Annotated in this window: 92 protein-coding genes (2 of these 92 only partly in view); 37 read left to right on the forward strand and 55 right to left on the reverse strand. The window is 47.1% G+C overall.

Going from position 1 to position 115,343, the window contains the following annotated elements:
* The 3 genes from tyrR to phhA form a co-directional block, all read right to left on the reverse strand.
* On the reverse strand, positions 1-720 hold the 5' portion of the coding sequence (gene tyrR / locus JM642_RS13210; protein ID WP_011071819.1) for a transcriptional regulator TyrR. 819 nt of this gene lie to the left of the window's left edge; the window shows 720 of its 1,539 coding nt (coding positions 1-720); the start codon lies at positions 718-720; the stop codon falls past the left edge of the window.
* 261 nt (positions 721-981) lie between these two features.
* The gene (locus JM642_RS13215) at positions 982-1,320 is read right to left on the reverse strand and encodes a 4a-hydroxytetrahydrobiopterin dehydratase (protein WP_037416823.1); all 339 of its coding nucleotides are present in this window, start codon (positions 1,318-1,320) and stop codon (positions 982-984) included.
* 85 nt (positions 1,321-1,405) lie between these two features.
* Complete coding sequence (phhA, locus tag JM642_RS13220; RefSeq protein WP_037416820.1) at positions 1,406-2,218, reverse strand: phenylalanine 4-monooxygenase; 813 nt, start codon at positions 2,216-2,218, stop codon at positions 1,406-1,408.
* A 323-nt stretch (positions 2,219-2,541) separates the two neighbouring features.
* Here phhA and galU point away from each other — a divergent pair, with 323 nt between their 5' ends.
* The 6 genes from galU to JM642_RS13250 all read left to right on the forward strand — a co-directional run bounded on the left by galU (position 2,542) and on the right by JM642_RS13250 (position 9,625).
* Positions 2,542-3,450: a UTP--glucose-1-phosphate uridylyltransferase GalU gene (gene galU / locus JM642_RS13225; RefSeq protein WP_037416817.1), complete on the forward strand. Its 909-nt coding sequence runs from the start codon at positions 2,542-2,544 to the stop codon at positions 3,448-3,450.
* On the forward strand, positions 3,450-4,463 hold the full coding sequence (gene galE, locus JM642_RS13230) for a UDP-glucose 4-epimerase GalE (protein WP_037416814.1): 1,014 nt from the start codon (positions 3,450-3,452) through the stop codon (positions 4,461-4,463). The genes galU and galE overlap by 1 nt, the downstream gene beginning before the upstream one ends.
* Before the next feature lie 76 nt (positions 4,464-4,539).
* Positions 4,540-5,025 carry a ferredoxin-type protein NapF gene (gene napF / locus JM642_RS13235; protein ID WP_144375587.1) on the forward strand — a complete coding sequence of 162 codons (486 nt, stop codon included), beginning with the start codon at positions 4,540-4,542 and terminating at the stop codon, positions 5,023-5,025.
* 74 nt (positions 5,026-5,099) lie between these two features.
* Positions 5,100-5,525, forward strand: a complete 426-nt coding sequence (locus JM642_RS13240) for a polymer-forming cytoskeletal protein (protein ID WP_047539190.1) — start codon at positions 5,100-5,102, stop codon at positions 5,523-5,525.
* 391 nt (positions 5,526-5,916) lie between these two features.
* Positions 5,917-6,906 (forward strand): LysR family transcriptional regulator, encoded by a 990-nt coding sequence (locus JM642_RS13245; protein WP_203431949.1) that lies wholly within the window; start codon positions 5,917-5,919, stop codon positions 6,904-6,906.
* Positions 6,907-7,327: 421 nt separating this feature from the next.
* Positions 7,328-9,625 (forward strand): OmcA/MtrC family decaheme c-type cytochrome, encoded by a 2,298-nt coding sequence (locus tag JM642_RS13250; protein ID WP_203431950.1) that lies wholly within the window; start codon positions 7,328-7,330, stop codon positions 9,623-9,625.
* 92 nt (positions 9,626-9,717) lie between these two features.
* On the opposite strand, the gene JM642_RS13255 is transcribed toward JM642_RS13250, so the two are convergent.
* From JM642_RS13255 to JM642_RS13290, 8 genes are all read right to left on the reverse strand, one after another.
* Positions 9,718-10,413, reverse strand: coding sequence for a DUF2982 domain-containing protein (locus JM642_RS13255; RefSeq protein WP_037416799.1), 696 nt, complete (start codon positions 10,411-10,413; stop codon positions 9,718-9,720).
* Between the two features lie 4 nt (positions 10,414-10,417).
* Positions 10,418-11,116, reverse strand: a complete 699-nt coding sequence (locus JM642_RS13260) for a YdcF family protein (protein WP_203431951.1) — start codon at positions 11,114-11,116, stop codon at positions 10,418-10,420.
* A gap of 143 nt (positions 11,117-11,259) precedes the next feature.
* Positions 11,260-12,180 carry a fructokinase gene (gene mak, locus JM642_RS13265; RefSeq protein ID WP_037416796.1) on the reverse strand — a complete coding sequence of 307 codons (921 nt, stop codon included), beginning with the start codon at positions 12,178-12,180 and terminating at the stop codon, positions 11,260-11,262.
* Between the two features lie 62 nt (positions 12,181-12,242).
* Complete coding sequence (cysQ, locus tag JM642_RS13270; RefSeq protein ID WP_037430860.1) at positions 12,243-13,049, reverse strand: 3'(2'),5'-bisphosphate nucleotidase CysQ; 807 nt, start codon at positions 13,047-13,049, stop codon at positions 12,243-12,245.
* 299 nt (positions 13,050-13,348) lie between these two features.
* Positions 13,349-14,335: a dTDP-4-dehydrorhamnose reductase gene (rfbD, locus tag JM642_RS13275; protein ID WP_203431952.1), complete on the reverse strand. Its 987-nt coding sequence runs from the start codon at positions 14,333-14,335 to the stop codon at positions 13,349-13,351.
* 17 nt (positions 14,336-14,352) lie between these two features.
* Complete coding sequence (locus JM642_RS13280; RefSeq protein WP_188871719.1) at positions 14,353-15,111, reverse strand: phosphatase; 759 nt, start codon at positions 15,109-15,111, stop codon at positions 14,353-14,355.
* A 121-nt stretch (positions 15,112-15,232) separates the two neighbouring features.
* Complete coding sequence (locus JM642_RS13285) at positions 15,233-18,481, reverse strand: DEAD/DEAH box helicase (protein ID WP_203431953.1); 3,249 nt, start codon at positions 18,479-18,481, stop codon at positions 15,233-15,235.
* A 191-nt stretch (positions 18,482-18,672) separates the two neighbouring features.
* The gene (locus JM642_RS13290) at positions 18,673-20,496 is read right to left on the reverse strand and encodes a DUF885 domain-containing protein (RefSeq protein ID WP_203431954.1); all 1,824 of its coding nucleotides are present in this window, start codon (positions 20,494-20,496) and stop codon (positions 18,673-18,675) included.
* Positions 20,497-21,022: 526 nt separating this feature from the next.
* On the opposite strand from JM642_RS13290, the gene JM642_RS13295 reads away from it, so the two are divergent.
* Positions 21,023-21,232 (forward strand): cold-shock protein, encoded by a 210-nt coding sequence (locus JM642_RS13295; protein WP_011071803.1) that lies wholly within the window; start codon positions 21,023-21,025, stop codon positions 21,230-21,232.
* Between the two features lie 115 nt (positions 21,233-21,347).
* Here JM642_RS13295 and JM642_RS13300 read toward each other — a convergent pair whose 3' ends face one another.
* The gene (locus JM642_RS13300; RefSeq protein ID WP_069454615.1) at positions 21,348-23,294 is read right to left on the reverse strand and encodes a monovalent cation:proton antiporter family protein; all 1,947 of its coding nucleotides are present in this window, start codon (positions 23,292-23,294) and stop codon (positions 21,348-21,350) included.
* Between the two features lie 171 nt (positions 23,295-23,465).
* Here JM642_RS13300 and JM642_RS13305 point away from each other — a divergent pair, with 171 nt between their 5' ends.
* Positions 23,466-24,356, forward strand: a complete 891-nt coding sequence (locus tag JM642_RS13305; RefSeq protein WP_099457824.1) for a GGDEF domain-containing protein — start codon at positions 23,466-23,468, stop codon at positions 24,354-24,356.
* A 50-nt stretch (positions 24,357-24,406) separates the two neighbouring features.
* Here JM642_RS13305 and tilS read toward each other — a convergent pair whose 3' ends face one another.
* The 17 genes from tilS to rpsB all read right to left on the reverse strand — a co-directional run bounded on the left by tilS (position 24,407) and on the right by rpsB (position 44,238).
* Positions 24,407-25,804 (reverse strand): tRNA lysidine(34) synthetase TilS, encoded by a 1,398-nt coding sequence (gene tilS / locus JM642_RS13310; RefSeq protein WP_203431955.1) that lies wholly within the window; start codon positions 25,802-25,804, stop codon positions 24,407-24,409.
* Positions 25,805-25,861: 57 nt separating this feature from the next.
* Positions 25,862-29,341, reverse strand: coding sequence for a DNA polymerase III subunit alpha (dnaE, locus tag JM642_RS13315; protein ID WP_203431956.1), 3,480 nt, complete (start codon positions 29,339-29,341; stop codon positions 25,862-25,864).
* 117 nt (positions 29,342-29,458) lie between these two features.
* A complete protein-coding gene (gene rnhB / locus JM642_RS13320) occupies positions 29,459-30,088 on the reverse strand; it encodes a ribonuclease HII (protein WP_203431957.1) in 630 nt (209 codons plus the stop codon).
* Positions 30,088-31,245: a lipid-A-disaccharide synthase gene (gene lpxB / locus JM642_RS13325; RefSeq protein WP_169546558.1), complete on the reverse strand. Its 1,158-nt coding sequence runs from the start codon at positions 31,243-31,245 to the stop codon at positions 30,088-30,090. Before lpxB ends, rnhB begins: the two co-directional genes overlap by 1 nt.
* Positions 31,246-31,378: 133 nt before the next feature.
* Positions 31,379-32,149, reverse strand: a complete 771-nt coding sequence (gene lpxA / locus JM642_RS13330; RefSeq protein ID WP_037416761.1) for an acyl-ACP--UDP-N-acetylglucosamine O-acyltransferase — start codon at positions 32,147-32,149, stop codon at positions 31,379-31,381.
* The gene (fabZ, locus tag JM642_RS13335) at positions 32,146-32,610 is read right to left on the reverse strand and encodes a 3-hydroxyacyl-ACP dehydratase FabZ (protein ID WP_037416758.1); all 465 of its coding nucleotides are present in this window, start codon (positions 32,608-32,610) and stop codon (positions 32,146-32,148) included. The genes lpxA and fabZ overlap by 4 nt, the downstream gene beginning before the upstream one ends.
* 32 nt (positions 32,611-32,642) lie before the next feature.
* Positions 32,643-33,668 (reverse strand): UDP-3-O-(3-hydroxymyristoyl)glucosamine N-acyltransferase, encoded by a 1,026-nt coding sequence (gene lpxD / locus JM642_RS13340; RefSeq protein WP_047534654.1) that lies wholly within the window; start codon positions 33,666-33,668, stop codon positions 32,643-32,645.
* Between the two features lie 3 nt (positions 33,669-33,671).
* A complete protein-coding gene (locus JM642_RS13345; protein ID WP_037416754.1) occupies positions 33,672-34,169 on the reverse strand; it encodes an OmpH family outer membrane protein in 498 nt (165 codons plus the stop codon).
* 65 nt (positions 34,170-34,234) lie between these two features.
* Entirely contained in the window at positions 34,235-36,715 is a 2,481-nt protein-coding gene (gene bamA / locus JM642_RS13350; protein WP_203431958.1) for an outer membrane protein assembly factor BamA, read from the reverse strand.
* 31 nt (positions 36,716-36,746) lie between these two features.
* Entirely contained in the window at positions 36,747-38,117 is a 1,371-nt protein-coding gene (rseP, locus tag JM642_RS13355; protein ID WP_203431959.1) for a sigma E protease regulator RseP, read from the reverse strand.
* A 51-nt stretch (positions 38,118-38,168) separates the two neighbouring features.
* Positions 38,169-39,359: a 1-deoxy-D-xylulose-5-phosphate reductoisomerase gene (gene ispC / locus JM642_RS13360; RefSeq protein ID WP_203431960.1), complete on the reverse strand. Its 1,191-nt coding sequence runs from the start codon at positions 39,357-39,359 to the stop codon at positions 38,169-38,171.
* 4 nt (positions 39,360-39,363) lie between these two features.
* Positions 39,364-40,221: a phosphatidate cytidylyltransferase gene (locus JM642_RS13365; protein ID WP_037416744.1), complete on the reverse strand. Its 858-nt coding sequence runs from the start codon at positions 40,219-40,221 to the stop codon at positions 39,364-39,366.
* A 20-nt stretch (positions 40,222-40,241) separates the two neighbouring features.
* A complete protein-coding gene (gene uppS, locus JM642_RS13370; RefSeq protein WP_037416741.1) occupies positions 40,242-41,069 on the reverse strand; it encodes a polyprenyl diphosphate synthase in 828 nt (275 codons plus the stop codon).
* Positions 41,070-41,151: 82 nt separating this feature from the next.
* A complete protein-coding gene (frr, locus tag JM642_RS13375) occupies positions 41,152-41,709 on the reverse strand; it encodes a ribosome recycling factor (protein ID WP_037416738.1) in 558 nt (185 codons plus the stop codon).
* 30 nt (positions 41,710-41,739) lie between these two features.
* Positions 41,740-42,468 (reverse strand): UMP kinase, encoded by a 729-nt coding sequence (pyrH, locus tag JM642_RS13380; protein ID WP_037416734.1) that lies wholly within the window; start codon positions 42,466-42,468, stop codon positions 41,740-41,742.
* A 70-nt stretch (positions 42,469-42,538) separates the two neighbouring features.
* On the reverse strand, positions 42,539-43,390 hold the full coding sequence (tsf, locus tag JM642_RS13385) for a translation elongation factor Ts (protein ID WP_037429566.1): 852 nt from the start codon (positions 43,388-43,390) through the stop codon (positions 42,539-42,541).
* A gap of 119 nt (positions 43,391-43,509) precedes the next feature.
* Entirely contained in the window at positions 43,510-44,238 is a 729-nt protein-coding gene (gene rpsB, locus JM642_RS13390; RefSeq protein ID WP_011071784.1) for a 30S ribosomal protein S2, read from the reverse strand.
* Positions 44,239-44,547: 309 nt separating this feature from the next.
* Between rpsB and map the strand changes: the two genes are divergently transcribed.
* The 3 genes from map (at position 44,548) to dapD (ending at position 48,856) form a co-directional block, all read left to right on the forward strand.
* Positions 44,548-45,345 carry a type I methionyl aminopeptidase gene (gene map, locus JM642_RS13395; protein ID WP_037416730.1) on the forward strand — a complete coding sequence of 266 codons (798 nt, stop codon included), beginning with the start codon at positions 44,548-44,550 and terminating at the stop codon, positions 45,343-45,345.
* A gap of 82 nt (positions 45,346-45,427) precedes the next feature.
* Positions 45,428-48,013, forward strand: coding sequence for a bifunctional uridylyltransferase/uridylyl-removing protein GlnD (gene glnD, locus JM642_RS13400; protein ID WP_203431961.1), 2,586 nt, complete (start codon positions 45,428-45,430; stop codon positions 48,011-48,013).
* An 18-nt stretch (positions 48,014-48,031) separates the two neighbouring features.
* Complete coding sequence (dapD, locus tag JM642_RS13405; RefSeq protein WP_055648601.1) at positions 48,032-48,856, forward strand: 2,3,4,5-tetrahydropyridine-2,6-dicarboxylate N-succinyltransferase; 825 nt, start codon at positions 48,032-48,034, stop codon at positions 48,854-48,856.
* A gap of 71 nt (positions 48,857-48,927) precedes the next feature.
* Here dapD and JM642_RS13410 read toward each other — a convergent pair whose 3' ends face one another.
* The 4 genes from JM642_RS13410 to JM642_RS13425 all read right to left on the reverse strand — a co-directional run bounded on the left by JM642_RS13410 (position 48,928) and on the right by JM642_RS13425 (position 53,972).
* Complete coding sequence (locus JM642_RS13410) at positions 48,928-50,856, reverse strand: HD domain-containing phosphohydrolase (protein ID WP_203431962.1); 1,929 nt, start codon at positions 50,854-50,856, stop codon at positions 48,928-48,930.
* A gap of 189 nt (positions 50,857-51,045) precedes the next feature.
* The gene (gene purU / locus JM642_RS13415) at positions 51,046-51,861 is read right to left on the reverse strand and encodes a formyltetrahydrofolate deformylase (RefSeq protein ID WP_037416965.1); all 816 of its coding nucleotides are present in this window, start codon (positions 51,859-51,861) and stop codon (positions 51,046-51,048) included.
* A 213-nt stretch (positions 51,862-52,074) separates the two neighbouring features.
* Positions 52,075-53,556, reverse strand: a complete 1,482-nt coding sequence (locus tag JM642_RS13420; RefSeq protein ID WP_088585828.1) for a PTS transporter subunit EIIC — start codon at positions 53,554-53,556, stop codon at positions 52,075-52,077.
* Positions 53,508-53,972, reverse strand: a complete 465-nt coding sequence (locus JM642_RS13425) for a flavodoxin (RefSeq protein WP_047534629.1) — start codon at positions 53,970-53,972, stop codon at positions 53,508-53,510. The genes JM642_RS13420 and JM642_RS13425 overlap by 49 nt, the downstream gene beginning before the upstream one ends.
* A gap of 127 nt (positions 53,973-54,099) precedes the next feature.
* Here JM642_RS13425 and JM642_RS13430 point away from each other — a divergent pair, with 127 nt between their 5' ends.
* Positions 54,100-54,273, forward strand: coding sequence for a hypothetical protein (locus JM642_RS13430; protein ID WP_203431963.1), 174 nt, complete (start codon positions 54,100-54,102; stop codon positions 54,271-54,273).
* A gap of 88 nt (positions 54,274-54,361) precedes the next feature.
* On the opposite strand, the gene truC is transcribed toward JM642_RS13430, so the two are convergent.
* Both truC and JM642_RS13440 read right to left on the reverse strand, forming a co-directional pair.
* The gene (gene truC, locus JM642_RS13435; protein WP_069454608.1) at positions 54,362-55,198 is read right to left on the reverse strand and encodes a tRNA pseudouridine(65) synthase TruC; all 837 of its coding nucleotides are present in this window, start codon (positions 55,196-55,198) and stop codon (positions 54,362-54,364) included.
* Complete coding sequence (locus JM642_RS13440) at positions 55,185-55,505, reverse strand: YqcC family protein (RefSeq protein WP_203431964.1); 321 nt, start codon at positions 55,503-55,505, stop codon at positions 55,185-55,187. Before JM642_RS13440 ends, truC begins: the two co-directional genes overlap by 14 nt.
* Before the next feature lie 147 nt (positions 55,506-55,652).
* On the opposite strand from JM642_RS13440, the gene JM642_RS13445 reads away from it, so the two are divergent.
* Positions 55,653-56,666, forward strand: a complete 1,014-nt coding sequence (locus tag JM642_RS13445; RefSeq protein WP_037416706.1) for a DUF3549 family protein — start codon at positions 55,653-55,655, stop codon at positions 56,664-56,666.
* Positions 56,663-57,049, forward strand: a complete 387-nt coding sequence (locus JM642_RS13450) for a DUF3301 domain-containing protein (protein WP_099457812.1) — start codon at positions 56,663-56,665, stop codon at positions 57,047-57,049. The genes JM642_RS13445 and JM642_RS13450 overlap by 4 nt, the downstream gene beginning before the upstream one ends.
* 1,831 nt (positions 57,050-58,880) lie before the next feature.
* Here the strand turns inward: JM642_RS13450 and JM642_RS13455 are convergent.
* Positions 58,881-59,186: a DUF962 domain-containing protein gene (locus tag JM642_RS13455; RefSeq protein WP_037416696.1), complete on the reverse strand. Its 306-nt coding sequence runs from the start codon at positions 59,184-59,186 to the stop codon at positions 58,881-58,883.
* On the reverse strand, positions 59,179-59,817 hold the full coding sequence (locus JM642_RS13460) for a GNAT family N-acetyltransferase (RefSeq protein ID WP_037416694.1): 639 nt from the start codon (positions 59,815-59,817) through the stop codon (positions 59,179-59,181). Before JM642_RS13460 ends, JM642_RS13455 begins: the two co-directional genes overlap by 8 nt.
* Before the next feature lie 145 nt (positions 59,818-59,962).
* On the opposite strand from JM642_RS13460, the gene JM642_RS13465 reads away from it, so the two are divergent.
* Complete coding sequence (locus JM642_RS13465) at positions 59,963-60,196, forward strand: DUF2789 domain-containing protein (RefSeq protein ID WP_037416690.1); 234 nt, start codon at positions 59,963-59,965, stop codon at positions 60,194-60,196.
* A 39-nt stretch (positions 60,197-60,235) separates the two neighbouring features.
* Here JM642_RS13465 and JM642_RS13470 read toward each other — a convergent pair whose 3' ends face one another.
* A complete protein-coding gene (locus tag JM642_RS13470) occupies positions 60,236-60,634 on the reverse strand; it encodes a DUF3192 domain-containing protein (protein ID WP_047534614.1) in 399 nt (132 codons plus the stop codon).
* Positions 60,635-60,781: 147 nt separating this feature from the next.
* Between JM642_RS13470 and JM642_RS13475 the strand changes: the two genes are divergently transcribed.
* The gene (locus JM642_RS13475; protein WP_069454604.1) at positions 60,782-61,165 is read left to right on the forward strand and encodes a hypothetical protein; all 384 of its coding nucleotides are present in this window, start codon (positions 60,782-60,784) and stop codon (positions 61,163-61,165) included.
* Positions 61,165-61,938: a Zn-ribbon-containing protein gene (locus tag JM642_RS13480; RefSeq protein ID WP_037416681.1), complete on the forward strand. Its 774-nt coding sequence runs from the start codon at positions 61,165-61,167 to the stop codon at positions 61,936-61,938. The genes JM642_RS13475 and JM642_RS13480 overlap by 1 nt, the downstream gene beginning before the upstream one ends.
* Positions 61,939-62,023: 85 nt before the next feature.
* Here the strand turns inward: JM642_RS13480 and syd are convergent, their stop codons facing one another.
* Entirely contained in the window at positions 62,024-62,674 is a 651-nt protein-coding gene (gene syd / locus JM642_RS13485) for a SecY-interacting protein (RefSeq protein ID WP_203431965.1), read from the reverse strand.
* Positions 62,675-62,733: 59 nt separating this feature from the next.
* Between syd and queF the strand changes: the two genes are divergently transcribed.
* Positions 62,734-63,594: an NADPH-dependent 7-cyano-7-deazaguanine reductase QueF gene (gene queF / locus JM642_RS13490; protein WP_203431966.1), complete on the forward strand. Its 861-nt coding sequence runs from the start codon at positions 62,734-62,736 to the stop codon at positions 63,592-63,594.
* 47 nt (positions 63,595-63,641) lie between these two features.
* Here queF and JM642_RS13495 read toward each other — a convergent pair whose 3' ends face one another.
* A complete protein-coding gene (locus JM642_RS13495; protein ID WP_047537009.1) occupies positions 63,642-64,586 on the reverse strand; it encodes a LysR family transcriptional regulator in 945 nt (314 codons plus the stop codon).
* 122 nt (positions 64,587-64,708) lie between these two features.
* On the opposite strand from JM642_RS13495, the gene JM642_RS13500 reads away from it, so the two are divergent.
* A complete protein-coding gene (locus tag JM642_RS13500) occupies positions 64,709-66,700 on the forward strand; it encodes an alkyl sulfatase dimerization domain-containing protein (protein WP_203433814.1) in 1,992 nt (663 codons plus the stop codon).
* 64 nt (positions 66,701-66,764) lie between these two features.
* Here the strand turns inward: JM642_RS13500 and JM642_RS13505 are convergent, their stop codons facing one another.
* Positions 66,765-67,340, reverse strand: a complete 576-nt coding sequence (locus JM642_RS13505; protein ID WP_239000445.1) for a hypothetical protein — start codon at positions 67,338-67,340, stop codon at positions 66,765-66,767.
* Positions 67,341-67,460: 120 nt separating this feature from the next.
* Complete coding sequence (locus JM642_RS13510) at positions 67,461-68,399, reverse strand: 4'-phosphopantetheinyl transferase superfamily protein (protein ID WP_203431967.1); 939 nt, start codon at positions 68,397-68,399, stop codon at positions 67,461-67,463.
* A 369-nt stretch (positions 68,400-68,768) separates the two neighbouring features.
* Here JM642_RS13510 and JM642_RS13515 point away from each other — a divergent pair, with 369 nt between their 5' ends.
* From JM642_RS13515 to pfaD, 5 genes are all read left to right on the forward strand, one after another.
* A complete protein-coding gene (locus JM642_RS13515; protein WP_203431968.1) occupies positions 68,769-69,635 on the forward strand; it encodes a helix-turn-helix domain-containing protein in 867 nt (288 codons plus the stop codon).
* Entirely contained in the window at positions 69,635-77,521 is a 7,887-nt protein-coding gene (locus tag JM642_RS13520) for a type I polyketide synthase (protein ID WP_203431969.1), read from the forward strand. The genes JM642_RS13515 and JM642_RS13520 overlap by 1 nt, the downstream gene beginning before the upstream one ends.
* Complete coding sequence (locus JM642_RS13525; protein WP_239000446.1) at positions 77,518-79,944, forward strand: PfaB family protein; 2,427 nt, start codon at positions 77,518-77,520, stop codon at positions 79,942-79,944. The genes JM642_RS13520 and JM642_RS13525 overlap by 4 nt, the downstream gene beginning before the upstream one ends.
* Complete coding sequence (locus JM642_RS13530) at positions 79,941-85,844, forward strand: beta-ketoacyl synthase N-terminal-like domain-containing protein (RefSeq protein ID WP_203431970.1); 5,904 nt, start codon at positions 79,941-79,943, stop codon at positions 85,842-85,844. The genes JM642_RS13525 and JM642_RS13530 overlap by 4 nt, the downstream gene beginning before the upstream one ends.
* Before the next feature lie 157 nt (positions 85,845-86,001).
* Entirely contained in the window at positions 86,002-87,666 is a 1,665-nt protein-coding gene (pfaD, locus tag JM642_RS13535) for an eicosapentaenoate synthase subunit PfaD (RefSeq protein WP_203431971.1), read from the forward strand.
* Positions 87,667-88,079: 413 nt separating this feature from the next.
* Here pfaD and JM642_RS13540 read toward each other — a convergent pair whose 3' ends face one another.
* Entirely contained in the window at positions 88,080-89,240 is a 1,161-nt protein-coding gene (locus JM642_RS13540; protein ID WP_203431972.1) for a hypothetical protein, read from the reverse strand.
* 759 nt (positions 89,241-89,999) lie between these two features.
* On the opposite strand from JM642_RS13540, the gene JM642_RS13545 reads away from it, so the two are divergent.
* The 3 genes from JM642_RS13545 (at position 90,000) to JM642_RS13555 (ending at position 92,245) form a co-directional block, all read left to right on the forward strand.
* On the forward strand, positions 90,000-90,176 hold the full coding sequence (locus JM642_RS13545; RefSeq protein ID WP_011626732.1) for a DUF1328 domain-containing protein: 177 nt from the start codon (positions 90,000-90,002) through the stop codon (positions 90,174-90,176).
* A 22-nt stretch (positions 90,177-90,198) separates the two neighbouring features.
* Positions 90,199-90,393, forward strand: a complete 195-nt coding sequence (locus tag JM642_RS13550; protein ID WP_144375562.1) for a hypothetical protein — start codon at positions 90,199-90,201, stop codon at positions 90,391-90,393.
* Between the two features lie 154 nt (positions 90,394-90,547).
* A complete protein-coding gene (locus JM642_RS13555; protein WP_203431973.1) occupies positions 90,548-92,245 on the forward strand; it encodes a diacylglycerol kinase family protein in 1,698 nt (565 codons plus the stop codon).
* 86 nt (positions 92,246-92,331) lie between these two features.
* On the opposite strand, the gene JM642_RS13560 is transcribed toward JM642_RS13555, so the two are convergent.
* Complete coding sequence (locus JM642_RS13560; RefSeq protein WP_203431974.1) at positions 92,332-93,741, reverse strand: sigma-54 dependent transcriptional regulator; 1,410 nt, start codon at positions 93,739-93,741, stop codon at positions 92,332-92,334.
* Between the two features lie 253 nt (positions 93,742-93,994).
* Here JM642_RS13560 and JM642_RS13565 point away from each other — a divergent pair, with 253 nt between their 5' ends.
* Positions 93,995-94,459, forward strand: coding sequence for a hypothetical protein (locus JM642_RS13565; RefSeq protein ID WP_203431975.1), 465 nt, complete (start codon positions 93,995-93,997; stop codon positions 94,457-94,459).
* Between the two features lie 271 nt (positions 94,460-94,730).
* Positions 94,731-95,279, forward strand: coding sequence for a BON domain-containing protein (locus JM642_RS13570; RefSeq protein ID WP_037425750.1), 549 nt, complete (start codon positions 94,731-94,733; stop codon positions 95,277-95,279).
* 142 nt (positions 95,280-95,421) lie between these two features.
* On the opposite strand, the gene JM642_RS13575 is transcribed toward JM642_RS13570, so the two are convergent.
* Both JM642_RS13575 and JM642_RS13580 read right to left on the reverse strand, forming a co-directional pair.
* Positions 95,422-95,832 (reverse strand): DUF3224 domain-containing protein, encoded by a 411-nt coding sequence (locus JM642_RS13575; RefSeq protein WP_037425752.1) that lies wholly within the window; start codon positions 95,830-95,832, stop codon positions 95,422-95,424.
* 123 nt (positions 95,833-95,955) lie between these two features.
* Positions 95,956-96,765 (reverse strand): hypothetical protein, encoded by an 810-nt coding sequence (locus tag JM642_RS13580; protein ID WP_203431976.1) that lies wholly within the window; start codon positions 96,763-96,765, stop codon positions 95,956-95,958.
* Between the two features lie 262 nt (positions 96,766-97,027).
* Between JM642_RS13580 and JM642_RS13585 the strand changes: the two genes are divergently transcribed.
* Positions 97,028-97,270: a hypothetical protein gene (locus JM642_RS13585; RefSeq protein ID WP_203431977.1), complete on the forward strand. Its 243-nt coding sequence runs from the start codon at positions 97,028-97,030 to the stop codon at positions 97,268-97,270.
* Between the two features lie 15 nt (positions 97,271-97,285).
* Here JM642_RS13585 and JM642_RS13590 read toward each other — a convergent pair whose 3' ends face one another.
* The 3 genes from JM642_RS13590 to JM642_RS13600 form a co-directional block, all read right to left on the reverse strand.
* Positions 97,286-97,792, reverse strand: coding sequence for a YgjV family protein (locus tag JM642_RS13590; protein WP_047536295.1), 507 nt, complete (start codon positions 97,790-97,792; stop codon positions 97,286-97,288).
* 136 nt (positions 97,793-97,928) lie between these two features.
* Positions 97,929-98,534 carry a Crp/Fnr family transcriptional regulator gene (locus JM642_RS13595; protein ID WP_203431978.1) on the reverse strand — a complete coding sequence of 202 codons (606 nt, stop codon included), beginning with the start codon at positions 98,532-98,534 and terminating at the stop codon, positions 97,929-97,931.
* Between the two features lie 6 nt (positions 98,535-98,540).
* A complete protein-coding gene (locus JM642_RS13600; protein WP_144375556.1) occupies positions 98,541-99,167 on the reverse strand; it encodes a fumarylacetoacetate hydrolase family protein in 627 nt (208 codons plus the stop codon).
* 208 nt (positions 99,168-99,375) lie between these two features.
* On the opposite strand from JM642_RS13600, the gene JM642_RS13605 reads away from it, so the two are divergent.
* Entirely contained in the window at positions 99,376-101,403 is a 2,028-nt protein-coding gene (locus JM642_RS13605) for a methyl-accepting chemotaxis protein (RefSeq protein ID WP_203431979.1), read from the forward strand.
* Between the two features lie 119 nt (positions 101,404-101,522).
* Here the strand turns inward: JM642_RS13605 and JM642_RS13610 are convergent, their stop codons facing one another.
* The 4 genes from JM642_RS13610 to JM642_RS13625 form a co-directional block, all read right to left on the reverse strand.
* Entirely contained in the window at positions 101,523-102,536 is a 1,014-nt protein-coding gene (locus JM642_RS13610; RefSeq protein ID WP_037416636.1) for a succinylglutamate desuccinylase/aspartoacylase family protein, read from the reverse strand.
* 69 nt (positions 102,537-102,605) lie between these two features.
* The gene (locus JM642_RS13615) at positions 102,606-103,145 is read right to left on the reverse strand and encodes a MarR family transcriptional regulator (protein WP_203431980.1); all 540 of its coding nucleotides are present in this window, start codon (positions 103,143-103,145) and stop codon (positions 102,606-102,608) included.
* Positions 103,146-103,319: 174 nt separating this feature from the next.
* Entirely contained in the window at positions 103,320-103,883 is a 564-nt protein-coding gene (locus tag JM642_RS13620) for an alkylphosphonate utilization protein (RefSeq protein ID WP_037416634.1), read from the reverse strand.
* 134 nt (positions 103,884-104,017) lie between these two features.
* Positions 104,018-106,231 carry a TonB-dependent receptor gene (locus JM642_RS13625; RefSeq protein ID WP_203431981.1) on the reverse strand — a complete coding sequence of 738 codons (2,214 nt, stop codon included), beginning with the start codon at positions 106,229-106,231 and terminating at the stop codon, positions 104,018-104,020.
* A gap of 230 nt (positions 106,232-106,461) precedes the next feature.
* On the opposite strand from JM642_RS13625, the gene JM642_RS13630 reads away from it, so the two are divergent.
* On the forward strand, positions 106,462-107,169 hold the full coding sequence (locus JM642_RS13630) for a DUF2461 domain-containing protein (RefSeq protein ID WP_144375552.1): 708 nt from the start codon (positions 106,462-106,464) through the stop codon (positions 107,167-107,169).
* A gap of 73 nt (positions 107,170-107,242) precedes the next feature.
* Here the strand turns inward: JM642_RS13630 and JM642_RS13635 are convergent, their stop codons facing one another.
* Positions 107,243-107,854 (reverse strand): TetR/AcrR family transcriptional regulator, encoded by a 612-nt coding sequence (locus JM642_RS13635; protein WP_203431982.1) that lies wholly within the window; start codon positions 107,852-107,854, stop codon positions 107,243-107,245.
* 155 nt (positions 107,855-108,009) lie between these two features.
* On the opposite strand from JM642_RS13635, the gene JM642_RS13640 reads away from it, so the two are divergent.
* The 5 genes from JM642_RS13640 to JM642_RS13660 all read left to right on the forward strand — a co-directional run bounded on the left by JM642_RS13640 (position 108,010) and on the right by JM642_RS13660 (position 114,728).
* Positions 108,010-108,636 carry a glutathione S-transferase gene (locus tag JM642_RS13640; RefSeq protein ID WP_203431983.1) on the forward strand — a complete coding sequence of 209 codons (627 nt, stop codon included), beginning with the start codon at positions 108,010-108,012 and terminating at the stop codon, positions 108,634-108,636.
* Between the two features lie 61 nt (positions 108,637-108,697).
* Entirely contained in the window at positions 108,698-109,366 is a 669-nt protein-coding gene (locus JM642_RS13645; RefSeq protein WP_037416621.1) for a glutathione binding-like protein, read from the forward strand.
* A 178-nt stretch (positions 109,367-109,544) separates the two neighbouring features.
* The gene (locus JM642_RS13650; RefSeq protein WP_203431984.1) at positions 109,545-110,918 is read left to right on the forward strand and encodes an RsmB/NOP family class I SAM-dependent RNA methyltransferase; all 1,374 of its coding nucleotides are present in this window, start codon (positions 109,545-109,547) and stop codon (positions 110,916-110,918) included.
* 288 nt (positions 110,919-111,206) lie between these two features.
* Positions 111,207-111,365, forward strand: a complete 159-nt coding sequence (locus JM642_RS13655) for a hypothetical protein (RefSeq protein WP_011626757.1) — start codon at positions 111,207-111,209, stop codon at positions 111,363-111,365.
* 237 nt (positions 111,366-111,602) lie between these two features.
* Positions 111,603-114,728 carry an NAD(P)-binding protein gene (locus JM642_RS13660; RefSeq protein ID WP_203431985.1) on the forward strand — a complete coding sequence of 1,042 codons (3,126 nt, stop codon included), beginning with the start codon at positions 111,603-111,605 and terminating at the stop codon, positions 114,726-114,728.
* Between the two features lie 58 nt (positions 114,729-114,786).
* Here JM642_RS13660 and JM642_RS13665 read toward each other — a convergent pair whose 3' ends face one another.
* Positions 114,787-115,343: the 3' end of a diguanylate cyclase gene (locus JM642_RS13665; RefSeq protein ID WP_203431986.1), read on the reverse strand. It continues 1,111 nt past the right edge of the window; only the last 557 of its 1,668 coding nucleotides appear in the window; its start codon lies beyond the right edge, outside the window — the gene reads right to left on this strand; it ends in the stop codon at positions 114,787-114,789.

The following is a 115,343-nucleotide window of genomic DNA, read 5'->3' on the forward strand; positions in this document are numbered from 1 at the left end:
CTCTTTACCCGTGCCAGTTTCACCCGTGATCAGTAATGGCGCATCGAGCTGCGCCATGCGGCGGGCTTGTTTAAGCACTTCTTTCATCTTGTCGCTGCTAGCCAACACATTTTCAAAGCCTGTGGTTTGATTTTGCAGCGCATTAAATTGCTTACCCACCCGCGCAGGCGATTTAAGCGACACCACCGCACCGACGAGGATAGTTTTCTCGTCCTCATCAGGTAAATAAATCGGTAACATTTCAGCCAGATATTCGTTTTGGCCGATATTCACCCGCGCCGCCTGCGGCAGCACTTGGCCCTCACTGAGCCAGCGGCTGAAGTTAAACCCTTGTACCCAATGGTTTAAGGATTCATCGAGCACTTCATGTTCTCCCATGCCCATATTGAGCAGCGCCGATTCGTTCACAATGCGAATACGCGCCTTCACATCGATGGAAAACACAGAGTCAGGGAGAGTTTTAAGTAGGGTTTTTAAGGCGTAGTGTTCTTGCTCCGACGGCATAAATGACACCGTTCGTACATCGTGGACGCTCTCCACTTTGCGGATCTGCGGCATCAAGGCGCTTAAGGTTTCAAAACTGACTTCAGCAAATTGCAGGTAAAGAAAACCTTGGTTACTGGCATCAATGGCAATGAGATTAATGCCATAACGTTCTAACACGACTAAGATGTCTTTCGCTAAACCCACGCGATCTTGACAGCTAACTTCCAAGCGCATAATGACTGATATTCCCTTTTTTGATTCGAATTTTGGAATAAAACGTGCGAGCTATAGTCCCAAAGGATGACCTTCATAAGACATGCGTTTGACGAAACACGTTCAGTTTACGCAAACGTAAAGGACTAGATAAATAGCTGGGCGTGTATACGTTAGAAGGTTACGCTCAAAGTGGCAAGCCTAGTTTACAGTGCATTTGTAACAGGAAGAAAAAATCAGCATCAAAATTGCATTAAGATGCTGATTTAAAATATTAATTTTTTAATCTAATAACTGGTCGGTCTTGGCCGCCATAATGAAGTCATTCTTATGCAGGCCCTTAATTGAGTGTGACCACCAAGTCACGGTCACCTTGCCCCACTCGGTTAAAATACCAGGATGATGGAATTCTTCCTCGGCCAATTCCGCCAACTTATTGGTAAATGCCATTGCTAGTTTAAAGTTTTTAAACTTGTACACCCGTTCCAATTGCATGATGCCGTCACGCACTTGCACGCCCCAATCGGGGATCATGCGGATAAGCTCGGCCAATTCTTCATCGGTCACTTTCGGTGCATCGGCTTGGCAAGCTTCACATTTCATTTGGGTTAACGCGGTCATACATACTCCTATTGGCAACATCACAGGTTCAATCCGTTGCTCTTATTACGCTTTATTTAATTCGTTTTTTACTTAGAGTCGGTCATTAACTTGCCTTGGCCTTGGGCGGATATTTAGGGGCAAACAAGCCGAGCTGCCGTGCCTTAGCCACATAGGCCATTATGTCCATTTTGGCGATTTCATCTAATACATCAATATGTTCAATCACATAGTAAATTGGCTGCATAATATCGATACGATAAGGCGTGCGTAGCACATCTAAAAGATCGAACGGTTTACGTTCAGGCACTTGGCTTTCCATCGCATATAAGGTTTCGCCGGGAGAACTCAAAATACCACCGCCATAGATACACAGTTCACCCTCCTGAGGCTTGAGTAAACCAAACTCGACGGTAAACCAATACAAACGAGCCAAAAATACTCGGTCTTCCTTGCTGGCATTTAAGCCTAATTGACCATACATATGCGAGAAATGGGCAAAAGATGGATTGGTCAACAAGGGGCAATGACCAAAAATCTCATGGAAAATATCTGGCTCTTGCAGGTAATCAAACTCTTCCTTACGGCGGATAAAAGTCGCGACCGGAAACTCCTTGTTAGCCAATAGCTCAAAGAAGCGGCCAAAGGAAATTAAGGCGGGCACGGCCGCGGTTTTCCATCCAGTCGTGGCCTGCAATACTTTGTCAATCTCAGCCAATTGTGGAATGCGATCCTTGGGCATCGCCAAGGCATCAAGTCCCTGCAGATACTCCTTACAGGCACGCCCAGGCAGGTTCACCGCTTGGCGAGCATACAATTGGCTCCAAATCTCATGTTCTTCCTGTGGGTAATGGATATACCCTGAATCATCTGCACTTCTCGCAACATAGGGCGCAGTGTGCGCAATTTCTTTAGTCATAAAATTCACTTCATGTCTGACGCTAATGCCTCCATAGTGATCTAAGCCTCGATTTTTGTTAACTCCCTCACAGTTTATTGTTTGCGCGCCAATGTGACGTAAACGTAAAGCAAATATTACAAGTCGTTTAAAAAGCATGGGCAATATACATACAGACTCACCCAGACGGGTATCAATCCTTGACATTCAAACGTAAAAATGACGACGATAAACAGATAATATGCAGAAAAACCGACAAATTTCGGCGTTTGCAAATGGCTTTTCTGCGTAGGTCATTTACAATATTGCCCAATAATCGCCTCTCCTTAATCTGAAGGTTCGCAATGAAACAACATCAAATTCGTAAAGCCGTTATTCCTGTCGCCGGACTTGGCACTCGTATGCTTCCTGCGACCAAAGCTATCCCTAAGGAAATGCTCCCTGTTGTTGATAAGCCACTGATCCAATATGTCGTTAGTGAAGCTATTGCCGCGGGTATCAAAGAAATTGTGCTCGTAACCCACGCCAGTAAAAACTCTATCGAAAACCATTTCGACACCAGTTTTGAATTAGAAGCGCAATTAGAGCGCCGCGTAAAACGTCAATTACTCGAAGCGGTGCAATCCATTTGCCCGAAAGACGTGACGGTGATCAGCGTACGTCAATCCCAAGCTAAAGGCTTAGGTCACGCTATTTTATGCGCTAAATCCGTAGTAGGTGATGCACCTTTTGCCGTATTGCTGCCGGATGTGATTATCGATGACGCCAGTTGCGACTTAAAAACCGATAACCTTGCCGCAATGGTAAGCCTGTTTGATGAAACCCAAGTGGGTCAAATCATGGTTGAAGGCGTACCACATCATTTAGTCAATCAATATGGTATTGCCGATGTGAACGGCCACGATTTGCAGCCTGGTGAATCAGAGCCATTAGTCGAACTCGTTGAAAAACCTCCTGTTGATGAAGCGCCATCTAACTTAGCCGTTGTTGGCCGTTACGTGTTACCCGCAGCAATTTGGCCATTGCTGGCCAAAACGCCTGCGGGCGCAGGTGATGAAATCCAATTAACAGACGCCATTGCGATGTTAATGAAGCAAGAAACCGTAAACGCTTACTATATGCAAGGTAAGAGTCACGACTGCGGTAACAAACAAGGCTATATGCGCGCTAACGTAGAATACGCTCTGCGCCACAGCGAAATCGGTGAAGATTTTGCCCACTACTTAAAAACAGTTGTAAAGGGAATTAAATAATGACGATTTTAGTGACCGGCGGTGCTGGTTATATTGGCACTCATACCGTAGTGGAATTACTTAATGCGGGAAGCGAAGTGATTGTATTAGACAACCTGTCTAATTCAAGTATCGAAGCACTAAACCGTGTCGAGCGCATTACCGGTAAATCGGTCACATTCTACCAAGGCGATATTCTCAATAAGGCCTTACTGCAGAAAGTCTTTAGCGACCATAACATCGATGCCGTTATCCACTTTGCTGGATTAAAGGCCGTCGGCGAGTCAGTAGCTAAGCCACTGAAATACTATGAGAATAACGTGACTGGCACCTTAATTCTTTGCCAAGTGATGGCAGAGTTTAAGGTGAAAAATCTCGTCTTTAGTTCCTCTGCAACTGTGTATGGTGATCCTGCTAGCCTGCCCATTACCGAAGATTTTCCAACGGGAGCCACTAACCCCTATGGTCAATCTAAATTGATGGTTGAGCATATTCTGGCGGATTTACACCATAGCGACCCAAGTTGGAATATCGCCCGTTTACGTTACTTTAATCCCGTTGGTGCCCATGCCAGTGGTTTGATTGGCGAAGATCCTAACGATATTCCGAATAACTTGATGCCATTTATCGCCCAAGTCGCCGTGGGTAAACGCGAGGCCCTCAGTGTGTTCGGCAATGATTACCCAACCCATGATGGTACTGGCGTTCGTGATTATATCCATGTGGTGGATTTAGCCATTGGTCACCTTAAAGCCCTTGAGAAACTCGCCACAAAACCAGGGCTTGTCACCTACAATCTAGGTACAGGCCAAGGTTACAGCGTGCTCGATATGGTTAAAGCCTTCGAGAAGGCCTGTGGTAAATCGATTGCCTATCAGATTGCACCACGCCGCCCTGGAGATATTGCCGCCTGTTATGCAAACCCAGAGCATGCTAGAACCGATTTGGGCTGGCAGGCGACCCATAGTCTTGAGGATATGGCAAATAGCAGTTGGCATTGGCAATCAACCAATCCCAATGGTTATAAAAGCTAATCATCTAAATGGCTTGTGGTAATTCCCAAGCCATTTTTCTTCTCGATTAATAAAGATTGTTATCCATTAAACACCTATGACAGAAAGCATTAATCACAGTCGCCGTAGTCTTTTTAGTCGCCGAAAGTCCTTGGCGATTAGGCCGCCTTGGGTGCGCGAGGGGGTAGAATTTACCGATATCTGTACTCGCTGCTCAGCCTGTATCACCGCCTGTGAAACTAAGATAATTTTCAAAGGGGATGGCGGCTTTCCTGAAGTCTCGTTTAAGGACAATGAATGCACTTTTTGTACTCAATGCGCCACTGTCTGTCCTGAGCAAAAGTTGTTTGATTTGACCCAAACGCCATGGCAACACATCGCGGAGATTCAAAATAACTGCTTAACCTTTCAAGGTATTTGGTGCCAAAGTTGTAAGGATGCTTGTGAGCCCCGCGCCATCAGTTTCACCCTAAGTGTAGGCAAAGCGCCTATGCCTAAAATTGATACGAGCCTATGTACGGGTTGTGGCGCCTGTGTCGCTCCGTGCCCAAATCAAGCGATTAGTATTAAGCAAGCAGAATAGCCATTGAGCGCCCTAGGCTTGTCCCTGTATTTACGTTAGTATTTCATTCCCAATGTATTAGGTTTCTCATCACCATGTTTGGCAAAAATCTCCTGTTTACCCGCAAATCGTCCCCCGCGCTCAGTTTTATTGCTAAAGGCACTAGGCTGACTGGCAATATTGAATTTGCTGGCGATGTGTTGATTGGTGGTGAAGTTCAAGGTCAAATACTGTCACAGGCGAATGTGATTGTTGAGCAAACGGGAAGTCTTCACTGCGAGGTAAAGTGTCGAGAATTAATTATTGATGGTTATTTCAAAGGCCGATTGATTTGCGAGCGCTTAGTCATCCAAGCACATGGGATTGTCGACGGTGATGTTGCTTGTACTTCAATGCAAGTCAATGAAGGCGGCCAGTTTATTGGTTTAAGGATTAAGGAAGATCACCAGACAATCCACGCACATAGCCTGCCCTCTGCAACATCGACAAACGTATTGTTATCGCAGAGTCAAAATGACTAATCCACATTTCAGCCCATAAAAGAGCGAGGGTGTGTCGACGTTTAGAGATTAAACTTTATTTGCGCCGCTAAATTCTAGCCTACGTCACGCGAGTGATGTGTCGTTGTTCTAACCAACTACGAGCGACTCTGATGAAGATGATGAGCTCGCTAGATTACTCCTCCAGCCCAAAATCGCCTAAATAAACACCATATAATCCAATGGCTAGCATTGTTAGTTAAACAATTGTTAAATTAAAGATTGAGATCACAGTTAAGCCGTACGACAACTGCTAACCTAATCCACCAACAATGCATTTTGTGCATACGGTTTGCTGCTTAATCAATGGTATCGATATGCTTAGGCAAAACTGTGTGACTGCAGACTCAGACTCATCGCAAGGCGAGACCAAATGAGCACTCAATTATTAAAACAAATCTGCGAACTTGATGTATTCACCTTACTTGTATTTAAAAGTATTTTTGATAACGGACATGCAAATAGTGCAGCTAAAGCGTTAAATGTGTCGGCTCCCAAAATTAGCCGCTGTCTCAATGCGCTACGGTTAACCTTTAATGATGAACTATTTTATCGGCGCCAACAGGGGCTCAAACCCACACCTCTTGCTGAAAGTCTGTATGTCGCTATTTGCCAATTCACCGATTCGGTTTATCACCTAGAACAATCTGCAATGCAGCAGCAAAATGCAGCGAGTCACGTTGAATTACCGCTCCATATAGCCGCAAGTAATGGATTATTAAGTTTCTTAGCACCACAGCTCAGCTCACCCGATGTGATAAGTGAATTAGGCCAAATAAGACTACACAAGTGGCAAGACAATAGTGCGGAACTGATACATGCAGGTGAATTAGATTTTGGGATCACAATAGAGCCGACCGAATCCAAAGAGCTTAGTGTTACACGCTTAGGCTGTATTTCAAATGTCTATGTCGTTGCCTCGAAACATCATTCCCTTTGGGAAAGCCAACTTGAAATCAGCCTTGAGCACATATGCCGTTATTCATTTCTATGCATTGAACTGAAGGGCTTTAACAGCAGAATTGACCCACTAGAACTGTTCTGTCAGCGCCAAGGGCTGTTGTTACCCTCGATTGAAAGAGTCACGGATCGGGAAGAATGGTATGCCCACCTTCTCACCATGCAAAGTGTGGCATTTTGTTCGAGTATTGATATGCATACCGTAAAACATATGCCGGGATTAAAACTAGCGCCGCTTCCCATCGCAGAGTTACATCGTCTACATGAAACGATTATGCCACCACAGTATTTTCTCGTAGAAAAGCCACGAAGCCATCGACGCTACAGTCAAACACAATGTGAACTTGTCGTCAGTTCATTATTAACCGCCCTCACGCCTTTCAATACGCGAGTCAGTCAATAATCCCCAAAAGCATGGATGCTTGTGCCACTATTTACAAAAGCTTCAAATGTTAAATTTAAGTAAATACAGCGCATTCTCCCTCTGTACACTATGATTCTCAATAGTTGTTTTTGTTTTATTTTTCACTGTAAAAAAGCATTTGATAAATGTTTCATCAGTATCTTTAAGTAAAATTAATTGAAAATTAATCTCAACAAATTGTTAAAAACAAAAATAACATTCTGCAATCCACATCTCACTTTTACCGCCAGATTCTAATTTGCGAAATACTTAATTTCACATTTTAGAATTTCCATTTTGATGTGTTAAATCACTGTTCACATATCAGATACAAACTTATAAATACCACTTTATAAGTAGATTGTTCGACCTATAGTAGAGTCACTGCACACGCAGTCTTATAGAAAGAAAAAGGGACGCGATGATGAAAAACTACAATAAATCTCTACTGGCACTAGCTCTCACTAGTGCCTTGTGTTTAACCGCCTGCGGGGACGGAGAAGACGGGCAAGATGGTGCACCCGGCACGCCCGGAACACCAGGTACCCCTGGAACACCGGGCACTCCTGGTACACCAGGGTTACCCGCTGGTTCTTTTGCTAAAACCGCAGAATCTATAACCGATCTGAAATTTACTCTTAGCCCAGCTGATATCAAAGTCACCAGCAGCGAAGGTTTCAGTGTTAAGTTCAGCTTAACCGGAAAGAGCGCAGGCAAAGATGTTCCTTTTATGGGACTCGATAAAATTGCGATCTACTCTTTAACGGCAAATGACAATACGTCAGGCACTGGTGCGCCAATTCAATGGCAAAACAATGCTACGGCCAACAAAGCGGGTAGCTCATTAACTTGTACTCTAAATGGCCTTAACGGTACTAAGAATGCTTGTAAATTAACTGAAGATACAGCAAACCCTGGTACATACACTGCCACTTGGACTTACGATGGTGCTGCACCGATCATTAATCCGAATGATAACCCTAATGCAGTACACAGAGTATTTTTACGCGCATACAATATCGCCAATAGCCAAGGCGTTGCCTTAGCAGATAAAGTACTTTCAGTACCTGTTGATTTTATCCCAGCGACCGATGAGTTAGCCGCATCAGGCAAAGACACAGTATCGAGTGCAGCATGTAAAAACTGTCACGGTGAAACTGATGGCCATATCGCTAAGATCGAAGCTCACCATAATTATCAAGACGTTAAAAACTGCGTAACTTGCCATAACCCAGATCTAGTACCCAGCGATGCACAACTTGCTGAAGGTTGGGTCTTTGATTTTGCTCCAATGATCCACCGTATCCATGCCGGTGAACATAATGCAGCGTATCTGTCTGGTGAAGCCAAAGAATACTTTGGTGAAATTGGTTTCCCATCTGACTTGAAAGAATGTAAATCCTGTCACGATGGTGCACCAAGTTATAACACCAATATCTACGCTAAGGCTTGCGTGGGTTGCCATATCAATGTCAACTTCGCAACTGGTGAAAACCACTCAGAATTTGGTTTAGCTCAAGCCGACGACACTCAATGTAAATCTTGTCACGGTAGTGGTAGCCTAACACCAGAAGCTGTTCATAGTGTTGGTAAACGCGCTGAATACGCCAACTTATTTAAAGTGGACTTTACAAGTGCAGCAGTTGCACCGTCAGCCACCTTAGGTATGAAAACATTAACCATCAAGGCTAATGTGACCATCAATGGTACACCCATTGCCGATGGAACAAGCCTTGCAACCTATAATGCGACCACTAATCCAACAGGAAAGTTAGTTGCTAACGGTTTATTGCTGGGTAATGTTGCTACCGATGGAACTGTTTATGCGTGGCGAGATGTTAAACCTTCACCTATCAGCTTAAACCTTGCAAGCGGTACGCTTTCTGGTGGTGTATTGACTTTTGTTAAAGATATTCCAGATGCACAAGCAGTTGGAACTATGTATGTCAGTTCAGAAGCTAACGTTTGTATCAAGGCTGGTGCAGTAGCAAGCTGTAATGCAACAGGACTTGAATTTGGGCCAACTAACCCAATTGGCAACAGCTCTCCTGTTAAATTCTTCAGCTTAGATGGTAGCGCAGTCAGCACTGCTCGTATGTCTGACCCAACTCGTATCACTGTTGAAGAAGCCAAATGTAATGCCTGTCACGGTACCTTAGACTATGTTAAAGGAACAAGACACGGTACTTACACCTTCACTCAATGTATGAACTGTCATAACGATACAACGGGAGCTTCAGGTCACAAAACGGTTGTTTACAAAGGCGCTGATGGAAGCAAAGTAGTGAATCCAGACGTCACCTTCAACAACAAAGACCTATTCACCGTTGCCCACCGTTTCCACAGTGGTAACTTTGACTCTATCACAGGCATCTTCCGTGACGATAAAGGTGAATTGCTCGGTTACCCATCACCAGAAACAGCATGTTCTGCATGTCATAAAGACGGCGCTAAACTGTTTGCAACTGACGGTGGTTTGACTTCTGAAAAACGCTCTATCAAAGTGGGTAGCTACTATATTAGCCCAGTAGCTGAATCATGCCGCAGCTGTCACGCTCACTCAGATGCAGCAGCAGTAGCTCACTTTAGAAGTAACGGTGCGATTGTAGAAGCGGATGCAGTGACTGATCCTAACCTACCAGTAGAATCATGCGCGACCTGCCATGCTGAAGGTAAAACTTATGGCATAGATAAGGTACACGCAGAGGTAGCACACTAGTACTAGTACCTTTGGGTTGCCCCCTGCACAACCCAAACTTCCTCTCTGCAACTTATTGGGGCCCCATCGGGGCCCCTTTTTTATCAGTAGTGTTAATTTGTTGTAGCATCGATTTGCGTCGAACTCTGCGCGATGCGTTGCCTTAACAGTTTGATAAATTCCCGCGGCTCACGATCTAAACTGTCATGGGGAATATAAAGATGATAGCCAAGGTGAGTGTTGAGCATCACGCAGCGATGTCCAAACATCGCCAATACGCCGCGGTATCTGTCACCATCAACCACCAAAGGGCTAAATTCAGCACCAAGATAAGTTTCTAAGGTCGCTAAATCTTCTTGCTGTGATGCGGCGGTAACCAGTAACGGCCGCTGCTCAGTCAATAATCCCGCTGCAAGCCGTAATGAAATATTATCGAGTATCGGATTTAACTGCTTTAGCTTAATACCAATATAGGAAAGCTCAATAGTATCAACTCCCTGAGTCACCCTTGGAATGTCAACCCGCTGAATATTATCCCAGTTTATCGACACTTTGCCGCGGCGATGAAAATAAGTCAGCCCCTGCTCATCCATAGTCAATGTGGTGTCAGGCTCGAAAACCTTTGCAAGGCCCAATATCAATGCGATCGCACCCAAGCTGAAAAACACTAAGCCCACTGCAAATAGCTCAGGTAGTATAACAAACAAGCCAAAGCCCAACACAAAGGCACAGGCACCTACAATAGTTAAAGTCAAACCATTACGTTTAGAGAGTGGACGAACCGAGACAATATCAGACTCTAAGGCCATATTTTTATTCCTGTTTTACCCAAAGCCATAAACGGCCAATGTATTCATGTAGCGCACGTTGCGAGGCGAGTAAGTTATCCGCAGTAAAACGCCAATAAAAATCGTCTCTGGCCCTAAAATCCGTCGGCGCCGCACTTGCGGTTAATCCTTTACCACTAAAAATGGCCATCGCCCGTGGCATATGGGAGGCCGAGGTGACTAATCGCACAGGCTGATTGCCAAAGCGCTCTTTAAAATAGTGCGCTTCTTCAAGGGTGTCGCGCGCGAGCGGAAATTCAATAATACGTGACGCATCGATGCCAAGTTCAACCGCTGCCTTGGCCATGACTTCAGCGTGGGGATGTTGGGTTAGCTCGCCGCCCCAACCACTAACGACTAAACTACAATCTTGACCTAACTTAAGCTGCCGAAGCCCTTCCGTTAATCTAGCCAATGCCACAGCCGATAAGGACTGTACCGCCGTAGCACCTTCAATATCCGAGTGAGCAGAGCCCAGCACCATCACCACACAGGTATCCGCAATGGGAGTGGAATTAATGGGATATTGGTTCTCAAGCGGTTTCACGAGATAATCGACACTAAATTGACTGCTTAATAACAATAGAAGGGTAAAAGCACTGGCAATCGCCCATTTTGCTAACCGCGGTTTGCGCCAAATAAACAAAGATAGCAGCAATAACAACAGGATAAATGGAACAGGCATAATTACCTGAGAGACAACTTTCTTAATCCAAAACATGCGCTAGCGCCCAATAATCCAAAGGAGCGCAATCATAACATCAAAAGAAAGCAAAACGCATCGCCGAGGCGATGCGTTGTCACGAGTGAAAACTTAAGATTACTGGGTTATTTTTCCCATAACCAAGCGGCGCCGCGCACGCCCGAAGAACAACCATAAAGATTCTGTACAACTGGTGTTCGGCATTCGCGCCCTACAACATAATGGCTTAATAATGCAGGTAATCTTGGGTAAATAGCCTCAACATTCGACATGCCGCCACCTAACACAATCGCATCAGGATCAAGTAGATTAATCACATGAGCCAGTGAGCGCGCGAGTCTATCCATATAGCGGTCAAAGGCCAATATAGCTATCTCATCTCCATCGTCGACTAAGCTCATGATCTCTGAACCAGATTTAGCGGGCACACGTTGGACGCTTGCTGCGCGACTGAGCGCCTCATTGTAATCACGAACAAAGCCAGTGCCTGAAATAAAGGTTTCGATACAATCAGGATTACCGCAAAAACAACGGGTAGTATTAAACTCCTCCTTGGTCATCCACGGCAGCGGATTATGGCCCCATTCGCCACCAATGCCATTACCACCCGCATGCACTTTACCGTTAATGGCAACACCCGCGCCGCAGCCCGTGCCAATGATCACTCCAAACACCACAGATTTACCCGCAGCAGCACCATCGACGGCTTCAGATACCGCAAAACAGTTGGCATCGTTAGCAACCCGCACTTCACGGCCGAGCAGCTCCCCTAAATGCACATCCAAGGGATGACCGTTGATCCAAGTCGAGTTGGCATTTTTGACTAATCCTGAATAGGGAGAAATAACTCCAGGGATCCCCACGCCAACAGAGCCTTTTTCACCTAAGGTCGCTTCAGCCTCATTAACTAAATCGACGATCGCGTTAAGCGTGCCCTGATAATCCCGAGGGGTATTGATACGCTTACGAAAAACCTCATTTCCTTCGTCATTTAAGGCGACGAGTTCTATTTTTGTGCCGCCTAAATCGATGCCCATGCGTATCATGAATAAGCTTCTCCGCTATTGTTCTGCCAAGGAGTCCGCGCAGACTCGCTTGTGATTGCTCGTTATTTTGCCCAGCCAGGCGCTGTGGCAATAAAATAAGGGTTTAATATGTCAGGTTTTTGATTGTAGGTTAAGGGTAAACCTGAGTCATAACACACGACTTTTCCGCCTGCGCTTTCAAGTACCGCCTGCGCTGCCGCAGTGTCCCATTCGCTGGTAGGCCCCAATCTTGGATAGAGATCGGCCTTACCTTCTGCCAGCATACAAAACTTCAGCGAGCTTCCTACGCTTAACATTTCATGCTGGCCAATATTGTTCAAATAATCAGCCACATCTGGGCTTAAGTGCGAACGACTGCCCACCACTATCGGCACCTGTCTTGGCATCTTACAGCCCTGAAGCGGCTGTTCTTGCTGTCCATCCTGTCGCCAAGCACCTAAGTGTTTCGCCCCATAATAAGTCGTGTTCAACACTGGAGCATAAACCACACCTGCAATAGCTTCGCCTTGATGGATAAGCGCAATATTGACGGTAAACTCGCCATTTCGCTTAATAAATTCCTTCGTGCCATCTAAAGGATCGATAAGCCAGTAGGTCTGCCATTGCTCACGCTCATCCCAAGGAATATCGGCGGCCTCTTCTGACATCACAGCAATGCCCGCAAATTGCTCAGCTAATTGACTGACAATCACCCTATGAGCCGCAAGATCGGCAGCAGTTACAGGACTCTCATCACTCTTTTGTGTAACAGCAATATGCTCTTGGGCGTAAATCGCCATAATGGCATCACCTGCCGCATGGGCTATATTCACTAGCCGCAACAAGTCCGCTTTAGAAAAATGCAGCGCAATTGTGGTGTTATCGGTCACTTAGTCGTCCTTTATTCAATCAGCTTTGCGGCATTATGCCATCGGCAGCCATTGAGAATTAAGAACAAATTCGTCATAAATCAAGCAAAATTGACTAAGCGGGCTTAAACACCAAAGCTTAAGTCCTAAGCATCAGGCTTTAATTTTAAATAAGTCGAGTCTAAGGCAAGCAAGATACGCTGAAAAGAGTCATTCCCTAGGCTGCATTCGTATTCACCGCCTTGAAAATAAACCACTAGGAGTGGAATACTGGCAAAGGCAATCCGCTTGCCTGTGAGTAACAAAAAAACGGCATCAGTTTAGGATTTTTCGCCTTGTGTTATAAAAGCATTAAGCATGCAGTTAAGTTGCACTCGCCAATCCTGCCAAACTTCAGGACATTGCATAGCCACAAGATGGTGCTTATCCAGCGTCTGTCGCAGTTTATCGCTATTAAGCGCGCTGTAACTCGGCCTTTGTGCCAGTACATTGCCTTTCTCAAGCGCTTTGGCGGCATAACTGAGGCTATCAATGGCAATGATAGGCACGGCTTTCGTTAATAACTTCAGAGCCAACGCTTGCTGCTGAATTTCAACAGCAAATTCATACCAACTGCATTGCCCCTGCCCTGAATAATGAAATAGCCCCGCCTCACCCGTTAGCATCAGTTGCCAGATAAGCGACGCGAGGGCATAGACCCATGTAGGTGAGCCGATTTGATCGTTTATCACTGAGAGCGGCTGAGCATCAGGCGTGGCGGCCATCAACCTCAGCATGGTTTTCACAAAATTATGCCCATCGACACCGTAAAGCCATGCGGTACGGATAACAATCGCGCGCTCACCCAAGATACGCAGCACCGCTTGCTCTCCGGCAAGCTTAGTCTTGCCATAAACGGATAATGGCGAAGGTGTCACCGATTCACTTAAGGCATTGGCCTCAACGCTCGCAAGCAGACCGCTAAACACATAATCACTGGAAATATGTACTAACCGCGCGCCAATGAGCGCACATTCTGTTGCCAATAATTCTGGGCCGAGGCTATTGACGCGATAAGCCTCATCCACCGCCGTCTCAGCCTTATCGACCGCATTATAGGCCGCGCAGTTAATCACCCAGTCGGGCTTAACCTGCGCAAACACCTCAGCCACACTGTATTTATCGCTGATATCTAACGCAGCATGCGTAAGCGGATGGAGATTAAATGCTAATCCACCATTGAGATGCGTTCGGATTAATGCTTTCGCCAGTTGGCTGTGCGCGCCAGTTAAGAGGACTGTTGGTCGCGCGGGAGTGACATCCTGCATTGATTGACTCAAGCGCCTCAAATTGCTTCATCGCGAAAGAGCGGTATAAAATCAGCAACAGTTTGATGCCCACGCAGAGTCAAAAAGTCTAACAGCGCCATGGGCGAGCGATTAAGCAGCTTATCCTTTGGATAATCAACCGCATCGATAATGCTTAAGGCGCGATCAAATCCACCAAGGCTAAATGCCACATGGGAATCAGACCCCATGACTAAGGTTGCACCTAACGCTTTAGCCGCCTTAGCGATCGCGGTGCAGTTGGCTTCACTGCCCTTGCGAGACACTTCAAAGGAGGAATTATTAATTTCAAGTGCTACACCATATTCTGCTGCGGCAGTGACGACTGCTTCAATATCAATGGGATATGCGGGGTTTCCTGGGTGAGTAATAATATCGACCTTGCCGCTTTTAATCGTATTAATCATCGCCTCGGTATGGGTTGCCTTATCCGAGGGCGCAAACACGGGTTCATGGAATCCAGCCAAGACGATATCGAGCTGCGACAGATAATCGCCAAAGTAATCGATTTCACCGTCGCGATTTTTAATATTGGCTTCAATGCCGCGTAAAATGCCGACGCCATCGACCATGCGCGGCAATACCCGTAAATTCACAAAATGCCAAAAATGCGGCGCATCCGCCATGGCCGGGCCATGATCTGTCGTCGCAAACAGGCGGAGCCCCTTTTGTTTTGCCACCGCAAGATAATCATGGATAGTGCTATAGGCATGGGAGGATGCCACGGTATGGGTATGGGTATCGACTGGGTACTGCATGGGTCACCTCTGTCTTTTAACTCGCATTTTAAAAAGAATTTTTAAGCATCAATCTGTTACCGCTCTGCTTGTACAAGAGTCGCCAAGTCAACGACCACAGGCAGTGATATGCAACAATGCCTTAGTGGAATAAAGAGAGCAGTTCATCGGCACTACCTTGCCATGCGCCACTGCCCTTACCTTCAAGAATACTATCGGCTAAACCTTGTTTATGCTGCTGCATCTCTTGGATTTTTTCTTCCACCGTCCCCTCGGCGATAAGCTTATAGACAAACACCGGATTTTCTTGGCCAATACGGTGTGCTCTATCAGTGGCTTGCCTTTCGGCCGCAGGATTCCACCAAGGATCGTAATGGATAACCGTATCGGCAGCGGTCAAATTAAGCCCAGTTCCGCCCGCCTTTAAGCTAATTAAAAACACTGGCGTATCGCCTTCTTGGAATTGATCAATCTGCACCTGACGTAGCCGAGTTTGCCCTGTCAGTTTGCTGTAGTCGATCTCTAAGGATTGCAGCAATTCTTCAATCAAAATCAGCATGCTAGTAAATTGGCTGAAGATTAAAATTTTGCGTCCTTCCTGCACCATTTCCGGCAAGTTTTGGCTAAGCCAGTTAAGCTTGGCGTTATTTTTAACTTTTTGTGCCTGTTCGAGTTTTACTAATCGCGGATCGCAGCAGGCTTGGCGCAATTTGAGCAGCGCGTCTAAAAACTCGATATGGCTGCCCGCCACGCCTTGGCTTGCAAACAATTCTCGAATTTTTTTCTCCATACTTAAGCGAATACTCTCGTACAGATTGCGTTGATCTTTCTCAAGCTCAAGAGTTTGATAAATTTCGGTTTTAGGCGGAAGTTCAGTCACTACCTCCGCCTTCGTTCGTCTGAGCACAAAGGGCGCAATGCGTTGACTTAACACTTTTGCCTGCTCGCTATCGCCGTAACGCTCAATCCGATAACGAAATGCCTTATTAAAATAAGCCGTTGTCCCAAGGAGTCCTGGCAAACAAAAATCCATTAAGGATTTGAGTTCTCCTAAATGATTTTCAAGGGGCGTCCCCGTAAGGCAGAGTTTAAATGGCGCCTGCAGTGCTTTAATCATCTGACTGACTTTAGCTTGAGCATTTTTAATCTGCTGTGCTTCATCAAGCACTATGTGCTCAAAAGGTTGTGCCTGGTAAAAATCGTTATCCCTCACCATTAACGGATAGGTAGTAACAACCACATCAAACTCACTTAACCGTGCCAAAAGCTGCCCGCGCTGTGCGCCATGGATCACCGCCAGTGTTAACGAAGGCGCAAATTTTGCCGCCTCCTTTGCCCAGTTCCCGACCAAACTGGTGGGGCAAATAATTAAACTGGGTAAATGAGGGCCAGCCGCGGACTTAAGCTGTTTTTGCTTCAACAAGAACGCCAAAGTTTGAATGGTTTTACCCAATCCCATATCGTCGGCTAAAATGCCACCTAGCTGATATTCCTTTAAAAAACATAACCAATTTAAGCCCTGTTGCTGATAGGGACGCAGCTCTGCCTGTAATTGGGTTGGCGCAGTAACCGCAACAACACCAGTAAATTGTTCTAATTTGGCCGCAAGTTGGCGCACCCGCTCACCATTGAGCAAGCTGATATCACTCTGGGCTAACTCATTGAGTAAATGTGCCCGATATTTAGGTAAGGCGATACTGTTGCCGCGGTGCTGTTCAAACAGCTCTAAAATAATGCTCATCAAGGGTTTGATAACACTGGCTTTAATTTTAAGCCAGTCACCGTTTGGGCTAGGTAGCAATAGCTCTGCATCATCGGCGGGCTCACCATGTTGTTTAAGCCAAGTGGCCACCAGCGGCAACATGGGTAACCGCTGACCATTGATATCCGCATGCAAAGACAGCGAAAACCAGCCCTCTTTACTGTCATCCAGCTCAACGGTTAACGGCGTGTCGACTACCTTAAGGCTAAACTCTGGGGCAAATCCCACCTCTATGCCTTGAGTTTGTAATCTTGGGACTTCTTCATCGATAAACGCTAGCCATTCCCGAATCGCATCAGGCAAGTGACCTAAGCTCCAGAGAAACGCCCCATTTGCTGTGCCCTCCAAGGAAAAGCGGCTAAAGCCAAGGGTTTGCAGCTTGGACATGGCTTGCTGCTCTTCTTCAAGCGCGCGGTTAATTTGATAGGTGGTGCCGCCTTGAGTCACTAGAGTTAATGCTTCTTTGGCGGCATTGCCACTTAAGACGAGATCCCCGTAAACAAACTCCAGCGCCAGATACGGCTGGGCGATGCCAGTCCCCATTGCTGCTGACTGAGTACTGCCAGGTGGCATTGTGGCTGCGGGGACGACCTTAAGCGTCAAACGAAGCTGTAACTTATCTCTCAGTTCGACAAAATTGATGGCACTTGGTAGCGGCACTGTACGCGCTGAAAAATGTTTAATCAGTTTATGACTCACCACCTCAACCTGCGTGCGAGGCACGGGTGGCATTTGGCTGAGTAGGCGCAATTTTTCAATACTGATATCAGTGTCGATAAGACCAATTTGAAAGTAATCGAGTTCGATATAATACGCAGGCTCGGTTGGCACAAGCTCCCAATTATCTCGCTTGGGCAAAACAAGGCGCATTTGCTTGTGTTCACTATCAATATCCTGCCAAATAAACTGTGGCGTAATGGCATCGCCCGCGGTCAATGCGAGGCGACTTTCCTCCCAAAAACAACGTTCGGTCGCGAGCATTTTCTCGAGCGCAACCGCACCTAACTGCGCCTTAAGATAGAGCCGCGATGCACCATGGCGCCTCGTAGACATTATCAGATTGATGATCAGCACATCCTCGGCACCAATCCATGCAGGCATATAATATTGCACATCCGAGAGTGCAATTTTGGAACCCTTGTTATAACCGCCCTTCTTCCCAACCTTGCCGCGCCTAAGCTCGATAAACACCCCATTATCGTCCTTTGAGAGGATATACAGCACCCGATCATCGTAGAGGGACTCAACATCATTCAAACGAGGATCATCGGCATCATCGAGTAGATGTAACCATTGGGCGATGCGTTGATCCTCAACCGTTTTATCGGTGAGCAAGCTATACAGTACCGCAGCCATATGCTTGCAATGTCCCGTGGCGGGACAAGAGCAAAAACCGTTCATGATGAGCTTATGATTGACGCTGACTAAACGTATATCTTGACGATAGGGCGAGGTTTCACTGCCCGCTACCGAGCCTTCAATATGGCGAAAATCGGCATTGGCTTTTGCGCTTAACACCTTCCCCTGCATCACATAATCACGGGCACGCATCAACGTCGGCGGCGTGAATAAGGACTCAATTGCCGTTTGAGTCAATTGAATGGGCTCTTGGGGGGGAAAGCGATTCATCAGCAAAACCTTGAAACTCAAAAATCCCTTTACGGACAATAAACCACGATTGTCAAAGGCATTTATCAACGTGTAAGGGGGAATTGTATTGAAACCGGGTGGGGAAAGCCAGAAGACGAATCACTTACGTGAGCGGGATATATCCCCGCAGACCATTCCTGCGGGGATGTGCCAACTAAAGTCACCTCAACTTAGGCTTGACGACGCTTATCAGCAATATAGCGATCAACCAATTTTTCTAAAATATCTAAGGGAACAGCGCCATTTTTAAGCAGCACATCGTGAAAATCCCGCAAGTCAAACTTATCCCCAAGAGCTTGTTTCGACTTTTCCCGCAGTTCGAGGATCTTCATCATCCCCACCTTATAGGCTGTCGCTTGGCCGGGCATCACAATATAACGCTCAATTTCAGCGGTTACATCGCGATCTGACATTCCAGTATTTTTCTTCATATAGTCAATGGCTTGTTCCCGCGTCCAACGACTATGGTGAATACCTGTATCAACAACAAGGCGCACAGCTCTAAACAACTCCGCCTGCAAGCGACCAATATTATCGAAGGGATCTTGTTGGAAACCGAGTTCCCAAGCTAAACGCTCACTATAAAGTGCCCAGCCTTCAATATAAGCGGTAAAAGGTGCCATCTTACGAATAAGTGGTTGCCCTTCAAGTTCCATTGCAACTGCAACCTGAAAATGATGTCCAGGGATCCCCTCATGGTAGGCTAAGGTACGCATGCCGTATTTAGGTGTTGCTTTGATATCAAAGAGGTTGGCATAAAAACGTCCTGGGCGGCTGCCGTCAATCGCCGGTTGCTGATAATAAGCGCCAGGAGCCGTTTTCTCTTTAAATTCAGGAATACGCACCACTTCCATTCCCGCCTTTGGACGGATACGAAATGCGTTGTCGAGTCCGGCATTGATCTCGTCGAGGATTTTTTGATAATCCACTAGGATCTGCGCTCTGCCAGCATCGGTGTCTTCATAGTAAAATTTAGGATCGGCGGCCAAGGCCTCAATCGCCACCGAAAATCCTTGGCTTGTATCGTACCCTTGTGCAGACAAGATGGTCATGATTTCACCTTGGATACGGCTCACCTCAGCCAATCCTTTAGCATGGATCTCATCGGCGGTGTAATTTGTCGTGGTAAAAAACTTCAGCAACTGTTCATAAGCCACATTCCCATTAGGCAGCGCCCAATAACCATCATCGGTGCCCGCTTTGGTCTGTAACTCTGTAAAATAATCAATAAAGAGTCGATACGCTGGCTGCACGTAAGATTCGATATTGGTTTTTGCCGTGGCAAGCAAACGCGCCTGTTCATCGCTGCTAATCTGAGTTTCTGCTAATTTGGTTTTAAAGGAGCTGTAGAGAATATTGTCTTCAACTGGCGCACTGATAAAGTCATTCATTTCAGTAAGCACCCGCTCAATCACAAACTTAGGCGGAATAATGCCCTTAGCTTCTCGAAGTTTGAGCCCTTCTAAGGTTTGTCCAAACTTAGTCTTCACCGCAATTAAGCGCGAGAGGTAATTTTCAGCATCATCAACCGAATGGATTTGATGCTGCGCCTGCATAAAGCTTGGGTAACCATTTTGCACACCAAACAACTGATTCACCGGATAGTTATGATAGCGATAGGGTTCGGCCGCGAGGGCAAAATCCGCCAGATACAATGCAATATCCTTCGAAATACGCTGATTATCATCGAGATCAGCGTCTTGGTAACTCAGTAATGTGTCTCTTAACGCACGGACTTGAGTAAAGGTTTTGTCCATGGCTTCAGGGCTATCATCGTCGAGCAGGGCGTTATGCCCCGTAATCCCAACAGATTCTAAAAATCCTAAGGATGTTAACGTCTCAGGACTTTCAAAGGCCATTTTTACGACGCTTCTATCTAAAAATGCGCGAAAGAAAAATGGCTTTTTGGCAAACCATTCATGGGCGGCAACTGCCATCAACAATAGCACTAGGGCTAAAATGCCAAGCCCAATGCGTTTTAATACCGTTTTCAATATTGATGCTCCACAGGTCATTATTGTCAAAGTTAGATGGGAAAACTTCCCAATATGGAAAACAATACCACCACCACAAATAAGCAACAATTTAATAACGTAACGAAAAGTGACAAATAAATAAGCCACCTTCTAAATATTTAGCACCACTTTTTATAGTGCGAGTAAACTTACAGGAATAATTATTTCAATCAGGCTTCAGTGACACAATCAAACACTATCCATATGAATAAAAACAATAAAAAATTATCCCCATCAAATATTCGAACTAAAAACCCCTTATAGATATGCCCTAGTTAAAAATAAAGCTATACAAAAAGTGGGAGTATGCTATTCTGCGTCCTGGCCTGTGAGTCAGACCTATTTATAAGCAATATTATGTATTTGAAAACCTTCGCTGCACCCGGTATTTGTTTGCTGTCATGAAGCTTTCCACTCATAACTTATCATCAATGTAAATAATTCTATTTCTGGCTAATTTCACGCATTGTTGCGAATTATTTTTTTGAAAATTTTGGAGACATTCATGTCTAAAACTACTGGTGTAGTAAAATGGTTTAACGAAGACAAAGGTTTTGGTTTTATTTCCCCTGATAATGGTGGCGCTGACGCATTCGTTCACTTCCGCGCAATCGTATCTGATGGCTTTAAAACCCTTGCTGAAGGTCAAAAGGTTTCTTACGAAGTCGAACAAGGCCAAAAAGGTCCTCAAGCTGCGAACGTTGTTGTTCTGTAATTAACTTCCCGCAAGGGATTAATTAACAACAAGTTTACAGACAAAATGCCGACTCAGTGTCGGCATTTTTTATTGGTGCGTTTTATCCTATTGATTGATGTTCTCATTAAACCAACTAGCCCTGCAGTAATTTCGCTTCTGCATTTTCTACTCTTCTCGGTTTGCCGACGATGAGGAGAATATCCCCCGCTCGAAATACCCAATCCGATGCAGGATGCTCAATTTCTTGACCATTACGACGTATAGCCCTCAACTCTACCCGCAGTGATTCCCAATCAATATCCGCCACTTGCTTACCAACGGCATTTGCACCGCGGTGCAGCAGCACTGCATGCAAAGATTCTAAAGTGAAATCCGTCTCTGTACCCGAGAAAAAGCCATGTAAAAATTGATAATGATTACGCCGCTCCGACTCTAACCGCTTGAGGATCCGCGCTAATGGCACTCCGCATTGATGCAAAACCTGCGAAACTAACATCAAACTTCCTTCTAAGGTTTCTGGGATGACTTGATTGGCTCCCGCCTTTTGCAATAAGTCTAACTCGCTGTCATCGCGGGTTCTGACCAAAATGTTAGCTTCAGGAGCCAGTTGCCGGCATAAGGGTAAGGCGTCTTCTAAACTGCGGGATTCGCTAAAGGTGATCACTATCATTTTGGCATGCTTAATACCAATCTGTTTGAGAATGGCCCGCTTACACACATCACCAAAGTAAATTGGCTCCCCAGCTCGACGCGCCTCAGAAACCCTTGTGGGATCAAGATCGAGCACCACATAAGGCACGGCTTCGGTCTTTAAAAAACGCGCAATGGTTTGCCCTACGCGCCCATACCCCAAAATCACCACTAAATCATGGTCGTCGCTTATCACAGGAACCACATCGTCTACATGCGCTGACTGGCGGATCCCTAATAACCACTTTGCAATATCCACACTGTGACGCACCAACCAAGGAGCGATACTCATCGATAATACCGCCACCATCACCAGCATAGTACTGGTCTCATTACTCAGTAACCCATAGCTAACGGCGAGCGCGAGTACCACAAAACTAAATTCCCCCACCTGCGCCAAGCTTAAAGCCGTGCTAATCGCAATCCTAAAGGGCTCGCCCACTAAACGTAATAATCCATGGATAATAAGTGCCTTACCAAACACAACTGCGAGCAGAACCAATAGAATTTGCCACCAAAACTGAATAACCAATCCAAAATCCAGCATCATGCCGATAGAAATAAAAAACAGCCCCATTAATAGATCGCGAAAGGGGCGAATATCCGCCTCGAGCTGACGACGATATTGACTCTCACCAAGCAGCATCCCCGCCATAAATGCCCCTAAGGCCATCGATAATCCTAACCACTGGGTAAATGCGCCCGTGACCAAGGCGACCACTAATGTTGAAAGAACAAAGAGTTCATTTGAGCGCGACCTTGCCACCTCATCAAACAGCCTGGGTAAAGCCCACTTCCCCAAAGCCATTAAGAAAAAGAAGGCGAGAATCCCCTTGAGTAACGCCCAAGCGATAGAGGCTAACATTAAGGGTTCATCACTCTGTCCGAGTAATGGCAGTAGAATCAGCAGCGGCACTACCGCTAAATCCTGAAATAACAATACACTGACAGATAATTCGCCATGACGACGCCTCAGCCAGCCCTGCTCATTGAGCAGTTTAAGCACTATGGCGGTAGATGAAAGCGCAATTGCAGCGCCGATAACGAGTGATTCAATCCAATTCAACCCACAGGCTAACGCCACTAGCATAGTCAAGACAGTGGTGACGAGCACCTGGGCACTGCCTAAACCAAACACGGTTCTGCGCATCGCCCATAAGCGGGGTACCGAAAACTCAAGCCCTAGGGTAAACATCAACAGCACTACCCCAAGCTCGGCGACAGACTGCATTTGCTGCTGAGTAAACCAATGAAAGCCACTCGGCCCACTAAGTACTCCTGTTAACAAATACGCCAAAATAGCTGGCAAACCGATACGCCTAAGTAGCGCAATCGCAACGATCGCAATGACTAACATCAACAGAATTTGAATCAAGAAACCATGTTCCATAGACGCACTAGCTCCTGTCAAATTACTGGCATGTTAAAAATTATAACGATGAGCTTTAAGCTTAACTGAGTGACAAGTAAAGACAAATTTAATTGGCAAATATAACGGCACACATATTGCTTAACTAAGGTAACAGTTTTTATCGCCATTTCATTTGCTGGGGTAATCATAATGGACTTTGGCTTAGCGACCACGTTATATCCCGATGAATATAACTATCAAACAGAGGCATATAGCCCGACATCCGCGCCGTTGGATCTGGTGCAAGTTATCCAGCAACTGCATGCTAGTTTAGATCCGCGGACAGTCTTTGCCTGCTACGGCAAAGTGCTGGGACAACATCTGCCTATACAAGGGGTTCGACTACAATCTGAGCAATATAAATTAAGCTGGGGTAAACGTTATGGGATTAGCCTTAAACGGCAGATCATTTGCGGCGGGACACCAGTTACATTGCAGTATCAACTGTTAACGCCGCTAACGCCCTCACAGAGCATCAGCTTGCAAGAAATAGAGCCGCTCTTGTTACAACCATTGCTGAATGCCATGCAGTACCAAGAAATGTCGATGCAGGCGATGTTTGACTCCCTAACGGGTCTTGGAAATCGTCACTATTACAGCCAAAGCCTGAAAAACGCGGTGGCCAGGGCTCACAGAAAACAGGGAACGGTGTCACTTATTGTGTTGGATTTGGATAATTTTAAGCAGCTTAACGATAAGTATGGTCACAAATGCGGTGACTATATTTTGAAGGAGTTTGGTGACATTATCCGTAGCAGTATCCGTAGTACAGATCAGGCTTTCCGCATCGGCGGCGATGAGTTTGTGGTCATAGTACAAGGTAATATTCATGCAGCGGGTTTACTGTGTGAGCGTATCGTCACTGCAACCAATGCCAATACTAGCTTCCATCAATTTGGCGTGAGCAGTAGCCTTGGGGCGGCTGAGGCGAGCGACACGATGGAAGCCGAACAACTCTATGAGCAGGCTGATAAAACTTTGTATCAAGCCAAAGCCTCGGGGCGTAATTGCTACAAGTTAAGCCCAGCCCAACTGTCTTAATCGAGCATGGATGCTGCCCACTGGCGATAAAGCATGGCAAATAGACTTTGCTATCCGATCGCATTCCCATCAAACTTAAGCCCGATATCATCCCCTTGGGCACAAAATGCCTTTTCGACCCAGAGACCAAAGGCCATCACCAGCTTATCGTTGTAGAACACGAATCCTACATCAGTACGTAACCATGGCGGCACAGCGCATTCTTGCCATAACTTTTTCAGCTCGCGTCCCTTATCGCGAAAATGCGGCTGACAGCGAAATTGCCCAGGCAAGCCATAACGTAGACTCACCACTTCATCGGCGTTAGGTAAACGCAGCCGAGGGCCTGTTGTAACCAACGCAAATGGCGCAATCTTGTCTTCAACCATTGCTGATGCTTGAGTCAATAAGGTCAGAATCTCTTGATGTAGGTCGCGCGCTGTAATGTGGGGCGCAGTAGATAGGGTTTCTCCACTATCCAGATAAAGCATCCCGGCAAAGCGGCGCAGTACACAGTCATTAATGCGGATATGGACCTTAGCATCCTCTTTAGCGTGGATTAATTGCTGCAACATTTGCTGCAACTGCACGTAGGATGGCAGTAAAAATCCTTGGGACTCAATAAAGCCCCGCAGCAGTATCCCTTGCCATTCAATCGGTTGCGATGCTAACTCCGTCAGCTTAAGGACAGTTTGCCCAATTACAGGCGCCTTGGTTAACAGCTTAGGTAAACGCTCACTGACCTCAGTTTCTACTATGGCTTGCTGCTCGGCACAAAGCTGGGCACTGCGACTGGCAGTTGTGGCGATACTTGGCCAGCGCCCTTTTAGGCGTGGGATAATCTCGAGGCGAAGAAAGTTACGATCGTACTTATCATCTTGATTACTCTCATCATCGATATGGACTAAATGTTGCGCTTTGGCAAAGGCTTCAATCATCTCGCGGCTAATATCAAGCAAAGGACGCACTTGTAAGCACGATCCTTTGCCTGCTAATGAGAGTGGCTGAATGTGCCCCATGGCGGCTAATCCCTTAGGGCCTTGACCGCGTTTTAGGGCTAACAGAATTGTCTCGAGTTGGTCATCTTCATGGTGAGCGGTTAGTAAGATATCCTGCGGATTAAGATGCGCTAAAATCGCCTGATAACGCACTTTTCGCGCTGCAGCCTCAACGCTCACCCGAGGACCAAGCTCGAGCTGAACCCGTTCTACCGTCACAGGTAAACCATACAGGGCCGCGCGTTCTTGACAATGCTTGGCCCAAGCATCGGCATTGGGGCTCAAGCCATGGTGTACATAAATCAATTGATAGCGTAAATCAGGACGCTGTTTAGCATATTCACTTAAGCCGTAGGCGAGCACTTCAGAATCGACTCCGCCACTGTAAGCGAGGACTAACTTGCTCCCCGCTTGAAAGGGTAAGCTATCTAAAAATCGCGCTATATGAACACTCAAATCCTGCGCAGCCATCCTCTTCCCCACTCAAAAACAACAGAAACCTAAGCTTGGTTCGACTTAAGACAGATATTACGATGGAAATACAATCCGCACTTTGTTCGGGCCGAGTAAACTTTCCAAGGCAAAGACCAACTCATCACTTGGGTTAACTCGCCAGATTTCGGCCAATCTAAACTGCCCCTTGGCTTGAGCTTGGCTGTAGTTAATTAGCACTGGCACTGCGCCATTACGCCATGGACTGATTGCCTGCTCAATGCCCTCGAGCATATTTGGGGTCAGCTGCGATGCCTCTAAATCGATTTCCAATGCACTGGCAAAATGGCTACGCGCCTCACTGATATCGATGATATTGCGCGCCGTCATCCGGTTTCCACCGGCAAAATCATCAAAACTCACCTCACCTTCGCAGATCAGGATCCGGTCCTTTTCCAGCAGGTGATTAAACTTCTCAAAGGCTTCAGTAAATAGCATCACCTCAAGCCGAGCGCTCTTATCATCTAAGGTCAGTAAGCCCATTTTCGAGCCGCGTTTAGTGAGCATCACCCGGGTCGCCACGACGAGGCCCGCAGCCTTAACGGTTTTACCCCGTTCGGTAGGATGCACATCCTTCAAGCGCCCAGAGGTGTAATGCTTAAGCTCTTTAAGGTATTGATTTATTGGGTGCCCAGTTAAATACAACCCTAATGTTTCGCGCTCGCCCTCAAGCCAAATTTTGTCCGGCCATGGGGTACATTCCACAAACTGTTGCTTGCTATCCTCAGGATCACTATTGAGCAAACCAAACATATCATGCTGACCAATAGCCTCAGCCTTCGCATGTTGGTCTGCTGCGCTAATGGCCTCGGGTAAGGTTGCCATCATCGACGCGCGGTGCGGTCCGAGGGAATCTAACGCTCCCGCACAGATAAGCTTTTCAATAACCCGTTTATTGAGCTTTTTTAAGTCGATACGGGCACAGAAATCGAATAAATCAACAAAGGGACCATCTTTACGCGCCTCTAAAATTGACTCAACTGGCCCCTCACCCACGCCTTTGATCGCACCAATGCCGTAGACAATCCGCAGATCATCATCAACGGTAAACTTAAATAATCCCTTATTCACATCCGGCGGAATGATGGTGAGCCCCATCCGCTCGCATTCATCCACTAAGGTCACAATTTTATCGGTGTTATCCATATCGGCAGACATTACAGCCGCCATAAATTGCGATGGAAAATGGGTCTTCAACCACAGCGTTTGATAGGAAACTAACGCATAGGCCGCAGAGTGAGACTTGTTAAAACCGTAACCAGCGAACTTTTCCACAAGGTCGAAGATTTTCATCGACAGCTCGCCGTCGACACCGTTTTTAATCGCGCCCTCTTTAAAAACACTCCGCTGTTTGGCCATCTCCTCAGGCTTTTTCTTACCCATAGCACGGCGTAACATGTCAGCGCCGCCTAAGGTATAACCTGACAATACCTGCGCAATCTGCATCACCTGCTCTTGGTACAAAATAATGCCGTAGGTGGGCGAAAGCAGTTCTTTTAAGGATTCATGCTGGTATTGAGAATCGGGGTAAGACACCTCTTCACGGCCATGCTTACGCTCGATAAAGTTATCCACCATGCCCGATTGCAACGGCCCTGGGCGAAACAATGCCACCAGAGCGATCATATCTTCGAAGCAATCGGGCTGTAGACGTTTAATCAAATCCTTCATACCACGGGATTCGAGCTGGAATACCGCAGTGGTTTCATAACGTTGCAGCAATCTAAACGAGGCTGGGTCGTCTAGCGGAATCGCTTCAATGCGTATTGGTGGACGGCCATTTTTAACCTCCACCTTGTTGATCATCTCTAGCGCCCAATCGACGATAGTGAGCGTTCTTAACCCCAAGAAGTCGAACTTAACTAACCCTGCGGTTTCCACGTCGTTCTTATCGAACTGGGTTACCGGGTTTTTACCTTCGGCGTCGCAGTAAAGCGGCGAAAAGTCGGTGATCTTGGTGGGCGCAATCACCACGCCCCCCGCGTGCTTACCCGCGTTTCGAGTGACGCCCTCGAGTTTGCGGCACATGTCGATAAGATCTTTGACATCTTCATCGGCATCGTAGGATTCCTGCAATGCCGGTTCCACTTCAAAAGCTTTGGCCAGTGTCATCCCAGGCTCGGGTGGGATAAGCTTTGAAATGCGGTCGACAAAGCCATAGGGATGGCCCAGCACACGGCCGACGTCTCGGATAACCGCCTTAGCCGCCATGGTACCGAAAGTAATAATCTGCGATACCGCTTCACGGCCGTACAACTCAGCCACGTGGTCAATGACCTCGTCGCGTCGATCCATACAGAAGTCAACGTCGAAGTCGGGCATCGACACCCGTTCTGGGTTCAAGAAACGTTCGAACAGCAGGTCAAATTCGAGGGGGTCTAAGTCGGTAATCTTAAGGGCATAGGCCACAAGCGAACCCGCGCCCGAACCACGGCCAGGACCAACGGGAATCCCGTTGTCCTTCCCCCACTGGATAAACTCCATCACGATAAGGAAGTAACCAGGAAAGCCCATTTGGTTAATCACTTGAAGCTCGATGTCGAGGCGCTCATCGTACTCACCGCGACGCTCGGCACGCACTTGTGGGTCGGGAAATAAGAAGGCTAGGCGCTCTTCGAGCCCCTTCTTAGAGCGATCAACCAAATAATCCTCAATCGACATATCGCCGGTGGGGAAGTTAGGTAAGAAGTATTCGTTTAAACGAATAGTGACGTTACAACGCTTAGCAATTTCAACGGTATTGGCAAGGGCTGCGGGGATGTCAGCAAACAGTTCACACATTTCCTCTTCACTGCGAAGGTACTGCTGCTCACTGTACTTTTTAGGACGGCGTGGATCGGCGAGCGTAAAACCATCGTGAATCGCGACCCGTATTTCATGGGCTTCGAAGTCCTCTGGCTTTAAAAATACCACCTGATTTGTAGCCACCACAGGAATACCCTTTTCCTGCGCTAATCCCACCGCCATGTGCAGATAACGCTCTTCATCGGGGCGTCCCGTGCGTAACAACTCAAGGAAATAACGTCCCTCAAAATGCTGCTGATAGAACTCGCATAACGACTCAACCTGAGTATTGTTGCCCTTCAGCAGCGCCTTACCCACATCCCCTTCTTTGCCACCAGACAGCAGCAAAATGCCTTGGTTATATGTGACCAACCACTCTTGGTCAATCACTACGCGACCTTGAACATGCCCGCGTAAATAGGCTTGGCTGATGATTTGGGTGAGGTTTTGATAGCCCTCATTATTCATCGCAATAATGGTTAAGGCGCAAAACTCACCCTCAAAACCTGGCACTTGCATCCAAAAGTCCGCGCCAATAATCGGCTTGATCCCTGCGCCATGGCAACCGCCGTAAAACTTCACTAGACCACAGAAGTTATTTTGATCTGTTAAAGCCACCGCCGCCATCCCATGCGCTTCAACTTGAGCAAGGATTGGCTTGACCTTAGCCACACCATCGGACATAGAAAAGTCACTGTGGACACGCAGATGCACAAAACGAGGATCGGACATAATTAGAATTATCTTTGAATAGCAGGTTAACAATCACTAAAAAAGCAGACTAGCAAAGTCACCGCTCTTGGGCTAGTGACTTTGCTCTCAAGCTGAAGTGAAAACACCCAATCGGTGTTAACGCTCCAGTAATGCCTTGACGGGTTTGAAACTTTTACGATATTGATCGAACACACCATGCTCGGCGATGGCGTCAAAATGCGCCTTAGTTGGATAGCCCTTATGCTTAGCAAATCCATACTGTGGATAAGCGGCATCGAGGGCATCCATCTCCCGATCGCGGGTCACTTTGGCAATAATCGAGGCTGCACTGATGCTGGCAATCATGCCATCCCCCTTGACTATGCTATGGCTCGCCAAAGACAGCCCTTGGTGAGTAAACACCGGACTGCGATTACCATCGACTAAAACTAACTCGGGCGCACGTGCAAGCCCTGCCACCGCGCGCTGCATGGCAAGCATAGTGGCATGCAGGATATTCAGCTCATCAATTTCCGCAGGACTTGCCCGCCCCACATGAAAGCTTAAGGCTTTTTCACAAATCTCATCGAATAATGCCTCGCGGCGCTTCTCGCTGAGCTTTTTAGAGTCATTTAAGCCCAAAATAGGTCGATTAGGATCGAGGATCACCGCAGCGGTGACAACATCGCCAACGAGGGGACCACGACCAACCTCATCGACACCAGCCACTAACACCGATGCAAAAGCAGCGATATCAGTGTCGTTCAGCGTCATAAATACCGCCATTAGTTCATATCCTTAACATCAACCAGAGCCAAAACCGCCTCGGCCGCCTTCTGGCTGGCATCGCAACGCAGCAGTTGATGCAAACGTTCAAACTCGGCTTTGATTGGTGCAAAGTCGCGGTTAAGTTCAACGCCAACCGCGGCAGCTATTTTCTCTGGCGTGCAATCATGCTGAATGAGCTCTGGTACCACATCTCGCCCCGCTAATAAATTTGGCAGCGAGAAACGATTCACCTGCATCATGCTCTTGGCAATACGATAGGTCAGTGGACTCACGCGGTACGCCACCACCATTGGGCGTTTAATCAGCATGGCCTCTAACGTCGCTGTACCCGAGGCGAGTAAAATACCATCGGCAGCGGCCATCACTTCGCGTGACTTGCCTTCCACCATGTGAATTTCTAAATCCGGCGCATAATCTTTTAACGCTTGTTCAAACTGCTCACGGCGCTGTTGATTCACTAAAGGCGTCACAAAGCGAATATCGGGAAATTGCTGCTTGATAAGTAGCGCCGCCTTCACAAAGGGCTCAGCCAATTGCTTTAGCTCACCGCCGCGCGAACCAGGTAAAATCGCGAGATATTCAGCCTCAGGATCTAACTCCAGCAATTGACGCGCACTTGCTTTATCACTCTCAAGCGGAATGTCGTCGGCTAAAGTATGACCGACAAAGGTACAAGGCACTTGATGCTTATCGTAGAAGGCTTTCTCGAAGGGCAATAATGACAGCACCATATTAGTGGCCTTGGCGATTTTAAAGATCCGCTTAGGCCGCCATGCCCACACCGAAGGACTCACATAGTGAACGGTTTTAATCCCCTGAGCCTTTAATTTAAGCTCGAGACCAATATTGAAATCCGGCGCATCAATACCGATAAAGCAATCAGGCTTAAGCTCGGTGATGGACTTAATTAACGAAGCTCGGACATGGAGCAGGCGTGGCAGACGCGATAGCACTTCAACTATCCCCATCACGGCTAATTCTTCCATCGCGAACAGGGATTCGAAGCCTAAGGCTTCCATACGAGGTCCACCAATACCAACAAAACGGGCATTGGGATGTGCTTTTTGCAGCGCGGCCATCAAACCCGCACCTAAAATATCGCCGGAGAGTTCTCCGGCGACCATTGCAAACACTAATTGAGATTTTTTGCTCATAAACCAATCATATCTGACAAGTGAATGGCACCGCAGCGATAACCTCTGCCATGGCATTTTCTAACGCAGAATGTCACGAGCAGTGCCTATGAATGGCATAGTCTAGAGTCGAAACTCTTAACGCATCATGCCGCTAACGAATAATGCCGCGACCCGAAGATTTGACAAACTCAACGAGCAACTTAACTTGCGCGTCATTTTGTGCATCTTCGGCAAGTGCCTCAACCGCTTCTTCAACCGTCAGGCTGCTACGATATAAGGTTTTATAAGCGCGGCGCACCGCTAATTGAGTTTCCTTAGAGAAACCTCGGCGCTTCATACCTTCGCTGTTTAAGCCGCGAGGGATAGCTGGTTGTCCCGCAGCCATCACAAAGGGTGGCACATCTTGTAATAATAACGAACATCCCGCAGTAAAGGCATGGGCACCGATATGCACAAACTGGTGAACGCCAGTCATGCCACCTAAAATCGCCCAGTCACCCACATGCACATGGCCTGCGATAGACGCATTGTTCGCCATAATCACGTTATTACCGACCACACAGTCGTGGGCAATGTGCACGTAGTTCATAAACAGGTTGTTTGAACCAATACGGGTTTCGCTATTGTCTTGAACGGTTCCACGGTGAATAGTGACATGCTCACGGATAACATTGTTATCGCCAATGATAAGGCGTGTAGGCTCACCTGCGTATTTTTTATCTTGGCATTCTTCACCCACAGAGGCGAATTGAAAAATACGGTTGCCTTTACCTATCACCGTTGGCCCCTTCACCACCACGTGGGAGCTTAACCAACAATCGTCGCCAATCTCGACACCCGCGCCCACATAACTCCATGGGCCTATGGTGACATTTTTACCAATTTTTGCATCGGGATGCACAAACGCTAATGTATCTATCACTGATTAATCTCTCTGCGGGCACACATGATTTCAGCGGAACAAACCACTTCACCATCCACTTTGGCCTCACCATAGAAAACGCCAATCCCGCGGCGCTCTTTAATCATTTTGACTTCAAAATGGATTTGGTCACCGGGTTCGACTACACGTCTAAAACGTGCATTATCGATACCCGCAAAATAATACAACACACCAGGTGGTGGCACATCGTCACTCATGGTCTTAAAAGCAAGCAGACCAGTGGCCTGTGCCATGGCTTCTAAAATCAGCACGCCGGGCATCACAGGCTGGATCGGGAAATGCCCCTGAAAGAAGGGCTCATTAATCGTCACGTTTTTAATCGCATGGAGACTCTCACCGGGGGTGAAATCCAGTACGCGATCGATTAATAGGAATGGATATCTATGGGGCAGATACTTAAGGATCTCCGAAATATCCATAGTGTTCATTTGATTAGACACGAACCTAGTTCCTCAAAATTGCCTTAGGGCAATTACTCTGGTGTATTTAAATTTTTTTCCAACGTCTTCACGCGCTGGAACAGTTCATCCAATTGACGGAAGCGAACTGTGTTTTTACGCCACGTTTTGTTATCCATAGCAACCGTGGCTGATGAATACAAACCAGGCTCACGCATATTACCAGTAATGTTGGTCGCGCCAGAAATATGCACACCATCGGCAATGGATAAATGGCCAGCAATGGCACAATTTCCACCAATAATACAGTACTTACCAATAGTGACACTGCCCGCAATCGTGGTACTGCCTGCGATAGCTGTATTTTCACCAATAATATCGTTATGGGCGACCTGCACTTGGTTGTCGATAATCACACCATTGTGGATTTCTGTATGGCCTAATGCACCGCGGTCAATCGTTGAATTAGCACCGATTTCGACGCGATCACCAATGCGCACACCGCCAGTTTGAGGGATCTTAACCCACTGTCCGCGCTCATTAGCGTAACCAAATCCATCAGAGCCAATAACGGCACCGGAATGAATAATACAGTCTTGGCCTAAATGGACATTGTGATACAGGGTGACATTGGCCCATAAACGGCTATTTGAGCCTATGATGGAGTCTTGTCCAATCACAGTACCCGCACCAATTTGTACATTTTCACCGAGGATAACATTGGCACCAATCACCACATTAGCACCAATTGCCACGCCTTCACCTAACTGGGCAGAAGGGTCAATTTGCGCTGAGGGATGAATACCCATCGCTGCCTTGGGCGTGGTATCTAACAACTGCGCCACACGAGCAAACCCCACATAGGGATCTTTTACAACTAACGCAGTGCCAGGATAGTCCTGCGCATCTTTAGCCGACAATAACACCGCGCTCGCTTGAGTTGACTCAAGCTGAGCACGGTATTTGCTGTTGGCTAAAAAAGAGATTTGTCCCGCTGTGGCATGTTCAAGCGTTGCAACACTGTTGATCACTAAGGTTTCATCGCCTTGGACAACGCCATCTAATATCAGGCTTAGCTCTTTTAAAGTCACACTTTTCATCAATTACTTGCCTTTGCTTAAGGCTTCAACCACTTTGCCACTGATGTCAGCATTTGGCTTAACATAAATGACTGCACCACGCTGTAAAACTAAATCGTATTTTTCTTTTTCAGCGATAGTGTTAATGGCTTTTTGAACCTTAACTAACAGTTTGTTTTGCTCTTCGCCTTGGCGACGACGTAAGTCCTCATCCAACGCCTTACCTTTCAACTGATATTCAGATTTTAGCGCTTCCATTTTACGAACCAGCTCAGTTTTTTGCGTGTCATTCATTAACGCGCCATCACGTTGCTGCTTCTCCATTAGAGAGCGCATTTCTTCTTGCATTTTCTGAACTTCAGACATGCGATCACCAAACTCTGACTTCAGAGACTGCATGATTTGCTCACGTTGAGGTAACTGCTCAAACACAGCGCCCATATCAACTACAGCAATATTTTCCGCCTGCGCAGCTAAAGGTGCACCTAATAAAGCTAACGTCACCAGGGCACGGTTTACCATCTTGTTCAAAATAGACTCCTTGTTACCTTTGTTATATTCAGCAAAACTTGCCGAGTGTATGCCTTTTAAAAAGTTTTGCCAATATTGAACGAGAAGATCTCTGTTTGATCGCCTTCGTACTCTTTAATCGGCCATGCCAAGCTGAATACCATAGGGCCCATTGGTGATAACCACTGTAAGCTTACCCCCCAAGATGCTCTTATACGCGCAGGGGCACTGTAGTCTTGTAACTTATCAAACTCTTCAGCGGGTAAGGTTTGATATTTGGCAAAATCAAACTCGGTATCCCACACGTTACCGGCATCGAGGAAGAAGCTGGTACGTACAGAGTTGGTATAAGCCTCATCCAAGAATGGCGTCGGTACAATAAACTCTAAACTCGCAGTTGCGATAGCGTTACCACCGATTGAACGGCCAGAGCTTACCTGAATACTGTTTGGATCGCCCGGTAAACTACAACCATCGCCCGATGGATCCGGCGCACAGGGTTCACTTCCACGGAAAAGATAGAAGGAACGCGGACCTACGGAGTTAGACTTAAAGCCACGCAGTGAAGTGCTACCGCCTGAGTAATAGTTTTCCCAGAATGGTAGGATCTGGTCATTATCGTTAAATTGACCATAACCATTACCATAGCCTAAACGACCACGTGCCAAGACCACAAAACTTTGACTGCGGTTGAGAGGGAAATAGTAGTTGGTATCGAAGTCAGTCTTGAAGTACTGCAGATCTGATCCAGGTACAGTCATCTTACCGCTTAAACGCTGTGATGAACCGTCTGTTGGGAAGGTTCCTCGGTTTAAGGTACTGCGATACCAACCTAAACTCAGCTCAAAGTTATCAAAACTTAAGTCTGCATTTGGATCATCTTCACGGTAAATATTGTAGAAACGCAGCGCCTGTTCATAGGCAGAGATTTCTGAAATCGTGTTATGACGATAACCAATACCGCCGTTGATACGGTTGTATTCGTTAATCGGGAAACCAGAGTTTAGCGCTACCCCATAGGAGCTGTTTTTATAGCGTTCAAGGTTGGCTTCGTTCGCATCGAACTCGTTCCAGTAAACACTACCACCTAAGCTCACACCATCTTTAGTCCAATATGGATCGGTGTAAGATAAGTTGACGTTTTTAGAGTACTTGTTGGTACTTAAACTCACACCCGCTTGGTTGCCCGTGCCGAGGAAGTTATTTTGCTGCACACCAAACTGTAGGCTTAGACCTGATTCAGTACCATAACCGACACCGGCGTTAAATGAGCCAGAAGGCTGCTCTTTCACCTTAACAGCTACATCGACTAAATCGTCAGTACCGGGCACTTGAATGGTCTCGGTATCGACGGTCTCGAAGAAGCCTAAACGGTTTAAACGGGCTTTAGATTGCTCAACCTGCGCTGAGTTTAACCAAGCACCTTCCATCTGACGCAGTTCGCGACGCATCACTTCATCTTTAGTGACAGTATTACCGGTAAAGTTGATGGAGCGAACATACACACGCTTACCAGGTTTGATATTGATGTTTAAGGTCACTTCCTTGGTCTTATCATCAATTTCAGGGTAGGTTTTCACTTCTGGGTAAGCGTAACCGAAACGGCCTAAGTATTTGCTGTACATCTCTTCGGTGAAGGTCACATCACCGCCGTTGTACATATCGCCCGCCTTGATAGGCAGAATCGATTTCATCAACTCTTCACGACCCATCAGATCGCCCGTGAGGTTAACGCCTTTTACCTTGTACTTCTCACCTTCATTGACGTTGATAGTGATGTACAAGCCTTTACGGTCTGGGGTCATCGCCACTTGAGTCGAGGTAACTTCAAAGCGAATATAACCCTTGTTGTGGTAATAGGTTTTAATCGTCTCTAGGTCGGCTTGAAGCTTTTGCTTCTGATAGCGACGCTCACCAAACAGATCCCACCAAGCCACATAATCTTTCAGTTCTAACATGCCGATAAGCTCAGCATCAGTGAACTCATGATTACCAACCACGTTAATTTGGCGGATTTCGGCCGCTAAACCTTCAGTAAATTTGAACTTAAGTTCGACACGGTTCCGGGGCAAGTTAATCACCTGCGCCTCGACTTTGGCGCCGTATTTACCCACGCCGTAGTAGAAGTCTTGTAATCCCTTCTCGATGCCAGTCAGCATTGTGCGGTCTAAAGATTCGCCGACTTTAACGCCTGAGCCGTCCAGACTTTCCTGTAACTGCTCATCTTTAATGTCTTTGTTGCCTTCAAACGTCACAGCACTGATGGTTGGTCTTTCGGTGACTTTGACAATCAACACGCCGCCATCATGACTGACTGAGATATTCTCAAAGTTAGTTGAGGCATACAGGCTTTTAATGGCTTGCTGAATTTTTAACTGATCTACAGTGTCGCCCACTTTCACTGGTAAGCTTAACAAGGCAGCACCCAGTGCGACTCGCTGCAAACCTTCAACTTGGATGTCGGTCACTTCAAAGGGTTGGAAAGTATCCGCCAACACAGTCCCTGAAAACGACGCACCGACGAATAACATCGAGGCAAAAAGTTTATTCAATCTCATAGAGCACTTCTAATTATTAGTCTGTCCTTGCTCAGAGTCGGGCAAAATCATTGAAGAGCGCAATGCTCATCAACATCAGCAGTAATGCTGCCCCAAATCTGAATCCTATTTCCTGTACCTTTTCAGATACAGGCTTACCAGTTATTACTTCAACGAAGTAATACAGCAGGTGTCCCCCGTCGAGCACAGGCAATGGAAGCAAGTTAATGATGCCTAAATTGACACTGATAAGCGCGAGGAAACCGAGAAAGTAAACCAAGCCATAGTTTGCACTATTGCCCGCACCCTGTGCGATTGAGATAGGTCCACTTAAGTTTTTCACTGACACATCGCCAGTAAATAATTTGCCAATCATCTTAAAGCTCACGACAACAAGTTGCCATGTTTTATCGGCTGCGATAGCAAAAGATTCGATTGGCCCATATTCCAGCTGTAATCGCATATTCTCAGGCCATTGTGCCTGAGCCGGGCTCACCCCAAGCACGCCGACATCTTTACCATCACTATTTTTAACACTTGCTGGTGTCACAGAGATGGCAAATTGCTCACCATTACGGCGCACGGTTAACTCCACAGGCACATTGGCAGAATGCTGAATAATGTCAACAAAAGCTTGCCAATCGGTATATTGCTGGCCATTGATAGCCACTAAGGTATCACCGACCTTCAGATCACTCTTAGCCGCTGCACTGCCTTCACTGATGAGCGCAATTTGTGGCTCAATCGCAGGGCGATACACGCCCAAGCCCAGTGCCGTGATCGGTGACTCTTTCTCAGGGTCGAAGCGCCATTGACGGGTGTCTAAAGTGTAAGTACGAGTATCGGTATCAAGTCTCTGTAAACCGTTAAGGGGCGCAAGGGATAGTGTTAAACTGTCATCACCAATATGGCCAACAAGCGCCAAATTGACTTCTTCCCAATTCCGTACCGGCTGGCCTGAAATCGCCGTCACTTGCATCGGCTCAGTGACTTGGATTTGTGCCGCCGCAGTGCCAGGTGTCGTTGAGGTAATGACGGGCTTTAGCGATGGCACACCAATTAAATACATAAAATACAGTGCGATAATCGCAAAAATAAAGTTCGCAATGGGGCCAGCCGCCACAATTGCTATACGTTGCCACACGCTTTTACGGTTAAAGGCCTGATCTTTTAAGTTATCGGGGACATCTTCAACACGCTCATCGAGCATTTTGACATAGCCACCCAGCGGGATCATGGCAATAACATATTCAGTACCATCTTGACCGACTTTGCGCCAAATCGCCTTACCAAAACCAATAGAAAAACGCTCAACTTTCACACCACAGCGGCGCGCAACATAGAAATGGCCGTATTCGTGGGCAGTAATTAACAGCCCAAGTGCTACGATAAAAGAACCTAAGTTCCACAAAAAATCTAACATTCCACTCCTTACGTCATCAGTAAATCCACTCAAGCCTCGTCAACAAGAGGCCTAAGCAAATTTCGCTAGTAATTCACGGGCATATATCCGTGTTTGTGCATCGAGGGCAATGATATCTTCGATGCTGGTCATCGCCCGTTTAGGCACCGACGATAAACAGGCTTCGTTCACCTTGGCGATATGGGTAAACCCAATCTTGCCTTGTAAAAACGCCTCCACGGCGATTTCATTGGCCGCATTGAGTACCGTAGTCGCTTCTTGCCCTTGGGCACAAGCGGCAATCGCTAAAGCCAAACAGGGGAAGCGATTAAAGTCTGGCTCACAAAAGCTTAACTGTCCGACTTTGAAAAAATCCAAAGGTTCAACACCGGAGCGAATTCTTTGCGGATAGGACATACAATGCGCAATCGGTGTACGCATATCCGGGTTACCCATCTGCGCGATCACACTGCCATCGCGGTATTGCACCATAGAATGAATAACACTTTGCGGATGAATAACCACCTTTAGTTGATCTTTCTGGGTATTGAACAACCAGCGTGCTTCGATAAACTCCAAGCCCTTATTCATCATCGTGGCGGAGTCGACCGAAATTTTCGGCCCCATTGACCAATTTGGATGTTTGCAAGCCTGTGCTGGCGTCATTGCCGCAAGACTTGACAGCTCGGCGGTTAAAAATGGACCACCAGAACCGGTGAGCAAAATATGGGAAATACCTGACGCCGCTAAATCACAGCGCCCTAAATTAGCCTGCACTTCTTCGGGTAAGCATTGGAAAATCGCATTGTGTTCACTGTCAACCGGCAACAACGTGGCGCCAGAGCGTTTCGTTGCCTCAATAAACAGCTCGCCGGACATCACCAGCGCCTCTTTATTGGCGAGCAATACCCGCTTACCCGCCTTCACCGCAGCCAGTGTCGGGACTAAACCCGCCGCGCCGACAATCGCAGCCATCACGGTATCAACCACTGAGGAGGTGACTAAGGCAATAAGCTCATCCTCGCCACTTGTGACTTGGATATTAAGCGTCGCGGGTAATTGCGTCTTGAGTGCTAATGCAGCATTAGGATCGACCATATGGGCGACCTGCGGGCGATGGGCTAAACACAGCGCGAGCATCTTGTCGACACTCGCATTTGCCACTAAAGCATACACTCGATAGGCGGAAGGGTTGGCCGAAATCACACTTAAGGTACTGGCACCAATCGAGCCTGTCGCACCCAAAATCACCATATTTTGCATAGCGTTACATCCAAAATGCAATGTAGATTAGGGTAAACACCGGCAAGGCTGCTGTCAGGCTGTCGATGCGGTCGAGCACGCCGCCATGTCCAGGCAAAATCGTGCCCGAATCTTTAATGCACGCAGCGCGTTTAAACATACTCTCTGATAAGTCGCCAAGGGCTGAAATCAGTGCCACAAAAATGGTCACCGCAACCACTAAGCCTAACTCCTGCTCAGGTGAAATATACATAACACCAGCAACAACAATTAGTGTAGTGACTAAACCACCGAGCAAACCCTCTAAGGTTTTAGCTGGGCTAACTGCGGGCATAAGCTTAGTTTTACCGACAGCTTTGCCCACAAAATACGCCCCAGAATCCGCAGCCCAAACGATCAACATCACCAATAATACTAGCGATGCCCCATAATAAGGCGATATTTGCGAACTAATTGATTTAAGGGCAATCAGTGCCACAAAACAAGGTACTAAAGTCAATTGTCCAAACATGGACTTTAGCATCGGACTCTTTTGCCACAATTTGGCGCTTTTAGGATAAGTGACCACCAGCAGCAGTGACACCATCCACCACAAAGTACCTATGGTAACCACGGCAAGATAAATGGGATGAATTTGCCCCCGAAGCCAAATGGTGTCGGCGGGAACAATTAAATTAAGAGCGATCAGTAAAATACCGACCGTGCAAGTAAAACTCCATTGGGTGACATCACATTGACTATCGATGATCCTGCCCCACTCCTTAGCGGCGATCAGAAACACGGCGATCAAGGCCCAAGCAAAGTACTCAACGGGGAGTAAATAGATTGCTCCCAAAACTAATGGAATCAACCAAATTGCTGTTATTATACGTTGTTTTAGCAAAAAAAATCCCTCATGACGTTTTACAATGCGCGCATCTCATCAATTTGACTTCCGGTCAAACCAAAACGGCGCTGGCGACTGGCAAACGTGGCAATCGCTTCATGAAAAGCCTGTTCATCAAAATCAGGCCAAAGGGTGTCCAAAAACACCAACTCAGCATAGGCAGCCTGCCAGAGTACAAAATTGCTGATCCGGTAATCCCCACCCGTACGGATCATTAAATCAACTTCACTCTGATTTTGCATGCACAAATGTTCACTCAAGGCTTCTTCAGTGAACTGACTGCTGGTCATTTCGCCAGTTTCAACCTTTTCAGCTAACTTTTGCGCAGCTTGCAGTATGTCCCAACGACCACCGTAATTGGCCGCCACATTCAATATCAATCCCGTATTGCTTGCAGTTTTCGCTTCTGCGGCACGAATTTGCTTTTGTAAACGCGCAGAAAAGCGACTGATATCGCCGATGATATTCAATTTGACCTGGTTTTTATCGAGTAACTTAATTTCCCGCTGCAACACGGTAAAAAACAGTTCCATCAATAAGCTGACTTCTTTATCGGGTCTACGCCAATTTTCGCTAGAAAACGCAAATAGCGTCAGCGATTGTATCCCTAACTGACTGGCCGCACTCACCGCACGTCTCACCGCTTTAACCCCAGCCTTATGCCCCATCACTCGTGGCTTGCCCTGAATTTGGGCCCAACGTCCATTACCATCCATAATAATCGCAACATGCTTAGGTAATGACTGTTTAACGAGTTCGGGTAATATCTCCGGTAAGCTTGTCTGAGCACAAGCATCCGCCTCAGTCGGCCTAGATTGCGGATCAAATTCCACTGTGGATGACATCTAATACAACCCTTTAAAATAGACAAACGCCGTGTAGTATACCCCTACACGGCGTAGCAACTCTAGCTTATAGCGCTTGAGATTAGACTTCCATCAACTCAATTTCTTTGGCCGCTAAAATCTCATCGACCTTCTTAATGTGAGCATCGGTGAACTTTTGTACTTCCTCTTCGAAGCGGCGAACATCATCTTCAGTGCATTCTTTAGCTTTTTCGAGTTTCTTCACGTCAGAAATCGCATCGCGACGTACGTTACGAATCGCCACTCGACCACCTTCGGCCTCAGCACGTACTACTTTGATAAAGTCTTTACGACGCTCTTCCGTCAGTGCGGGTAATGGGATACGTAAGGTTGCACCCGCTGACATAGGGTTTAACCCTAAATCAGAGCTCATGATCGCTTTCTCAACCGCTTGGATTGCACTACGGTCAAATACGGTTACTGACAAAGTACGTGCATCTTCAACACCCACGTTCGCCACTTGGTTCAGTGGTGTCATAGTGCCATAGTAAGATACTTGGATTGAGTCCAGTAGGCTTGGGTGTGCACGACCAGTACGTACTTTAGCCATTTGGTTTTTGGTCGCGTCAACGCATTTACCCATGCGCTCTTGAGCATCTTTTTTAATATCTGCAATCACGTTAAATGTCCTTCTTGGTCATTGAATAACTTATTTCGCTTTGATCATTGTGCCTTCTTCTTCACCCATGACCACTCGGCGCAGGGCGCCAGGTTTATTCATGTTGAATACTAGGATTGGCATGTCATGATCACGCGCCATAGTAAAGGCTGCTAAGTCCATTACTTTTAATTCTTTATCCAGTACTTCAGTGTACGTTAAGTCATCGTACTTCACTGCTTCTGGATTTTTCATCGGGTCGTCAGAATAAACGCCGTCAACTTTAGTGCCTTTTAGCACGACTTCTGCTTCGATTTCAATGCCGCGTAAGCAAGCAGCAGAATCGGTAGTGCAGAATGGATTACCAGTACCCGCAGCAAAAATCACCACACGGCCTGATTTTAATAAGCTGATCGCCTCAGCCCAATTGTAGTCGTCACACACCCCTTTTAATGGGATAGCCGACATCAGACGAGCATTAACATAGGCACGGTGCAGGGCATCACGCATGGCCAAGCCGTTCATAACCGTTGCCAGCATACCCATGTGATCGCCCACCACACGATTCATGCCCGCTTTTGCTAAGCCTTCACCGCGAAATAGATTACCACCACCAATGACCACACCCACCTGAATGCCTAACTCTACCAGCTCTTTGACTTCTTGAGCCATGCGATCTAACACTTTAGGATCGATGCCGAAGCCTTCGTCGCCCATCAGTGCTTCGCCACTTAATTTTAGAAGAATGCGTCTAAATGCAGGTTTTGGATTGGTGCTCATAATTTTTATATCCTGGTCATAACAAGACCGCAGCCATTGCTGCGGTCTTGGGGGTATTTAGCGTTGGCGATTAAGCCTTTTTAGAAGCAGCGATTTGAGCAGCAACTTCAGCTGCGAAATCTTCTTCTTTCTTCTCAATACCTTCACCCACTTCTAAACGAATGAAGTTAGTGACTTTCGCGCCTTTCTCTTTCAAGAATTCGCCAACAGTTTTCTTTGGTTCCATGATGTAAGCTTGACCAGTCAGAGAAATCTCACCAGTAAACTTCTTCATACGACCAACAACCATTTTCTCTGCGATTTCAGCAGGTTTGCCTTCATTCATAGAGATTTCGATTTGCAGAGCTTGTTCACGAGCGACTACGTCAGCTGGAACGTCTTCTGGGTTAACGTATTCTGGCTTAGAAGCGGCAACGTGCATTGCGAGGTGCTTCAGAGTTTCGTCATCAGCGTCACCGGTTACCACTACACCGATACGCTCACCGTGGCGGTAAGAAGCTAATTTAGTGCCGTCGATGTACTCAACGCGACGAACGTTGATGTTTTCACCGATTTTAGCAACTAGCGCAACACGGGCTTCTTCAAATTGGGCTTTTAAGTCTTCTAAAGTCACTTTAGACGCTGCAGCAACGTCTAAAACAGCGTTAGCAAAACCTAAGAAGTTTGCATCTTTAGCAACGAAGTCAGTTTGGCAGTTTACTTCTAACAGTACTGCGAAACCTTCACCGTTTTTGATCAGGATAGTACCGTCAGCAGCGATGTTACCTGCTTTCTTAGCAGCTTTAGCAGCACCAGACTTACGCATGTTGTCAATTGCTAACTCCATGTCGCCGTTGGTTTCTTCTAACGCTTTTTTACAATCCATCATGCCTGCGCCAGTACGCTCGCGCAGTTCTTTAACTTGGGCAGCAGAAATTGCCATTGTTAAATCCTCTCTAAAAATTCGACTAATTTGCAGATATAAAACAGGGGCCGAATGGCCCCTGTTAACCAATCAAAATCTTGGTTAATAAGGGTGATGAAACTCATCCCGCCTTATTATTATTCGGCTTCTACGAAACCGTCTTGCTCAGCTTGAACAGCTAAATCTTGACCACGGCCAGCGTTAGCAGCTGCAGCAACAGAAGTAGTGTACAGGCGAATAGCGCGCATTGCGTCGTCGTTACCAGGAACGATGTAGTTAACACCATCTGGCGCAGAGTTAGTATCAACAACTGCAACAACAGGGATACCCAGGTTGTTAGCTTCTTTAATAGCGATATGCTCGTGGTCAGCGCCGATAACGAATAATACGTCTGGCAGGCCGCCCATGTTCTTAATACCGCCTAAAGATTTTTCCAGCTTTTCAAGCTCACGAGTACGCATCAGCGCTTCTTTTTTGGTCAGCTTGTCGAAAGTACCATCTACTGATTGGCTTTCCAGTTCTTTCAGACGTTTGATTGACTGACGAACGGTTTTCCAGTTAGTCAGCATACCGCCTAACCAACGGTGATCAACATAGTACTGATCACAAGAAATAGCAGCTTCTTTGATCGCTTCGCCAGCAGCACGTTTAGTACCAACGAATAATACTTTACCTTTCTTTGAAGCAACGTTGCTGATGAAAGCCAGTGCTTCATTGAACATTGGCACAGTATGCTCAAGGTTGATGATGTGAACGCCGTTGCGAGCACCGAAAATGAATGGCTTCATTTTTGGGTTCCAGTAACGGGTTTGGTGACCGAAGTGGACACCGGCCTGGAGCATATCGCGCATTGAAACTGTAGTCATTTCTATTACCTTAAAATTTAGGGGGTTAGACCTCCACGTATCCCATGTCTTCGACCCCGCAGTTAACAGCTGAGGGCACCCCGAAGAATGTGTCGACACGTGTGTGATTTAGTATTTAGATAAATTGCCATGTATAATGGCCGCCATCTTTAGTTTTGCTATCGCCCAAAAGCAGATAAAGCTGAGCTTGGGTAATTCATCAAGACTTAAACATAACGGCGCGCTTTATACCATAAATAGCCCTAAAGCACAAATTTTTGCATTAGGTTCATCGCGCCAATAGACACCGAAGACACAAGAGAAAACGCAATGAGTATAGTCATTAAGACAGCAGAAGAAATCGAGAAAATGCGCGCGGCAGGTAAGCTGGCTGCACAAGTATTAGAAATGATCGCCCCTTATGTTAAGGCGGGGGTCACCACTAATGAATTAAACGATATCTGCGCCAAATATACCGAAGAGCAAGGCGCGATTTCTGCCCCGCTCAACTACCATGGTTTTCCTAAGTCGATTTGTACTTCGTTAAACAACGTCATTTGCCATGGTATTCCGAGCGATCGCGTTCTCAAGGATGGCGATATTCTCAATATCGATATCACCGTCATTAAAGACGGTTACCACGGCGATACCTCTAAAATGTTCTTAATCGGTGAAGTCAGCCCTAAGGACAAACGTCTGTGCCGCATCGCTCAAGAAAGTCTCTATCTTGCAATCCGTAAAGTGCGTCCGGGATTAAAATTAGGTGAAATCGGCAATACTATTGAAAAATTCATTAAAGCCAGCAAAACAGGCCTTGAGAAATATTCCATCGTGCAAGATTATTGTGGCCACGGTATTGGCGCGGGTTTCCATGAAGAACCCCAAGTGATGCACTACCGTAATGGTGACAACACCATTTTACGCCCAGGTATGTGCTTTACCATTGAACCGATGATCAACGCGGGTCGACACACCACTGTGCTAGATCGCGATGATAATTGGACGGTGACCACTTCCGATGGTAAAAACTCAGCCCAGTGGGAACACACATTATTAGTGACCGAAACCGGTGTTGAAGTGCTGACGCTGCGCGATGAGGAAGATTTTCCGCGGATCATTAATCACTAATGACAATTGTTAAACTATCCATCAGGTCATATTGGAACTTGGTGGGTAGCAAATATTTTAACGCATCCAAACAAGGGACTCGATGAATACAGCGCTGCTAGCTAAACAATCATTAATCGAACAGAATCAAACGCTTTTAGCAAGGTTCAAAGCCAAAACCCCGATTGAAGAGCTAGTGACTCAGCGCTGTCAGTTTGTCGACTCCCTTATAAAACAGGCGTGGTTGCAACACGGCCTAGATCAATACCCCATCGCCCTGATTGCCGTTGGTGGCTATGGTCGCGGAGAGTTACATCCGCACTCTGATGTCGATTTGCTATTCCTCTTCGAGGGCGAGTTAGCTGCGGTAGCGGAAGCCGCGCTCAGCGAGTTTATCGCCTTTTTGTGGGATGCTAGTCTTGAGATTGGTCATAGCGTCCGCACCCTTGATGATACGCTACGCCTTGGGCGAGACGACATTACCATCGCCACTAATTTGCTTGAAGCGCGCTTGCTTTCAGGGCCTGAAAGTCTGTTTGACCAGCTCTACGATGCCATTCGTCAAAGCGATTTTTGGACCTCCAGTCAGTTCTTTATCGCTAAGCGCGATGAACAAACGGCCCGCCATGCCAAGGCGAGTGCCTTCGATCTTGAGCCCAATATCAAAAGTTGCCCTGGTGGCCTTCGGGACATTCAAACCATCGCCTGGGTTGCCATGCGCCACTTTGGCGCCTCACGCTTAGAAGAACTGGTGCAATACGAATTTTTAGAACCCGCCGAATTAGAAGAGCTGCTCGAGTGTCAGCACTTTCTGTGGAAGTTGCGTTTTGCCCTGCACATGACTGTCGGGCGTGATGAAAACCGCCTGCTGTTCGATGTCCAGCGCCAAGTGGCTGAGTTGATGGGATACGAAGACGCAACCCAACTTGCTGTTGAGCAGATGATGAAACGTTACTATCGCACGGTGCGCCGCGTGATGGAACTCAACGAAATGCTGCTGCAACTATTTAAGCGGGCAACTCTTGGTCAAACGAAAGCTTTAGAAATTCAAGCGATTGACAATAACTATCAGCGCCGAGGTGCCTTTATCGAGGCCCTAAGTGACGATTTATTCGACAGCGGTGAAGAAATTGTACGTTTGTTTGTCCATGTCGCGAAAAACTCTAATATTAAAGGCATTTATGCGCCAACCCTACGCTCACTGAGACGTGCTCGCCGAGCACAGCTGCAACCCTTGCAAGAAAATCCTCAGTGCCGCCAAGCCTTTATGGAGATCTTAAAACATCCACGCGGTATTGCAGCCTTATCGCTGATGCATAAACACGGGGTGCTCTCGGCTTATTTACCCGCATGGCGCAATATCGAAGGCCAAATGCAGTTTGACCTGTTCCACGCCTATACGGTGGATGAACACACCCACAGATTGCTCCTCAATATCGAGCGCTTCTCGCAGCCAGAACAGAAAGAAGAGTTTCCTTTAGGCTCAGTGCTTATCAATCAGTTACCGAAAAAAGGTTTGTTGGTACTCGGCGCGATTTTCCATGATATCGCCAAGGGCCGCGGCGGCGATCACAGCAAGCTTGGCTCAAGCGATGCCCTCGCCTTCTGTAAACTTCATGGCTTGAACGACCACGATGGCCGCCTAGTCGCTTGGTTAGTTGAAAATCACTTGGTGATGTCGGTAACGGCCCAGCGCCGCGATATTTCCGACCCCGATGTGGTGGCCGACTTTGCCAGCAAGGTGCGCGATGCGGTGCATTTAAGTTATTTGTACTGCTTAACCGTGGCCGATATCTGCGCCACCAACGAAAAGACTTGGAATAACTGGAAAGGCTCACTGCTGCGCGACTTATATTTTTCAACCCAAAGGGTGCTCGCTCGCGGCAAAGAAAAGCCCGTTGATATTCGGGCCCGAGTACGCGAATACCAAGCCAAGGCGAAAAAAGAACTACTGCGGCGCGGCATTAAAGAAAAAGATTTAGATACCCTTTGGCAACGCTTTAAGGCCGACTACTTTTTGCGCCACCAGCCCAATCAAGTCGCTTGGCATGCTGAGGCCATCCTCAAGCATAAGCAGTTAGATGAGCCCTTAGTGCTGGTGTCCAAACACACGACCCGCGGCGGCACAGAGCTGTTTGTTTATTGTCAGGACAGACCTAAGTTATTTGCTACCGTAATGGCGGTGCTTGATAATAAAAACATTAACGTCCACGACGCTAACATCATGACATCAAAGGACAATTACGCTCTAGACACCTTTGTTATCCTCGAGCAAGACGGCGAGCCCGTCAGCCAACTCTCGCGCATACAAAGTATCCGTAAAGCCCTTGAAAAAGCGCTCGCCAGTGATAACCCTAAACTGCCACGCTTTAGAAAACTGTCGCGCAAGATGAAACCTTTTAATGTTCCTACTCAGGTGAGTTTCCTTGAGAGTAACCGTCATGGTACAAGTATGATGGAACTCATTGCCTTGGATACGCCGGGATTATTAGCTAAAGTGGGCGATATTTTTTATCGCTGCAACACGACGTTGCTCTCCGCCAAGATCACTACCATCGGCGAGCGAGCGGAAGACTTTTTTATTTTGCAAACCAATGATGGCTTGCAACTCAATGAAACCCAAGAGCATACGCTCAAGGAAGCCTTGATTAGCGCACTGAGCGCCATCAACTCAGAGTCAACCAATTAACCATAACGGGAGAAGTAAATGGAGGCTTTACGCCAACGTATTGAGGCCGCTTTTGAAACGCGTGCCGACATCACACCAAGCACTGTTGACGCAAGCGTGCGTAACGATGTGCAACATGTCATCAATATGCTCGACAAGGGTGAACTGCGCGTCGCTGAAAAAATCGACGGCCAATGGCATGTTCATCAATGGTTGAAAAAGGCGGTGTTACTGTCATTCCGTATTTTTGATAACGCCGTTATCGATGGCGCCGAAACCAAATATTTTGACAAAGTGCCGTTAAAGTTTGCCGAGTATGACGAGGCCCGCTTTAAAGCCGAAGCCATCCGCGTGGTGCCTTCAGCCACTGTTCGTAAAGGCTCTTTTATCGGTAAAAACACTGTGTTAATGCCCTCTTACGTCAACCTTGGCGCCTACGTTGACGAAGGCACTATGGTTGACACTTGGGCAACCGTTGGCTCATGCGCGCAAATTGGTAAAAACGTACACTTATCCGGCGGTGTAGGTATCGGTGGCGTATTGGAGCCGCTGCAAGCTGGCCCGACTATTATCGAAGATAACTGCTTTATCGGTGCGCGCTCTGAGATTGTCGAAGGCGTTGTGGTAGAAGAAGGCTCGGTGATATCCATGGGCGTTTATATCGGCCAAAGTACCCGTATTTATGACCGTGAAACGGGCGAAATCCACTATGGCCGCGTACCAGCTGGCTCTGTAGTCGTATCAGGTAACCTGCCCTCTGCATGTGGCAAATACAGCCTATACGCTGCGATTATCGTCAAGAAAGTAGATGCGAAAACCCGCGGCAAAGTGGGGATCAACGAACTGTTACGTATCGTCGATTAATCGTTTCGCTACATTGCGGGATAACAAAATGCCAAGCAGCCTGCTTGGCATTTTTTATCTACTGAGTTCCGTTAAATTAAACGCTCGACATCCTGGCGTAACTTATTCGCCATCGCTATTGCACGCCAGCCGATTACGCCTATTGCATGTTGCGCCTTATTCACAACCACCAAAAACTCAGAGTCAGACTCATTAAGTTGCTGCAGCGCATCTTCTGAAGTCGCCACATCACTAATTAAAGGAACAGAATGCTCCATGATTTGATGAGCTTTTTTACGCAAAAAAGCCCTATCCTGCTCTCGCTCGGCTGCACTACCTATGAGGGGGCTGAGCCAGTAGTCCAATAATCTTTGGGTGATAACGCCAATGAGGTGATGTTCTTCATCCTGTACAACAGCCACCTTAGCATGGGCGTGAGCAAGTAGTCGTTTAATGTCGGCTAACTCATGGTCCAAAGTGACTGTCACTACAGGGTCTAGCGCGGCAGAACCGATATGATCGCTAATACTAATTTCACGGTTAATAAGTACCTCTAAACAGGTTTCAACTATATCAGGATCAAATAAGGTCCCTTTACCCGCCCGAAGCACTTCTGTCATCTTCGCCAATCCCAATGAAGGACGATAGGGTCGGTGTGATAGGATTGAATCAGCAACATCGGCAACGGCAATAATTTTAGCCTCATAGAGAATCGCTTTATCCTTTAATCCCAAGGGATAACCCGATCCATCAAGCCGCTCATGATGCTGTAATATCATTTGTTTAATCGGCCAGGGAAATTCGACATCCTCTACAATTTCCGCTCCATGTTGTGGATGAGTTTGAATTAAGGCGTATTCTTCTTTGGATAATTTTGAAGGTTTAGTCAAAATCTGTGATGGTATTGCAAGCTTTCCTATGTCATGCACCAGTGCACCAATTTTTAGCCCCTCTAAACGCTGCGGCTCAAGCCCGAGCTTTTCACCTATCAGGTAGCTTAATTGGGCCACCGACTTTTGATGCCCAGCGGTATAGGCATCCTTAAGTTCTAATGCCTCGGAAATGGCGCTGATAAGCTGGGTTAACGATTGGGATAATTGCTCCTTTTGCGCCTTAATAATTTTCGACTGCCGCGATACTGCCCGCAAACTGCGGGGAAGCTCAATCGAATGCCATAAAATACTCGCAAAAATGAGCAATGAGCGGGCATCTTGACGACTGTAGGGGTCACTTCGTCCAACGACGCAAATAATTCCCATCAACCGATTTCGAAATAAAATGGGCACCGCTAAATAGCGTTCCTCAAGCAGTAATTTATCGAATACTCCCTGAGCATTCGCGGGCCTACCTAGGCTATTTTTAATGATAGGCTTAAAGTTTTGAGCGCATTCAAGCCAGACAAGACTTTCAGTTTCAGGAGCTTGAGTCTCTTCTTCGACAATTTCTGGAAGGTCAATCTTAGATTGAGGATATTGGGTTCTGGCCGCCAAGCTAAGCAATTTCGATTTTTCGTTATGTAGAAGAATAAACCCATACCGACTACTGCTGAGTGCGACAGATTTGGCTACCGCAACCCGGAAAACATCCTCAGGTGAAGACCTAATCACTTCTTCAATATGCTGCAACCAAACATCGCTCGCTTGGATTACACGGCGATAATCTACGTGCAATTCTTTAATTTTGGGATCTTTAAAATTTATCTCAGATAAGATCAAGTACCATCCATTTTCAGGAACTGCATGCAAAGCGAAATGTACATTTGCGCCATTATTGTCCTGTAACTGGAAGCCTATATAGCCACCGCTACTATGCTCAATATCTGCACATAAATCAGTATCAAAAGCACTGAATAACTGGCAAATAGGTTTATTAATGATTTGCGCTGCTGAGCGGTTACAGCGCTCATAAAAGGCTTGGCTCATTTTTTGAACACGAAACTCTTTATCAAGTTGTGCCCAAGACAAATGCAAACCATCGGGGAGATCCATCGTTCCGACAATTAGACCGCGATTTGTTGACATCCAACCTCCATCCTTGATTAAAAATAGGAATGTAGACTCAAAAACTCATAGGACATAAACAAAGTAAAAATCCTATTAAACATAAGGATAGCAAAGCGAATATAAGCCGCAGACTAAAACTGAAACATAAGATCCCCATCACGGTATGCGCAGGAGTATGTTGGGGATACTCAAATCAAATTTTACACCCTAAAACACTATGGTTTTATTGCCGTAAACCACCACTTGCTCATTTAACACTAATTGCAGCGCCTTGCTGAGAACACTTTTTTCAACGTCTCGCCCCGCTTTGGCCATTTCGAGTGCGCTGTAACTATGATCAACGGGGATCACATCCTGTTTGATAATCGGCCCTTCATCGAGGCAGTTGTTCACAAAATGCGCCGTCGCACCGATAATTTTAACCCCACGTTCCCAGGCTTGGCGGTAAGGAGCTGCACCAATAAAGGCTGGTAAGAAAGAGTGATGGATATTGATGATACGGTTTGGATATTCGGCAACAAAATCCGGCGTCAGCACCCGCATATATTTGGCAAGCACCAGATAGTCTGGCGCGTATTGCGACACCGCGGCCAATAACGCCTGCTCATGTTGAATCCTGTCTAGTCCTTCATGACTGACGAGATGAAAAGGAATATCAAACTTTTCAACAAGTTCTTTAAGTACATCGTGGTTGCCCACTACGGCGGCAATCTCAACATTTAAACCGCCATAATACGCTTTCATCAAGAGGTCGCCGAGACAATGCGCTTCTTTAGTGACTAATATAACAATGCGTTTCTTACCCGCACTCACTAAGGTCATATGATTTGGAACGGGTAATACTTGACGCAGATCCTGCAATAATTGCTCGCTGTTAAAGTGCCCCTCAAGCTCAGTGCGCATAAAAAATCTTCCCTGCGCATTATCCACAAATTCACTGTTTTTGATGATGTTAAGCTGATGGTTAAAGCAAACACTGGTGATTTTGGCGATAAGCCCTTGGGCATCGGCGCAATCTGTCATCAGGATTTTACGTGCTAAGGCGGGTTGTGCGTTGGATACTACATGCTGTGACTGCAAAATCTGATCTCCTCTATGGTCCCTCACCTGAGTGTGCCATAGCCAATCCACTGATACAGCATGAAAAGCTAACTTTTTGTGTTAAAAAGTGAATTTATTGTGAGTTAACTTTATTAAACACAATAAATCAGTGATTAATTTTAATAAGCTGCAATGCTAACGCCGTGTATCTAAATAACGCTGCAACACTTTACGCAGAGTTTCAGCCTTAGTGCCATAGACCACTTGCACACCTTTCCCCATCACAATCACTCCCTTTGCACCTAGCTGACTGAGTCGAACTTTATTAACTAACTCAGGGCTATGCACACTCAAACGTAATCGCGTTAAACAGGCATTGAGTTCAACGATGTTATCGCGACCACCTAATGCCGCAATAATTGCTCTTAAGCTCTCTTTGGAGCGATTAGCGTCATAGGATTCAAGCCGCCCTGGCGTTTTTAAATTAAATGCCAGAATACTTCCCCTAAACAAAATGTAATAAATCACCGCCGTAAGCGGCCCCAAGACTGCAAACCATCCCGTATTGCGGGACAGGGAAAATAGCAAAGTGAAGTCAACCAGTCCGTGGGAAAATACAATACTATGGTGAATATCAAGCATAATGCAGACAGAGTAAGCCAAGCCCGCCAGCATGACATGGATAAGAAACAAGATAGGCGCCACAAACATAAAGGCAAACTCAATTGGCTCAGTCACACCTGTTAACCAACTGGCTGCCGCTGCGGAAAGCATAATACCCGCCACACGATTTCGCTCCGAGGCATCAGCGCAGCGCCAAATGGCCAGCGCCGCTGCTGGTAATCCCCACATTTTAATCAGGTAGCCCCCCGCTAAATTCCCTGCTTGCGGATCACCCGCTAAATAACGCGCCACTTCACCGCGTACCACTTCGGCGTCCTGCAACTGATATTGGCCAACTTCTAAATAAAATGGTGCATTCCAAATATGATGTAGCCCTAAGGGAATGAGTAAACGCTCAAGCGCACCATAAACACCAAACGCAATTGCAGGCTTTTGGTAAACAGCCCAATCAGAGACTCGCTCAATCAATAAGGAGATTGATGGCCATACATGGGCGAGTACATAACCTAACCCCATAGCCAACGGAATGATCAATAAAGAGGCGCTACGCCGCCCTTCGAAAAAGGAAAAAATCGCTGGCAGGCGAATATATTGGCTCCAACGCACAGCAAAGCAAGTCACGCCGCCAATCAGCATGCCGCCAGCAATCCCAGTATCTAAGGTATCCATGCCAAGAACTAACTGAGTTGGCAATTGGTATAGGTCAGCTAAAGCAGCCAAGGTTGCTGTCAACACGCCATAGCCAAACACCGCGGTAAATGCAGCAATCCCTTGATCTCGACAAAAACCAATCGCCACTGCCACCGCAAACAAAATCGGCATAATCGCGAAGATCAGCTTACCCACAGCCAGCATTAATACATTAAGTACTTCAGGCATAAAGGGGATTGGGCTTACCGTCAACCCCAGCATAACCCCAGCCGCGGGTAAAATGGCAATAGGGATTAACAGCGCTTGGCTTAAGCGCTGAGCAAATTTAAACCACTGCTGAGTGACCAAATGGCCTAAGCGGCGCGCTCGGATTTGACGATTTGGTTCCAGCTTTGCAGCCATTTTATCGCTTCGACCTCAGGTTCCATGGTTTCACAGGCGTCAATATCGAGACGCTCCACAACGGCTTTTGCGCCTAATTCACTCAGCAATGCATCCACTGACTTGCCTGCACCACAAAAGGTATCGTAACTTGAATCTCCCAGCGCAATAACACTGTATTTCAGCTCTGGCAAATAGGGAGCTGTTGTTTGGAGATGATAAAACCAAGGCTGGATATCATCGGGTAAATCCCCCTGCCCGGTGGTTGAGGTGACAACCACTAACAGCTCATCTTGTGGTGGTGTAAATTGGCTAATTTCATTCGGTTGCCACAATCTGGCTTCATAACCAAGTTCTGTCAGCGCTTTTTCTAAGGTTTCGGCGGTAAATTGTGCGCTACCATACACAGTGCCAAAGATCAGATTAACTTTTTTCATGATATACTCCGTCCCACATGCGTAAACGCAACTCAGCTGAAGTTACTTTATTGTTATGCTTTAGGGCAAGCAGCAAGGTAAAATTTTATAAATTAAATCAAGTTATTGAGCATGAGGAACTAAACTGATGCGACAGAGCAATAGGCAAAAACACCTCAAGCACCAACATAAAAGCACTCAAATTAGACGTAAACATTACTTTCATGCCGCACAGCAAAACCTGCAAACGCCACTTAAGCCCACCACGGGATTTTCAAGCTTAGTCGCCTTAATGCAAGAACTAAAGCTAGCGAGTAGCTAAGCTGTTAACATCAGGGCCAACAGCAAGTAAACAGACCACACTATCTTAGTCACGCAAATAAACACGTGGCGACCTAATACATTTCAGCTTAACCCGCAATCAATATGCTCGGTGTGGAAGATAATGCGCTGTCATCCCAACCAAGGCGAGCAAAAACGGTTTCCCATTCAGGCTCAAGCTCTGTTTCAATGCTTAAGCGCTCATGGGTTATCGGGTGAGTGAAGGTTAATTTTTTCGCAATCAGCCATAGTCGATTGATGTCAAAATGGGTTCTAAAAAATGCATTTTGCTTACCATCACCATGGGTGGTATCACCAATAATCGGATGACGTAAGTGCGCCATATGGCGTCTTAGTTGATGCTTGCGCCCCGTTTTAGGACTCAGTTTAACTAAAGCAAATCGACTCGTTGCATAACGTCCTGACGGATAGGGGATTTCAGCATTGAGTAGCGGTTCATATTGAGTCACCGCTTCTTGGGCTGCTTTATCTTGATTTGAGAACTTATCCGCCACTTCATCCAATTCCACCTTGAGCGCATAATCCAATACACCACTCTCATGCATATTGCCACGCACCAACGCCAGATACTGTTTTTCGATACTATGGTCGGCAAATTGTTCGCAAAGCGCGTTAGCCACTTCACTATTTTTGGCAAATAACAACACGCCAGAGGTCGGTCTATCTAAACGATGTACCGGAAACACATGACACCCCACCAGATCGCGTGTTAATTGCATCGCAAAAAAACGTTCACGGCGTGCCAAATAACTGCGATGCACCAGCAATCCCGCAGGTTTGTGGATAGCAACGAGATGCTCGTCTTGATATAAAATGTGCAGTTCAGGCGCGGCTTCTACATCATCACTATCGGTATTCAATTGCTTACTCTCTGGCATATCTAACCAGATATCATCTTGGTTCATTTAACAATATATCCAATTCATTTAAGACACCGATTAAGGGTGCTAATGTCGCCTGCTCAGACCACACATGTTCAGCCATAGGCGCAATGGCAATTTGGCGAGGCAAGGGTTGACCAGCATCGATCAATGCTTGCATTCGCGGGATAAAGATAAACTGTAACCATTGTTCAAACGGCATAAGATCGCAGGCAAACGGCGCAGTACTGGCCATCGCTTTATCACTTGGCGCATTGGCCGACCAAAGTCCAACACCTTGGAGCTCGTGAATAATTTGGGCTAATTTTATTTGAGTTTGGCTGTAAAGCATCAATGTGACGTCCTTTAGCTCGCTGTCATTAGAAGATAACGCTCAGCGACAGGGGGCGATAAAAGTGTAGCAATCATACCATCGTGAACAACTTCCCCCTATAATGTCGCCAATTTATTGAGCCTTTTTGATTGATATAGCAGCCAAATGACTGAAATTACTACGCTTAGCCAATTTTTAACGACAGCCAAAACCCAATTCCAAGTCTATGAACTGGGTCGAAGGGTACAGCACATCGACATGTTGGCCTTCCATCAAATCGAATCTCTAGCCACACCTTATCCCTACCCCATTCAAGGCCATGCACAGTTTGCCATTGTTTTTTGGAATGAAAGCCAGCAGCATTTTATTTGGTTCCTCAAGCTTCCTTTAGATGAGCAAGGCCTGCTCTCGCCTGCACCCCGTTCACAATTTATTGAAATGGTGCTCACGGCACTGGGACAAGATCCAACTCAGCCATTAACCGATGAACAGCAGGATCGCCTCGCCAATAATCCATTTAGTTTTAAACCTAGCCAAGAGAAACTAGCGTTATTCAACGCCTTAGTGCGTAAGCAATTAGGGTTAAAGGCATCAATCCAATATGAATTTGCCATGCAATACTTATCAGGCCAAATTGCTCCGAGTGAATGGCAACATATTGGCCTGCAAGGTTTGAGCGATGTTTGTGTCCGTCTCAATGAATTAGATCATGAGCAACATATCCTTGCCAGTTTTGACCATGCCGCCATTGAAGTACAAATCGCTCTATGCCAGTGCCTCGAACATCTACAGTTGACTGAGGCTATTGCGGAGAAGATCTTTAGTAAGTTCATCAAGGCACCTAATGAGTACCAATCCTATTACATGCGAGCATTAGCATCACAGTCTGAATTAAGCCAACAAGCCTTAGCCCACTTACAGCATACAGACCAGCTTGATGCAAACGCCCTCATCAGTATTGCAGGTCGAAATTGGTCGATACTAAAGCAAGAGCTGAGTCGCAGTATTTACTTAGAAGCACTTGCACTTCAGCCGCAAGCCTTTTTTAATCAGGTCTTTGCTGATATTGTGGCTATTCCTAATTTACGCAATCACTTACTGCGTGAATTACGAAATCCCAATCGTAGTGTTCAACTATCACAAGCCATTGGTGGCTTGTTTAAGGCTGCAAGTAAATGATGTCAGATCTTCTGTTAATTATTGCGCTGATTGTCGTTGCCGCTTTCTTTTGGCAACTTCGTCAAATGGCAGAATTAAGCCGTATTTTTGCTGAAAAAGAATGCTGTAGACAAAAAGTACAACTATTAGCGATCGCAATGGAAACCGCTCGTCCTAGCCTTGGCGGCACTACCGGGATCTGTTGGAAGGCAAAGTATCTCTTCGAGTTCAGCACAGATGGTATAAATCAATATCGTGGTCATATATGGATGCTAGGTAAAAAAATTCAAAAGATTGAATGGCCTATATTCCCAGAACCCGAATGGCAAGAAGCACCTACGGCGAAAGGTAAATTTGGTGGCTGTGGGAGCCAAAGTAGTTGTAGCTCGGGCAAGTGTCATTAAGTCACTGCCGTTGACCTTTGAGCTGAATTGATAACGCCAAGCCATATTGATAACACTCAGCCATAGCTCGGTTCAATATCTGCATCATCTGTATGAATACCAAAAAGAAAGGGCGTGATCCTAAGATCACGCCCTTCTGTTCTTTGTTAAGCTATCCCGCTATTTTCGTGCTCCCTGCACCATCCATGCGTCAACTTGCATCCTGCATCATCCCTGTTCAATCCTTGATATCTCCCTGTACTCAAGTACATCCCTATCTCTTGGCGTTCCTTTTACCAAGCTTGCTCTTTCCTGAGCGGTTCCAGCATCATCCATGAAATAGGTTAAGTTGCTTCCTTTCTGCTGCACTCCTTGTGCCATCGCAATCCTGTGCAACTAGGCTATCTATCCGTGATAGTCTATCCTTCCGTGGTTCGTAACGCTTTCATCCTGAAAGTCTTTCCTTACCATTCCGTGAGTGTTAATCCGTTAAACACTGTCCGGCCATCCTGACCGCTAACATCCTGTTGTCTCTCGCTCCCTCTGCAAATGAATCTTAGGATAGTCATGATGAAATTTGCGCTAGTTAAAATAAAAAGATAAACCGCAATAATAACGACATGATTAAAAGCAAAACCTAACACACTGATTAAACTATATTTGATGGAATATGACGGTTTTTATCAGTCAAAAAACTTACAAATTACTTACATACTTGTGAGACATATCTCACAAAGAAACTGGCAATTTTAATCCTCTCAACTAATTTAGTTTGCTTGCCAATAAAGACTCAGAACCAACCAAGCCGTAAATCGCCGCATAAAGGAGCAATAATCGACAATCCCTTTTATCCCACTACCGTTAAAATTATAAAAATGGACATTTTGACACAGAATTATGAACAGCCTCTAAGCGACGCCAAGTTCCATATACTTTGGTTAGTATCAACCACTAGAACCAAGCAACTCAAAAGTATCATTGCGCATTGTTATCAATGCATAAGCGGGTTGATATTACAATCTTGATGAGCTGTGAACTGGGTGATTGGACGGATTTGCAATTCAATATTTATAAAATGACTGGATACAAGCTGCAGCTTCAAAAGACAAAAAAGAAAAGGGCGCACTGTGTACGCCCCATTTATTCACTGTAAGCCATCCTGCTTATTTGTGCTCCCTGCACCATCCATGCGTTTATGTGCATCCTACAGCATCCCTGTATCCCTAATCCTCCCTGTGTTATGGCTTAACCATAACACTCAATCCTTTGACCCGGAAATCCTATTCCGGCACCAGTCACATCCTATGACTCATTCCATAATGCATCCTGCTCAATGCCTTCCATAGACGAGTACAAGCTGTTCACCCTTATACTTATCCCTTAACTCGATACATCCTGCACCGAGTACATGCTTAATCCTTAAGCTTGTCCTTTATCATCCTGAAACCTGTCGTCCTAACAAGTATTATATCCTGTATCATCCTTGACAAAGCTATCCTGCTTTTCCTTAGCCTATCCTTGGTTTATGACAGTTTTCCTACCGCCAGAGGTTCAAATCCAAGAACCTAAATTAGTTGCTTCTTGCGTCCGTTTTGCCCGTATTGCAATCCGTGCTATCCATGTGTTTTGGCGACAAATAAATTCTACGTGAATTCTGTCTTTGTTGTTCCCCCATAAGAACAACAACCCGGGAAAATCTCATTCAACCAGCAAAGCGGAATTTATAACAAATTGAAATTAAATAACTTTTAAAACTACAGATTATAAAACAATCAACAAGAAAACATATTGTCTTACAGGCTTTGTAAGCGATCTCTCACACGCTTGTCAGCTTCTTACCGGAATATCAGATTCAATACTTTACTTTTCCCAAAAGAATTTGGACAAACATCACCCAATCCCCCATCAAGCTGTACAAAGGATATTGAAAGGTCGCAGGTCGATTACGCTCAAAGACAAAATGACCAACCCAAGCAAATCCATATCCCACAAGCGGGATCAGCATCAACAACCACCATGCGGCAGTGATAAATGCAGCCCCTAATAAAAACAATACCAGAATACTTCCAATAAAATGTAGCCGCCGACAACGACTGTCTTGATGCTGGGAGAGATAGAAAGGATAAAACTCAGCGAAAGAGCGATAACGTTTATTCATCTTGTTGGCCTGTATAAAAAAGTAATTGCCCAGCCACACCACCAATAGTCAATTCACCCAAGAAAACAAAATCATGTTGTTTAAATAAATGCATATGAGCTTCCTGCGAGGTGAATACCCCAATACCTTCAAGATTTGGCTGCTCATCGCACCAACTCACTACCGCTTGAACAAGTTGATGGCCCAGCCCTTTACCTTGCTCGTTTGGCGCTAAGGCAATAAATTGCAAAATCCCACAACGCTGGCTGGGTAACAGTTCCAAAATAATCGATTCCTTTTTCATCATAGCTTGGGTCGATTGCCACCCCGTACCCAGCAACATTTTGAGCCGCCAGTGCCAATAGCGACCTTCTCCGAGTGGCACTTCTTGGGTGACAACGCAAGCAACCCCCACTAAATGAGCACCATCGAAGAGTCCGATTAAGGCCTGCTTTTGTTGCCATAGAGTATTGAGTTCTTCGCGAATTGCGGCGCGTAATTTTTGTTCGTAGGCAAATTTATCCGCGGTGGATAACGCATTAATGAAAAAGGGATCATCATGATACGCATTGTAGATAATTGAAGCGGCCAAGCGTAAATCTTCTGCGGTGAGATAAACGGCACGATACTCATCCAAGGTTTTATTGTCCATTGTTAGAATTCCTTGATTTAGATCACACTCTTATGAGTCTTTATCAATGTATCAAGGAAACCAAAAAGTGCAAATTTTAATCATCGATTGCATTTCCTAAAGAGATGCATAACCTAGATAAAAAGCTAACCAAGGGAGAGATCGAATGGATACTACGCCAATTGATTTAAGCCATCTATTTGAACAACTGGGATTAGAGAGCCAACCCAATGCTATTGCGCAATTTATTGCGACTCACAAGCTGGCAGCACAAATACACTTAACTGAAGCGCCTTTTTGGACACAAGCGCAAAAGAGTTTTCTCACCGAAGCGTTAGAGGCTGATGCACAATGGACCGAACTGATTGAGCAGCTTGATGCTCAGTTAAGAAAGCCCTAATTTTTTAGGGCTTTCAAGTATATTTTGGGGCAGTTGGGGTTAAATCTTTTGATACGCAGTGTCGCCCCAACCGACTAAAACATGGTTACTCAACACTACAGGCGTACATTCATCCTTAGTGGTTTTACCATCGCTATGGGAGTGCTGAGTGCGATAAAAGAGGACCAACACTTCTTTGTCTGCTTGTCCTGCGCTTTGTTGTAAATAGGACTCGCTAAAGTCTGCTGCTCCCATTAGCGTCATCACTTGGTCTTTGCTCATGCCAAGGCTGAGCTTAGTCAGATTAGTGCGGTTTTTATCCTGTGTTTTTTCCCAAGATTCGCTGCTATCCCACTTAGATTCACCATCGCCGACATTGACCACACAACCGCTAAGACCTAAGCTTGCTAACCCTAAAAACGTGACCGCGATGAGTTTGCGATTAATATTTGCGTTCATATTATGACTTCCTGTGTACTTGTTATAAAAATTGTTAAAAAGCAAAATCAATGCCAAACAGCAATACATTGATTTATAAAAACTAAAATAACCACATCACAGTAAGTTAGTGAAAAACACGATATACATTAAGGAATTTCACTTATTATGAGTCCCATTGACCAAGTGTTAGCAGCAGCCTGCGCACTCGAAGCCAGCGGTAAAACACCAAGCCTTGCCCTGATAAAAAGCCGTGTCGGTAACAAAATCCCTATGCCGATATTAATCCAAGGATTACAGCAATTTAAATCGGTACCTAAAGCCGAGCGGGAACGTTTAGCGGCCCAATCACAGCCCGTGATTGAAGAAACACATACCGCCGAAGCTTCACCACTCACTGTCGCCACATTGGCGCAACAGTTAGCCCAGTTGCAACAAGGCATTGAACAGGCCCTCGCGTTAAAAAACAACGAGATCATGCAACTCAGAAATGAACTTATCGAGCTGAAACAACGTGTCAGTCAACTCGAATCCCAAGGAAAATCCGCTTAATGTTTGTCACCGAATTGCGCTTTGAATGCTTTGCCGATACCACCATCAGTGCGGCAGAACGTGCCATCAATCAATTGCTCGAAGCCTATCGTGCTAATGGCCAAATCCTCGGCCGCGAATTTGCCGTAGCCTTTAATGAGGGCGAATTTCGAGTACGCCTACTCACGCCGGAAAAAAACAGTTTGGCCCATCGTTACCATAGCCCTTGGGTGAAAAAAGCGCTGGCGGAATTAACCGAGGCTAAACTACTGGCGCCACGTGAAAAGTTTATCGGTCAGGATATTAATTCTGAGGTCAGTAACACTGAGCCGCCCAGCTGGCAGCTGCTCTACACTAGCTATGTGCATATGTGTTCCCCCCTGCGTAGTGGTGATAACTTATTACCTATTCCGCTGTATCAAATCCCTGCGACCTTTAATGGCGATCATAAGCGAGTTATCCGCTGGCAAACCGAGTGGCAAGCCTGTGATGAGTTACAAATGGCGGCCGCCACTAAGGCAGAATTTGCAGCGCTAGAAGAATTATCGAGTCCAAACAGTGATTTATTTAGACGAGGTTGGGATTTACGCGGCCGAATCGAATACCTTACTAAAATTCCCACTTACTATTATTTGTATCGCGTCGGGGGGCAGGATCTGCAATCTGAGCTGGCACGCCCCTGCCCGCGTTGTGGCAGTCACGACTGGAAACTCGATGAGCCATTATTGGATATGTTTCACTTTCGCTGCGAACCTTGCCGCATAGTGTCTAACTTGTCTTGGGATCATCAATAGCCTTGCCTTATTAAAGCCTAAACTCGACAGGCTAGATATGCATGTCGAGTTTACTATGTTTAGGCCTTGCTGCATTTCAACGCGCTTAACGCTTACCAATCAGGTTGTGCCACATACGTTTAAAGCTGGCAAAAATCCCAGGATGCTCGAGCGCCGGCATAGGCAATTCTTCATGTTTCACGGGTGGCGCGATACGTGGCGATAACGCCTCAATAAACGCCGCTAAACTCGGCGCCAATTGGGTAGAGGGAAGCTCGCCGGGGATTTCCACCCATACACTACCATCGGCATTATCCACCGTTAGCATCTTATCGCCTTCATCAAGCAAACCAATAAACCAGGTGGGTGGTTGCTTAAGTTTTTGCTTCATCATCAAGTGACCAATGATATTTTGCTGCAACGCGTCAAAATCCACCTCGTTCCATACCTGTAGTAATTCTCCTGTGCCCCATGGTGAATCAAATAGCACGGGCGCCGCAAAATACTCACCATAGAAGTAATTGATATCAGACCATAATTTAAGTTCAAGTGCATGCTCAACATTCGCAAAGCTGCCTACTTGTTCACGTTTAACAGGTAACCAGCTCACCGCCTCATCGGATGATTCATCAAACTCTCCTTGAATGCACAAAGATGGCTCACTTCGCGGGTAATATCGCGGTAATTCGCCTAAAGTTGATAGGTAAGACTGATGATAGTTTTGCAAAAATTTATCGAGAGCAGGCAGACAAGACACTTAAGCACAATCCAATTTCGGGTATAATGTGCGCCTATTTTGACATGGAAACAGTATTGATGACACAGAATCACGATCCCTATAGTGATGCAAAAGAACTTGCGAGCTTAACTTTAGGTAAAGCTACTGATTACCAAGCCGAGTATGATGCATCGCTGCTGCAAGGGGTTCCTCGCTCACTTAACCGTAACGCTATCAACCTGACTGCGGAGAGTTTACCTTTCCACGGAGCCGATATCTGGACGGCCTATGAGCTGTCTTGGCTAAATGCAAAGGGTAAACCTATGGTGGCTATCGCCGACATTCAGCTAAGTCATGCAAGCCAAAATCTGATCGAGTCAAAATCCTTCAAACTGTATTTAAACAGTTTTAATCAAACCAAATTCGACAATCTCGATGCGGTGCAAAAAACCTTAGTTAAAGATCTAAGTGAATGTGCCCAAGGCGATGTTAACGTTAAGATTATTGAGCCTAAAAGTTTTGGAATTCAACGTGTCGTCGAACTGCCAGGCACTTGCATTGACGATCTGGATATTGAAGTCAGTGATTATGATTTTAATCCTGATTATCTTGAAAGCAGCACAGATGAAAAACAGATTGTCGCTGAGACACTCAATTCTAATCTATTGAAATCAAACTGCTTAATTACCTCTCAACCCGATTGGGGCAGTGTGATGATCCGTTATCAAGGGCCAAAAATCGATCGCGAAAAATTACTGCGCTATTTGATTTCGTTCCGCCAACATAATGAGTTTCACGAACAGTGTGTCGAGCGAATTTTTGTCGACCTAAAACATTACTGTCACTGTGCTAAGTTAACTGTATACGCCCGCTACACCCGTCGTGGCGGCTTAGACATTAACCCCTACCGCAGTGACTTTGAGCATCCGGGTGAAAGCCACAGGTTAGCCAGACAGTAATAGATACCTTCTTACAACAATAAGATAAACACGCAAAAAGCGCTGATTCACTCGCTACGAGCCTGAACCAGCGCTTTTTCATTTGTTGTCATGGTACTGGCACTGAGTAATAAGCTTCGTAACCATTGATGACTCGGGTTTTGGGTATATTTACTGCTCCACACCATATATAAATCAATTGGTCTTGTTTTTAGTGGCATAGGTAGTATTTGTAGGCCAAACATTTCAGCGTATTGACTGGCATAACGTAAAGGGGCAATACCTATCGCCTCACTTTTACCTACGGTTGCAAACATACTTAATAGAGAGGACTGTTCACTGTACATCCTGCGCCTTGGTAACACGCCTTCAGTAAACAAATCCCCCGCCGTCAAATTAAAACGCCGCAAATTTAAAAATACGTGTTTCTCCTCAAAATACTGTTGATGAGTAATGGCTCCATGAATACGAGGATGCTGCTTACTGGCAATACAGACTAAACTTTCAGTAAAGAGTAATTTACTTGAGAGTAAAGTTTGCTGTGCGGGTTTAATATCGATCGCCACCGCAACCCGCTCAAGCAAGATATCGCGATATAACTCAGCCTCCTGTGGCGGCGACTCACGAAAAATCACTTCGATATCCGCATCCAACAATAAAGCTTGCACACCTGCTTGCAGCGTTTCAATAACCGACTCATTGGCATATACATAAAAGCGCCGCTGGCTTGAGCGGGGATCAAAATGCTCAAACCCAAGTAATACGGTTTCGATATCGGCCATGGGTTGCTCAAACTTGCGATACATCTCTCGAGCTACTGCGGTTGGTTCAATTCCACGCCCAACCCGAGTAAACAGCGACTCTCCTACCCATGATCTCAATCGGCCAATGGCATTACTCACGGAAGACTGAGTTAAATCTAACTCCTGCGCCGCTTGGGTAAACGAACGTGTACGATAAACCACCATAAACACACGTAATAAGTTTAAATCTAACGGCTTTTGTGTCGGCATAGGGGAAACACTCATTCACAAGATAAATATTACAACCCAAGCTAACTCGAGTTATCTAAATATACAAGCTGGCTATACTCAAACCATCAACGACACAATCCCACTTATTGGTAGGTAAAATGATGCAAAAATCTTTGATGACAATCAGTATTCTCGCCAGCTTCTCCTTAAGCGCAGTCGCCGCTGAACACGAGCATGAGCACATCAGCCTGCACTATCAAGGCAAGCCTGCTACCAAACAAACCATAGAGGTAAACAAGGCCACAGCAGCCACCCTTAACTTTGCCGATAAAAAAGCCTTTGAAGCGTTTTCGAAGAATCTTATCGCCGAACTCGATGAACCTACTGCAGCGATTTTACGGGCCGATTTCAGCTTTATTGGCGATAAAACTCCTGACACAGTTAACCCGTCACTGTATCGTCAGGCCCAGTTGAATATGGTGTCTAACGGCTTATACAAGGTCACCGACGGCATCTATCAAGTGCGCGGCACCGACTTAGCCAACTTAACCCTTATCCGCGGTAAAACAGGCTGGATCCTGTATGACGTATTGCTCACCAAAGAGTCCGCCAAGCAATCCCTTGAATTTGCACTAAAACACTTACCAGAGGGCAATGATTTACCTGTGGTCGCAATGATTTATTCCCACAGCCATGGAGATCATTTTGGCGGTTCCCGCGCCATTAAAGACATGTTTCCAAACGTCAAAGTCTATGGTTCCCATAACATCACCAAAGAAATTGTTGACGAAAACGTCCTCGCAGGAAATGCCATGAGTCGCCGCGCCGCCTATCAATACGGCGCCACATTAGAGCGCAATGAACAAGGCATTGTCGATGCCGCACTTGCCAAAGGCTTATCCAAAGGCGAAGTCACCTATGTAAAACCCGATATCACCCTTAACAGCAAAGATAAATGGGAAACGCTAACTATCGATGGTATCGAAATGGTGTTTATGGATGCCTCGGGCACAGAAGCTGCGTCGGAAATGGCCACCTATATTCCCGCAATGAAGGCTCTATGGACGGCTGAACTCACCTACCATGGCATGCACAACATTTACACCTTACGTGGGGCAAAAGTACGGGATGCCATCAAATGGTCTAAAAATATCAATGCGTTGCTAACACGCTTTGGTGATGATGCGCAGGTACTGTTTGAAGCCCACTCCGCGCCCGTGTTTGGTAATACGGATGTCAACGCCTACTTAAGAATGCAAAGGGATAACTATGGCCTAGTCCATAATCAAACCCTGCGATTAGCCAATAATGGGGTGGGTATTCAAGATATTGGCGATGCGATTCAAACCACTATCCCTAAAGCCGTGCGCGATACTTGGTACACCAATGGTTACCACGGCACCTACAGCCACAATGCTAAAGCCGTGTACAACATGTACCTCGGCTATTTCGATATGAATCCGGCCAACTTAAACCCATTACCCACAAAGGATGAATCCGCCAAATTTGTTGAGTATATGGGCGGCGCTAACGCCGTGCTTAAACATGCCAAAACCGACTATGCCCAAGGCGAATACCGCTTTGTGGCCACCGCACTCAATAAAGTGGTGATGGCAGAACCTAATAACACAGAAGCCAGACAATTACTTGCCGATACCTATGAACAACTGGGTTATCAAGCCGAAGGCGCTGGCTGGCGCAATATTTATCTGACGGGTGCCCAAGAGTTACGCGCAGGAGTCCAGCCCGGTGCACCTAAATCAGCCTCAGCTGATATTTTAGGTGAAATGGATATCTCAACCCTGTTTGACTTTCTCGCCGTCAAAGTCGATAGCATCAAGGCTGCAGAGCTTGGGCTGTTAAGGCTTAATGTGATTAATCCTGACACTAAAGAAACGCTCTATGTAGAGCTAAGCAATGGTAATTTAAGCAATATTCAAGTTGATAAGCCGATGGAGGCTGATACCAATCTTTATATTGATAAGCGTTATATTACCGGTATTTTACTCGGTAAAACGACCCTTAAAGACTTGCTGGCTAACGGCAGTGCCAAACTGGAAGGCGATAAAACCGCTTTCGGTAAAATTATGTCAACCTTAGTCCAGTTCGATGCCAACTTTGAAATTGTCCCACTACCGCCGATTACCAAGTAGATAATTCAACGCCCTGAATATTCAGGGCGTTTTTATAGGATGAGGATGTGAAATTCACACAAGATTAGTTTGTAGAAGTCGTTGCAGCAGGAGTAGCTTTACACTCCAGTAATAACTGCTGAAAATGCGCGCCTAAATCCTGCTGGGCAAATTGCTCACTCGCCAGTGCCATTTGTTTAAGGCTTTGCATCGCTTGATCTAATCCTTGCTGCTCAATAAGGCTTTTCGCATAGGCCGCGGCATCGGCGCCCTTTTGCAGCAAGCTTGCCACTTGCTCAAAACTCACCTCTTGTTCCATTAGCTTCTGTAGGTCGCCGAGTAATTCTGCCACCTTGGCCGACTCCACTAAGGCGCCTTCGACATTGACTAACTTACCTAAGGGATCTTGCATCAGTTTCTCTGTCACGCAGGCCGACACTGTGCCCGCCGCCGCACTTTGAGCCACAACATCGAGTCCGCGACTGCGAATTTGCTCAACCACTTGCTGTAATTGAGGGTCTTGTGCAAGCCATGCTTGCTCTAATTGTTGTTTTTCATCGCCACCAAAATAACCGCAGCCACTGAGTAGCACCACAGCAGTTGTCGATAAAAGACCAGCAGGTGAAAAGCACGCACGTAAAAAGCAATTCCGTTTTGTCATAAAAACCCTTGTGAGTTAATGCTATGACATGACTATAACCAGCTATGTTTAATCCAAGATGAATGACTCTGTCATATCAAAGCAGCAACCTGCAAACTGAGCAATAGGAGTAAATAAGCCTTAGTCAGCCAAACTAACCGCTAACAACGATTTGATGCTGGCAAGCGTCATCGAAATCTGCACATTCGGTAACGCGTTAGAATAGATGAGACTCAAGCCAAAACGGTATTCATCATTTAGTCGGCCAAAGTAACTTTGCACGTGCAAGTTTTCTGGCTGCGGATGCGCAGAATCGGGCAGAGGTTCAGTGACCAGCTTAATCTCGCAATACAATTTAAGCTGGCTAGGTAACGCAAAGGGTTCTCGCCTTTTAAGTTCAACCCATTCATGGCGAAGCGCGATTTGGTTTGAATGGGTCTGGACAAGTGCATCGGGCATCAACTCAAAGGCAAAGGATTTTAACGACTGCGCTAAGCCTAAACCTGTTGCCTTAATATAGGACTCCTTCAGCGCCCAGAGATCAAAAAATCGCTGCCGCTGCGCCGCCTCGCCCTCAAGAGCTAATAAGGCCTCAGCTTCAATCGGGGAGAAATAATGATTAAGGATCGGGTAAATACTGGTGTTGCCTCGAGAGCGCTCAATATCCACCCCCAAACCTAAACGAGGCAGCACTGTTTTAGCGGCTTCGCCCGTGTCATCATCTTGTGCCAAGGCAATCAATAACCAGTCACCACTGTGGCTTAAGTTAAACTCCATGCCAGTACACAGAAACTGCTCATGGCTGAGGCCGGGTTTGCCCTTTTCACCGTATTCAAAACACCAGTCCTGCGGCGCAATCAGTCGTTGGGAGGAGTAAGGTGAAGATTCACCGCGAGATTGCAGTCCTTGGGATAAGACGCAGCGCAGCGCCGCTCGCACCAATAAGCCATTCATTTGCGCCTTGGGCGCAAGGTAACGCGCCACTTTTGCGCGCTCGTCCTCACTCAACAGCGCCATACAACGGCTCACCATTTCAGCATCCATCTCGGCTAATGGTATAAAAAAAAGCTCAATCTTCATTAAGTTATCTCAATAACACCTGAGTTTAACGGCAGCCCTATTCTACTCAGTTCTGCTCGGCTGACGAACAATATCTGAACCTTACCAATAACCAACTGAATTTTAAAAACTATTTTTGATGAAATCGCATTTAGCTGCTTTGTTCGAAAACAATTTGATCATTAAAAAACCATTTCAAGTCCCATATGATTGTATCGAGCAAAAACCTAGGGTAATCTGCATCACCACTGTGTACTGTAAAACACCCAAAAACACGGGTTTTAAGCCTCTTTTAAGCATGAGTGTTGACTCAGTTAAAATGGCAATATCATGCAGTCCCGATAGATTATGTGGGGTGAAAATAATAATGATGGGACCGCACTAACAAGTATGAGTTTTCCAAAAGTCGACACTCAAGTTTCTGATAACGCTCGCATAAAGAAATTGAGCACAGAGAAAAAGTCTCGCCATAACACGGCAAGGCACCGCAATGCCACCACCACGCCGGAAATGCGCCACTTTATTCAGCAATCTCAATTGAGTGTCAGTCAGCTTGCCAAAATTTTAAATATTACCGAAGCCACAGTGCGTAAATGGCGTAAGCGCGAATCGATTAACGATAGCCCGAATACACCACATCATCTCAACACTACCCTCACCCCAATTGAAGAATATGTGGTGGTGGGACTGAGGTATCAGCTAAAGCTGCCGCTCGATAAGCTGCTCAAGGCCACACAAACCTTTATCAACCCCAATGTGTCCCGCTCAGGCTTAGCCCGTTGTCTTAAGCGTTATGGGGTATCGCGCCTCGATGAGTTTGATCAAGAACTTGTCCCTAAACAGTATTTTAATCAATTACCGATTGCCCAAGGCAGCGACGTACAAACCTATACGGTTAACTCCGAAACCTTAGCAAAAGCACTCGCTCTGCCAAGCACAGATGGCGACACCGTAGTGCAAGTGGTGTCATTAACGCTGCCACCGCAATTAACCGAAGCCGAGCCTAAATCAGTGCTCCTTGGTATAGATAGCAAGGCAGATTGGATTTATATCGATATTTATCAAGACAGTAACACCCAAGCGGCCAATCGCTACATCGCCTATGTGCTAAAGGATGGGCCGTTTCATCTGCGTAAATTGCTGGTGCGCAACTACCACACCTTTTTAGCCCGCTTTCCTGGCGTGCAAACCCCAAAAGCCATCGCTAAATCCCTTAATAAGGCAACAGCCACCCGCTTTGCCAGTGGAGACTCATAATGAGCCATACCCCATCACAGCCTCAACTATCAACCGATGAAAAAGCCGATAAGAGGTTGAATAAACGCTTAAAAGATATGCCAATCGCCATTGTTGGCATGGCGAGTATCTTTGCTAACTCTCGCTATTTGAATAAGTTTTGGGATTTAATTTGCGACAAGATTGATGCCATTACCGACGTGCCCGCATCCCACTGGTCGATTGATGACTATTATGATGCGGATAAGTCTAAAGCCGATAAGAGCTACTGCAAGCGCGGCGGGTTTATGCCAGAGGTCGATTTCAATCCGATGGAGTTTGGTCTGCCGCCCAATATTTTGGAACTCACCGACAGTTCGCAGTTACTCTCATTGGTCGTCGCCAAGGAAGTTCTACAGGATGCCAATTTGCCAGACGATTACGACCGTGACCGCATCGGCATCACCCTCGGGATTGGCGGCGGCCAAAAGCTAAGCCATAGCCTCAACGCGCGCCTGCAATATCCAGTGCTGAAAAAAGTATTTAAAAGCAGTGGCCTAAGCGATGAAGATAGCGAGCTACTGATCAAAAAATTCCAAGATCAATATGTCCACTGGGAAGAAAACTCCTTCCCTGGCTCCCTTGGCAACGTGATTGCCGGACGCATCGCCAACCGTTTCGATTTAGGTGGGATGAACTGCGTCGTCGATGCCGCCTGTGCGGGTTCGCTTGCCGCCATGCGTATGGCGCTCACCGAACTGACCGAAGGTCGCAGCGACATGATGATCACCGGCGGTGTCTGTACCGACAACTCGCCTTACATGTATATGAGTTTCTCAAAGACACCCGCCTTTACCACCAACGAGCAAATCCAACCCTTCGATATCGACTCTAAGGGCATGATGATTGGCGAAGGCATCGGCATGGTCGTCTTAAAACGCCTCGACGATGCTGAGCGCGATGGCGACCGGATCTATGCGGTGATCAAAGGTGTAGGCGCCTCATCGGACGGTAAATTTAAGAGTATTTATGCACCGCGCCCTGAAGGCCAAGCCAAGGCATTAGAGCGCGCCTATGATGACGCGGGCTTTGCGCCGCACACCGTTGGCTTGATTGAGGCCCACGGCACAGGCACAGCCGCAGGTGATGTGGCCGAGTTCAATGGCTTAACCTCAGTATTCTCTAAAGATAATGAGCAGCTACAGCATATCGCCTTAGGCTCAGTTAAGTCTCAGGTGGGCCACACTAAATCCACCGCGGGCACGGCGGGTGTGATTAAGGCCGCGCTGGCACTGCACCATAAAGTATTGCCACCCACGATTAACGTCAGCAAGCCCAATCCTAAGCTTGAGATTGAAAGCTCGCCCTTTTATCTCAATACCGAGGCGCGCCCTTGGATCCAACGCAGTGATGATACGCCGCGCCGCGCTGGGATAAGCTCCTTCGGTTTTGGTGGCACAAACTTCCATTTAGTACTCGAAGAATACCGCCCAGAGCACGCACGCGATGACGCCTATCGTCAACGCAGCGTGGCACAAAGCTGGTTATTTGCCGCCGCCGACAAAACCGCGCTGCTTGGCGAGTTAAAAACCGCGCTGCAGCAAGCAACTGCGGCCAAGGCAGAGCTTTCTCAGGCGCATTTTGTTGCCTTTGCAAAATCCTACGCCCTGCGTGAACTCTCCCCGCAATCGGCCCGTCTTGGCTTTATCGCCAAAGACTATGCCCAGTTACAGAATCTGTTAACCCAAGCGATAGCGCAGCTTGAAGCCAATAACGCTGAGGGCTGGCAATTACCTTCAGGGATCAGCTACCGCGCCAAGGCCTTAGTCAATGAGCAAACTAAAATCGCCGCGCTATTTGCTGGTCAAGGCGCGCAGTACCTGAATATGGGACTGGAGCTTGCCAACAACTTCCCCGAGCTTCGCCGCCATATCCACGCCAGCGATAAAGTGTTTAATGCCCATGATAAGCCTGCGCTTTCAAGCTTGCTCTATCCGATTCCAGCCTTCGATGATGAGTCGATAAAAGCGCAGGAAACGGCATTAACCAACACTCTGTATGCCCAAAGCGCCATTGGCGCACTCTCTATGGCGCAATACGCCCTGTTTACTCAGGCAGGTTTCGCCCCGGATATGCTGGCTGGTCATAGCTTCGGTGAGCTTTCGGCCCTGTGCGCCGCAGGGGTTATCTCAATGGATGACTACATCAAACTTGCCTTTGAGCGTGGACAGGCGATGGCGCAGTCATCCCAAGATACCGATGCGGGTGTAATGTATGCAGTGATCCTTAAGCAAAAACAAGATATTGAGGCTATCAACGATTGCCTTGCGCAGTTTGAAGGCGTCAAAGTTGCCAACTACAACTCCCCCACTCAGTTGGTAATTGCAGGCGCTACCAAAGCGACACAACAGGCTGCTAAGGCCATTAGCGAGTTAGGCTTTAAGGCGATTGCCCTGCCCGTTTCTGGCGCCTTCCACACGCCATTGGTTGCCCATGCACAAAAGCCCTTTAGTGCAGCCATTGATAAGGCTCAGTTCAACACGCCAAAGATTGCCTTATATGCCAATGGCACAGGCGAGCTGCATCCAACCGATGCCAACGCCATCAAGGCCGCATTTAAAGATCATATGCTGCAATCGGTGCATTTTAGCGATGAGCTAGAAGCTATGTATGCCGCTGGCGCACGAGTGTTTGTCGAGTTCGGCCCGAAAAATATTCTGCAAAAGTTGACAGAAAATACCCTCGCGGCGCAGTTAAACGAGCTGTGTATTATCAGCGTTAACCCTAATCCCAAGGGCGATAGTGACAGCCAACTGCGCAGCGCCGCGGTGCAACTGGCAGTTGCTGGGGTAAAACTGGGTGAGATTGATCCGTATCAAGCCGATTTGATTGCGCCTGCAACGCCTTCAGCCATGAATATCAAGCTCAATGCCACCAACTACATCAGCCCTAGTACCCGCCGCAAAATGGTCGATTCGCTGCAATCGGGCAAAATTGCCAGCCAAGTGCAGTATGTGGATCGCCTCGTTGAGAAAGTGGTTGGAAAAGTCGTTGAAAAACCAGTGATTGTCGAAAAAATTCTAGAAAAGGTTGTCGAAGTGGAAAAGCCAGTGGCACAAAATAGCAATAATATTCAACAGCAAACGCCTCCTGCACAGCCAACCAGCTTTACCACTGGACAGGCGAATCAAGATGCCCTGAGCGCCTTTTTTGCCGCCCAAACCCAGGCAGCGCAATTACATCAACAATTTTTAGCGATCCCGCAGCAATACGGCGATACCGTCAGTGCTCTGATGGCAGAGCAAGCGAAAATGGCAAGCCTTGGCATCGCCATTCCAGAGAGCCTGCAACGCTCGATGGAGCTGTTCCACCAGCATCAGGCACAAACCCTAAAGAGCCATGCTGAATTTATGCAATTGCAGACCTGCAGCAGCCAAGCGGCATTAGCTCTACTCGGCCAAATGCCTGCGCTTCAGGTTCAAGCCCCCATTCAAGTCGCTGCACCAGTGGCGGTAGCTGTGGCAACGCCTGTCGTTCCAGCGCAGGCGCCCGTGGTTCAAGCCTTAGCCGCAGAGCCAAAAGTGACTGCTGTGCCTGTGAGCGAGCCCAAAGTTCAGCAACCACAAGTTGCCCAGCCACCATTAGCGCAACCACAAGTGCAAACTGTGGCGGCAGCAACCCGCGTGCTTTCCGAGAAGTCAGTTGTCCAGCAAATCGAGCACGCTATGCTCTCGGTGGTCGCAGAGAAGACGGGCTATCCGGTTGAAATGTTAGAACTTAGCATGGATATGGAAGCCGACCTTGGGATCGATTCCATTAAGCGCGTAGAAATTTTAGGCACAGTGCAGGATGAATTACCGAACCTGCCAGAACTCAGCCCAGAAGATCTCGCCGAGTGCCGCACCCTAGGGGAAATTGTGGCGCTCTTTAGCCAAGCGACTCCCATAACAGCTGCGGCCACAGTTAGCCATGCGCCACAAAGTACAGTAGCCTCAAACGCGGCGGTTTCTAATGATGAAATTGAGCGCACTATGATGGCTGTCGTGGCCGACAAGACGGGCTATCCGGTTGAAATGTTAGAACTTAGCATGGATATGGAAGCCGATCTTGGGATCGATTCTATTAAGCGCGTAGAAATTTTAGGCACAGTACAGGACGAGTTACCCAACCTGCCAGAACTGAGCCCTGAAGATCTCGCCGAGTGTCGCACTTTAGGCGAAATTGTGACGCTCTTTAGCCAAGCGGCTCCTGTAGTATCAACAGCCGTAACAGCTGCGGCCTCAGTCAGCCATGCGACACAAAGTGCTGTAGCCACAAGTGCGGCGGTTTCTAATGATGAAATTGAGCGTACTATGATGGCGGTGGTGGCCGATAAAACTGGCTATCCCGTTGAAATGCTAGAACTTGGCATGGATATGGAAGCAGACCTTGGTATCGATTCCATTAAGCGCGTGGAAATTTTAGGCACAGTACAAGACGAGTTACCCAACCTGCCAGAACTTAGCCCGGAAGATCTCGCCGAGTGCCGCACCCTAGGCGAAATTGTGGCGCTCTTTAGCCAAGCAATTCCTCTAGTATCAACAGCCGTAACAGCTGCCGCCACTGTTAGCCAGGCGACGCAAAGTGCAGTCGCTGCAAGTGCGGCGGTTTCAAATGATGAAATTGAGCGCACTATGATGGCGGTCGTAGCCGACAAGACTGGCTATCCCGTTGAAATGCTGGAACTTAGCATGGATATGGAAGCCGACCTTGGTATCGACTCCATTAAGCGCGTGGAAATTCTAGGCACAGTACAAGATCAATTGCCAAACCTGCGAGAACTGAGCCCTGAAGATCTCGCCGAGTGCCGCACCCTAGGGGAAATTGTGGCGCTCTTTAGCCAAGCAACACCTGTAGTATCGACAGCCGTTACAGCAACCCCGCAGTCAATTACACAAAGTGCCATAGCTGCAAGCTCTACGGTTTCTAATGGCGAGATTGAACGCACTATGATGGCTGTAGTAGCCGATAAGACTGGCTATCCCGTTGACATGCTGGAACTCAGCATGGATATGGAGGCCGACCTTGGTATCGATTCTATTAAGCGCGTGGAAATTCTAGGCGCGGTACAAGATCAACTGCCGAACCTGCCAGAACTTAGCCCTGAAGATTTAGCTGAATGTCGCACCTTGGGTGAAATTGTCGCTCTCTATGCTGGTTCGCAAGCATCAAGTGAGGCGCAACAGCAAAACCATGCTGCGCCAATTCAAGAGGCGATTACAGAAACAGTCGAGGAAATCATCGACCTGCCGCCCCATAGTGAGGTGATGCTAAAAAAGTTGCCAGCGGCGGCTGAGTTAGCGCGCATCATCGCGACTAGCGATATTCAACTGACGGCAAACAGTTACGTCGTTATCGGCGACGATGGCCACAACGCGGGGGTGATTGCCGAAAAGCTTCACGCCCAAGGTGTTAAGGTCGCGGTTGTATGCTCACCGAAAACGGTTGTGGCCAGTGCATCGCCACTCGATAGCCATATTGCCAGCTTCACGCTAGAGGCGATTGATGATGAAAGCATTTGTGAGGTCATCAATCAGATTGAAGCACTTGGCCAAATCGCCGGTTTTATTCATCTTCAGCCACAGCATAAGTCCGTTGCCGATCAAGGTGCAGGCTTAGTGCTGGCAGACGAAGCCAAAGCTTCGGTCGAGCAAGCCTTCTTGTTCGCCAAACACTTACAACCGCTGTTAACTGAACGTGACTATTGCCGTTTTGTAACAGTTAGCCGTATCGACGGTGGCTTTGGTTATATCGGCATGGACGAGTCGGCAGGCGCTCTTATTAGCCAGAGTGAACTCAACCAAGCGGCACTCTTTGGACTCACTAAAACCTTAAATCACGAGTGGCCGGGAGTGGTCTGCCGCGCACTGGATATCGCGCCAAACTTGGACGCCAAAACGGTTGCCAATGCGGTGGTGCAAGAATTCTACCTCCAAGATGCGCCAGTCGAAGTTGGTATTGATAGCGAGCTTGAGCGCACGACCTTAGTTGCGGGCAATGCCGTGCTTCGCCGCAGTGGCGCCTCTCTCTCGTCTGCGGACAAAATCCTCGTCACAGGCGGCGCTAAGGGCGTCACCTTCGAGTGCGCCTTAAGTTTAGCGAAACGCTGCAAGGCACATTTTATCCTTGCTGGCCGTAGCGCCCACCAAGTGATCCCCGCTTGGGCTCAGGGTAAAAAGAGCAACGAACTCAAAGCCGCAGCCATTGCACATCTGCAAAGCCTGGGTGATAAACCCACTCCAAAACAAGTGGATGCCTTAGTTTGGCCTGTACAAAGTAGCCTTGAAATCAGCCATGCCTTGCAGGCCTTTGAAGCGGTGGGCGCCAGCGCCGAATACTTAAGCCTAGATGTTAACAATCCTGCCGCCATTGCCAGCACCATTGCGCCCATTAACGCTCTATCGCCTATCACTGGGATTATCCACGGTGCGGGCGTACTTGCCGATAAACATATTCAAGACAAAACCTTAAGCGAACTTGAACGCGTTTATGGCACTAAGGTGACCGGACTTAACAATCTGCTGTCAACGCTGGATCTTAGCCAGTTAACGCTCATCGCCCTGTTCTCTTCGGCAGCGGGTTTTTACGGCAATACCGGCCAGAGCGACTACGCCATGTCTAACGACATTCTCAATAAGGCCGCGTTGCAACTCGCGCAGCAATTGCCACACGCCAAGGTGATGAGCTTTGACTGGGGTCCTTGGGATGGCGGCATGGTCAATCCTGCGCTGAAAAAGATGTTTATCGACCGTGGGGTCTATGTCATTCCGCTCAAAGCGGGGGCCGAGTTATTTGCCAGCCAACTATTGAGTGATACAGGGGCACAGCTGTTGGTCGGAACCGATATGCAGGGCAATACCGCCAATGCCGTTGAAGCTGCATCAGCAAAAAAGCCTGAAGCGGATCTAACCACGGCGTTAGATCCGCAGCCTATGGCCCAAAAGGTGCCGCAGAGCATTCGCGTCATGCGCAGCCTCGACCCTAAACGCATGAGCTTTATTGAAGATCATTGCATCAACGGTCATGCCGTGTTGCCGACTGTGTGCGCCATCGATTGGATGCGTGAGGCCGCCAAGGCCCATTTAGGTAAGGCGGTGAGCGTCAGCGATTATCGACTGCTCAAGGGAATTATCTTCGATGAGGCGCTGCTTGCCCGCGATGCGCCTATTGAGCTCGAATTGATGCTCACGCCGCTTGCCGACGCGACACAGCAATCGACTGAGTCCTTAGCCGCGCTGATAAGCTTTGAAGGTCGCCCGCAGTATCAGGCGGTATTAGTGGCGCAGACGGATGATATGCCAGACGTGCAGCGTTTCGAAGTTGGTGAGTTGCATTCTCTGATAGAGGAGATAACGCAGCAACCCGCTATCGCGAACCGTGAGTCGCTCTACAGCGATGGCACACTGTTCCATGGTCCAAGACTGCAAGGCATAAGCGAAGTGCTCGCCTTTGATGACCAGCAGCTTATCGCTAAGGTAGCCCTGCCAGCGGTGGCATTAGTTGACTGCGGCGAGTTTGCGCCAAATCTTGAGGATAAAGGCACACAACCCTTTGCCGAAGATCTGTTATTGCAGGCCATGCTCGTGTGGGCGCGCCTTAAATATCAAGCGGCAAGCTTACCCAGTGCCATTGGCGAGTTTGTGTCCTATTCGCCCTTAGGTTTTGGCGAGAAGGCAGTATTAGTGCTGGATGTTATCAAGCATTCGTCCCGTTCACTTGAGGCCAATATTGCGCTTTATCATCAAGATGGTCGATTAAGCTGCGAGATGAAACGAGCAAAAGTCACGGTCAGTAAGACGCTCAACCAAGCGTTTTTGGCCAATAAACCTCAGCAACAAATGCAAGTGCAGGCAGCAGTCCAAAGCACGGCCGAGGTAAGTGTTAAGTGACACTCGACCCAAGCGCACATGCCGCATTAAGCAATACGGCACTAAACAGTCCGCATCCCAATGCCAAGCCACTGCGAATAGCCGTATGGCTTGGTGATGGCTGGATACAGAGTGTGCTTAGCCATGCGCAAACCGATGTCAGCAAGCTGCAGCAGTTGATGGCTTGTCGAATTCAGCTCAATGTTGAAGATAAGCCACTGATTAATGAGCCATCTGATGAGCCAACACTGGTTGCCTTGATCACGGATCAGCTCGCCCATATTGCGCAAAAACAACTCGTTGAAATCCGCTTTGAATATCAACAGCAAGTCCGTAGTCTGTATCTGCTCGATGGACTGCTTGCCGCGCAGTTACACCTGCATGCCGAGGCTTATATTTCAGCATTAGCGCAAATCCAAGCTGAAACAGCTGAAGAAACAAACACTATCAATACAAATACAGTCGAGCGCTGCTTAAACAGCGCTTTTAGCTTGTCGAAACGCGATTGTACTCAGGCGGTTAATTGCTACGCGCAGGCAAGCAATCTTGCCCGTCAGTTGAATGTATTATCTCAAGCGGTTGAGGCGTTAAGTCATCGCAGCCTTAAAGGCATTGAACCAATGCTTGATGCGACTAATGCAGCGCAACTGGCTGAACTACACACTGAACTGCGCGCTGAAAAGCCCGTAAAAAACGCGGAGAACGGCTATTGGTTTACCAAGCCTCATCAGGCAAGAGTGTTAAGCCTAAATCTCTTGGGTAATCCCTTGGGTAATCTATTGGATAAGGCCCCTCAAGCTCAGACAGCCCAGAGCATTATCTTGACCCAAGGCACTCGACTTATCGCTCAGCCATTACTCAATACCAACAGGCTGTTTATTCCCATCAGCGGCAATGAGTTTGAGTCGTTAACGCTTAAGTTGTCGCAACTGATTGATTCATTAGAGTTATCGGCAAACTTTCCCGATACAGATTGGCTTTGCAGCCAAGGCAGTGATTGGTTTAAGCGCTATCAAGCACAGGATAAATTAGCCTTAGTGCTGATGGCTGGCTCAGTTGAAGAGCTTATGCAAGAAGCCAAGGCGATGCGCGATTATATTGAAAAGACGCAACAGGCTCCTGCTCCAGCCCAAACGCCAGCGACAACGCCAGCGGCCAATCTAGTCTTTAAGACCCCGGCGGGCAGTTATTTTGCGGCCTCGCCCCTTGGTGATAAAGGCTTAACCTTTGTCTATCCAGGGGTTGGCACAGTTTATCCGAATATGTTCAGCGACTTACACGGCTATTTCCCTGAACTTTATCGCGAGCTTGAACGCGAAGGGAATTTAGCCGCCATGTTGCAGGCCGAGGCGATTTACCAAGGCGCTGCTTATGCGAAAACCGCAATTAATGTAAGCGTAAAAGATGCAGCAGAGATGAGCTTAAGCCAACTTGCGATTAGCGGTGTTGGCGCCAGTTACCTATTTAGTCGGCTGTTGACTCAAGTCTTTAATATCCAACCGCAACTGGCTCTGGGCTATTCCATGGGTGAAGCGGCCATGTGGGCAAGTTTAGATATCTGGCAAACGCCACATGCCCTGATTAACTCCACCCAAAACAGCGCCATCTTCAAGCAGGAGATTTCAGGCCCACTGCTTGCGGTGCGCCGTGATTGGCAGTTGAGTGAAGATGCACCGCTGGCGTGGAATAGCTTTTTAGTGCGAGCCTCTCGCTCCGAAATTAATACCCTGCTGACTGATTTTCCACGGGTTTATCTGGCGATTGAACAGGGTGATACCTGCATTCTCGCGGGCTGCGAAGCAAGCTGCTTACAACTCCTTAAAAGGCTGAATAAGCGTGGTATTGCCAGTAATAAAGTCACCGCCATGCATACTGCGCCCTCGCAGTCACAGCATAGTGCCATCCAAGGGTTTTATACCTTGGGCTTACAGGCCACAGCCTGCGAGACTCAGGTGCGTTTTATTAGCGCGGCGCGGCAAAGCACCGTCAGTATCGACAGCCAAAGCATTGCCAAAAGCATTGCCGACACCTTTTGTGCGCCACTGAATTTTACCGCGCTGATTAACACCGCGTATCAACAAGGTGCGCGCTTATTTGTTGAGGTGGGCGCCGATCGGCAAACCAGCACACTTATCGATAAAATCGGCCGCCAACTGGAGTTGAGCGCCGATGGCGTTCAAACACAGGAACAACCGATATTAGCCATGGCATGCAATGCCAAGGGCAGCGATACGATCACCAGTTTACTCAAATGCTTAGCCCAACTTATCAGCCATAGAGTGCCACTCTCCCTTGTGCCGCTTATGCCTCAATCGGCAGCTCAATCAGCAATGCACTCAGCAACTATCCATGCGGATAAGATCGCAGCAAAAACGATAGCGCCACATTCTGCCAGCGCATTAGGCCATTATTCAAACGTATTCCAAGAAGGAGAACCCCTTTGAGTTCTCAAATGCATGCTCACCCGACTCTGCAAAACAGCACAGCTGTGCCAAACGACCAGCGCCAAAGCTCAAAGGCGATGCCAAAGATTGCCATCGTCGGCCTTGCCGTCCAGTATCCCGATGCCGACACACCGGAGCAGTTTTGGCAAAATCTGCTGGATAAAAAAGATTCCCGCAGCCAAATTGATGCGGCTAAACTCAATGCCAATCCTGCGGATTACCAAGGCGTTCAAGGCCAAGCCGACCGTTTTTACTGCGATAAGGGCGGCTATATCCGCAATTTTCGTTTTGACCCACAGGGTTATCAGTTGCCGCCAGCGGCATTTGAAGGGCTCGATGAAAGCTTTTTATGGGCATTAGATTGCAGTAAAAAAGCCCTGCTGGATGCGGGTGTGGATTTAACGGCGCCGCTGCTTGAACGCACAGGGATAGTAATGGGCACCCTGTCGTTCCCGACCGCAAGTTCTAATGAATTGTTTTTACCGATTTACCATCAAGCGGTTGAAAAGGCATTAAAAACCAAGCTTAATCAACCACAATTTGCCTTAGCGCCCTTCGCCAATGGTTCGATTGCGGACACACAACAGGCAGCCAATGGTGCCATTGCCCATACGGCGTCTAAATTGTTAAGCGATGCCCTCGGCCTTGGCGGCGCACAGCTCAGTCTCGACGCCGCCTGCGCCAGCTCAGTCTATGCCCTCAAATTAGCCTGCGATTATTTAACCACGGGTAAGGCCGATATGATGCTCGCAGGCGCGGTATCGGGCGCCGATCCCTTCTTTATCAATATGGGATTCTCGATTTTCCACGCCTATCCAGACCATGGGATTTCGGCACCTTTCGATAGCAATAGCAAAGGCTTATTCGCGGGCGAAGGCGCTGGCGTATTAGTGCTTAAGCGTTTAGAGGATGCCGAACGCGATGGCGATAATATCTATGCCGTGGTCAGTGGCATTGGCTTATCGAACGATGGCAAGGGGCAATTTGTCTTAAGCCCCAACAGTAAGGGTCAAGTGCAAGCCTTCGAGCGCGCCTATGCCGCCGCCAACACCCACCCGAGCAATATCGAAGTGATTGAATGCCACGCCACCGGTACGCCACTGGGGGATAAGGTTGAGCTCACCTCGATGGAGCGTTTTTTCGAAGATAAACTCGGCGGCACTAAGGCGCCGCTAATAGGTTCGGCTAAATCCAACCTTGGGCATTTGCTCACTGCGGCTGGCATGCCTGGGATCATGAAAATGATTTTTGCCATGCGTTCAGGCCATCTACCGCCAAGTATCAATTTAACGGCGCCGATTTCATCACCTAAGGGGCTGTTTAGCGGTAATAATATCCCTACTCAGTTGCAGACTTGGCCCGATAAAGCAGGCAATGATCGTCGCCATGCGGGGGTATCTGTATTTGGTTTTGGCGGCTGTAATGCCCATTTGTTGTTGGAATCCTATCAACCAACAACTCACAGCCCCGAGAAGCAAGCCTATAAACCTGTTTATCAGCAGCAAGCATTAACCGTTATCGGTATGGCGTCGCACTTTGGGCCTTTGGCCTCGATCAATGCGCTGGATAAGGCGCTATTAAACCAAACGGATGCCTTTATCCCACTGCCGCCTAACCGCTGGAAAGGCTTAGATAAGCACCCCGATATCCTTAACCAGTTTGGCCTAAATCGCGCGCCCAAAGGCGCCTATATCGAGCAGTTTGATTTTGATTTTCTGCGCTTTAAAGTGCCGCCCAATGAGGATGACAGGCTCATCTCCCAGCAATTGTTGTTGATCAAAGTCGCCGATAAAGCGATTCGCGATGCCAAGTTAACCGCTGGCAGCAAGGTCGCGGTGTTAGTGGCAATGGAAACCGAGCTTGAGCTGCACCAATTCCGTGGCCGGGTGAATTTACACACCCAACTTGCGGATAGCTTAAAGCAGCAAGGCGTTCACCTCTCCAATGATGAATACCTCGCCCTCGAGGCCATCGCCATGGACAGCGTGCTCGATGCCGCCAAGCTCAATCAATACACCAGCTTTATTGGCAATATTATGGCGTCGCGTATCGCCTCGCTGTGGGACTTTAATGGTCCGGCGTTTACCATCTCAGCCGCCGAACAATCGGTCGCTCGTTGTATCGATGTGGCGCAAAACCTACTGTCCCAAGAGGCCCTCGATGGCGTAGTGATTGCCGCCGTGGATTTAAGCGGCAGTGTTGAACAGGTTATATTGAAAAACGCTCAAATCGCCGTTGATCTCGATGCCGACAGCGCAAATCCACAGTGGAAGGTGGGTGAAGGCGCGGGCGCTATCGTGCTGACAAACCAGCAAGCGAGCAACAGTTCTCAAAAGGGTTACGGCCAAATTCGTGCTCAAGCATTTGGCACACATCATCAGCTGCCTAAGCTGCTTGATTCGTTGATAACCGAAACGGCTATCGCTAATCCTTCAGTGCCAACTGCCATCCATATGGTTGAACAATGTATTGCCCCTGAACAGCAACTGCCAACGGAGCAGCTATTAGCGCAGCTTAATCTTATTGGGACGCCATGCAATCGAGTCGCCAATACCCTTGGGCATAACTTTGCCGCTGCGGGTATGGCTAGTCTTCTGAGTGCCCTGTTAAGCCTAAAGAACGGCTCTGAGGGTTCAGATAAAAACACCGATAAGCAGGCATTAGTGTCTACCCAAAGCCAAGGAGTGAGCTCACTGCTGCTGTTAAGCCAAACGGCAACGCAGGCGGCGCAACTAGAACTGCGCCTTGAGCAGGATTTAACTTTGAGTGAGCAAAAACACTTAATCAAACCAGTCACGCTCGGTGGCCGCGATATCTATCAACATATTGTGGATACGCCACTGCCCGCACTTGCCGCCATCCAAGGCAAGATGCGCAAGTTGCAGCCTGTCGCACCGCAGGCGACACAAACTGTGCCCAGAGTACAAGCTGCACTACTTGATACCACGGCTGAAAACGCCACCCCATTTGCCACACCAATAGCAGTAGAGAGCGGTATGTCATCTAACGCACCACACCAATATTCGGCGGCACCCTTGGCGCAGGATAGGGCGTCGCAGGATAGCGCGGCACTGTTACAAAACCAGAAATTGGCCCGCGAGGCGCACTTAGCCTTTTTACAGAGCCGTGAGCAGGGGCTCAAACTGGCCGATGCGCTGTTAAAAGCGCAATTGTCCCAGACGACACAAATGGGGTCTGTTGCCCCCCATGTTACCACCAGCGCCAATACCGCTGCGGCGCAGCACGCTGTACCCGTCCCAGAACTAAAACCTGATCACGCGAATGTCGTTCCCTATACACCACCTATCCCAGCGGCTAAGCCCTGCATTTGGAACTATCAGGATCTGGTGGAATACGCCGAGGGCGACATTGCCAAGGTCTTTGGCGCCGATTACGCCATTATCGATAGCTACGCACGCCGGGTGCGTCTGCCAACCTCGGATTATCTGCTGGTCTCGCGGGTGACTAAGCTCAACGCGCAAATGAACCGCTATCAGCCGAGCACTATGACCACAGAGTACGACATTCCCGTGGATGCGCCCTTCTTGGTCGATGGCCAAATCCCTTGGGCGGTGGCGGTCGAATCGGGCCAATGCGACTTAATGCTGATCAGCTACTTAGGTATCGATTTTGAAAACAAAGGCGAGCGCGTCTATCGCCTGCTCGACTGCACCCTCACCTTCCTTGGGGATCTGCCCCGCGGTGGCGACACCCTGCGCTACGATATCTCCATCAACCACTTTGCCCGCAATGGCGATACCCTGCTGTTTTTCTTCTCCTACGAATGTTTCGTGGGCGATAAGCTGATCCTAAAAATGGACGGCGGCTGCGCGGGATTCTTTACCGATAAAGAACTGGCCGATGGCAAAGGGGTGATCCGCACCGAGGCCGAAATTAAGCTGCGCGAGCAAGCACAAATTGCACTGGCCAATGAATATGCGCGAAACGGCAATCAGCCACGCTTCACTCCTCTACTAAACTGCGCACAAACGGCCTTTAGCTACGGCCAAATCCATCGTCTACTGAGCGCCGACATTGGCGGCTGTTTCGGCGGTGAACATGCGGCCCATCAGGCGAAGTTTGGTCTCCAACCTTCACTGTGCTTCGCCTCGGAAAAATTCCTGATGATCGAGCAAGTCAGTAAACTCGACGTGCATGGCGGCGCTTGGGGCTTAGGCTTGATTGAAGGTCACAAGCAATTAGCCCACGACCATTGGTATTTCCCCTGCCATTTCAAGGGCGACCAAGTGATGGCTGGCTCCCTCATGGCCGAAGGTTGTGGCCAGTTACTGCAATTCTTTATGCTGCATATTGGCATGCACCTTGGGGTGACTAACGGTCGTTTCCAACCCCTTGAAAACGCATCGCAAAAAGTGCGCTGCCGCGGTCAGGTATTGCCACAATCTGGCACGCTTACCTATCGCATGGAAGTCACCGAAATTGGCATGAGCCCTCGCCCCTATGCCAAGGCGAATATCGATATTCTGCTCAATGGTAAAGTGGTGGTGGATTTCCAAAACCTCGGGGTGATGATTAAAGAAGAAGCGGATTGCACCCGCTATTCGCACAGCAGTTCTTCACAAAGCCATTCTTCACTGAGCAATGATTCGCAAGCAGCAAATATCGCAATCCTCGCGGAACAAGCGCCGCTGATGGCGCAAATCCCAGATATGGCCGCTCCCGTAAATAAAGGCGTTGTGCCACTAAAACATGTGAGTGCGCCGATTGCGCCAGCAGGCTCTAAGTACGCCAACCGCGTGCCCGACACCCTGCCGTTTACGCCTTACCATTTGTTTGAGTTTGCCACCGGCGATATTGAAAACTGCTTCGGCACCGATTTTAGTATTTACCGTGGTTTAATCCCGCCGCGCACGCCCTGCGGCGATCTGCAACTCACCACCCGCGTGGTGGCCATTGAGGGCAAACGTGGCGAGCTGAAAAAGCCATCCTCCTGTATTGCCGAGTATGAAGTGCCCAGCAACGCGTGGTATTACGCTAAAAACAGTCACCCGAGCGTGATGCCTTACTCAGTGTTGATGGAAATTTCCCTGCAACCCAATGGTTTTATCTCGGGTTATATGGGCACGACCTTAGGCTTCCCGGGGCAGGAATTATTCTTCCGCAACCTCGACGGCAGTGGCAAGTTACTGCGCGAAGTGGATTTACGCGGTAAGACCATAGTCAACGATTCGCGCCTGCTGTCCACTGTGATTGCTGGCAGTAATATCATTCAAAACTTTAGTTTCGAACTGAGCTGCGATGGCGAGCCCTTCTACCGTGGTAATGCGGTTTTCGGTTACTTTAAGGCCGATGCGCTTAAAAACCAGTTGGGGATCGACAATGGTAAAATCACCCAAGCCTGGCACATTGAGCGCGGTATCAAAGCCGATAGCCAAATCAATCTGTTAGATAAAAACGGACGCAGTTTTGTGGCGCCGCAGGGCAAACCATACTACCGCCTCGCGGGTGGGCAGCTGAACTTTATCGATAAAGCCGAGATTGTAAAAACTGGCGGTAAGAAGGGGCTGGGATACTTGTACGCCGAGCGCACTATTGACCCAAGCGATTGGTTCTTCCAGTTCCATTTCCATCAGGACCCTGTAATGCCAGGCTCCCTAGGCGTCGAGGCGATTATCGAATTACTGCAAACCTATGCCATAGACCAAGACCTAGGCGCAGGCTTCAATAATCCGAAATTTGGCCAAATTCTGTCAGAAATTAAATGGAAGTATCGCGGTCAAATTAATCCATTAAACAAACAGATGTCGCTGGATGTGCATATCACCAGTATTGAAGATAAAGACGGTAAACGCATCATCAAGGGCGATGCCAACCTGAGTAAGGATGGCCTGCGCATTTATGAGGTGACCGATATTGCTATCTGCATCGAAGAGGCATAACGCTTGCGCGTAACTTGCAGCATTAACAACAGTTAGCTTAAGAACAATTGACTTAATAACAGTTAACTTAAGTACAGCAGACAGCCGCAGTGCAAGGGAATAACCCCTCTGCGGCAAACAAATTCAGGCCCCAAACACCCAAAAGTGAATAGCCAAAATGACGAATACCACACTCGATAATAACGCTCTCGATAATAAGCTCAGTCCTTGGCCGTGGCAGGTTGATGAAGCCGCCATCAGCTTCGATATCGATTCCCTTGGCAAAAAACTTAAAGATCTCAATCAAGCCTGTTACTTAGTCAATCATGCCGAGAAAGGCCTAGGCATTGCCCAAAGCGCCGAGGTGGTAGGTCTTGCAGAAGCTCAACCCTGCAATGGTTTACACAAAAGCAATGGTTTGCATCCTGTGAGCGCCTTCGCCCCCGCCCTTGGCACCCAAAGCTTGGGTGACAGTAACTTTCGCCGTGTGCATGGGGTGAAATACGCCTACTACGCGGGCGCCATGGCCAACGGCATCGCCTCGGAAGAGTTAGTTATCGCTTTAGGTCAGGCGGGCATTTTGTGCTCCTTTGGCGCGGCAGGGTTAATTCCATCGCGCGTTGAAGCCGCGATTAAACGCATTCAAACGGCATTGCCCAATGGCCCCTACGCCTTTAACCTCATTCACAGCCCGAGCGAGCCAGCGCTTGAGCGTGGCAGTGTCGAACTCTTCCTCAAGCATCAAGTGCGCACGGTTGAGGCCTCGGCCTTCTTGGGCTTAACACCGCAAATCGTCTATTACCGCGCAGCAGGCCTGAGTCGCGATGCCAACGGCGAGATTGTGATTGGCAACAAAGTGATAGCTAAAATCAGCCGCACCGAGGTGGCGACCAAGTTTATGGAGCCCGCCCCCGTTAAGATGCTGCAACAATTAGTGAACGAAGGGCTTATCAGCGAAGACCAAATGCTAATGGCGCAATCTGTGCCCATGGCCGATGACATTACCGCCGAAGCCGACTCTGGCGGCCACACCGACAACCGCCCTCTGGTCACGCTATTGCCGACCATTTTGGCACTCAAAGATACTATTCAAGCCAAGTACCAATACAAAACGCCGATCCGAGTGGGCGCAGGTGGTGGTATCGGCACGCCCGATGCGGCGCTGGCGACCTTCAATATGGGTGCGGCCTATATTGTCACGGGCTCAATCAACCAAGCCTGTGTTGAGGCAGGAGCTAGCGAACATACCCGTAAGTTACTCGCCACCACTGAAATGGCCGATGTGACTATGGCGCCCGCCGCCGATATGTTTGAAATGGGCGTTAAGTTACAAGTAGTTAAGCGCGGCACCCTATTCCCAATGCGCGCCAATAAACTCTACGAGATTTACACCCGCTACGACTCGATAGAGGCGATTCCACCAGAGGAAAGACAAAAGCTGGAAGAGCAAGTATTTCGCGCCTCATTAGATGAGATTTGGGCTGGCACTGTGGCGCACTTTAATGAGCGCGATCCTAAGCAAATTGAACGCGCGCTGGATAATCCAAAACGCAAAATGGCACTGATTTTCCGTTGGTATTTGGGTCTTTCAAGCCGCTGGTCAAACACGGGCGAAGTTGGCCGCGAAATGGATTACCAGATTTGGGCAGGCCCCGCCCTCGGCGCCTTTAATGCCTGGGCTAAAGGCAGTTATTTAGATGATTACCGCGAGCGGAATGCAGTGGATTTGGCGAAACATTTAATGCAAGGTGCGGCCTATCAAGCACGGATTAACCTGTTGTTATCCCAAGGGGTAAGTATTCCGGTCAGCCTGCAACGCTGGAAACCACTGCAACGCTGCTAATTCGCTTTGGTAAACCTTATTGAGCGGGTTAAGTGAAAACTTAACCCGCTTTTTTGACTTCAATGTTTAATTCAATTACGGATCAACTTCCGCTCGACAATGCCACGACAATGCACGCCTGCAAGCTATCAAAAATATAATTCCTAATATCGTTTTGGGTTCCGTTTCCGCTCTGCATTGTCACTTCAGTGGCACGCCGTAAACCCATCCTAGGGGCTCATCGGAAAAATCCATTTTTCCGATGGCTCACTCTGTCACAGGACGTAGCGCGACAATCCTCGCCTGCAAGCTATGGCGTTTAATGGAGCTAAATCGATATGAAATAAATCTATCTGTAATATGATTATGAATAACATCAAGCCTAGCTTTTTGTTAAGTGCCTAAGTTTTTTATGAATTAGAATCCTAAAAAACTTAATTACATAACCCCATATACTCATAAGTCAGATCTTGCACCTCGTTTTTATCTGTGAAGCATCCATATCCTGAATAGCCACGTATAGGCGTCCGCAAGCGACAAATTTTCCCACCGCCCTCATCTAGAACACCTGCCCAATGGCCATATATTTCATCATTAGACAGAGGAGTTTGTGTAGTGGCTTGAGTTTTGTTTAGTTCAAAAAATTGCACTAGGCATGGATCAACCTTATCCCCATAAAATCGCACTGAATTATCACTACCTGATGGTGTGAAAAGGTCACTAATTGAAACACCTCCAGCATAAGAAAGATCTGGCTCTAATTCAAAATTAAAACTTATATTTTTATTCCCTTCCCTATAATATTCACCTACATATGATACACTAAAAGTTAGTCTATTATCTGGAGCAACACGGTAATCATTTTTGTCATAAATCACATGCACAAATATTTTTCTCGCATTACTATGATTAAAAATAATATCAACATCAGTAAGCTCTAGATTCAGCCCCGTCAGATCTGTATCCTTAAAGCCACCAACAAACTGCGTCCAAGTTAGATCCTTTAAACTTGCCTTCATTAAAGCACCAAGCTCATTCAACACTCGTTGTTTATAATCTTTTGATGTAAAAAAATCAGTTGGGAAAGATGACATACTACACTGGGCATTTTTATTATAATCAAGCTTTTGATCAAACTTTGCAGATGGCACTTTCTTATTTAAATTGCTGTTATCATATTCTCCAGCATAAGCCACAATTGATTTCGAACTAAGTTGACTGAATGAATTATCAATTTGATAAAATATGTCTAAATCATTCTTCTCACCTTGTGTTAATGGTAATGACTTTATCTCACTGCCACCCAATTTCCCCGTGGATTGGACAATAAACTTGCTTGCAATTTTTGAAGTGGGATTTACTACAATCATTTTTTCATTTTGATTATAACAACCCTTTTCGTCTTGAGAAGTCTCTCCTTTTGATGTTGTAAACTTACAGTTATTCGAAAGAGCCTCTTTTTTCACTAAGCTAATAAAATCTGCATTGCTACAATTATGACATACGTATGCTGCAGTCTTTGAGGTTATGGAACCATATGAAAAAAAGCTGATAAGCGGAAAAATAAAAAAAACACCATGAAAAAACTTTAACATCCTCATTTACAATTTCGTCCAAACTCTATTAAAGATATAATATTGCCATGTAGCCTTAGTACATAAAATACATCATTAGTATAAAAATCACGACTACTGTGAAGATGAAAAATTATCTTTTAAAAAATAAATGTAGAATCTTTAATTCACCTACAAATTGCTCTTGCTTTAAATGACTCGAATGAGAGTTATCAGAACGCGGGACAGTATCCAAGGCAATAAATTGAGTTAATTTAATTCAAGAATGGCATGTTTCGGACGAGATAAGTCATCCCGTAGTGCTTGGGTGGTACTCAGCAGTGATAGTTTTCGAACTAACACCAATAAGTAGCTATCAGCTAAGGTGAAAATTCTGGACAGAAAATATTACTACCCATTCTAAACCAACAACATCATACCCTCTCGGACTCCTCCAAAGCCATTATGCTGTTTCTCACAATTTTCTAATGGCAACTCTTACCGAATCGCAGGTAAAAATTGCCTATCTCGCTTATATCAGCAAATACTCCCGCCAATACGACATTTAAAAATTACACTAATAATCAGTAGATTAACCAAGAATTTCAAAGTTGGCATTAAGCTCGCAATATCTCCTTTGTGAGTTTATTGCGGGATTGAGTGATAACGGTATGTAAGACGCAACTTAGCACATTCAACTTACTTCACTAGCTCTCAACAACGAACTCCACTAGCTCACTCGACGTAAACATGCAGAGTGAGAGAAGACAGAAAAACCGAAATAAGACAAAGGAGGCGGCTATGTTAGGTTGGACCTTAATGTTTCTGGTTGTGGCCATTATCGCCGGACTGTTTGGATTTACGGGGATCGCTGGCGCCGCAGCGGGGATCGCAAAGATTATTTTCTTCCTATTTATTGTATTACTTGTGATTTCCCTGCTGGTCAATGCCCTTAAGGGCAAGGCACCACGCGCTTAAATTGGATAAAAGGAGAATCAATATGAAACCTATGACCATAATTACCAATGCATTTTTAGCCTTATTATTAACCTTTGGATTGTCAGCCTGTAGCGACAACCACGCCGAGGATGCAGGCGAAAAAATCGATGAAGCCATCACTGATACCGGCAATGCAATTGAAGATGCCTGTGAAGAACTGAAAGAAGGCGTTAAAGCGAAAGATACCCGCTGCTAAAACGGATGACAGCGAGTAGTGAGTCCCACAAACGAGCCGATCAGGATAACCACAGTTCAATTGAGTACCACCGAGCCACTTTATCGCGACAGTCATTGGTTACGATAAAGTGGGTTTCCCTGAGGCTCGCCGTTTATCGATGGAGGAGATGCCAATGCTGAGTAGGATCCACATTAAGTATTTCTACCTGTTCGGAGCGCTGTTATTTGGCTATTTCGCCGTAACGGGGCACTCCCCTATCCTCACCTTTATTTGGGCATGGAGCAGCCTATCCCTCGCCCTTGTCGGCTCGGCCTATTGGTTTAATCTCGCCAGTATTTTTAGAAAACGTCAGGATGGTTCCATCCCTTGGTATATTCGTTGGGGCTTTATTCCATTTTTACTAGGATGCCGACTCTATAATCTCTGGGCGCGGCGCAGCGATAGCGTGCCTTCAATGCAAGCCATTGATAAATATCTGTACTTGGGTAGCCGCTTAAGCGCTGCCGATTTACCTAAACTGAATCGTTATGGCATTACCGCCATTTTAGATGTCACCGCCGAATTCGACGGCCTCGATGTGTCCCTGTATGAGGAGCATATCGACTATCTGAATATCCCTATTCTTGACCACAGTGTGCCGACTAGCGCCCAATTAAATCAGGCGATTAACTGGTTACATCGCCAAGTGCGCGCCCAAAAGCGGGTATTAATCCACTGTGCGCTCGGCCGCGGGCGTTCCGTAATGGTGCTGGCCGCTTATCTTGTGTGCCGCCGCCCCGAGCTCAGCTTTGCCGAGGTGCTGCAACAGATTAAAAGCATTCGTAAAACCGCAGGGTTAAATCGCTGGCAACTTAAAGCGCTGGAGCAGATGTACACTCAAGGGGAAATCAAACTGCATAAGCGAGCCTGGATTATCGCCAATCCCGTCTCTGGCGCGGGTAAATGGCAGACCCATGGCGAACAAATTTGCACTGAACTGAAACGCTATTTTGAGGTGCAGTTAGCGCTCACCACGCCAGAGATTAGCGCCCAAACCCAAGCGAAAAAAGCCCGGCTTCAGGGCGCCGATATCATCATCGCTTGCGGGGGCGATGGCACAGTCACTGAGGTCGCTGCGGAGATTATCGACACCGATATCACCCTAGGCATTATCCCGTTAGGCACCACCAATGCCCTGTCACACGCCCTCTTTGGTTTAAGCAGTAAGCTGAATGCTGTCTCCCAAGCCCTTGATAATATTATCCAAGGCCAGATACAGACCATAGACACGGCGCGTTGCAATGAGCGACTGGTGTTGCTGCTGGTCGGCATTGGGTTTGAGCAGCAAATGATTGAGTCGGCGAGCCGCGAGCGTAAAAATGCTCTCGGCCAACTCGCCTACCTCGATGGTTTGTGGCGCGCGGTGAACACCAACACCAACCTCGAGTTGCAGCTAACTTTAGATGACCAAGCCCCAATGACAGTGCAAACCCACAGCCTAGTGGTTGCCAATGCCGCGCCTTTTACCAGCTTACTCGCCCAAGGTAAGGGCGAACCCAATATGACCGACGGCTTGTTGGATATCACTTGGTTAGATTCAAATAATGTGCCGAATGAACAGCTTATCAGTTTGGCTGAACTGGCTTTTACCGGCTGGATTAAAGAGGCCGCCAATAGCGACTCTGCAACCAAGGCCAACACAGGCAAAGTGAAACATGCCCACGCGAAAAAGGTGAAGATCAGCAGTCAGCCCCAATGCAAGTATGTGATTGATGGCGAGATTTGTGAGCCGGAGGAACTCAATATCGATATCCTGCCCGCCTCTTTGAAGGTGTTTGTGCCCTATCAAGCACAAAATGCTGAACCGCAGTCAGAATCAAAAATAAGCTAACACTTTTAGAATCAACTCTGAATCAGACTATGAATCAAAAGCTGAATCAATGCATTAGCTTATTTTCAGGCATTTTATGTAGGTTACTACTTGGCGACGCTATTGCTAACGGAATCTTCGCTAACGGCATCAACAACAGTTTGAGCGTCTGACTCCTGCTCATATTTACTGAGCTTGTTATAGAGGGTTTTAACGCTGATCCCAAGCTGCTCGGCGGTGTCGGTTTTATTACCCTGACTCGTTTCAAGCGCTTGGTAAATGGCGATTTTTTCCAGCTCCTCAAGGCGCATACCTTGGGGGATCACCACATTTTCCTCCGCAGCCGCCTCCTTATCCAAACTGAGCGTAAGCTGTAAATGCTCCGGGGTAATCTCATGGTCCGCCAGAATATAAGCGCGCTCGATAGCATGTTTTAACTCGCGCACATTCCCCGGCCAAGCGTGGGCCGCAATCGCCTCTAAACTTGAGGGCGAGAACACTTTGCTCTGTTTTTCCGCCGCATTGCGATAGGCCAGAAAATGCTTCGCAAGTCCGACTATATCTTCCCCGCGCTCCCGCAATGGCGGCACTTGAATAGGGAAATGCGCTAAGCGAAAGTACAAATCTTCCCGCAGTTGTCCTTGCTCAATCGCCACTAAAGGATCGCGGTTTGTCGCCGCCACAATACGCACATTGGCCTTGAGCACCTTAGGGCTGCCGACGGGACGATATTCATTATTTTCGAGCACTCTTAATAGCTTAACTTGATGCTCGATGGGCATTTCGGTGACTTCATCGAGGAATAAGGTGCCGCCTTCGGCCTGCTCAAATACCCCTTGGTGATCGCGAGTCGCGCCGGTGAAGGCGCCTTTAATATGGCCGAAGAGTTCACTATCGACCAATTCTGGGCTCAAGGCGCCACAGTTAATCGCAATATAGGGCTTATTCACCCGCGGGCTGGCTAAATGAATGGTATTGGCGACCAGTTCTTTACCCGCACCACTCTCACCGATAATCAACACATTGCTCTCGGCGGCCGACACGCGGCGGATAGTGCGGTACAAACGGTGCATAGGTAACGAGGAACCCACCAGCAAACCATATTGGTCTAACTCGCTAGCATAGGGACGAATGCGCGTCGAGGTATTGGCAACCAGATGCTGGGCAAAATCGGCTAAGGTTTCGCACAGCAAGGACATATCGATGGGCTTACGGAAATGGTAGCCCGCGTATTTGGACAAGAGTGTATCGAGGTGAGGATTCGGCAGGCCATCGGAGAGAAAAATAAACTCCACATCCGCAATGGCGCTGGACTCGAGTAAGGCTAAGTAATCTTCACGGCTAAGACGGGGCAGCTCAATGATCGCCACATCGATACGATTGGCCTCCAGCTGACTAATCCAAGATAAATCATCGCTACTGCGTAGCTTGTTGTAGGTCTGTGCGCCTTCGAGCTTCACTAATGCCTGCTCGGTTTCGACGTCCTGTAGATGATAGAAAAGCGTTGGTCGGATCATCTTGTGCCACTCCCTGTGAATAAGGAATCACTGTATGCCAGCTGTGAAACTTTAACAATCTTAACGGTAAGAGTTGCCGACAATAGTCGGCCTACTGGCGACAATGGATAAATATCATCAGTTAAATCAAACCATTAACTTATCATTAAAAAGTGAACGAAATATGCATAGAAGCTGAATGAAACTGATATTTCCATGAAAATGTGGGCAATCCGTGTCGGCGGAGCTGCCCAAACTACCACAGGAGGTCGTTATGACGTCTAATGTTGCGCAACATCAGACCGATCTGAGCGCCGATATTAAGCTGGTTAATGAGTTAATCGAGCTGACGCAAACCGGCGTGGATTTTTATACTCGGGCCAATACCACTGTCGATGACTACAGCCTAAAACGCATTTTTATTGCCCAAATCAACACATACCAAGGGATGCTGGCGCGATTTAGGCAACTGCTCGCCCAATCATTACAGTACATAGGCCCGCACTCGGTGCCGCCGTCGCAGACTCGGCCCTATGCCGATGTCGATGCTTTACTTATTAAACAGCAACTCGCCGATGCCCTCGTCGTACTCTGTGAGCTTGAGCGTCAGCGCCTTAACCACCTCAAACAGTTAATTAAAAAGGCCAATCACCCGAGGTTAATCAGCCAATTGGCCGAGGATATTGCCTGGCTACAAATCCATTTAGATACCTTACACCTGCGTAGCCAAGCCCTGTAAGGCAGCAATGCCAGCCAATAACGCGGCCAACTGAGCCGCGTTTTTGTTGCCTGCGATCTAGCGATTCTTAACGCCTATCTTGCTTAAGCCCAATCGCTTTATCACCCTCGGTAATATTTACATTTTGTCGGTAAAAAGCACCGAGCTTGCTTTTTGATTTAACAGTCGAAACGAGCCGAAAACAAATATAATCAATTTAAAATCAATAAGATAAAAATATTGGCACGATTCACGCTTTAGTCCCTTCGAGATAACAACGGAGGATATCATTATGAAAAACACGACAACTTTAGCCTTAACCACCTTACTTGTCGGTTCTATCAGCTTAAATGTGACCGCCGCACAGGATTGGAAAGACGATGCCAAAGATGCTTGGCTCGATGGCAAGGCCGAAACGACTTTGTTGCTTAATACTAACCTCAACTCCTTTGACATTATGACCGACGTGAAAAACGGCCATGTCACCTTAACCGGTAAAGTGGAAAGCAGTGTCGATAAGGCGCTCGCAGCGGAGCTGATCAAAAGCTTGGATGGGGTAAAAGGGGTTGAAAACAAATTAACCGTCATGAATGAAAACGAGAGCACCAGTGAGGTAGTGAAGACCTTAACCGACTCTAAGGTCGCAACGGTCGTAAAAACCCGCCTGTTGTTCTCGACCGACGTTTCGGGCACCCAAATTAATGTAGACGTTGCCGATGGCGTAGTGACCTTACAGGGTGAAGTGGCCAGCGATGCCGAGCGTCAATTAGCCCTGACCATTGCCAAAAATACCGATGATGTGAAAAAGGTCGTCGATAAGATCAAAGTCAAAACCTCATAATGATCTTAACATTCAGCCCTTGCTAATTCAGCTCTAGATACTCTTGATAACTCAACTGTTGGTATTAGTCACTCGGGCAAAAACCACAAAACCAGCTTCGGCTGGTTTTGTTTTATCGGCGCGATGTTATGTTAATCATGCCTTAGGCTTCCAGTTCAAGGCAGAAGCTAAATTCATAAAAATGTTGACCGTTTTCAATGCTTATCGCCATCGTACCATATAGCCCTGTGAGTTCACCCGCGCCAGAATGGGGAACGACCTCAAGGTGTAAGCGGTTTTGCCCATCGGTCATAATGCCAAAATGTTGCAGCACAAAACTGCCCTGTCTGCCGCACAGTTTACCCACGACTTGTTCAATCGCCACATAACCAGCAGAGCCTTTTACCGCGGTCATGGCACTGAGCATTTCGCCTTGGCTGCGGGCCTCTAGCTCACCATAAAAGGTTTTATCTAAAGTCATTCTGCCCAAGTTCACACCGCCCACACCTGTGGCATAGGCATTCTCGGGATTGAGCTTAACATCAAATTTGCCTGTGACTTTGGTCATTTCCATAACACGCTCCTTGTTTTAATTTTATGCTTTATGCCAAAACCTTCGCTTTCCGGCCGCTAGATGAAATAAATACCTCAGCCGCAGCTGAGGTAAAATTAACTTAGCATAAGCCCCGCTCTAAACCTAATGCAGCGCTTTGATTTCTGATTCACTGACACCGATTTCAAGGGTTTTAATTACAGTTGGCGGTGTTGTCATGGGTTGATCAGCCGCCCTCTCACGGTAAGTAACAGCTACTTTAAATGGGGATTCAAAGGGATAAACAGGTTCAATATTATCGACCTCAATACGATCGCCGATAAATACACTGCCTAAGTGCTGCACACGATTTTGGCCATAATCTAGGCTAAACAAGCCAAGATACCAGAACACACCTGAACCTTGGTTAGTCACAATAAATGGCGCCACAAAGGGCATGGTTTGCTGCTGTGGATCATCCTGTAATGGCGCATCACTTTGGGTATCAGGCTCTAAAGCGGGGTCAAAATTAAGCGGAGTAACTCGTAAATAATCTAATAACACTCGGCCTTTAGCCTCGCCATCCTGATAGTCCCCAATAGCAAACTCCGTTTGTTTAACGTTAATAAAGTGGGTTAACACTACGGCTTTGTGGCTGTCCGGTAAGCTCACTTCAAATTTATTAGCGGTATTTAAACTAAACAGCTTAAGCATCACTTCCGAGGCATTAGCAACGGGCTTGACTTCACTGGGTACCACAGATTCAAGCGCATCTTCACTGCTTAATAATTTGGCTTCTTGGGCTTTTGCCTTAGCATCAGCCTGCGCCATGGCCTCATCGTATTGCAACACTTGGCCATCTTCCATGACCATGTAAATATCATCATTGGTCATGTTAAAGCGATAAACTCCCACGGCAAGAATACTCAGCACTAGGACTGTCGCCGCGATGGTGACTTTAACAAACATACTCATTTTCTCCCCCAATAGCCTAAGTGCTGTATCATTTGCGCTGATGGCAAAACCAGCCTTGCTGATAGCATCAAAAAATCGCTCTTTCTACAAGGCCAAAATCGCATATTTTTGCTTTAGTCAGCACAAGTTCAGCAAGTTAACCCATGCTGGCATATATATGATTCAGCCTTTTCATTAATGTTCGCAATCGGGCTATAATTCCTTGGCTTAAACGACACCAGCAGTCTTAAACAACGATCGAGTATTAAGGATTTAATTGCCAATGACCAATGCCTCTACTAGCCCATTTGCCGTGTTAAACCAAACCACGGCAAACTCGTTTAATGAACAAAAAAACTTAATTAAGCGCGCCTTTAAGGGCAAACCAGTGCAATGTCCAAGCTGCAATCAAACCCTCAAAGTCATCTTGCCCGAGACCGCCAAAGCCGAGCAAGCCGCAGGCATTTTCTGCCCTAAGGGGTGTACTGATATCGAACTCGATATGGAAGCCGTGACGGGGATTTAATCGACAGTTTTCGCATTACCATGGGGTTAATTTCTCGCGAAAATAATGGCGATAATATCCCACTAAATTGCTGCCAATAAACAACATTTCCATTAAGACCGCCACTGGCGAGCCTACTAAGATATTGTGGACTAACCAAAAACTGGTGCCGACTATCATCAGTAGCCGCAAGTCTTTATCACGCTGACAAAATGCCGCACGGGTTTGAAATAGTGTACCGATACAACTGATCACACTCACAAGCCCGCTGAAGGTCAAGCTACTCATCAGTACCGCTGCCCCACTAAAACCCCACATGGCCTTTTTAGACGTGGTAAAAATACTGGTGAGGTAACGCACTGTGGCAATCCCCATCAATCCCGCCGCAGTCCATTGCGCTAACAAGCAAAAGTGGATTGAAATCAAGATCCCCGACATAAATAAGCAAGCGACAATGCGTTCGCGCGCTTTAAATTGAAACGATATCACGTCAAATACGATGGCAATGGCCACCAACAATTGCGACAGAGTAAAAGCATCCACAATAGGCTCCTTAAAAGTTCGGTATAGGCTTAGACGTCGCCCAACAACAAACGGATTTGCTTGGATTAGCAATCGCTAAGGAGCATGAAGGGAATCACTTTTAGGCGCATTAACTTAAGTTAATTGGCAGGCAATTTTACGGCGAATCTTGTAAACGTTTACGGATACGCGACAAGCTAATGGCGGTAATACCAATATAATTAGCCAGTTGGGCATGGGTTAAGCGCTCAACCCAGAGGGGAAAATATTCGAGTAAATGTAAGTAACGCTGCTCTGGCGTATTGAGGAGTAAAAAGGCTTCTTTTTGTTCTTTATACAATAACTGCTGTTTAAGTAGCGCAAGTTGTACCTGTTGCATAAATGGCTCATTTAGCACAGCAAGTGGTATTTGCACTAACCTGCAAGCACCGACGGTTTCTAACTGATAGGGCGCAACATCCTGCTTTAGCCAGCTGCTATATAAGAAACAAAGCTCTCCTTCGAAGTAAAACTCCTTGCAGCGCTCACTCCCCTCTTGGGTATAGTGGCAAGCGCGCACTATGCCATCCACCACAAAATAGGCAAAGGTTTGGTACTCGCCTTGGGATAATAAGCGCTCCCCGGGCTGACATGAAAACGCCCTTGCTTGGGTGAGCAGCAATGCTAAGTGATCAGGCTCCGCCCCTAAAGCGAGCAAATATTGCCAAAGGGGTTTGATTGCCTGCTCAGTTGCCTTAAGCGTATCTGGTGATAGCGTCGTCATTGCTGATTACTGGCTTTGCCATTCATTTTCGACCAAGGGCGCTTGGTGTGACGCATCCTTTAATCCTAAGGTCACCTTAAAGACGCGATTCGGTGGAATGATGCCGACGCCTTTTGGGGTGCCCGTCATCACAATGTCGCCATCTTCTAAACGAGTAAAGCGTTGCAACTCCGACAAAATAGTTTGCGGCGGATAGATCATTAAATCAATATCGCCTTCTTGGGTTAACACCCCATCAATACTTAAGCTAAATTGAAATTGCGCGCTCGGATCATCAATCGCAACAAAAGGGCTAAAAAGCGCTGCACCATCAAAGGCTTTGGCTTTTTCCCACGGTAATCCCTTGGCCTTAAGTTTGCTTTGTAGTTCCCGCTTAGTCAGATCCAGCCCCACGCCCACATGGCTAAAGCGCCCCTGCTGATACAAAAAACACAGCTCGGTTTCATAGTGCAGCGTCTCACCAAGGTGCTGGGAATATAATTGAGTACTGATGGCCGAATTAGGCTTAAAAAACACCACCATATCATCGGGGATTTCATTGCCAAGCTCATGGATATGGTCAACATAATTACGCCCAATACAAAGGATTTTGCTGGGAGCAATAGCCTTATTTTCTAACATCACCGTTTTCATTAACGCTCCTTTAAACATCAGCGGGACAACATAATTATCCAAGCCTTCTTCGTTAAGACTTTACTCTGACAACTCTCTGCTACACTTATTTTTATACCCCAATAAAAACAAGCAACTAAGTACTTGTACTACGGCGTATTCTTCCCTTGTCCACGCGATGTTATCGCCTTATTTGGCTGACATCATAGACGAAAAGGTCGATGACTCAATGTTAACACTCAGTATCAAGCAAAAAATGCTCTTAAGCTTCAGCGCAATTGGTATCCTGCTCTTAGCTGGCAATAGCTTCTTCTACTATTCGCTCTATCAAGTTCAAATCAGTTATAGCAATATCGAGACACTCGCCATACCGGTTCAGAAGCAAAGCAATAACTTACAACTTGTGCTCGTTAAAATGTCGCGCCTTGCAACTTTAGCCCATAGCCAAAATGACACCGCAGAGCTCATGCAAAGCCAAAAAGGATTCAATGCGCTAGAGCATAAATATCAAAGTATTGAAAACGAGCTGAAACAGATGGTTAGCGACCAACCCCAGATGCAAGCATCACTGAATGAAGCTCAAAAACGCTACCAAGCCTACCAACAACAAAGCCAAGATATGTTTAGCGCTAAGCTGGCGAACGAACAAGCAAAACAATATTATCAAACACTTTTTAATCAGTTTATTGAGGCAAAAACGCAAGCAAGTAATGCAATGATCGATTTAGAAACGATCTCATTGCCCGATAATCCGGCACTTTTGGAGGAGATAATCGGAACAGGAACCCGCATTGACGATATGCTTTACACATTAACCAACACAATGTCAGAGCTAACGCATGCTCAGGATTCTCATTCTATAAACTCGCATAAACAGGATATAGCCCTATTGCTAGGGAATCTAAGTACTAACTTTACCTTTTTAAAACAACAAGCTTCGGGGATAAACACCCTAGGATTGCTGGAGATTTTTGAGCAACAAGCCACCATATTCAATCGGTTACTTTCAACCCCAGGCGAGCTATATCTGGCACAACAGCAAGTGGTTGATAATCACACTCAAGCAGAACAGCATTTTAAAAATACGGAACAAGAATTTAATGCCAATACCCTTGCCTTAGATAAATTATTAGCCCTAGCTGACAGACGTTTTAGTCTGTTGCAAAACATTGCAAATGACGATATTCAACGCGGTCAAACATTGGCCATTGTACTAGCAGCCATGTTTGTGTTTATGGTCAGTTCAATATCCTTCTTTACCCTAAGGGCCATGTTAGTACCACTCACCTTGGCAAATAGTGCGCTGGCAAACATTGCAAGGGGAGACTTATCCAAGAGAATACCTAAACGTCACAATGATGAATTTGGGGTACTTATTGATAATATGAATACTCTTTGTGATGATCTGGCTAAATTATTAACCCATATCAGCAATGACGCCCACTCTTTAGATAATTCAGCCACACAAACACATCAGCAAGGTCAAGGCATCGCTAATGCAGCTACCGCACAAATTGAGCGCATCAATGGCACGAAAGCCTTAACAGAACAAATGTTTACCAGCTCTAACCTTGTTGCTGAACAAGCCAGTAGTTCGGCAACACAAATCACCCAAGCATCGAAACATAGCCAACAAGCACAGCTTATTGCCGCCGATAATCAAGCCAAAATAGCGGAGTTAAGCACAAAGCTAAGTGATTCTGTCGCTATCATGTCGCGCCTTAGTGCACACAGCCACAATATTGGTGGGATTCTCACCACCATTAGTAGCATTGCAGAACAAACTAACCTACTCGCCCTCAATGCCGCCATCGAAGCCGCAAGGGCTGGCGAACATGGTCGAGGTTTTGCGGTCGTTGCCGATGAAGTACGCTCATTAGCCTCAAGGACACAAGCCTCAACCGCCGAAATCCAACAGATGATCTTAGCGTTACAGCAGGAAACTACCACGGCCTCAACGGCCATAAGCTCAGGGCAAACACAAGCCAACGACTGTGTGGAGCAAAGTAAAACACTACACCATGCCATAGCACAGATTGAAGTCACACTCAGTGCCATTAATGAGATGAGTTTACAAATTACCCAAGCAGCCCACCAACAACTCGATTATAGCCGACATATTGAGTCCAGTATGGGGGAGGTCGCCTTCGCGGCAGATCAAAATGCCCATGAGGCAATGGATATGGCAAAACGCAGTGACCAAGTGACTCAGTTAGCCCACTCGCTCACCCGCTCTGTCGAACGCTTTACACTGTAGCAATAAGTGCATTGATACTTATATGGCTAAATGTATCAGAGCCGAGATAACCACATAAAAACAACAGCCATCAGTAAACTGATGGCTGCTTTTTTAGCAAACACTGGCAGAATAACAGCCTAAGCATATTCCATTAAAAACTCATCGAGTTGCTCGTTAGCAATTTCGATCTCATCGCCTTCGAACTGCGCAATATGAAACATGCCCTCGCCTTCATTCGTCACAGGAATATTACTGATCCCGATGATAATGCCATCCGTTGGCGCGCGGATCGCCACACTATCACCGCCATGCGGACTGACAATATGGGCAATAATATAGCCCTTATTAACCCGTTGACCGAGTTTGAGCTTCATATTGACTAAGCCATCGGACTCACTGCGGATCCAATAGCTGCGTATCGCACTGACACTCGCGATCTTGTTACTGACTCGCCCCTTAAGCATACCAAGGCTACGCATCACATTGAGCACGCCCTTAAGACCCGACTTAATTGCAAGCTCACTAAAGCGCAGCGCCTCGCCCGCCTCATACAAAATACAGGGAATGCCCTGCTGATTCGCATAGCCGCGCATCGACACGCTGCGCGCCTTAGAGTGCATAATAAGCGGTGCGCCAAAGGCATTCGCCATGGCTAACATAGTTTCATCACCGGTATCGCAACGGATTTGCGGTAAGTTATCTCTATGGATAGCCCCCGTATGCAAATCAATCACATGGGTTGCATGGACTAATAACTGAGTAGCAAACAGGTTGGCTAACCGGCTTGCCAACGCCCCTTTACTGGAGCCTGGGAAGCAACGGTTGAGGTCGCGCCTATCGGGTAAATAACGGGATTGTTGAATAAAACCAAACACATTGACTATGGGCACCACAATCAGGGTGCCGGCTAAATTTTTAGGGTTAACCCGTCCAAGTAACCGCCGACAGATCTCAATACCATTGAGCTCATCGCCATGGATAGCAGCACAGACCAAGAGTGTCGGCCCAGGTTTGAGGCCGTGAAAGACTTCGACATGAATATCGAGTTGGGTATCGGTATAAAGCTTGGCAGCGGGTAATTTAATCCCCATTTGCGTACCCGCAATGACTCGTTTGCCTTCAATCTCAAACGCTTCGCGTTTTTTAACCATGGTCACTCCCTGATCTGCATTGCGCTGTATGTGATAACTCTAGTATTAAGCCTTAACACGCCCAAGCTATTATTCGCCTTCAAACTGGGTTAACCAGTGTTTTAAAATTTGCTGCAATGCCACACGCTCATCAGTCGGGACCCCCGATAATAGCGCGCTCTGACATTGGATATGTTTGGGGAGCGCAGCCTCAATCAGTGCTTTACCTGCCGAAGTGAGCGAAACATGCACGGCGCGGCGATCTTCCTTACAGTGCTCACGGGCAATCAAGCCTTTATTTTCCAGCCGGTCTAAACGGCTGGTCATAGCGCCTGAACTTAACATCATGCTTTGATACAGCTGCGAAGGCGATAAAGTATAAGGCTTACCTGAGCGTCTGAGTGTCGCGAGCACATCAAACTCCCCCTGACCTAAGCCAAATTCGCCGTGGCATAAGGCGATAGCGTTTTCCATATATTTGGTCAGCCTTGCGATGCGCCCTAACACCGCCATTGGGACTAAATCCTCTGTCACCCCTTCAGCCCGCCACTGGCCGAGGATTTTATCTAATCCATCTTCAACTGAAGCCGACATTTGCTTTGCGTCGAGTAGTTGCGAGTCGTTTGCCATAGGTTTATCTCTATATAAAGATTCTTCACATGCTAACCATTTTATCGCCTAATTTAATGATTTGTATATGTGGCTACTTTTAGTGGGTAGATAAGATTAAATTCTGCATAAAAAAACCGCCCAATTTATACAAATTGGGCGGTTTTACGTTTAAGCAAGTTTAAGCGAAATGACTTAAGACTTTTTCACAAAACAGGTCAGGATCACAATGCGAGTACCATTCACACGACCTTCGATATGCTCTGGATTGTTGGTCAACGAAATATTGCGTACTGCGGTGCCACGTTTTGCCACAAAGCTGGTACCTTTGACGTTAAGATCTTTAATGATGACCACGGTATCGCCGGCGTTAAGCACGGCACCGTTGCTGTCTAAAGTCGGTGGCGTATCATCACTGGCGGCAGCGGCTTCGGCATCGCCCCAAGCGCGTAAATCATCTTCAAGATACAACATATCGAGCAGATCCTGCGCCCAGCTTTCACCGCTTAAGCGTTTCAGCATGCGATATGACATCACTTGAACCGCCGGGACTTGGCTCCACATGCTGTCGTTCAGGCAACGCCAGTGGTTCATGTCCATAGTATCCGGCGCTGCGATTTGGCTGCTGCAATTTTCACAAATCATAATCTCGTTTTCATGACCATCGGAAGCCGGTAAGTCATAAATAGAGAGTTCGACGTCACTTGCGCAGAGTTCACATTTGCCGCCACAGCGAGTTAGCAATTCATTTTCAGTCATTTTTTCTGTCTACATGCGTAATAAAACGCGGATTATGCCATAAATTGGCTTTTCACGGCAGGGGGGAAGGCAAGATAACCCTATTTTTTATATGAGTTATCTATTTCTTCACCCTTAGAATTGCCATTTAATCCTTAAAATTCATAAGCTAAACTGAGTCTGACATCTCGCCCCGGCGCGGGGATACCATCCGACAGAAACGGCGTCACCTGCTGATTTGTGAGATTTTTTGCCATTAAACGCACGCTGAGCCCTTTCAGTGTTTCTTGAGGCTCGTAGGCTAAATATATATTTTGTAAGAAGTAATTCTCACTTGGGGACTCTGCATTAAAAATATCACCTTCAGGCACATTATCCTGCGCATCGTACCACGTACCTTGCCAAGCAACTGAAATGTCATCAGTAATATACATACCCACACGCAGGCGAATATCCAGCGGCGCAATGTTGGCAAGGTATTCGTCCTCGCCTTGGCTGTCTCTAAGCGATCCCCTGTGCTCCCCCTCTAACCAAGAAACGGCTAAGTCACTGAAGAAATCCTGATAACGATATTGGGACTCGAGATCGGCGCCGTAGATGTCATAACCGTCGAGATTTGTATAACCACTTTGAATCGCTTGATTTGGGTCGGACTTTGCACCGCGGCGCTGGGCAATATCGTCCCGTCCCAAGTTGGCAAAGAGGGTCACTTGGGTTGAAAGCGTATCTTGGGCGGCAAAAAGACTCGTTTGCTGCGTCATTAAGCCCAGTTTAAAGGCGTGCAGACGCTCCACATCGATATCTCGACTCGTGCCAGTAATACTCGCCTTGGCGTATTGCACCGCATAGATTTCATCGACCACTGGCGCTTGTAAGCTATAGGCGTAATCGAAATTCACTCGAGTATTCGCTGTTAACTGGTAGTCGATACCCAATCGCGGTGAAAAGCCCGAATGGTGAGTCGAACTGTAGTCGTGCCCTGCCTCGATATCGTTGTAATCGGGGGCAATGTTGGGGCGACCAATGCTGTAGATAAAGTCATACCGTAGCGAAGGAGTGATGGTCAGCTCATCCGTCACACTAATCGCATCGCGCAAATAGACTGCATAGGTATCCTGACGCCCTTCGGGCTGATAGTAAGGAGTGTACCAACCGTAGTTTTTCTCGGGATTTTTCTCATAACTTTTGTTAAAGACCATTGAATCCCTATCGAGACTGCGGAACTGCAATCCAGTGGTGATTTCATGATTACCAACAATACTTAAGTTGTTGATGTCAATGTAGTCACGCTTGTAATCCAACCAAGATTCATGGCCGAAGTTGCCGACGGAGACTGTCATCTTTTCCCACGCGATTGGCGGCCTGACCCAATGGCGTGCATTGGCAGAATGGGAAACCACAATTTGGGTATCAATTAAAGGATTACTTGGGGAATAGCGATAATTCGCCGACCAGGTATTGTCTTCATAGGTGTTGTAGGCCGTGGTGGCATAGAGCGCCAGTTCATAGGAGCCATATTTACGGATGTTATAATCAGAAATCGCGGGCATAGGACCGCGGCGATTGGCCCAAGGCTTTCGGCCTTCGTCGAGATAATGGGTCAGGCTCAACATGAGTTGATGGTCACCTTGCTCATAATCCAGTTTGCCAAGGTAATTATTTTGCTCATAACCTGAGTATTCAAATGCTTCACCATTGGCGAGCGTCACATCCCCCGCATCACGGCGGGTGACATGCAATAAACCTGAAAGTTGTTGATTCGCTCGTCCATAAACCGTTCCCGTGTAGCTTTTGGCGTCGTTATTACTGGCGTAACTGGCTTTGACTCGGGCGCCAAGGTTTTGATTGTAATTTAAAAAATCATCAGCAGATTTAGTCACAACATACATGGAGCCGCCAAAGCCGCCGTTACCTGAGCGGACATCGTGGGCCCCTTTAATCACTTCGACTCGCTTGATTAAATCGGGATCTAAGAAGAACGACCCATAGCGATACTGCTCAAATCCCACGGGGGCGTTATCGACATAAATGTTGAAATCTTCGGTTTCGCCAAATCCCCATACGTTAATGCGCTCGCCGCCACTGCGAGTACCACCATCAACATGGGCACCGGCCATATCATCGATAACTTCAGCAAATGTGGTCGCTTGCATCTCTTCAATTTGCTCCATCGAGATGATCGCCTCGCCCGGCTTAGTCATAGTGGTCGCTCGGCGGTATTGCTGGCCATGTACTTGTAATATCTCAATTGGCTCGACCTTAGGCGCTCCTAATACTTCCTTGGCATTGAGTGGCAACGCAGGCAATACCGTCAAACCCGCACAACCCATCATTATTTTCGCTATCCTGCTCTTAGGTTGATATCCCATCTCCCCATCCCCTGTTACATAGTGTAAAAAATAGGGCGGCATTATAGGCATCAAAGCTAAAGATGAGAATAATTCTCACCTAGCTTTACATGTAAATCGCAACTTGATAGTCACTAAAGAGAAATGCTCGAAGAATTTGCAATATCCACGCGCATTTGTTCAACTCGCACTAACCTGTTTTGACTAACAGTCGGAATCTCAGTCTCAAGCACCTCAAAGGTTTTATGGATATGACTAAGCTCACCGCACAACCTCAAACCGAGTTGGCATTTACCGCTGCCAGCTTGGATTTTCTCAAACGGCTTTCGCTCAATAATTCCCGCGACTGGTTTAAAGCTCATCAGGATGAATATGAAGATAACGTCAGAACGCCCGCACTGCGTTTTATCGAACAAATTCAGCCTCATATTATTGCGATTTCACCAAGATTGACCGCGGTAGCCAAAAAAGTCGGTGGCAGCTTAATGCGCCCGCAGCGCGATAGCCGTTTTAGCAACGATAAGACACCCTACAAAACTAATGTGGGGATCCAATTTCGGCATTTTCAGGGTAAAGATGTGCATGCACCAGGGCTGTATTTACACATTGCCGAGGATGGATGTTTTATTGCCGCGGGTATTTGGCACCCCGAGTCGAAGGCGCTCAATGCGATTCGGACTTGTATTGATGAAAATCCCAATGGTTACAAAAAGGCGCTGCAAAACTTAATAGACCATGGATTTATGATGGATGGTGATAGCTTGACTCGCCCGCCAAAAGGATTCGATAAACACCACCCCATGCTAACCGAGCTCAAACGTAAGGACTTTATCGCGCTAAAACCCATACCCTTTGAAAGGCTCTGCCAAGCCGATGCCGCCCGCTACTGCGCCGAACAATTCGCCCACTGTAGCCAATTAATGGCCTACTTGTGCTTTGCCCTCGAGTTGGACTTTTAGTTTTTGCATCAGTTTTGCTGTTCACGAGGCCAAGCATGCGCTTGGCCTCATGCTTATCGGTTTAACCTACGCCCTATTTCACATAGACGGGCTTAAGTGGCGTCAGCGCGAGACTCTTAAGATATTCGCTTAATACCGTAAATGCATTATCCAACAGGGTGTATTCCTTCGCCTTACCTAACACTCTAATCCCTTGTAATTGAAGCACTAAAAAAGCCGCTAGCGACTCAGGCTGAACCGATTGAGATAACTCACCCTGTCGCTGACTGTAGCGTAATACACCGGTGAAGTGAGTCTGCAACTGGGCAAATAAGCGCTGGCACTCTTGCTGCACGCAGTCATCATCGAGACATTTTTCTAATACTGCATTCTGCATAAAGCAGCCATACTCTTGCTCGCGCTGCAAGGCCACAAATCGCGCTAAATAGGTCAAGATCTCATTTAATCCCGCCTGTGCATGCAGGATTTTCTCCTTCGCCCCAAAGGAATAATGGTCGAGATAAAAACGTAAACATTCACGATATAAACTCTGTTTATCACCAAAACTGTTATACAAGCTGAAGCGATTAATCCCTAAGTGTTCGACCAGATCGGCAATCGATGTCTCGGCAAATCCCTTCTGCCAAAATAGCTCCATCGCCTGAATGAGCTTTTCTTGCCTATCAAAATTACAACTGCGTGCCATGGTTCAAACCTACATTGATGCCTGTATTAAACGGAGTGCCATATGGCAAAAACATTCTTGACTGATCGTTTAGATATGGCGTAAATTTTATCCTAACCGATCGTTCCGTTAAAGCTCTATTTAGCCAAACTTAAAGATTAACAGAAGGAAAGAGCATGAAGCTTTATGAATTAGCCCCTACGCCAAGCGCAAGACGCGTGAGTATTTTCCTCGCCGAAAAAGGCATCGATATCCCACGTGTGAATGTTGATATTCGCGGCGGTGAAAATCTCAGCCCTGAATTTAAAGCCAAAAGCTTAAACGGACGCATTCCACTGCTCGAACTCGATGATGGTAGCTACCTATGTGAATCCGTGGCTATTTGCCGCTATTTAGAAGAAATCCATCCCAGTGAAACGTCACTATTTGGTAACAGCCCGCTAGAGCGTGCCAAAGTAGAAATGTGGCAACGTATCATTGAATTACAAGGTCTGATGGTCGGCTTTCAAGCCTTTAGAAACCTAACGGGTATCTATAAAGATAGAGAAAATTGTGTCGAAGCCTGGGGCGCAGAATCACGCCAACGGGTCATTGACTTCCTGCCGACCTTAGACCAACAATTAGCCAAATCAAGCTATGTAGCGAGCGATAACTTTACGATTGCCGATATTTCTGCATACGTTTTTATTAGCTTTATTAAAAACTTAGATATTCTGGTGGATGACACTCTGCCCCATATTCAAGCTTGGTTTGCGACAGTGGCCCAGCGCCCCGCGATAGTGTCGCTTACCCCAAAAAACTAGCAGCGATGCCCTATTGGGCACCCAAGTTAAGCATTAACCAGTTAAGACTTAAGGGATAACTATGATTGATTTATATACCGCCGCGACCCCGAACGGTTTTAAAATTTCCATCGCGCTTGAAGAAATGGGTCTCGACTATCGAGTGCATAAGTTAGATTTCAACACTAACGAACAGAAACAACCTGAGTTTCTCGCCATTAACCCTAATGGCCGTATTCCAGCCATTATCGACCGAGATAACGAGGACTTTGTGGTGTTCGAGTCCGGCGCAATTCTTCTGTATCTGGCGGAAAAAACAGGTAAGTTCTTACCAGCCGATCCTAAAAAGCGCTCACAGGTCATTCAGTGGCTCATGTTCCAAATGAGCGGTGTTGGCCCGATGATGGGTCAAGCTAACGTGTTTTACCGTTACTTCCCCGAAAAAATCCCCGCGGCCATTGAACGTTATCAAAAAGAAGGCCGACGTTTGTTTGAAGTAATGAACACCCAGTTAGCCAAGCATCAGTATCTGGCCGGTGATGAGTACACCATTGCCGATATCGCGACTTGGCCATGGGTGCGCATCCATGAATGGAGCGGCATCAACATGGAAGGACTCACTCACTTACAACGTTGGTTAGATGAGTTAGCCCTGCGCCCCGCCTGTCAAAAAGGCATAGTCACACCTCCGCCTTCGGTCTTGAGTGACGAAGAGCGTGCTAAACAAATCCAGAAGATGGTGACTAAGTAGGTCATCCTATCCTCTCGCGCATTCGTTTTCCCCATCAAGCCCCAACTCTGCATTGGGGCTTTTTTACTGCTAGCGATGCGCAAAACTGCTACACTCTGCGCCACTTATTGATTTGCTTGGCCATATTCATCACATTGGATGGACATCACTCGGTCGAGCCACTTTTCAGGCTAACTTTATGGGCAATCCAAACGGCTTATCATCTACCACTATTCACTCTGCATTTAATATCGAACCGCAAACGCCCGCGCAAAAACGCGCGATGAGCTATGCCAATACCATTAAGTTATTGTTCGATGAGATTTTAAATACCAAGCAACCCGCCGACCGAGTGCTCGCGAACTACTTTAGGGAACATAAAAAGCACGGCTCGAAGGATCGCAAAGTCATCCGCGAATCCTTATTTAGCCTGTTCCGTTGGTGGGGCTGGTTTAAAGCCACGGCCGATCATCAACAGGCGCCACAATTTTTTGCCATGCTCAGCGCGAGCGCCCTAATCGAAGCCCATCCATGGCAAGATATCGCCCAAGCCTGGCATGAGCTCGCCCAATCGCCGGTTGATTATCAACAGCTTCAATCCCTTAGCGTTAATAGCTTAACAGATAAATTGGCACTAGTACGGCGCCAATTTCCCGAAGTGTCCTTCGAATTCGCGGATTTATTGCCTGAATGGTTTTGGCAGGTCTGCCCAATTGCCCCAGAGCTGCGCCCAAATCTCATCGAAGCCATGTCTAGCCGGCCACCGATTTGGGGACGTGCACAGGGAATCAACAGCCAAATAGCTGTTAAGCAACTACAAGCGCTAGAGATTGATGCGAGTCTCAGCCCCTATTTTGAAGATGCCATAAATCTTGGCACTAAGAGCATGAATCTCAATGAAATATCACTCTATAAAGAGGGCAAAATTGAGATCCAGGATTTAGCTTCGCAAGTGATAGGTCAAATTTGTGCACCAGAGCCTTGGCAACATTGGTGGGATGCCTGCAGCGGCGCAGGTGGAAAAACCCTGCAATTGCGCGCACTGATGCAAACGGCCACGGCTAAGCACAATCCATTTTTGGGCAGCATAGTCTCGTCGGATATTCGCGCCCACGCCTTAGAAGAACTCAGCAAACGCGCCCAACGGGCAAAGTTTGGCGGCATCAGCATTGCTCGCTGGCGCAGTGATGCACTGCCGGTCGACGCCAACCATTTTGACGGGGTATTAGTCGACGCACCCTGTAGCTGCACGGGCACGTGGCGCCGTAACCCAGATATGCGCTGGCTCGACAGCCTCGATGCCGTCACAGATAAAGCAGCACTGCAACTGGATATATTAAGCCGCAGCAGTAAGGCGGTAAAACGGGGCGGAAGCTTAGTCTACGCCACTTGCTCACTGTCACCGGTTGAAAATGAGCAAGTAGTTTCCGCCTTTTTACAACAACATCCCGAGTTCAACCTAGTGCCGATCCGCCACCCCTTTACAGGCGAACAAACAGAAATGTTGACCGTGTGGCCCTTCGAAGCCAACACAGATGGAATGTTTGTGGCGCGTATGCAACACAAGCAGTAGCACTAACTCCTTATTTTTTATCAGAACTTGGCACTCATATTCTGAGTGCCATTCTTTTTACCTCCACCCAATATGAATGCGCTTTTTCACTTATTCATTTAATAATCATCAAGATAAACCCTACGGCGCGGGGTAAAATCGCCAACGCAATTCCACAGAGACGTATCGCCCCTTCTTGGACAAAACTTTTCACCATCAGTGATTAAATATTTCGCTTTAGCTTAATCTCACCTTTGGGTAAAAAGATCGGGTGCTGAGAATGGCACAGGTATTTTTGGAATTTTGACCATGTCACACTCCTATGAATTTGACGACGATGATGCGCCATGGGGCGATAACGTCAAAGGTAAGCAAAAAAACAAACGCGTAAAACAACGTCGCAGGGATACTAAGCGCCGTTATTCAGATGATGCAGAGGTGGATTTCTATCAGCATAAATCGAAGTAACTGAACTACGACCCGTTTGCCTGAGCAAATTCGAGCTTTATAAGCAGTCAAATCCGAGCAAGTTGGATAACCTCCAACTTGCTAATTAAACTAAGTTATCCTCTATCCCTTCTGTTTTAATTCAATTGTAAAATCAATAGGCTAATAAGCTGATTTGCCCTATGCTCTTTAGGGTTTACTCATGCCTTAGTCGGCAAAACTACCTTACACATCTTTACGGGTTTAAAGGATGATCCCATGGAAAAACAACGCCCCGATTTTATCTATCCCCCAGGCAGTATGTTAATGCACTCCCCCTTAGTGTTGAATAAAGCCGATATGTACGGTTTTTTTCTCAAGGGAAAACTCGCCAACTTACAGCGTTCTATCGATAAAACCCTTAATCAAGTGGCAGGAAGCGTCATGTACTTTAAAGTGCTGTCGCCCTTTGTACTGACAACCTTTACACAAATCGAGAAAGCCTATTCAGAAGAGCCGACCGATAGGGCCAAGGGTTGGATCCAAGAAACCGACATCATCACTTGGGTCATGGTCGGTCGCCAAGACAATAGCAACAGCGCATCCATCAGCCATGTGTATTTTCAGCCGCTGCACATTTGGGTGAATGATGCGATGGCCCTGATCAATGGCCGCGAGTTGTTCGGTTATCCCAAGTATTTGTGTGAATACACTATGCCCGCGGTCGGTGAGCCATTAACTCGCCTCTCCTTGGCAACAAAGAGCTTCTTACACTTTAGTCCTGACACTGAACTTGCCATGCACCCGCTGATTGAGGTGAATTGCAATGCTAAGCCCGAGGCGCAGCTCACCACGCTAGAAGCCATAGCTCAAACCTGGCAACTCTTTAAAGAACAAACGGATTTTATTCCAGAGCTGGATAAGCTAGGTGAGGAGCAACTATTTCATTTGCTGTTCAAACCAGCCATTGACCAAGTGTTTTTAAAGCAGTTTCCGGATGCTTCAGGGCAAAAAGCGGTTTATCAGGCGATTACTGCATCGCCCGCACAGGTCAACAAAGTGCACAGTGTCGCCCTGTTGGAAAATGACTTTGTCGCCACTATTTTTGATAACGCTAGCTTCCCACTCAAAGAGACCCTAGGCGTCGAGGTCGGCGAGCAGCATGTATTACTGCCCTACCATGTGAACTTTGATTTTGAAGTACCGCCGGGCGAAGTGCTGGTCGATAACTCTGAAATCAAAAAACAAAAAATTGCCATTCTCGGCGGAGGTGTCGCCGCCATGACCGCCGCCTGTTATCTCACCGACAGACCCGGCTGGCAGAACCAATATGAGATTGATGTCTATCAATTAGGCTGGCGAATCGGCGGCAAGGGCGCAAGTGGCCGCAATGCCGCGATGGGGCAACGGATTGAAGAGCATGGCCTGCATATCTGGTTTGGTTTTTATCAAAATGCCTGCGCCTTGATGCGTAAAGCCTATGAAGAATTAAACCGCCCGCCCGAAGCACCGCTGGCCACCTTCTTCGATGCCTTTAAACCCCATAACTTTATTGTGCTACAGGAGGAAATTAATGGTCGCTCCGTTAGCTGGCCAATCACCTTTCCAACACTCCCAGGGATCCCTGGAGATGGTACCGAAACTTTAACCTTCTGGAAGGTAGTTAAGGCCGCCTTTGCTTGGATAAAAGAATGGCTAAAGGACATGGACTCCCTGCTGGAGGCCGATGAAAAAGCCATGGCGACACCGAAAAACTGGCTCGATATCAGCTGGTTTGAACAGCTTAAGGATAAGTTAGAGGATTCGGTTGAAGATGCGATGGAATCCCTCGACGCCCTGGGTGACAAGCTCGAATGCCATTTTAATCAAATGATTGGCCGTGAATGCGATGAGCATGTCCACAGCGAGAGTGATGATGGTTTGGTCGAGTCCGCCGTCGATGCCCTGCACCAAAGGCTAGTTAAACGCTTTAGCGACCATTTAGACACTAACGACGAGTTGCGCCATCTGTATATTGCCGTCGACTTAGGCTTAACCATCTTAAAAGGGATGTTTGCCGATGATGTGTTTGAAAAGGGTTTCGATGCCATCAACGACTACGATTACCGCGAATGGTTAATCAAACACGGTGCGAGTCAAAAATACACGGTCGACAGCGCGCCAGTACGCGGTTTTTATGATCTGGTATTTGCCTACGAAAAAGGCAACTTTGACAAACCGAATGTCGAAGCGGGCACCATTATTCGCTCCATGCTGCGTATCGCCCTGTGTTATCAAGGCGGGATTATGTGGAAAATGCAAGCCGGCATGGGAGATGTGGTCTTTACCCCCTACTATGAAGTGCTGAAACGGCGCGGGGTTAATTTCCACTTTTTCAATCGAGTCGATAATTTAGAATGTCGCAATAACAGCATTCAAGCGATTGAAATCACTGAGCAAGTCACTTTGGCACCATCGGTTAAAGACTACAATCCACTCGTTGATGTGAAAGGCTTAGCCTGCTGGCCCAGTACCCCAAATTACGATCAGCTCGAGCCTGAGCAAGCCGCATTGCTAAAAGCCCATGATATTAATCTTGAACACTTCTGGAGCGATTGGGACAACCTGTACGAGGCGCAATTTGGCCAAGCACTACCGAAAAAACGTCTACAAAAAGGCGTGGACTTCGACAAAGTGATTTTTGGTCTGTCTCTTGGTTCGGTCCCCCATGTCGCTAGCGAAGTCATGGCGCAGAGTCCGGCGCTCAAAACCTGTGTCGATAAAGTGCAGACCGTCGCGACCCAAGCCTATCAACTTTGGATGAATCAAGATCTTAATGGTATTGGTTGGCCCAATTATTCTGAGAATGGCGAGCAGCCTGTCTTATCAGGCTTTACCGAGCCCTTCGATACATGGGCATCAATGGATCAATTGCTCGATAAAGAAGACTGGCGCGGCCTTGAGCCCAAAAATGCCAGTTATTTCTGCTCGGCGTTGCCCGTAGATGCCTATCCACCACGTACGGATATCGGTTTCCAACAGCGCAAAACCGCCGAAGCCAAGGCTGGCGCCATCAATCAGCTCAATATGGAAATTCATAAGCTGTGGCAACATGTTGGCGATAGTTTCCCCTGGGAATGGTTACATGATGAACAAAACCGCCAAGGCGAAGCGCGATTCGATAGCCAATATTGGCGCGCCAATGTGGATCCTTCGGAACGTTATGTGTTGTCGGTTAAAGGCAGCTCACAATATCGGATCACTACCGATGGCACAGGTATCGACAATCTGTATATGACGGGTGACTGGATTAAAACCGGCCTCAATGCCGGTTGTGTCGAGGCCGCTACCATGGCGGGCATGCATACCGCTAAAGCCATCTGCGGTTATCCGGCCATTATCAAAGGCGAAAAAGACTTCGCCTAAATGCCAAAGGGCTGCATTGTGCAGCCCTTTCTATTTGTTTTATAAGTTGTTCTCAAGCTTAAAAGGAAGCGATCTCACCCACGCGGCTATCGGCATATTCCTGACGCCGTTTTTCCATCCTCGACTGATACAAACTACTATCTGCACAGCGCAGCCACTCATGGGGTTCGGCTACGTCGGTATTCATCGCGATGCCAAAACTAAAATGACAATCCTTTAAGCCTTCAGCGACGACTTGCGCAGTTAATTCTCGCAAACTATTCACTAAATTTGTCACGCTACTCGCAGGCAGAATAACGACAAACTCATCGCCACTAATACGGTAGATTTTGAGTTGAGCAATATTGGTCGCTTGCAAAAACTGCACAAGTCTTTGTAGCAAACGATCACCTTCTTGATGTCCCAAGGTATCGTTCACCATCTTAAGATTGTCGACATTCAGCAGCACCAACGCCATAGGGTTAACCACCTTATTGGAAAAGGCCAATTGAGAATTCATAAACTCATCAAAGGCATAACGGTTACCGACTCGCGTTAAGCCATCAAGCCTTGCTTTTTCCCAAGCGATCCCTAACTCTTCGATATGCGCCTTACGTTCTTCAGAAAGGAGTTTAA

Source organism: Shewanella sp. LZH-2, from assembly GCF_016859145.1.
Classification (GTDB): domain Bacteria; phylum Pseudomonadota; class Gammaproteobacteria; order Enterobacterales; family Shewanellaceae; genus Shewanella; species Shewanella xiamenensis.

Bases quoted from the DNA above. Each gene is read 5' to 3' on its own strand.
- JM642_RS13215 (WP_037416823.1), bottom strand. From the start codon at position 1,320: ATGACCGCGTTAACCCAAATGAAATGTGAAGCTTGCCAAGCCGATGCA.
- phhA (WP_037416820.1), bottom strand. From the start codon at position 2,218: ATGACTAAAGAAATTGCGCACACTGCGCCCTATGTTGCGAGAAGTGCA.
- galU (WP_037416817.1), top strand. From the start codon at position 2,542: ATGAAACAACATCAAATTCGTAAAGCCGTTATTCCTGTCGCCGGACTT.
- galE (WP_037416814.1), top strand. From the start codon at position 3,450: ATGACGATTTTAGTGACCGGCGGTGCTGGTTATATTGGCACTCATACC.
- napF (WP_144375587.1), top strand. From the start codon at position 4,540: ATGACAGAAAGCATTAATCACAGTCGCCGTAGTCTTTTTAGTCGCCGA.
- JM642_RS13240 (WP_047539190.1), top strand. From the start codon at position 5,100: ATGTTTGGCAAAAATCTCCTGTTTACCCGCAAATCGTCCCCCGCGCTC.
- JM642_RS13245 (WP_203431949.1), top strand. From the start codon at position 5,917: ATGAGCACTCAATTATTAAAACAAATCTGCGAACTTGATGTATTCACC.
- JM642_RS13250 (WP_203431950.1), top strand. From the start codon at position 7,328: ATGATGAAAAACTACAATAAATCTCTACTGGCACTAGCTCTCACTAGT.
- JM642_RS13255 (WP_037416799.1), bottom strand. From the start codon at position 10,413: ATGGCCTTAGAGTCTGATATTGTCTCGGTTCGTCCACTCTCTAAACGT.
- JM642_RS13260 (WP_203431951.1), bottom strand. From the start codon at position 11,116: ATGCCTGTTCCATTTATCCTGTTGTTATTGCTGCTATCTTTGTTTATT.
- mak (WP_037416796.1), bottom strand. From the start codon at position 12,180: ATGATACGCATGGGCATCGATTTAGGCGGCACAAAAATAGAACTCGTC.
- rfbD (WP_203431952.1), bottom strand. From the start codon at position 14,335: ATGCAGGATGTCACTCCCGCGCGACCAACAGTCCTCTTAACTGGCGCG.
- JM642_RS13280 (WP_188871719.1), bottom strand. From the start codon at position 15,111: ATGCAGTACCCAGTCGATACCCATACCCATACCGTGGCATCCTCCCAT.
- JM642_RS13285 (WP_203431953.1), bottom strand. From the start codon at position 18,481: ATGAATCGCTTTCCCCCCCAAGAGCCCATTCAATTGACTCAAACGGCA.
- JM642_RS13295 (WP_011071803.1), top strand. From the start codon at position 21,023: ATGTCTAAAACTACTGGTGTAGTAAAATGGTTTAACGAAGACAAAGGT.
- JM642_RS13300 (WP_069454615.1), bottom strand. From the start codon at position 23,294: ATGGAACATGGTTTCTTGATTCAAATTCTGTTGATGTTAGTCATTGCG.
- JM642_RS13305 (WP_099457824.1), top strand. From the start codon at position 23,466: ATGGACTTTGGCTTAGCGACCACGTTATATCCCGATGAATATAACTAT.
- tilS (WP_203431955.1), bottom strand. From the start codon at position 25,804: ATGGCTGCGCAGGATTTGAGTGTTCATATAGCGCGATTTTTAGATAGC.
- dnaE (WP_203431956.1), bottom strand. From the start codon at position 29,341: ATGTCCGATCCTCGTTTTGTGCATCTGCGTGTCCACAGTGACTTTTCT.
- rnhB (WP_203431957.1), bottom strand. From the start codon at position 30,088: ATGGCGGTATTTATGACGCTGAACGACACTGATATCGCTGCTTTTGCA.
- lpxB (WP_169546558.1), bottom strand. From the start codon at position 31,245: ATGAGCAAAAAATCTCAATTAGTGTTTGCAATGGTCGCCGGAGAACTC.
- lpxD (WP_047534654.1), bottom strand. From the start codon at position 33,668: ATGAAAAGTGTGACTTTAAAAGAGCTAAGCCTGATATTAGATGGCGTT.
- JM642_RS13345 (WP_037416754.1), bottom strand. From the start codon at position 34,169: ATGGTAAACCGTGCCCTGGTGACGTTAGCTTTATTAGGTGCACCTTTA.
- bamA (WP_203431958.1), bottom strand. From the start codon at position 36,715: ATGAGATTGAATAAACTTTTTGCCTCGATGTTATTCGTCGGTGCGTCG.
- rseP (WP_203431959.1), bottom strand. From the start codon at position 38,117: ATGTTAGATTTTTTGTGGAACTTAGGTTCTTTTATCGTAGCACTTGGG.
- ispC (WP_203431960.1), bottom strand. From the start codon at position 39,359: ATGCAAAATATGGTGATTTTGGGTGCGACAGGCTCGATTGGTGCCAGT.
- uppS (WP_037416741.1), bottom strand. From the start codon at position 41,069: ATGTCATCCACAGTGGAATTTGATCCGCAATCTAGGCCGACTGAGGCG.
- pyrH (WP_037416734.1), bottom strand. From the start codon at position 42,468: ATGAGCACCAATCCAAAACCTGCATTTAGACGCATTCTTCTAAAATTA.
- tsf (WP_037429566.1), bottom strand. From the start codon at position 43,390: ATGGCAATTTCTGCTGCCCAAGTTAAAGAACTGCGCGAGCGTACTGGC.
- rpsB (WP_011071784.1), bottom strand. From the start codon at position 44,238: ATGACTACAGTTTCAATGCGCGATATGCTCCAGGCCGGTGTCCACTTC.
- map (WP_037416730.1), top strand. From the start codon at position 44,548: ATGAGTATAGTCATTAAGACAGCAGAAGAAATCGAGAAAATGCGCGCG.
- glnD (WP_203431961.1), top strand. From the start codon at position 45,428: ATGAATACAGCGCTGCTAGCTAAACAATCATTAATCGAACAGAATCAA.
- dapD (WP_055648601.1), top strand. From the start codon at position 48,032: ATGGAGGCTTTACGCCAACGTATTGAGGCCGCTTTTGAAACGCGTGCC.
- JM642_RS13410 (WP_203431962.1), bottom strand. From the start codon at position 50,856: ATGTCAACAAATCGCGGTCTAATTGTCGGAACGATGGATCTCCCCGAT.
- purU (WP_037416965.1), bottom strand. From the start codon at position 51,861: ATGACAGATTGCGCCGATGCCCAAGGGCTTATCGCCAAAATCACCAGT.
- JM642_RS13420 (WP_088585828.1), bottom strand. From the start codon at position 53,556: ATGGCTGCAAAGCTGGAACCAAATCGTCAAATCCGAGCGCGCCGCTTA.
- JM642_RS13425 (WP_047534629.1), bottom strand. From the start codon at position 53,972: ATGAAAAAAGTTAATCTGATCTTTGGCACTGTGTATGGTAGCGCACAA.
- JM642_RS13430 (WP_203431963.1), top strand. From the start codon at position 54,100: ATGCGACAGAGCAATAGGCAAAAACACCTCAAGCACCAACATAAAAGC.
- truC (WP_069454608.1), bottom strand. From the start codon at position 55,198: ATGAACCAAGATGATATCTGGTTAGATATGCCAGAGAGTAAGCAATTG.
- JM642_RS13440 (WP_203431964.1), bottom strand. From the start codon at position 55,505: ATGCTTTACAGCCAAACTCAAATAAAATTAGCCCAAATTATTCACGAG.
- JM642_RS13445 (WP_037416706.1), top strand. From the start codon at position 55,653: ATGACTGAAATTACTACGCTTAGCCAATTTTTAACGACAGCCAAAACC.
- JM642_RS13450 (WP_099457812.1), top strand. From the start codon at position 56,663: ATGATGTCAGATCTTCTGTTAATTATTGCGCTGATTGTCGTTGCCGCT.
- JM642_RS13455 (WP_037416696.1), bottom strand. From the start codon at position 59,186: ATGAATAAACGTTATCGCTCTTTCGCTGAGTTTTATCCTTTCTATCTC.
- JM642_RS13460 (WP_037416694.1), bottom strand. From the start codon at position 59,817: ATGGACAATAAAACCTTGGATGAGTATCGTGCCGTTTATCTCACCGCA.
- JM642_RS13465 (WP_037416690.1), top strand. From the start codon at position 59,963: ATGGATACTACGCCAATTGATTTAAGCCATCTATTTGAACAACTGGGA.
- JM642_RS13470 (WP_047534614.1), bottom strand. From the start codon at position 60,634: ATGAACGCAAATATTAATCGCAAACTCATCGCGGTCACGTTTTTAGGG.
- JM642_RS13475 (WP_069454604.1), top strand. From the start codon at position 60,782: ATGAGTCCCATTGACCAAGTGTTAGCAGCAGCCTGCGCACTCGAAGCC.
- JM642_RS13480 (WP_037416681.1), top strand. From the start codon at position 61,165: ATGTTTGTCACCGAATTGCGCTTTGAATGCTTTGCCGATACCACCATC.
- queF (WP_203431966.1), top strand. From the start codon at position 62,734: ATGACACAGAATCACGATCCCTATAGTGATGCAAAAGAACTTGCGAGC.
- JM642_RS13495 (WP_047537009.1), bottom strand. From the start codon at position 64,586: ATGCCGACACAAAAGCCGTTAGATTTAAACTTATTACGTGTGTTTATG.
- JM642_RS13500 (WP_203433814.1), top strand. From the start codon at position 64,709: ATGCAAAAATCTTTGATGACAATCAGTATTCTCGCCAGCTTCTCCTTA.
- JM642_RS13505 (WP_239000445.1), bottom strand. From the start codon at position 67,340: ATGACAAAACGGAATTGCTTTTTACGTGCGTGCTTTTCACCTGCTGGT.
- JM642_RS13510 (WP_203431967.1), bottom strand. From the start codon at position 68,399: ATGAAGATTGAGCTTTTTTTTATACCATTAGCCGAGATGGATGCTGAA.
- JM642_RS13515 (WP_203431968.1), top strand. From the start codon at position 68,769: ATGAGTTTTCCAAAAGTCGACACTCAAGTTTCTGATAACGCTCGCATA.
- JM642_RS13520 (WP_203431969.1), top strand. From the start codon at position 69,635: ATGAGCCATACCCCATCACAGCCTCAACTATCAACCGATGAAAAAGCC.
- pfaD (WP_203431971.1), top strand. From the start codon at position 86,002: ATGACGAATACCACACTCGATAATAACGCTCTCGATAATAAGCTCAGT.
- JM642_RS13540 (WP_203431972.1), bottom strand. From the start codon at position 89,240: ATGTTAAAGTTTTTTCATGGTGTTTTTTTTATTTTTCCGCTTATCAGC.
- JM642_RS13545 (WP_011626732.1), top strand. From the start codon at position 90,000: ATGTTAGGTTGGACCTTAATGTTTCTGGTTGTGGCCATTATCGCCGGA.
- JM642_RS13550 (WP_144375562.1), top strand. From the start codon at position 90,199: ATGAAACCTATGACCATAATTACCAATGCATTTTTAGCCTTATTATTA.
- JM642_RS13555 (WP_203431973.1), top strand. From the start codon at position 90,548: ATGCTGAGTAGGATCCACATTAAGTATTTCTACCTGTTCGGAGCGCTG.
- JM642_RS13560 (WP_203431974.1), bottom strand. From the start codon at position 93,741: ATGATCCGACCAACGCTTTTCTATCATCTACAGGACGTCGAAACCGAG.
- JM642_RS13565 (WP_203431975.1), top strand. From the start codon at position 93,995: ATGACGTCTAATGTTGCGCAACATCAGACCGATCTGAGCGCCGATATT.
- JM642_RS13570 (WP_037425750.1), top strand. From the start codon at position 94,731: ATGAAAAACACGACAACTTTAGCCTTAACCACCTTACTTGTCGGTTCT.
- JM642_RS13575 (WP_037425752.1), bottom strand. From the start codon at position 95,832: ATGGAAATGACCAAAGTCACAGGCAAATTTGATGTTAAGCTCAATCCC.
- JM642_RS13580 (WP_203431976.1), bottom strand. From the start codon at position 96,765: ATGAGTATGTTTGTTAAAGTCACCATCGCGGCGACAGTCCTAGTGCTG.
- JM642_RS13585 (WP_203431977.1), top strand. From the start codon at position 97,028: ATGACCAATGCCTCTACTAGCCCATTTGCCGTGTTAAACCAAACCACG.
- JM642_RS13595 (WP_203431978.1), bottom strand. From the start codon at position 98,534: ATGACGACGCTATCACCAGATACGCTTAAGGCAACTGAGCAGGCAATC.
- JM642_RS13600 (WP_144375556.1), bottom strand. From the start codon at position 99,167: ATGAAAACGGTGATGTTAGAAAATAAGGCTATTGCTCCCAGCAAAATC.
- JM642_RS13605 (WP_203431979.1), top strand. From the start codon at position 99,376: ATGTTAACACTCAGTATCAAGCAAAAAATGCTCTTAAGCTTCAGCGCA.
- JM642_RS13610 (WP_037416636.1), bottom strand. From the start codon at position 102,536: ATGGTTAAAAAACGCGAAGCGTTTGAGATTGAAGGCAAACGAGTCATT.
- JM642_RS13615 (WP_203431980.1), bottom strand. From the start codon at position 103,145: ATGGCAAACGACTCGCAACTACTCGACGCAAAGCAAATGTCGGCTTCA.
- JM642_RS13620 (WP_037416634.1), bottom strand. From the start codon at position 103,883: ATGACTGAAAATGAATTGCTAACTCGCTGTGGCGGCAAATGTGAACTC.
- JM642_RS13625 (WP_203431981.1), bottom strand. From the start codon at position 106,231: ATGGGATATCAACCTAAGAGCAGGATAGCGAAAATAATGATGGGTTGT.
- JM642_RS13630 (WP_144375552.1), top strand. From the start codon at position 106,462: ATGACTAAGCTCACCGCACAACCTCAAACCGAGTTGGCATTTACCGCT.
- JM642_RS13635 (WP_203431982.1), bottom strand. From the start codon at position 107,854: ATGGCACGCAGTTGTAATTTTGATAGGCAAGAAAAGCTCATTCAGGCG.
- JM642_RS13640 (WP_203431983.1), top strand. From the start codon at position 108,010: ATGAAGCTTTATGAATTAGCCCCTACGCCAAGCGCAAGACGCGTGAGT.
- JM642_RS13645 (WP_037416621.1), top strand. From the start codon at position 108,698: ATGATTGATTTATATACCGCCGCGACCCCGAACGGTTTTAAAATTTCC.
- JM642_RS13650 (WP_203431984.1), top strand. From the start codon at position 109,545: ATGGGCAATCCAAACGGCTTATCATCTACCACTATTCACTCTGCATTT.
- JM642_RS13655 (WP_011626757.1), top strand. From the start codon at position 111,207: ATGTCACACTCCTATGAATTTGACGACGATGATGCGCCATGGGGCGAT.
- JM642_RS13660 (WP_203431985.1), top strand. From the start codon at position 111,603: ATGGAAAAACAACGCCCCGATTTTATCTATCCCCCAGGCAGTATGTTA.